The sequence below is a fragment of the Arthrobacter sp. 05T47 genome (genome assembly GCF_056395825.1).
The window spans coordinates 1-115,343 of sequence record NZ_JBFTKG010000009.1 but is presented as its reverse complement, the minus strand read 5'-3'; the positions used below and the strand labels follow the sequence as shown (position 1 = coordinate 115,343).

At 68.0% G+C, this 115,343-nt stretch carries 83 protein-coding genes, 1 tRNA gene and 1 pseudogene (1 of these 85 running past the window's edge); 51 read left to right on the top strand and 34 right to left on the bottom strand.

Features of this window, described 5'->3' with window-relative positions; all coding sequences use genetic code 11:
- Positions 1 to 202, top strand: the end of a protein-coding gene (locus AC1DEY_RS09155) for a GtrA family protein (RefSeq protein WP_476867667.1). 362 nt of this gene lie to the left of the window's left edge; 202 of the gene's 564 nt are visible here — the last part of the coding sequence; the start codon falls outside the window, past its left edge; it ends in the stop codon at positions 200 to 202.
- Positions 203 to 258: 56 nt separating this feature from the next.
- Here the strand turns inward: AC1DEY_RS09155 and AC1DEY_RS09150 are convergent, their stop codons facing one another.
- The gene (locus AC1DEY_RS09150; protein WP_476867666.1) at positions 259 to 963 is read right to left on the bottom strand and encodes a TIGR03089 family protein; all 705 of its coding nucleotides are present in this window, start codon (positions 961 to 963) and stop codon (positions 259 to 261) included.
- A gap of 359 nt (positions 964 to 1,322) precedes the next feature.
- On the opposite strand from AC1DEY_RS09150, the gene AC1DEY_RS09145 reads away from it, so the two are divergent.
- From AC1DEY_RS09145 to AC1DEY_RS09135, 3 genes are read left to right on the top strand one after another with little or no spacing between them, the layout of a single operon-like run.
- Positions 1,323 to 1,865, top strand: coding sequence for a WhiB family transcriptional regulator (locus tag AC1DEY_RS09145; RefSeq protein WP_476867709.1), 543 nt, complete (start codon positions 1,323 to 1,325; stop codon positions 1,863 to 1,865).
- Between the two features lie 29 nt (positions 1,866 to 1,894).
- Positions 1,895 to 5,287 carry a glycosyltransferase gene (locus AC1DEY_RS09140; RefSeq protein ID WP_476867665.1) on the top strand — a complete coding sequence of 1,131 codons (3,393 nt, stop codon included), beginning with the start codon at positions 1,895 to 1,897 and terminating at the stop codon, positions 5,285 to 5,287.
- Positions 5,280 to 7,001, top strand: coding sequence for a DUF5719 family protein (locus AC1DEY_RS09135; RefSeq protein ID WP_476867664.1), 1,722 nt, complete (start codon positions 5,280 to 5,282; stop codon positions 6,999 to 7,001). Before AC1DEY_RS09140 ends, AC1DEY_RS09135 begins: the two co-directional genes overlap by 8 nt.
- Before the next feature lie 30 nt (positions 7,002 to 7,031).
- Here the strand turns inward: AC1DEY_RS09135 and AC1DEY_RS09130 are convergent, their stop codons facing one another.
- Positions 7,032 to 7,583: a metallopeptidase family protein gene (locus AC1DEY_RS09130; protein ID WP_476867663.1), complete on the bottom strand. Its 552-nt coding sequence runs from the start codon at positions 7,581 to 7,583 to the stop codon at positions 7,032 to 7,034.
- Positions 7,584 to 7,715: 132 nt separating this feature from the next.
- On the opposite strand from AC1DEY_RS09130, the gene AC1DEY_RS09125 reads away from it, so the two are divergent.
- The 5 genes from AC1DEY_RS09125 (at position 7,716) to AC1DEY_RS09105 (ending at position 12,895) form a co-directional block, all read left to right on the top strand.
- Positions 7,716 to 8,105 (top strand): DUF3499 domain-containing protein, encoded by a 390-nt coding sequence (locus tag AC1DEY_RS09125; RefSeq protein WP_441410315.1) that lies wholly within the window; start codon positions 7,716 to 7,718, stop codon positions 8,103 to 8,105.
- Positions 8,106 to 8,190: 85 nt separating this feature from the next.
- Positions 8,191 to 8,454, top strand: coding sequence for a Trm112 family protein (locus AC1DEY_RS09120; RefSeq protein ID WP_476867662.1), 264 nt, complete (start codon positions 8,191 to 8,193; stop codon positions 8,452 to 8,454).
- A gap of 132 nt (positions 8,455 to 8,586) precedes the next feature.
- A complete protein-coding gene (ahcY, locus tag AC1DEY_RS09115; RefSeq protein WP_476867661.1) occupies positions 8,587 to 10,074 on the top strand; it encodes an adenosylhomocysteinase in 1,488 nt (495 codons plus the stop codon).
- A 156-nt stretch (positions 10,075 to 10,230) separates the two neighbouring features.
- A complete protein-coding gene (locus tag AC1DEY_RS09110) occupies positions 10,231 to 11,457 on the top strand; it encodes a L,D-transpeptidase (protein WP_476867660.1) in 1,227 nt (408 codons plus the stop codon).
- Positions 11,458 to 11,569: 112 nt separating this feature from the next.
- On the top strand, positions 11,570 to 12,895 hold the full coding sequence (locus AC1DEY_RS09105) for a TIGR01906 family membrane protein (RefSeq protein WP_476867659.1): 1,326 nt from the start codon (positions 11,570 to 11,572) through the stop codon (positions 12,893 to 12,895).
- 22 nt (positions 12,896 to 12,917) lie between these two features.
- Here AC1DEY_RS09105 and AC1DEY_RS09100 read toward each other — a convergent pair whose 3' ends face one another.
- Together AC1DEY_RS09100 and AC1DEY_RS09095 are read right to left on the bottom strand one after the other, a co-directional pair.
- Positions 12,918 to 14,747 carry an AMP-dependent synthetase/ligase gene (locus AC1DEY_RS09100; protein WP_476867658.1) on the bottom strand — a complete coding sequence of 610 codons (1,830 nt, stop codon included), beginning with the start codon at positions 14,745 to 14,747 and terminating at the stop codon, positions 12,918 to 12,920.
- Positions 14,748 to 14,808: 61 nt separating this feature from the next.
- A complete protein-coding gene (locus tag AC1DEY_RS09095) occupies positions 14,809 to 16,563 on the bottom strand; it encodes a dolichyl-phosphate-mannose--protein mannosyltransferase (protein ID WP_476867657.1) in 1,755 nt (584 codons plus the stop codon).
- Positions 16,564 to 16,621: 58 nt separating this feature from the next.
- Between AC1DEY_RS09095 and rsmI the strand changes: the two genes are divergently transcribed.
- Both rsmI and AC1DEY_RS09085 read left to right on the top strand, forming a co-directional pair.
- A complete protein-coding gene (gene rsmI / locus AC1DEY_RS09090) occupies positions 16,622 to 17,560 on the top strand; it encodes a 16S rRNA (cytidine(1402)-2'-O)-methyltransferase (RefSeq protein WP_476867656.1) in 939 nt (312 codons plus the stop codon).
- A gap of 280 nt (positions 17,561 to 17,840) precedes the next feature.
- On the top strand, positions 17,841 to 19,340 hold the full coding sequence (locus AC1DEY_RS09085; protein WP_476867655.1) for an NAD-dependent succinate-semialdehyde dehydrogenase: 1,500 nt from the start codon (positions 17,841 to 17,843) through the stop codon (positions 19,338 to 19,340).
- Positions 19,341 to 19,362: 22 nt separating this feature from the next.
- Here the strand turns inward: AC1DEY_RS09085 and AC1DEY_RS09080 are convergent, their stop codons facing one another.
- The 3 genes from AC1DEY_RS09080 to AC1DEY_RS09070 are packed head-to-tail and all read right to left on the bottom strand — an operon-like array spanning position 19,363 to position 24,568.
- Positions 19,363 to 21,885 carry a transglutaminase TgpA family protein gene (locus AC1DEY_RS09080; protein WP_476867654.1) on the bottom strand — a complete coding sequence of 841 codons (2,523 nt, stop codon included), beginning with the start codon at positions 21,883 to 21,885 and terminating at the stop codon, positions 19,363 to 19,365.
- The gene (locus AC1DEY_RS09075) at positions 21,882 to 23,411 is read right to left on the bottom strand and encodes a DUF58 domain-containing protein (RefSeq protein WP_476867653.1); all 1,530 of its coding nucleotides are present in this window, start codon (positions 23,409 to 23,411) and stop codon (positions 21,882 to 21,884) included. The genes AC1DEY_RS09080 and AC1DEY_RS09075 overlap by 4 nt, the downstream gene beginning before the upstream one ends.
- 14 nt (positions 23,412 to 23,425) lie before the next feature.
- Positions 23,426 to 24,568, bottom strand: a complete 1,143-nt coding sequence (locus tag AC1DEY_RS09070) for an AAA family ATPase (RefSeq protein WP_476867652.1) — start codon at positions 24,566 to 24,568, stop codon at positions 23,426 to 23,428.
- 177 nt (positions 24,569 to 24,745) lie between these two features.
- Here AC1DEY_RS09070 and AC1DEY_RS09065 point away from each other — a divergent pair, with 177 nt between their 5' ends.
- The 5 genes from AC1DEY_RS09065 (at position 24,746) to AC1DEY_RS09045 (ending at position 31,110) form a co-directional block, all read left to right on the top strand.
- Positions 24,746 to 25,633 carry a TatD family hydrolase gene (locus tag AC1DEY_RS09065; RefSeq protein ID WP_476867651.1) on the top strand — a complete coding sequence of 296 codons (888 nt, stop codon included), beginning with the start codon at positions 24,746 to 24,748 and terminating at the stop codon, positions 25,631 to 25,633.
- A 304-nt stretch (positions 25,634 to 25,937) separates the two neighbouring features.
- Positions 25,938 to 27,083: a transglycosylase family protein gene (locus tag AC1DEY_RS09060; RefSeq protein WP_441410328.1), complete on the top strand. Its 1,146-nt coding sequence runs from the start codon at positions 25,938 to 25,940 to the stop codon at positions 27,081 to 27,083.
- A 170-nt stretch (positions 27,084 to 27,253) separates the two neighbouring features.
- Complete coding sequence (gene rsmA, locus AC1DEY_RS09055; protein ID WP_476867650.1) at positions 27,254 to 28,153, top strand: 16S rRNA (adenine(1518)-N(6)/adenine(1519)-N(6))-dimethyltransferase RsmA; 900 nt, start codon at positions 27,254 to 27,256, stop codon at positions 28,151 to 28,153.
- A 91-nt stretch (positions 28,154 to 28,244) separates the two neighbouring features.
- Entirely contained in the window at positions 28,245 to 29,207 is a 963-nt protein-coding gene (locus AC1DEY_RS09050; RefSeq protein WP_476867649.1) for a 4-(cytidine 5'-diphospho)-2-C-methyl-D-erythritol kinase, read from the top strand.
- Between the two features lie 73 nt (positions 29,208 to 29,280).
- Positions 29,281 to 31,110: an ABC-F family ATP-binding cassette domain-containing protein gene (locus tag AC1DEY_RS09045; protein WP_476867648.1), complete on the top strand. Its 1,830-nt coding sequence runs from the start codon at positions 29,281 to 29,283 to the stop codon at positions 31,108 to 31,110.
- Positions 31,111 to 31,356: 246 nt separating this feature from the next.
- On the opposite strand, the gene AC1DEY_RS09040 is transcribed toward AC1DEY_RS09045, so the two are convergent.
- Positions 31,357 to 31,956, bottom strand: a complete 600-nt coding sequence (locus tag AC1DEY_RS09040; protein ID WP_476867708.1) for a TetR/AcrR family transcriptional regulator — start codon at positions 31,954 to 31,956, stop codon at positions 31,357 to 31,359.
- A 230-nt stretch (positions 31,957 to 32,186) separates the two neighbouring features.
- Between AC1DEY_RS09040 and AC1DEY_RS09035 the strand changes: the two genes are divergently transcribed.
- From AC1DEY_RS09035 to AC1DEY_RS08950, 18 genes are all read left to right on the top strand, one after another.
- A tRNA-Gln gene (locus tag AC1DEY_RS09035) sits at positions 32,187 to 32,258 on the top strand.
- A gap of 42 nt (positions 32,259 to 32,300) precedes the next feature.
- Complete coding sequence (gene glmU, locus AC1DEY_RS09030) at positions 32,301 to 33,824, top strand: bifunctional UDP-N-acetylglucosamine diphosphorylase/glucosamine-1-phosphate N-acetyltransferase GlmU (RefSeq protein WP_476867647.1); 1,524 nt, start codon at positions 32,301 to 32,303, stop codon at positions 33,822 to 33,824.
- 5 nt (positions 33,825 to 33,829) lie between these two features.
- On the top strand, positions 33,830 to 34,810 hold the full coding sequence (locus AC1DEY_RS09025) for a ribose-phosphate diphosphokinase (protein ID WP_026537748.1): 981 nt from the start codon (positions 33,830 to 33,832) through the stop codon (positions 34,808 to 34,810).
- Positions 34,811 to 35,071: 261 nt separating this feature from the next.
- Positions 35,072 to 35,671, top strand: coding sequence for a 50S ribosomal protein L25/general stress protein Ctc (locus AC1DEY_RS09020; RefSeq protein ID WP_441410333.1), 600 nt, complete (start codon positions 35,072 to 35,074; stop codon positions 35,669 to 35,671).
- A 107-nt stretch (positions 35,672 to 35,778) separates the two neighbouring features.
- Positions 35,779 to 36,366: an aminoacyl-tRNA hydrolase gene (gene pth / locus AC1DEY_RS09015; protein WP_476867646.1), complete on the top strand. Its 588-nt coding sequence runs from the start codon at positions 35,779 to 35,781 to the stop codon at positions 36,364 to 36,366.
- Between the two features lie 207 nt (positions 36,367 to 36,573).
- A complete protein-coding gene (locus tag AC1DEY_RS09010; protein WP_476867645.1) occupies positions 36,574 to 39,318 on the top strand; it encodes a LuxR C-terminal-related transcriptional regulator in 2,745 nt (914 codons plus the stop codon).
- A gap of 22 nt (positions 39,319 to 39,340) precedes the next feature.
- Positions 39,341 to 42,037, top strand: coding sequence for a helix-turn-helix transcriptional regulator (locus AC1DEY_RS09005; protein ID WP_476867644.1), 2,697 nt, complete (start codon positions 39,341 to 39,343; stop codon positions 42,035 to 42,037).
- 287 nt (positions 42,038 to 42,324) lie between these two features.
- Positions 42,325 to 45,063: a LuxR C-terminal-related transcriptional regulator gene (locus AC1DEY_RS09000; protein ID WP_476867643.1), complete on the top strand. Its 2,739-nt coding sequence runs from the start codon at positions 42,325 to 42,327 to the stop codon at positions 45,061 to 45,063.
- A 71-nt stretch (positions 45,064 to 45,134) separates the two neighbouring features.
- Positions 45,135 to 47,903, top strand: coding sequence for a helix-turn-helix transcriptional regulator (locus AC1DEY_RS08995; RefSeq protein ID WP_476867642.1), 2,769 nt, complete (start codon positions 45,135 to 45,137; stop codon positions 47,901 to 47,903).
- Between the two features lie 688 nt (positions 47,904 to 48,591).
- Complete coding sequence (locus tag AC1DEY_RS08990) at positions 48,592 to 50,178, top strand: sugar transferase (protein WP_476867641.1); 1,587 nt, start codon at positions 48,592 to 48,594, stop codon at positions 50,176 to 50,178.
- A gap of 54 nt (positions 50,179 to 50,232) precedes the next feature.
- Complete coding sequence (locus tag AC1DEY_RS08985) at positions 50,233 to 50,694, top strand: FAD synthase family protein (protein WP_476867640.1); 462 nt, start codon at positions 50,233 to 50,235, stop codon at positions 50,692 to 50,694.
- A gap of 17 nt (positions 50,695 to 50,711) precedes the next feature.
- Positions 50,712 to 51,866, top strand: a complete 1,155-nt coding sequence (locus AC1DEY_RS08980; RefSeq protein WP_476867707.1) for a DUF1972 domain-containing protein — start codon at positions 50,712 to 50,714, stop codon at positions 51,864 to 51,866.
- The gene (locus tag AC1DEY_RS08975; protein WP_476867639.1) at positions 51,863 to 52,660 is read left to right on the top strand and encodes a CDP-alcohol phosphatidyltransferase family protein; all 798 of its coding nucleotides are present in this window, start codon (positions 51,863 to 51,865) and stop codon (positions 52,658 to 52,660) included. The genes AC1DEY_RS08980 and AC1DEY_RS08975 overlap by 4 nt, the downstream gene beginning before the upstream one ends.
- Positions 52,657 to 53,439 (top strand): hypothetical protein, encoded by a 783-nt coding sequence (locus tag AC1DEY_RS08970; protein ID WP_476867638.1) that lies wholly within the window; start codon positions 52,657 to 52,659, stop codon positions 53,437 to 53,439. The genes AC1DEY_RS08975 and AC1DEY_RS08970 overlap by 4 nt, the downstream gene beginning before the upstream one ends.
- A complete protein-coding gene (locus AC1DEY_RS08965; protein WP_476867637.1) occupies positions 53,436 to 54,359 on the top strand; it encodes a hypothetical protein in 924 nt (307 codons plus the stop codon). The genes AC1DEY_RS08970 and AC1DEY_RS08965 overlap by 4 nt, the downstream gene beginning before the upstream one ends.
- A 14-nt stretch (positions 54,360 to 54,373) precedes the next feature.
- Positions 54,374 to 58,036, top strand: coding sequence for a PKD domain-containing protein (locus AC1DEY_RS08960; RefSeq protein ID WP_476867636.1), 3,663 nt, complete (start codon positions 54,374 to 54,376; stop codon positions 58,034 to 58,036).
- A gap of 24 nt (positions 58,037 to 58,060) precedes the next feature.
- Positions 58,061 to 60,541, top strand: coding sequence for a LamG domain-containing protein (locus AC1DEY_RS08955; protein WP_476867635.1), 2,481 nt, complete (start codon positions 58,061 to 58,063; stop codon positions 60,539 to 60,541).
- A 340-nt stretch (positions 60,542 to 60,881) separates the two neighbouring features.
- The gene (locus AC1DEY_RS08950; protein ID WP_476867706.1) at positions 60,882 to 62,402 is read left to right on the top strand and encodes a glycosyltransferase family 39 protein; all 1,521 of its coding nucleotides are present in this window, start codon (positions 60,882 to 60,884) and stop codon (positions 62,400 to 62,402) included.
- Between the two features lie 84 nt (positions 62,403 to 62,486).
- Here the strand turns inward: AC1DEY_RS08950 and AC1DEY_RS08945 are convergent, their stop codons facing one another.
- From AC1DEY_RS08945 to AC1DEY_RS08930, 4 genes are all read right to left on the bottom strand, one after another.
- Positions 62,487 to 63,521 (bottom strand): hypothetical protein, encoded by a 1,035-nt coding sequence (locus AC1DEY_RS08945; protein ID WP_476867634.1) that lies wholly within the window; start codon positions 63,519 to 63,521, stop codon positions 62,487 to 62,489.
- A gap of 428 nt (positions 63,522 to 63,949) precedes the next feature.
- The gene (locus AC1DEY_RS08940) at positions 63,950 to 64,996 is read right to left on the bottom strand and encodes a glycosyltransferase (protein WP_476867633.1); all 1,047 of its coding nucleotides are present in this window, start codon (positions 64,994 to 64,996) and stop codon (positions 63,950 to 63,952) included.
- The gene (locus AC1DEY_RS08935) at positions 64,989 to 66,503 is read right to left on the bottom strand and encodes a lipopolysaccharide biosynthesis protein (RefSeq protein ID WP_476867632.1); all 1,515 of its coding nucleotides are present in this window, start codon (positions 66,501 to 66,503) and stop codon (positions 64,989 to 64,991) included. Before AC1DEY_RS08935 ends, AC1DEY_RS08940 begins: the two co-directional genes overlap by 8 nt.
- Positions 66,500 to 67,660: a glycosyltransferase gene (locus AC1DEY_RS08930; protein ID WP_476867631.1), complete on the bottom strand. Its 1,161-nt coding sequence runs from the start codon at positions 67,658 to 67,660 to the stop codon at positions 66,500 to 66,502. Before AC1DEY_RS08930 ends, AC1DEY_RS08935 begins: the two co-directional genes overlap by 4 nt.
- Positions 67,661 to 68,137: 477 nt before the next feature.
- On the opposite strand from AC1DEY_RS08930, the gene AC1DEY_RS08925 reads away from it, so the two are divergent.
- The 5 genes from AC1DEY_RS08925 to sufU all read left to right on the top strand — a co-directional run bounded on the left by AC1DEY_RS08925 (position 68,138) and on the right by sufU (position 74,378).
- Positions 68,138 to 69,568: a tyrosine-protein kinase domain-containing protein gene (locus tag AC1DEY_RS08925; protein ID WP_476867630.1), complete on the top strand. Its 1,431-nt coding sequence runs from the start codon at positions 68,138 to 68,140 to the stop codon at positions 69,566 to 69,568.
- A 68-nt stretch (positions 69,569 to 69,636) separates the two neighbouring features.
- Positions 69,637 to 70,965, top strand: coding sequence for a hypothetical protein (locus AC1DEY_RS08920; protein ID WP_476867629.1), 1,329 nt, complete (start codon positions 69,637 to 69,639; stop codon positions 70,963 to 70,965).
- The gene (locus tag AC1DEY_RS08915) at positions 70,962 to 72,515 is read left to right on the top strand and encodes a glycerophosphodiester phosphodiesterase (protein WP_476867628.1); all 1,554 of its coding nucleotides are present in this window, start codon (positions 70,962 to 70,964) and stop codon (positions 72,513 to 72,515) included. Before AC1DEY_RS08920 ends, AC1DEY_RS08915 begins: the two co-directional genes overlap by 4 nt.
- 88 nt (positions 72,516 to 72,603) lie before the next feature.
- On the top strand, positions 72,604 to 73,911 hold the full coding sequence (locus AC1DEY_RS08910) for a SufS family cysteine desulfurase (protein WP_476867627.1): 1,308 nt from the start codon (positions 72,604 to 72,606) through the stop codon (positions 73,909 to 73,911).
- A gap of 11 nt (positions 73,912 to 73,922) precedes the next feature.
- Positions 73,923 to 74,378, top strand: coding sequence for a Fe-S cluster assembly sulfur transfer protein SufU (gene sufU / locus AC1DEY_RS08905; RefSeq protein WP_476867626.1), 456 nt, complete (start codon positions 73,923 to 73,925; stop codon positions 74,376 to 74,378).
- 54 nt (positions 74,379 to 74,432) lie between these two features.
- On the opposite strand, the gene AC1DEY_RS08900 is transcribed toward sufU, so the two are convergent.
- From AC1DEY_RS08900 to AC1DEY_RS08880, 5 genes are all read right to left on the bottom strand, one after another.
- Positions 74,433 to 75,746 (bottom strand): UDP-glucose dehydrogenase family protein, encoded by a 1,314-nt coding sequence (locus AC1DEY_RS08900; protein WP_476867625.1) that lies wholly within the window; start codon positions 75,744 to 75,746, stop codon positions 74,433 to 74,435.
- Positions 75,747 to 75,775: 29 nt separating this feature from the next.
- Positions 75,776 to 76,219, bottom strand: coding sequence for a VanZ family protein (locus tag AC1DEY_RS08895; RefSeq protein ID WP_476867624.1), 444 nt, complete (start codon positions 76,217 to 76,219; stop codon positions 75,776 to 75,778).
- Between the two features lie 112 nt (positions 76,220 to 76,331).
- The gene (locus tag AC1DEY_RS08890) at positions 76,332 to 76,553 is read right to left on the bottom strand and encodes an SCO4848 family membrane protein (RefSeq protein WP_441409269.1); all 222 of its coding nucleotides are present in this window, start codon (positions 76,551 to 76,553) and stop codon (positions 76,332 to 76,334) included.
- A 4-nt stretch (positions 76,554 to 76,557) separates the two neighbouring features.
- The gene (locus AC1DEY_RS08885) at positions 76,558 to 77,055 is read right to left on the bottom strand and encodes a DUF2505 domain-containing protein (protein WP_476867623.1); all 498 of its coding nucleotides are present in this window, start codon (positions 77,053 to 77,055) and stop codon (positions 76,558 to 76,560) included.
- Between the two features lie 46 nt (positions 77,056 to 77,101).
- Positions 77,102 to 78,625, bottom strand: coding sequence for an SDR family oxidoreductase (locus AC1DEY_RS08880; protein WP_476867622.1), 1,524 nt, complete (start codon positions 78,623 to 78,625; stop codon positions 77,102 to 77,104).
- Between the two features lie 264 nt (positions 78,626 to 78,889).
- Here AC1DEY_RS08880 and mfd point away from each other — a divergent pair, with 264 nt between their 5' ends.
- The gene (gene mfd, locus AC1DEY_RS08875) at positions 78,890 to 82,558 is read left to right on the top strand and encodes a transcription-repair coupling factor (RefSeq protein WP_476867621.1); all 3,669 of its coding nucleotides are present in this window, start codon (positions 78,890 to 78,892) and stop codon (positions 82,556 to 82,558) included.
- A 4-nt stretch (positions 82,559 to 82,562) separates the two neighbouring features.
- A complete protein-coding gene (locus tag AC1DEY_RS08870) occupies positions 82,563 to 83,387 on the top strand; it encodes a metal-dependent hydrolase (protein ID WP_476867620.1) in 825 nt (274 codons plus the stop codon).
- A gap of 51 nt (positions 83,388 to 83,438) precedes the next feature.
- Here the strand turns inward: AC1DEY_RS08870 and AC1DEY_RS08865 are convergent, their stop codons facing one another.
- The 6 genes from AC1DEY_RS08865 to nirB all read right to left on the bottom strand — a co-directional run bounded on the left by AC1DEY_RS08865 (position 83,439) and on the right by nirB (position 90,648).
- Positions 83,439 to 83,663, bottom strand: a complete 225-nt coding sequence (locus AC1DEY_RS08865) for a hypothetical protein (RefSeq protein WP_441409274.1) — start codon at positions 83,661 to 83,663, stop codon at positions 83,439 to 83,441.
- Between the two features lie 53 nt (positions 83,664 to 83,716).
- Entirely contained in the window at positions 83,717 to 84,415 is a 699-nt protein-coding gene (gene deoC / locus AC1DEY_RS08860) for a deoxyribose-phosphate aldolase (protein ID WP_476867619.1), read from the bottom strand.
- 162 nt (positions 84,416 to 84,577) lie between these two features.
- Positions 84,578 to 85,495 (bottom strand): FAD-dependent oxidoreductase, encoded by a 918-nt coding sequence (locus tag AC1DEY_RS08855; RefSeq protein WP_476867618.1) that lies wholly within the window; start codon positions 85,493 to 85,495, stop codon positions 84,578 to 84,580.
- Positions 85,496 to 85,679: 184 nt separating this feature from the next.
- Positions 85,680 to 86,921: a uroporphyrinogen-III synthase gene (locus tag AC1DEY_RS08850; RefSeq protein WP_476867617.1), complete on the bottom strand. Its 1,242-nt coding sequence runs from the start codon at positions 86,919 to 86,921 to the stop codon at positions 85,680 to 85,682.
- 8 nt (positions 86,922 to 86,929) lie between these two features.
- Entirely contained in the window at positions 86,930 to 87,964 is a 1,035-nt protein-coding gene (gene cobA, locus AC1DEY_RS08845) for a uroporphyrinogen-III C-methyltransferase (RefSeq protein ID WP_476867616.1), read from the bottom strand.
- A gap of 2 nt (positions 87,965 to 87,966) precedes the next feature.
- Positions 87,967 to 90,648: a nitrite reductase large subunit NirB gene (gene nirB, locus AC1DEY_RS08840; RefSeq protein ID WP_476867615.1), complete on the bottom strand. Its 2,682-nt coding sequence runs from the start codon at positions 90,646 to 90,648 to the stop codon at positions 87,967 to 87,969.
- A 256-nt stretch (positions 90,649 to 90,904) separates the two neighbouring features.
- On the opposite strand from nirB, the gene nirD reads away from it, so the two are divergent.
- Complete coding sequence (nirD, locus tag AC1DEY_RS08835) at positions 90,905 to 91,297, top strand: nitrite reductase small subunit NirD (protein WP_476867614.1); 393 nt, start codon at positions 90,905 to 90,907, stop codon at positions 91,295 to 91,297.
- Between the two features lie 24 nt (positions 91,298 to 91,321).
- Here the strand turns inward: nirD and AC1DEY_RS08830 are convergent, their stop codons facing one another.
- Positions 91,322 to 93,061, bottom strand: coding sequence for a phospho-sugar mutase (locus AC1DEY_RS08830; RefSeq protein ID WP_476867613.1), 1,740 nt, complete (start codon positions 93,059 to 93,061; stop codon positions 91,322 to 91,324).
- 129 nt (positions 93,062 to 93,190) lie between these two features.
- Between AC1DEY_RS08830 and AC1DEY_RS08825 the strand changes: the two genes are divergently transcribed.
- Entirely contained in the window at positions 93,191 to 93,670 is a 480-nt protein-coding gene (locus tag AC1DEY_RS08825) for an RrF2 family transcriptional regulator (RefSeq protein WP_476867612.1), read from the top strand.
- Between the two features lie 37 nt (positions 93,671 to 93,707).
- Here AC1DEY_RS08825 and AC1DEY_RS08820 read toward each other — a convergent pair whose 3' ends face one another.
- Positions 93,708 to 94,526 carry a purine-nucleoside phosphorylase gene (locus AC1DEY_RS08820; RefSeq protein WP_441409283.1) on the bottom strand — a complete coding sequence of 273 codons (819 nt, stop codon included), beginning with the start codon at positions 94,524 to 94,526 and terminating at the stop codon, positions 93,708 to 93,710.
- 121 nt (positions 94,527 to 94,647) lie between these two features.
- On the opposite strand from AC1DEY_RS08820, the gene AC1DEY_RS08815 reads away from it, so the two are divergent.
- The 4 genes from AC1DEY_RS08815 to AC1DEY_RS08800 all read left to right on the top strand — a co-directional run bounded on the left by AC1DEY_RS08815 (position 94,648) and on the right by AC1DEY_RS08800 (position 98,141).
- Positions 94,648 to 96,063, top strand: coding sequence for an NAD(P)H-quinone dehydrogenase (locus AC1DEY_RS08815; RefSeq protein WP_476867611.1), 1,416 nt, complete (start codon positions 94,648 to 94,650; stop codon positions 96,061 to 96,063).
- Between the two features lie 211 nt (positions 96,064 to 96,274).
- Complete coding sequence (locus tag AC1DEY_RS08810; RefSeq protein ID WP_476867610.1) at positions 96,275 to 96,847, top strand: hypothetical protein; 573 nt, start codon at positions 96,275 to 96,277, stop codon at positions 96,845 to 96,847.
- Between the two features lie 143 nt (positions 96,848 to 96,990).
- On the top strand, positions 96,991 to 97,464 hold the full coding sequence (locus AC1DEY_RS08805) for a DUF805 domain-containing protein (RefSeq protein WP_476867609.1): 474 nt from the start codon (positions 96,991 to 96,993) through the stop codon (positions 97,462 to 97,464).
- Positions 97,465 to 97,595: 131 nt separating this feature from the next.
- Positions 97,596 to 98,141: a flavodoxin domain-containing protein gene (locus AC1DEY_RS08800; protein ID WP_476867608.1), complete on the top strand. Its 546-nt coding sequence runs from the start codon at positions 97,596 to 97,598 to the stop codon at positions 98,139 to 98,141.
- A gap of 29 nt (positions 98,142 to 98,170) precedes the next feature.
- Here AC1DEY_RS08800 and AC1DEY_RS08795 read toward each other — a convergent pair whose 3' ends face one another.
- Positions 98,171 to 98,863, bottom strand: a complete 693-nt coding sequence (locus tag AC1DEY_RS08795) for a hypothetical protein (RefSeq protein WP_476867607.1) — start codon at positions 98,861 to 98,863, stop codon at positions 98,171 to 98,173.
- A gap of 67 nt (positions 98,864 to 98,930) precedes the next feature.
- Positions 98,931 to 99,563, bottom strand: coding sequence for a hypothetical protein (locus AC1DEY_RS08790; protein WP_476867606.1), 633 nt, complete (start codon positions 99,561 to 99,563; stop codon positions 98,931 to 98,933).
- Between the two features lie 815 nt (positions 99,564 to 100,378).
- On the opposite strand from AC1DEY_RS08790, the gene AC1DEY_RS08785 reads away from it, so the two are divergent.
- Positions 100,379 to 102,250: a heparinase II/III domain-containing protein gene (locus AC1DEY_RS08785; protein ID WP_476867605.1), complete on the top strand. Its 1,872-nt coding sequence runs from the start codon at positions 100,379 to 100,381 to the stop codon at positions 102,248 to 102,250.
- A 520-nt stretch (positions 102,251 to 102,770) separates the two neighbouring features.
- Here the strand turns inward: AC1DEY_RS08785 and AC1DEY_RS08780 are convergent.
- Positions 102,771 to 102,996: pseudogene (locus AC1DEY_RS08780) on the bottom strand ((2Fe-2S)-binding protein); the annotation flags it as partial.
- A gap of 56 nt (positions 102,997 to 103,052) precedes the next feature.
- Here AC1DEY_RS08780 and AC1DEY_RS08775 point away from each other — a divergent pair.
- The gene (locus tag AC1DEY_RS08775) at positions 103,053 to 103,439 is read left to right on the top strand and encodes a hypothetical protein (protein ID WP_476867604.1); all 387 of its coding nucleotides are present in this window, start codon (positions 103,053 to 103,055) and stop codon (positions 103,437 to 103,439) included.
- Between the two features lie 49 nt (positions 103,440 to 103,488).
- On the opposite strand, the gene AC1DEY_RS08770 is transcribed toward AC1DEY_RS08775, so the two are convergent.
- The 3 genes from AC1DEY_RS08770 to AC1DEY_RS08760 are packed head-to-tail and all read right to left on the bottom strand — an operon-like array spanning position 103,489 to position 108,753.
- Positions 103,489 to 105,048, bottom strand: a complete 1,560-nt coding sequence (locus AC1DEY_RS08770; protein WP_476867603.1) for an FAD-dependent oxidoreductase — start codon at positions 105,046 to 105,048, stop codon at positions 103,489 to 103,491.
- Positions 105,045 to 107,336, bottom strand: coding sequence for a molybdopterin oxidoreductase family protein (locus tag AC1DEY_RS08765; RefSeq protein ID WP_476867602.1), 2,292 nt, complete (start codon positions 107,334 to 107,336; stop codon positions 105,045 to 105,047). Before AC1DEY_RS08765 ends, AC1DEY_RS08770 begins: the two co-directional genes overlap by 4 nt.
- Before the next feature lies 1 nt (position 107,337).
- The gene (locus AC1DEY_RS08760; RefSeq protein ID WP_476867601.1) at positions 107,338 to 108,753 is read right to left on the bottom strand and encodes an MFS transporter; all 1,416 of its coding nucleotides are present in this window, start codon (positions 108,751 to 108,753) and stop codon (positions 107,338 to 107,340) included.
- Positions 108,754 to 109,047: 294 nt separating this feature from the next.
- Here AC1DEY_RS08760 and AC1DEY_RS08755 point away from each other — a divergent pair, with 294 nt between their 5' ends.
- Entirely contained in the window at positions 109,048 to 110,460 is a 1,413-nt protein-coding gene (locus AC1DEY_RS08755) for an MFS transporter (RefSeq protein WP_476867600.1), read from the top strand.
- 85 nt (positions 110,461 to 110,545) lie between these two features.
- Here the strand turns inward: AC1DEY_RS08755 and AC1DEY_RS08750 are convergent, their stop codons facing one another.
- From AC1DEY_RS08750 to AC1DEY_RS08740, 3 genes are all read right to left on the bottom strand, one after another.
- On the bottom strand, positions 110,546 to 111,277 hold the full coding sequence (locus tag AC1DEY_RS08750; protein ID WP_476867599.1) for a glutamine amidotransferase: 732 nt from the start codon (positions 111,275 to 111,277) through the stop codon (positions 110,546 to 110,548).
- Positions 111,278 to 111,383: 106 nt separating this feature from the next.
- Positions 111,384 to 113,204: an acetyl/propionyl/methylcrotonyl-CoA carboxylase subunit alpha gene (locus AC1DEY_RS08745; RefSeq protein WP_476867705.1), complete on the bottom strand. Its 1,821-nt coding sequence runs from the start codon at positions 113,202 to 113,204 to the stop codon at positions 111,384 to 111,386.
- Between the two features lie 190 nt (positions 113,205 to 113,394).
- Positions 113,395 to 114,084 carry a Maf family protein gene (locus tag AC1DEY_RS08740; protein WP_476867598.1) on the bottom strand — a complete coding sequence of 230 codons (690 nt, stop codon included), beginning with the start codon at positions 114,082 to 114,084 and terminating at the stop codon, positions 113,395 to 113,397.
- Positions 114,085 to 114,453: 369 nt separating this feature from the next.
- Here AC1DEY_RS08740 and AC1DEY_RS08735 point away from each other — a divergent pair.
- Positions 114,454 to 115,343, top strand: an 890-nt coding sequence (locus tag AC1DEY_RS08735) for a 13E12 repeat family protein (protein WP_476867704.1), incomplete at its 3' end; no start/stop codon positions are given.

The following is a 115,343-nucleotide window of genomic DNA, read 5'->3' as shown; positions in this document are numbered from 1 at the left end:
GGCCGGGGTCGTCGGCATCCTGGTCGCCACGGTGGTCCGCTTCTTTGCCTACCGCTTCCTGGTGTTCAACCAGGAACTCGACGCAGAGCCGGAGTTCTCGCACGACCACGAGATCATCGAACGGCACCCGCACGCCCGGGCTGACGCCAGCGTCGCCCGGGAAGCCGTCAAGGATCCGGAGCTGCCCGGCCCCTCGGTCTGACGCTTAGCCCTGACGCTCAGCCCTGACGCTCAGCCCAGCTGCTCAAGTCCAGCTGCTCAGGTCCCGCTGATCCGTTCGGCGTCCCGCAGCTTGCCGGTCACCTCGACCTCGGGGTGTACCAGGACGACGGAACCGTCGGCCTTCCAGGTTCCCAGCGACTGCGCCAGGACCGCTTCGAGGCCGCCTGCCGCGGGAACGAGTAGCCGTATCGCGGTATCGCGGGCCGCGGCAAAATCGTCCAGGAGCGCGCCGTGCGCGTGGACCGTGCCGTCCGAGGTGCGGACGGCGAGGCGATCTGCTTCCGGATCGAGATGGGGCATGAAGATGTCTCCGTGGGAGCGGACCTCCGCGGCGTAATCGAGGACGCCGGTGGGCAGCTCGCCTGTCCATCGCATGGCCAGCGCCGGCAGCGACACGGCCAGGACGGCGTCGAATCCGCCCGCTGCGGCGCCGGGACCCGGGTCCGCGGTGGCCAACAGGTCCGCCTCCCCGTCGTCGAAGACCACTTCCATGCCCAGCTGCCAGGCCGCCAGGGCCAGGATCACCGACTTCCAATGTGCGGGCAGGTCCAGGCGCAGCCGCGTGCCGGGTTCGGCGTCGAGTTCGTCCTGCAGGAGGTTGGAAGTCTTGGCCACCCAGTTGTCCAGCACCCGTCCGGAGAGCTCAACGCGCTCCGAATCCGGGCCATACCAGGTCAGCCGGGGCGAGGTGGACTGGCCGGACCGCAGCGCTGTCATCAGTTCGATTGCCGGAATGCTCATGCCTTCATCTTGCCACGGGCCATTCGGCCGGCCGCGATGTGACGTCCGTCATAGCGGCGGCTTCTGACCTCCCGCGCCCCCGGTCCGGGAGTGCTGGGAATTTCCCGTAAATTCAATGAAAACCCCCAAAAGTGCTCAGTAGCCTGATTATTCCGCGTGATCCCGCGGGCGGCGCGAAAAAAATTCGGGCGTGGCGTGCCTGCACTTTGTGTATCAAGTTGATTATTATCTCCGCCGTGGCTTGACTCCCGGATACTTACACGCGTGTAATTAGTTATCTAAAGCCACTGCGCATAAACCGGCACTCAACCGAGCGCCAAGGGGGTCTTGCAGTGGCTGCAAATCAGGAGGGGGACGCCATGGGGCTAGCAGAGCGTATCCATGAAGATGCCGTAGTTGCCGGCCAGGCCACGGCGAAATACCGGTCACGCGGCGTGCCGAGTGACTGGTATGTAGATCCGGCCGATCCGGACGCAGCTGATCGCTATAACGAACACAGCCAGGATTCCCTGCAGGACGCGGCCACGGCCTTCCTTGCGGCGCACGATGAACTGCTCGCCGGCCCGGATCATGAAGCCGATCCCCTCGACCCGCCGATGGAGCTCCATTCTCCCGATTCCGGTACCACCGCGCAGCCGGTCTGGATCGGGCTGCCGTCCCGGCAGGACTTTGACGACGAGGGCGAGCTCGGCTGGCAGACCGACGCCCTGTGCGCCCAGACGGATCCCGAAGCCTTCTTCCCTGAAAAGGGCGGCTCAACCCGCGACGCCAAGAAAGTTTGCGGCGCCTGCAACGTGCGTTCCCAGTGCCTCGAATACGCCTTGTCTAACGATGAGCGTTTCGGGATCTGGGGAGGCCTCTCCGAGCGCGAGCGGCGCCGGCTTAGGAAGCGAGCAGTCTAATTCTTCAAGAAGTACGGGTCACCGCCGTCGTGGTCTCACACGACGGCGGTGATTTTCTCCCCAGGACCCTCGCGGCGCTGGCGGCCCAGACCAGGCCCGTCGATGCCGTCATTGGGGTCGACACCGGCTCCCGTGATCACTCCACAGCCCTCCTCGAACAGGGATTGGGCAAGGCCAACGTCACAGTCTTTGACCAGCCCAAGTCCGGTTTCGGCGGCGCAGTCATGGCCGGGCTCAAGGCACTGGCGCCGTGGCCCGCGCCCGGGGCCGAAGCTGCCGCGCCGGGCGCCGACTGGATCTGGCTGCTTCACGACGATGCCGCGCCGGCACCGGAGGCCCTCGCGGAACTCCTCCACGCGGTCGAGCGCGCACCGTCCGTCACGGTCGCGGGCTGCAAGCAGCTGGACTGGCACGCTGAGCGGCGGCTGATGGACGTCGGCCTCTCGACCAGCCGCTGGGCCGAGCGGCTGACCCTGATCGACGCCGATGAGCTCGACCAGGGCCAGTACGACGGCCGCAGCGATACGTTTGCCGTCAATTCCGCCGGCATGCTGGTCCGCCGCGACATCTGGGAGGAACTCCGGGGTTTTGATCCGGCCCTTCCCGGAAGCGGCGACGACGTCGACTTCTGCTGGCGCAACCGCCTCGCCGGGCACCGCGTGGTGGTGGTCCCGAGCGCGAAAATGTTCCACGTCTCGCACCGTCCCCACGGACTGGGCAACGCCTCCGCCGCGCGCAAGGCGCAGGTCCACCTGCGGCTCAAGCACGCGTCAGCCTGGAAGGTCCCGCTGCACGCTGTCGGCGCCCTCCTGGGCAGCCTTTTCAAACTCGTCCTGAGCATCGCAGTCAAGGACCCGGGCCACGGGTTCTCCCAACTGCTGGCCACCTTTGGCGCGCTGGGCCGCCCGGCCGCGGTGATCCGCGGACGGCGCAACGCCGCGCGCACCCGCAGGATCCGGCGCTCCGTCATGAAGGGCCTGCAGACGCCGCGCCGCGAGGTCTGGGCGCACCGGCGCTCCCTGATCGAGGCGCTCGGCGCAGACGACTTCGGCCCCGGGCCCGCGGGCGCCGACCAGCTGGCAGAGCAACCCACCGGCGACACCGACGACTTCGCCGCCATCGCCACCCCGGACCGCGGCTGGGTGGGCAACGGCGCCGTGCTGGCCATCGTCTTCACCCTGGCGGTCTCCCTGACGGGACTGCTCAGCCTGTTCCGGGCCCCGGCAGTTTCCGGCGGCGCACTGATCCCGGTCTCACTGCGCCTCTCCGAAATCTGGAACCATGCCTCCACCTGGTGGATCAGCCTCGGCGCGGGCCTTCCTGGCCACGGCGACCCCTTCGGCTACGTCCTGTGGGTGCTCGGCGTGCTCGGTGCCGGTGATGCCAACGGCGCAGTTGGCTGGCTGCTGATCCTTGCGATGCCGCTGTCCGCACTGGGCGCCTGGTTCGCTGCGGGCGCCCTGACCACGCGCAGGAGCCTGCGCCTGGCGGCCGCCCTCGTGTGGGCCGGGGCGCCGGCCCTCCAGGTGTCCCTCAACCAGGGCCGGCTGGGCGCCTTACTTGCCCATGTCATGATCCCGGTTGTGGTCCTTGCACTGCTCCGGGCGACCGGCACGGCGACAGGCCACGGCGTCCATGCCGCCCCGGCCCCGGGGCAGGGACGGCTCACGCCCCCGCCCGCCGCCCGCCCCGGCGTCAACGGAACGCCGTCGTGGACGGCTGCGGCCGCCGCAGGCCTCGCGCTGGCCGTGGTCACTGCGGCGGCGCCGTCGCTGCTGGCGCCAGCGGTCGTCGTCGTTGCCCTGTGCGGCCTGCTTTTGGGCCGCCGCGGCCGCACGGTCTGGTGGGCGCTGCTGCCGAGCCTGGCATTGTTCCTGCCGTTCGCCTTCTCTGTCCTGGACCGGCCGCGGGCACTCCTGGCCGACCCCGGCCTTCCGATCGGATTCGACGCCGCCCCGCTGTGGCAGCAGGCCCTGGGCCAGCCGCTCAGTTTCGACGCCGGCGGGGGACTGACCGGACTCAGCGCCTTCGCCGGGTCCGCCGCGGGCGCGACCGGGCTGGCGGGACTGCCGTGGGCATTGCTGCTGGCCCTGTTGTTCGGGCTGCCGGTGCTGCTCCTGGCCCTCACCGCACTTTTCATGCCGCGCAGGCTTGTCCTGGCGGGACGCACCTGGACGGCACGCTGCCTGTGGGCCGTGGCCGTCCTGATGCTGGCCGGCGGCTGGCTCGCCGGGCACGTCGCCTCCGGCGCCAGCGCCGACGTCCTGGTGACGCCGTTCCCCGGCCCCGCCGTTTCGGCGGCCACCTTCGCGCTCCTCGGCGCGGCCCTCATCGCGGCCGAAGGACTCCTGGACGCCGCCAGCCGGTCGGCCGGCACCGGGCTGGCACGCAAGGTCCTGATCCGCGGCACGGCCGCGGCAGCCCTGACCCTGCTGCTGGCCGCCCCGCTGGCCGGATTCACCATGTGGACCGCGCAAAACCTGCTGCAGCCCACCGCGATGTCACCCGCCCCGTCACAGCCATCGGCACCCGCCGGCCGGCCGGCCGGTCTCGGGACCCCGAGGCTCGTTCAATCGGCCCAGGCCCGTACCCTCCCCGCCACGGCAGTTGACCGCGGCGAGGGGCCGGAACAATCCAGGACGCTGCTGATCTCCAGCAACGAAGACGGAAGCTTCGACGCCTCACTCATGCGCGGCGCCGGCACCACCCTGGACGCCCTGTCCACCATCGCCGCGGCGCGCGGCATCATGGGGGAACCGGGCCACGAGACCGTCCGCGACGACGACGCCGTCGCCTCATCGCTCCGGAACGTAGTGGCCGCCATTGTGGCGGGCCAAGGCGTGGACCCGCGGGGAGACCTCGAACGGCTCGGCGTCGGATTTGTCGTGCTCCGGGTGGCAGATTCGGCCTCCGAGCTGACGGCCAGCCGCATGGACGCCGTCCCCGGGCTTGTCGCCGTCGGGCAGACAGGCACCGGCTGGCTTTGGCGGGTCAGCCCGCAAGAGGGGCCAGGCGTCAAGGCCTCCGACGTCGCGCACCGGGTCCGCGTGGTGGACGGCGCCGGCGCCACTATCGGCCTGCTCCCGTCAGAGGACTTCTCCGCGGCCGGCACCGTCCCGGCCGGCCCCGAGGGCCGCCTGGTGGTTCTCGCCGACCGGGCTGATCCGGGCTGGAGTGCCTGGCTCGACGGCCGCCGCCTGACCTCCACGACCTCGGGATGGGCCCAGGCCTTTACGCTGCCCGCCCAAGGCGGCCAGCTGAGCATCCGCTACGAAGCGCCTTGGGCCGTTCTTACCGGAATCGCGCAGGCCGTAGTGATTGGCCTGACCGTCCTGCTGGCCGTGCCCATGCCTGCCCGCCGGTCCAACGCCGGCCTGTCCAGGGACGAAGCCTCCCTGCGTAAGGAACATCAGCATGTCTAAGGGCAAGAACGGCAACCCAAACACCATGGATCCTGACGATGCGGCCCCGGGAACCACCGCGACCGCAGAAGCGTCCGACGCCGGTAACCCCTCAGCCGGTGGGACCTCAGCCGTTGCGAAGCAGCGGAAGAAGGGCGTGCCGCGGGGCGGGGTGATCGGGGGAGTCCTCTCCGCCGTCGCACTCGTTGCAGCGGGCGCAGGCCTCGTCTCGGCGGCCTCGCTGGCACCCCAAAGCACCGCCAGCCGACAACTTGAGGCTCCCGTTGCCGCGGTGCCGGCCGGCAGCAGCGTCGGAGTCTGTCCGGGCCCGGCCCGGCTGCTCGAAGGCACCCCCGTGGGCACCGACCCCCAGTTCAGCCCGGACTCCGGCACCGCGAAGACCGCCGTCAGCGCCGCCGTGCTCGGCTCAAGCGCGGGGGTCGTTCCCGGCAGCCGGCTGGCCCCACTCAAGGGCGCCCCGCTTGCCGAGATCGCCCAGGGCGCCGTTGCTGGATCCACCCCCGCGCCCGCGGTCCGCACCCCGGTACTGCTTGCCGGCGTCGTGTCCCAGCGCCAGGTGGACAACATCAGCGTCCTGAGCGCAGGTGCCCAGGACAACCACCAGGCAGCGGCCGGCGCTGTCCTGAGCTACACGGCCGAGGACGGGGACCTCCAGGGCTCCGCGGCCGCCGCCTGCCAGCAGCCCGGCAACGATCTCTGGCTGGTCGGCGCCACCACGGCCCTGGGCCGGTCCGCAGTCCTGAACCTCACCAATGCCTCCAGCACGCCCGCGACCGTGAGCCTGGATCTCTTTGGCTCCGAGGGCCCCATCCAGGCACCCGGAAGCCGCGGCCTGCTCGTGGCGCCCGGCAGTACCCGCGCCATCGTCCTGGCCGGGCTCGCGCCGGGACAGGAACGGCTCGGTGTGCGGGTCCGCAGCACCGGCGGCCCGGTGGCTGCCGTCATCCAGCAAAGCGTGCTCCGTGGCCTCACGCCCGGGGGCGTCGACTTCATCACCCCCGGCACCGCCCCGTCTGTCGGCCAGGTGGCGTCCGGTCTGCAGATCCAGGATCCGGCCGCCCTGGCCACGCTCACGGCGAAGCCAGGCTTCGCGGATGCTGGACCGGCCCTGGAAATCGCCGTGCCCGGAGCCGCCGACGCCGTCGTCGAAGTTAAGTTGTACGGGCGCGACGGCCAGAAGGCCCTGCCCGGCGGGGGCGTGGTCACGGCGAAAGCCGGCGCGGTCACGGAAGTTTCGCTGGCCGGGGTCCCGGCCGGGACCTACACAGTGGCGGCGAGCTCGGATGTGTCCTTTGCGGCCACCGCCCGGCTCACGCAGGGGCTGAAGCCCGAGGACGCAGCGGACATCGCGTTTTCCGCTGCCTCGGCCCGGCTGGGAAGCCAGCACATCGTCGCCGTTCCCGGCACGGGCGACCGGCAGCTCGTCTTCGGCGCACCCGAGGGCAAAGCAAGCGTCTCGTACACACCCATCACGGCGGACGGCAAGATCCGTGCCGCCGCCACCGCTGATATTGCCGGCGGAACCACCGTGGCCATCAAGATCCCCGCGGACGTGGGCGGCTCCCCGCTGGTGGGCTACGTGGTGTCCGCCGCCGGGGACCCTGCCTACGGTGCGCTGCTCCTGGGCCGCGACGGCGGGCAGGATATTTCCACGGTGGCCGTGGCCCCGGAAGCGGCAGGAGAACAGAAGGTCCCCGTCACTCTGGGGTACTGAACCAACTCCATAGGCCGGAGCGCGGGCCGGCTAGTACCGCCGGCGGTAGACCGGGTCCAGGGACTCGGGAGGCACGCCGAGCATCTCGGCCGTGTATTCCACCACGACGTCATGGACCAGGTCCTGGAGTTCGTCCCGGGTCCCGCACGCCTGCTCCACCACCCGGCGGTATAGCGTGATGACCGGTCCGTCCTCGGCCGTCGCTGGGGTGAAGGCGCCCATCGGCGCGGGCGCGCGGTCCGCCACGAGCTGTTCCAGGCCCGGAGGGATCTCGTCAACAGCGAAGCGGACCCCGTCTAGGGGTTTGCCCCAGATATCGTGAAGCCGCTGGGCCGAGTCCAGGACAAAGTCATCGAAACGGTCGGAACGGGTCCGGTAGCCCGGCAGCGTGGGGAGCATGAGCTCGCCGCGAAGCCCCCGGCCATGCCGGTTCCTGCGGCGCTGCCGGAAGTTCTTTCCCTGGACAGCGGTGGACGGCCCCGTCAGGGGCGCCCCGGCGGGGCCGTAGCCGGCGCCTGCACGGCCGGCGTCGGGGTCAGCCAACCGGACCGTAAATCCCGAATCGTGGTGCGATGACTGCATATCTTGACTCTAAACCCGCGCAATGATTTACGCGACAAGTGCCAGCCGGCGATCCGCCGCCACACCGCCGCGGAACAAACACCAGCGTTTCAATGCGGGGCCCCGCCCCGAGGGAGAGTAGTCTGTGATGTCGTGGGTGCAATTCGTCTTTGTTCGAGGTCTGCCTGCCGCAACTCTGCGGTGGCCACTTTGACGTACGTATACGCCGACTCCACGGCCGTCCTGGGCCCGCTCGCCACGTACGCAGAACCGCACTGCTACGACTTGTGCGAACAGCACGCCGACTCGCTCACCGTCCCTCGCGGCTGGGAAGTCATGCGGCTGGCCATGCCGGCCACACCGGCCGGTCCAGGCCCCGACGACCTCCTGGCCCTCGCCAACGCAGTCCGCGAGGCGGCCTCCCGTCCTGCCGCGGCGGAACCGGCGAAGGGGCAGCGCAGCCTGCACCCGGCCCTGGAAGCACCGGCCCCGGCCGAGGGCACCCGGCGCGGGCATCTGCGGGTCCTGCGCGAACCTTCGTAGCCGGCCAACTGGCGGTAGGGTGGAAACTGCAAAAAGCCGTCAGCCACCGGCGCCCTTTCCCGGCGCCCACCAGGGAGCGTTCACCATGCCCAAGCTCAGTCCCGAACTGTTGTCTGTCCTGCGATGCCCCGTCACCGGCTCCGCCCTGGTCCAGGAGGGCGAGGAACTTGTCGCCGTCACGGCGGATGAATCCGGGAACAAGCTGCGGTACCGGATCGAGGACGGCATCCCGCTGCTGCTGCCACCGGAACTCCTGCCCGCCGCCGCGGCGGCCCCCGCCGACCAGCACGACGCCGGTCAGCACGACGCCGGTCAGCACGGCACGGCGCCGCGCCACGCGGCGGAATAACGCGCGCCCACCAAAACCCGCCGGACACCCATCGCGGACGCCCCCGGCAGCGAATGACTGCTTAGCCCCAGAACCAGCAGGAATTACCCAGCTCCAGAGATGCCAAGCCACCGGCCACGACAAAGGATTCAGATGACTTTCGATTACAAGATTGCGGACATTTCCCTGGCCGAGGCGGGCCGCCACCAGATCCGCCTCGCCGAGCACGAGATGCCCGGACTCATGTCCCTGCGCGAGGAGTTCGGCGCCAGCCAGCCGCTCAAGGGTGCCCGCATCGCCGGCTCGCTGCACATGACGGTCCAGACCGCCGTGCTGATCGAGACCCTGACGGCGCTCGGCGCCGAGGTCCGCTGGGCCTCCTGCAACATCTTCTCCACCCAGGATGAGGCCGCGGCCGCCGTGGTGGTCGGCAACGGCACCGTCGAGAACCCGCAGGGTGTCCCCGTCTTCGCCTGGAAGGGCGAGACGCTGGAGGAATACTGGTGGACGGCCAAGCAGATCCTCACCTGGCCCGGCGCCGACGCCAACCCCGAGCTCGGTCCGAACATGATCCTGGACGACGGCGGCGACGCCACCATGCTGGTGCATAAGGGTGTCGAATTCGAGGCCGCCGGTGCCGTTCCCGCCGCCGCAGAGGACGAGTCCGAGGAAGGCCGGGTCTTCCTCGATGTGCTGCGCGCCTCTCTCCAGGCCGACCCGCAGAAGTGGACCCGCATCGGCGCGCTCCTGCTCGGCGTCACCGAGGAAACTACCACCGGCGTGCACCGCCTGTACCAGCTCGCGGAGCAGGGCAAGCTGCTGTTCCCGGCGATCAACGTCAACGACTCCGTCACCAAGAGCAAGTTCGACAACAAGTACGGCATCCGCCACTCCCTGCCCGACGGCATCAACCGCGCCACGGACGTCCTGATGGGCGGCAAGGTCGCCGTCGTCTGCGGTTACGGCGACGTCGGCAAGGGCGCCGCGGAGGCCTTCCGCGGCCAGGGATCGCGGGTGATCGTCACCGAAATCGACCCGATCTGCGCGCTCCAGGCGGCCATGGACGGCTACCAGGTGGCGAAGCTCGAATCCGTCCTCAGCGAGGGCCACATCTTCATCACCACCACCGGCAACAAGGACGTCATCATGGCCGAGCACATGGCCGGCATGCGTGACAAGGCGATCGTGGGCAACATCGGCCACTTCGACAACGAGATCGACATGGCCGGGCTGGCCCGCGTCCCCGGCATCAAGAAGGTCGAGATCAAGCCGCAGGTCCACGAGTGGGTCTTCGACTCAGACCCCGACACGGGAAAGGGCAGTCGCTCCATCATCGTCCTCTCCGAGGGCCGCCTGCTGAACCTCGGCAACGCCACCGGACACCCCTCGTTCGTCATGAGCAACTCCTTCGCCAACCAGACGATCGCCCAGATTGAACTGTTCACGAAGGCCGGCCAGCCGGAGGGGCAGCGCGAATACGAAAAGCAGGTCTACGTGCTGCCGAAGATCCTCGACGAAAAGGTGGCCCGGCTGCACCTGGGCGCCCTCGACGTGGAGCTGACCGAGTTGTCCAAGGAGCAGGCCGAGTACCTGGACGTCGAGGTGGCCGGGCCGTACAAGGCCACCCACTACCGCTACTAGGAACCCTCCAAAGGGTCCCGGACGAAGGTCCGGGGCCCTTTTTTGTGACCGTTTTGTGGGCCCTTTTGTAACCGGATCGTGGTCGAATCCGCCAGGGGTTCCAAGGTAACTCGCATATGCTGGCAAGATGACGTGTGGAAACGCCCGGGTCCTGTGATGGCCCTGAAGACCTGGAGTACCGGCCGCAAAATCGCCTTGCTGGGGGTGGTCTGCGCCCTGGCTGCCAGCGGCGGAGCCTTCGCCGCCGCGGCACCGGGGCTGGCCCAGTCCGCGATTTCCTCCGAGGCGGGATCCCCGGCCCGGTCGACGCCGGGACTCGCAGTCCCCGTGGTTGCCCCCGCTGAACTCGCCGTCACACCCGCCGATGACGCCAAGCAGGTCAACCCGGCGGCACCGGTGTCCCTCAAGGTCACCAACGGCCGCATTGACCGTGTGGCGCTCACCAGCGCCGACGGCGGCACCGTCGACGGCACCCTCAGCGCGGACGGGGCGGCCTGGACTTCGTCCGCTGACCTCGCGTTCAACACCCGTTACAGCTACACCTACTCCGTGGTGGACGGCGCCGGGCGCCAGACCCACAGCACACGGACGTTCACCACCGTCTCGACCGCCAACGAGGCCGACGCCGCCATCTACCCCCTGGACGGGATGAAGGTGGGCGTGGCCCAGCCCCTGCAGATCACCTTCAGCGAGCCGGTCCTGAACCGGGACGCCGTCGAGAAGGCCATCAAGATCACCTCCACGTCCGGCCAGAAGGGCGATTTCCGCTGGTTCAGCAAGAACACGGTCCGGTACCGGCCTGAGGCTTTCTGGGCCGCGAACAGCACCATCACCATGGAAATGAAGATGTTTGGCGTCGAACTGGGGAACGGGCAGGTCGGCAACTTCAACAAGACCGTCACCGTCCACATCGGGGACAAGAAAGTGGCCGTGGCCGATGCCAAGGCGCATACGTTCTCGGTGAGCATCAATGACAAGCCGGTGGGGCAGTGGCCGGCGACGATGGGCGACACACGGTTCCCCTCGGCCCGAGGCTTCCTGGTGTTCATGGAGAAGCACCGCGTGGAGCACATGGATGCCTCCACGATCGGGCTCAAGCCGGGGGACCCGGCCTACTACGGCCAGCTTGACGTCAATTACGCTACGCGCCTGACGCCGAGCGGGGAGTTCATCCACCAGGCCACGGACACCGCAATGCCGTACCTGGGCAAGGCAAACCTCTCGCACGGCTGCATCGGCCTGGGCCCGGACGGGGCGCAGTGGGTCTTTGACAATATGACCACTGGCGACGTCGTCCAAGTGGTGAACACCGAGGGGGACTACGCCAACTTCGACGACGGATTCGGGGATTGGAACATCCCTTGGGCCCAATACGCCAACTGACGGGGTGGCACCTCGCCGAGCCTAATCCTCTGACGGTAGGCTCGGAGCCAGATAAGTTGCGCAGCCGGGCGCAGGCCGGGCAGCACGAAAGCCTACGGAAGCGAAGCTCCACGTGACTGACAAAAGTCCTACCACTCCCGACCGTCCGGATCCGCACCTGGATCCGACGGACGACACCGACGAGCCGGCGTTCGACTGGATGAAGCCGGCCCCGGCCGCCAAGCCCGCACCCGATTCCACGGCGAAGTCCACCGCCGGGTCCGCCGCGGCGTCCGCAGCCGTTCCGGCGGCCCATACGGAACATGGCGCGCCAGAGGCCGGCGCAGCAGCAACCGGCACAACGGCAAGGGGCACAACGGCAGCGGCGGGCACGACGGCGCCGGGCACACCAGCGGCGGGCACGGCGGCGCCGTCGGCCGTGTCCACGGCGGGCCAGCCGGAAAGCCGGGCCGACCGCAAGGCGGCCGAGGCGGCCGCCACCGGTCAGGACGCTGCCCGGCAGGATGCAGGCCAGGTGGATGCCTCTACCGCGCAGGACGATCTCGAACGCCGCAATGCCGAGCGCCGCACTGCCGAACGCGAGCAGGCCGCCAGGACCAAGCCGGTCCTTCCGCGGGTGATGCAGGTGCTCCTGGCCGTGTTCTACCCGCTTATCCTGCTGGTGCTGGCCGTCCGCGCCGTGACCAGCCCCTTGTTCCTCTGGGTCGAATACAACCGTCCGGGCTTCCCCGGCGACGGCTACGGCTTCAGCACCGATGACCGCATGACCTACGGCTCCTACGCCGTGGACTATCTCAGCAACTGGTCGGGCCCGCGCTACCTCGGCGGCCTTGTGGACCAAAGCGGGGAGCGGCTGTTCCGCGACGGCGAGGTCAGTCACATGGCCGACGTCAAGGCCGTCATCCTGTCGACGTTCGGTGCCGGCACGCTGCTGATCCTGCTGGGCCTGGTTGCGGTGATCTACCTGAAGCGGAAACACACAGGCGGAGTCCGGCGCGGCCTGTTCGCCGGCTCGATCGTCACCCTCGCGGTCATCATCGGTCTCGGAACCCTCGCCATGCTCGGCTGGGAGCAGTTCTTCACCGATTTCCACCGGATTTTCTTCGCCAACGGGACCTGGACGTTTTCGCTCCAGGACACCCTGATACGGCTGTTCCCGGGCCAGTTCTGGATGGACGCCGGGATCGTCATCGGCGCCCTCGTCCTGCTGGCTTCCCTGATCACCCTCATCCTGACGTGGCCCACGCGCCGGCGCCGCGGCCTTGGCAAGAAGAAGGCATCGGACGTGTCCAAGGGCGCGGACACGGACACGGACTCCGGCGTCACCGCCGGGGCTGCGCCGGCGGACGGCACGGAAGGAATCGCCGGCACCTCAGGCAACACCGGCAACTCAGGCACAGAGGAAACCGGAACAGAGCGGACCCGGCACACCGTCTGAGGCGCCGGACGCCCGTGCGGGCTCAGCCGTAGATGCGGTTGATGTGCTCCTCGTAGTCCCGCACGACGGCGGCCCGCTTGAGTTTGAGCGAGGGCGTCAGGTGCCCTGATTCCACCGTGAAATCGGCGTCCAGGACGACGAAACTGCGGATGGACTCGGCCTTGGAGACCGTGAGGTTTGCCTCGTCAATGGCGCCCTGGATCGAGGCCCGGACGCTTTCGTCGGCAGCGGCTTCGGCCGGGGCCATGACGGGAACTTTCCGGGCGGTGCACCAGTTCTGCAGGCCTTCCGGGTCCAGGTTGACCAGTGCCGAGACAAACGGCCGGCCGTCTCCAACGACTACGGCCTGTCCCACGAGCTGGTGCTCGCGGATTTTCTCCTCGAGCGGGCCAGGGGCGACGTTCTTTCCGCCGGCGGTGACCAGCAGGTCCTTCTTCCGGCCTGTGATGGTCAGGAAGCCGTCCTTGTCGAGGGAGCCGAGGTCGCCGGTCCGGAAGAACCCGTCCACGAACGCCTCAGCGTTGGCGGCCGCGTTGGCGTGGTAGCCCTTGAAGACGCCGATGCCCTTGACCAGGATCTCGCCGTCGTCGGCCACCCGCACTGTGGTTCCCGGTACCGGGATGCCCACAGTCCCCACCTTGGTCTGGGCCGGGGTGTTGGCCGTGCACGGCGCTGTGGTTTCGGTCAGGCCGTAGCCTTCCAGCACGGGGATGCCCGCGCCGCGGAAGAAGTGGGCGTCATGGGAGCTCAGCGGGCTGGCACCGGAGACCGTAAACCGCAGCTGGCCGCCGAAGGCCTGGCGGAGCTTGGGGTAGAACAGCCGGTCGAACAGCGCGTGCCGGGCGCGCAGGAGGAACCCGGGTCCGGCGCCGTCGCCCCGGGAAGCAGCGTCCAGGGCCTTGGAGTAGTCGATCGCGGCCCCCGCCGCAGCCGTGAAGATCCGCTCCTTGCCTGCGGCGGCAGCCTTTTGCGCGGCTCCGGCATAAACCTTTTCGAAAATCCGGGGGACCACCAGCAGGAAGGTGGGCTTGAAGCTGGCCAGGTCTTCCAGGAGCTCTTTGGCGCTGGCGGTGTGGCCAACCGTGGTGCCGGAGCTCAGGCAGATCACCTGCACCGCCCGGGCCAGAACGTGGGCCAGGGGCAGGAACATCAGCGTCCGGGAGCGCGGCTGCATGAGGAGCTCGGGCAGGAAGAGGATGATGTTCTTCGCGACCAGGGCAAAGTTGGCGTGTGTGATCTCGCAGCCCTTGGGCCTGCCGGTGGTGCCCGAGGTGTAGACCAGGGACGCCACGTCCGCCAGGGACGCGGTGGTCCGGTGGCGTTCGAGCTCGGCGTCGGTGACCCCGGTTCCGGCGGCGGCGAGGCTCGCCAGGTTCGGCGCGTCGCCGTCGTGCTCCATCCGCACGACGGCGATAATCCGGTCGCCAAGGACAGTGGAGGCGTCCAGGACGTCCTGGACAAGGGCCGCCTTGGCATGGTCCTGGACGAACACCCGGCGGGCGCCCGAGTCGTGCAGGATCCACTCGACCTGGCCCGCGGAGGAGGTCTCATAGATCGGTACGGTGACCCCGCCGGCGAACCAGATGGCAAAATCCACCACCGTCCACTCGTACCGCGTGGCGGACATGACAGCGACGGTTTCGCCCGGCGCGAGTCCGCCGGCAATCAGGCCCTTGGCCAGTGCGGTGACCTGCTCCAGGAAGTGGTGGACAGAGACATCGGCCCAGCCGGCGGGGCCCTTGCGGGAGTAGAGGGCGTGCACGGGGTCCTTCGCGTGCTGCTCCAGGAGCAGGTCCGTCACGTTGCTCCCCGGATCCAGCTCCACCAGCAGTCCGGTGCTTGCTTCTCTCACAACCGAGTCTCCATTTCCTGGTCCGCCCGGAGTGCGGCGGACTTTCCCCTGCAATCCTGCCCTAGATCCAGGACGGCATCCACATCCGCATGCGCCAGTCCTGGTACGGGATCACCTCGGCAGTCCAGACCGGATAGAAGAACGCGGACAGCAGCACAGCCGCCACCACGAACAGCGCCACGAGGTAGAATCCGGACCGGCGGCGCCAGAGGGGGTCGGTCCGCTGGCCGAGCACCAGCCCCAGGCAATAGACGAGCCCCAGGATCAGGAACGGTTCAAAGGACACGGCGTAGAAGAAGAACATGGTGCGTTCCGGGTACATGAACCAGGGGAGGTAGCCGGAGGCCACGCCCGCCAGAATCGCGCCGGCGCGCCAGTCGCGGCGGCCGGCCCACCAGAACAGCAGGATGCCCAGGCTGACGGCCGCGCTCCACCAGATCAGCGGGTTGCCCACGGAGAGGATGGCGGTGGTGCAGTTGCTGAGATCGCAGCCGGGGCTGCCCTGCCCGGGGGATTCGTAGAAGAACGACGTCGGCCGGCCCATGACCAGCCAGCTCCAGGCGCTGGCCTCGTACGGGTGGTCGGAGTTCAGGCCCTGATGGAACTTGTAGGCCTCCAGGTGGTAGTGCGCGAGGGACCGGACGGCGTTCGGGAGCCAGCCCCACTCGGCCGAGGGGTTGGTCTCGGCCCAGTGCCTGAAGTACGCGTCCTTGGACCGGAACCAGCCGATCCACGTGGCGCCGTAGACCACGGCGGCCACCGGGACGATGCTCAGGAAGGCCGGGACGCCGTCCTTGAGGATGCCGGCGCTGATCCAGGCATGCACGCCGGCGATGCGCCGGGCGCTGAGGTCCCAGAACACGGTCAGCAGGCCGAAGCCGGCCAGGAAGAACAGGGCGGACCATTTCGTGCCGACGGCCAGGCCCAGGCAGACGCCGGCCGTGAGCCGCCACCATCGGATGCCGAGCCACGGCCCGGAGGTGAGCTGGAGCGCCGAGGGATGCCCCGTGGCCGAGGCCGCGGCCTGCCGCCCGAGCCGGGCCGCCAGCCGCCGCCGACCGTCGTCGCGGTCCATCAGCAGCGCGCCGAACGCGGCGAGGATCCAGAACATGAGGAAGATGTCCAGCAGCGAGGTCCGGGACATGACGAGGTGGTGGCCGTCCACGGCGAGCAGGACGCCGGCCACGGCGCCCAGGGTCAGGGAACGGAAGAGCTTCTGCGCGATCAGGGCCAGCAGGAAGACCGACAGCGTCCCCGTCAGCGCAGCACCGAACCGCCAGCCGAAGGGATTGTCCGCCCCGAACAGCCACATGCCGAAGGCGATCATCCACTTGCCGACCGGCGGGTGCACCACATACTCCGGCGTATTCAGCAGCACGCCGGGGTTGCCGGCAATGAAGGCGTCGTTCGCCCGGTCAGGCCAGCTGCGCTCGTACCCGCTGACCAGGAACGAGTACGCGTCTTTGACGTAGTAGGTTTCGTCAAAGACCAGGTTCCGCGGGGTGTCCAGCCGGACGAACCGCAGGACGCCGCCCAGCGCCGCCGTGAGGGCAGGAATGAGCCAGTACCAGAGCCGAAGCGACGCCGGGTAGTCCCGCCAGCTCTGGATGCTGCCGATCAGGCGTTCCTTGAGGGCATCCGGAGTGAAGGCCTCGGCGGGGCGGCCGATCCAGCGGTGTCCCTCCAGGTTGCGGCCGGTGCGGAAGCGGCCCCGGGCTTTGCCGGTTCTGCCGTTGGCGCTGTCCGAACCAGAGGTCTGCGATGCGGCGGGGCCAGCGTCGGGCTGCCGCGTGGGGGTCTGGGTCACGTTGCCCATGCTACCTTTCGCGGCTGTGCCCGCAGGGCTGCCGCCCCGGCGGCAGTAGGCTGGACGTGTGGACCACGAACCCAGCACCTCCCCCCTTCCTCCTGTCGATGACGATGCCCCCGCCGCCGTTCCCTCAGCCGGCGTTCCCGCCACTGATGTTCCCGCCACAGGCGGGCCCGGCAGGATCGTCCTCGCGGCGACGCCGATCGGGAACGCCGGCGATGCCTCGGCGCGGCTCGTGGAGTTGCTGACGACGGCGGACATCGTCGCCGCCGAGGACACCAGGAGGCTGCACCGCCTCGTGCAGAACCTCGGCATCACCGTGGCCGGCCGGATCATCAGCTATCACGAGCACAATGAGGCAGCCAAGACGGCGGACCTGCTGGAGCAGGTCCGTGCCGGCAAGACCCTGGTCATGGTGACGGACGCCGGAATGCCGTCCGTCTCGGACCCGGGGTTCCGGCTGGTTGAAGGTGCCGTGGCGGCCGGGCTCACCGTCACCGCGGCGCCGGGACCCTCCGCCGTGCTGACCGCCCTGGCCCTGTCAGGCCTCCCGACTGACCGTTTTTGCTTCGAAGGGTTCCTGCCGCGCAAGGCAGGCGAACGCAACTCGCGGCTGGCGGACCTCGACGCCGAGCGGCGCACCATGGTCTTTTTCGAGGCCCCGCACCGGCTGGAGCCCATGCTGCGGGCCCTGCACGAAAGCTTCGGCGCCGACCGCCGGGCCGCCGTGTGCCGTGAACTCACCAAGACCTATGAAGAGGTCATCCGCGGTACCCTTCGCGACCTGCTCGAATGGGCGGAGTCCAACGAGGTCCGCGGAGAAATCGCCGTCGTGGTGGGCGGCGCTCCCGAACGCGAACCCGGCCGTCCGGAGGACCACGTGGCCGCCGTCAACGGGCTGATAGCCCAGGGCATCCGGCTGAAGGAGGCCGTCGCGGCGGTGGCCGACGACGCGAAAGTCAGCAAGCGCGAGCTCTATTCCGCGGTGCTCGCCGCACGCTGATCCGGAAGCAGATTTTCGGGCCCGTCGGCCCCTGCGGGACGGCTTCGCCAGGGCCCGCATTCCGTTGTGCAGGCCCGCGCCGATCAGTTGTGCAGCTGCACAGCATATGCTGGATCGGGTAGTGCGCCCATGCATAGACTTGCCAGTGAGCGCAGCAGTACCGTGGCAGTAATCCAGACGCCCGGGCCTGCCTGTGGGAACGTGCGCCTGCACCAAGAACTATTTCAACAAACTAGTGCCAACAAACTAGGCAAACCGAATTGCTGACGAGGGAGTCGTTGTGACTGTAACTGCCCAGCCCATTGTTTCCGCGGAGCGGGAGAGCGCCCTTCTGGCCTCGGTCCCGACGGGCCTGCTGATCAACGGCGAATGGCGTCCGGCCGCGTCCGGGAAGACCTTCGATGTGGAGGACCCCTCGACCGGGAAGGTGCTGCTGAGCATCGCCGACGCCGGTCCTGAGGACGGAGCGGCGGCGCTGGACGCGGCCGCCGCGGCACAGGAGTCCTGGGCGAAGGTCCCGGCCCGGGAACGCGGGGAAATCCTGCGCCGCGCCTTCGAACTCGTGACGGAGCGTGCGGAAGACTTCGCGCTGCTGATGACCCTGGAGATGGGCAAGCCGCTGGCCGAAGCCCGCGGCGAGGTCACCTACGGCGCGGAATTCCTGCGCTGGTTCTCCGAGGAGGCCGTCCGCGCGTTCGGCCGGTACTCGGTCTCCCCGGACGGCAAGTCCCGGCTGCTGGTGACCAAGAAGCCGGTGGGCCCGTGCCTGCTGATCACGCCGTGGAACTTCCCGCTCGCGATGGCCACCCGCAAGGTCGCCCCGGCGGTCGCGGCCGGCTGCACCATGGTGCTGAAGTCCGCGAACCTGACCCCGCTGACCTCCCAGCTGTTTGCCGCAGTGATGCTGGAGGCCGGGCTGCCCGCCGGCGTCCTGAACCTCATCCCGACCTCCACGGCCGGGGCCACAACGGGTCCGCTGATCAAGGACTCCCGGCTCCGGAAGCTCTCCTTCACCGGTTCCACCGAGGTCGGCCGCCGGCTGCTCGCCGACGCATCCGAGACGGTGCTGCGGACCTCGATGGAGCTCGGCGGGAACGCCCCGTTCGTCGTGTTCGAGGACGCCGACGTCGATGCCGCGGTCGCGGGGGCCATGCTGGCGAAGCTGCGGAACATGGGCGAGGCCTGCACCGCCGCGAACCGGTTCATCGTCCACGCGTCCGTCGCGGACGAGTTCGCGACGAAGTTCGCCGCGAAGATGGCGGACATGACCACGGCCCGGGGCACCGAGCCCGAGTCAAAGGTCGGCCCGCTGATCGATGCCAAGAGCCGGGACAAGGTCCACGAGCTGGTGACCGACGCCGTGAACTCCGGCGCAGTCGCGATCACCGGCGGCTCCGCCGTCGAGGGCCCGGGCTACTTCTACCAGCCCACCATCCTCAAGGGCGTGACCGAGGGCACCCGGATCCTGTCCGAGGAAATCTTCGGCCCCGTCGCCCCGATCATCACCTTCGACACCGAGGACGAGGCCGTCCGGCTCGCCAACAACACCGAGTACGGCCTGGTCGCCTATGTCTTCACCCGGGACCTGAACCGCGGCATCCGGATGGGCGAACGCCTCGAGACCGGCATGCTGGGCCTGAACGCCGGCGTCGTCTCCAACGCCGCCGCACCGTTCGGCGGGGTCAAGCAGTCCGGCCTGGGCCGTGAGGGCGGCCTGGAGGGCATCGAGGAATACCTCTACACCCAGTACATCGGCATCGCCGATCCCTACGCAGGCTAGGCACTCAACCTAGGCACACAGCCTAGCCACGACGCACCCGGCTGACGGAGTTGCGGATCTTCCCCCAGGATCCCGCGAGTCCCCGCCGGGTGCGTTGTGCTGTCCGGGACAGGACCCTGCCGGGCAGCGCGAGGGCCCGTCGCCAGCCGGACATCACCGACGGCGGCAGCCAGGCCGCGCGCAGCCGGACCAGGGGACCGGCGTTGGACCGCAGCGCGGCCTGCACCAGGGCAATCCTGGCCGCGGCGGAGTCGGCCGGGTCCGCGGTCCCTGCGTTGTCCGCCGGACCGGCGCCACCCGGGCGGCCGTACTGCTCACGTTCAAAGTCCTCGGTCAGCGCTGCCGCGGCGCGCTGCCCGGGTCCGTCCGTGACGCCGGGTTCACCCAGCGCCGCCGAGGCGCGCAACCGCTCGGAGAAATGCCGCGGCGTCTCGCTCGCTCCGGGCGCCACGCCGTAGTCCGTGGCGAGGTCCCGCAGTTCCGCCCAAGCCGGCAGGGCCGTGCCGGCGCGGGGATAGCCGCGGGCCGCCGTCATAAGCCTGCGCCGCCGCACGCCGCTGCGCACCAGCCGCGGGGAGGCCACGATCAGGGCCAGCAGCAGAGCCGCGCCAAGGCCGTAGAGCGCCTGTGCCGGGTGCGTGCCCGCAGCCGCCGGATTTCCGGTGCCGGGCAGGGGAACCGCGCCGGGGGCGGGGACCGGTGACTTGGTGGAACCGTCCCCGGGAGTCAGGGCGTCGTTGCGTTCGTTGGTGCTGGCTCCGCTGGGCGCGGCGGCCTCCGTTGCGTAGGCCGGAACGACGCCGCGGGACGGCGTGGGCTCAAACGCGACCCAGCCGACACCCTGGAAATAGAGTTCCGGCCAGGCGTGGGCATCGCGCGCATCGACTTCGAACTCCGGCAGGGGACCCTGGCCGGAGACCGCCACGGTGGCTCCAGTGGGGCGCCCCGGTGCGTAGCCCACGGCGATCCGGCTCGGAATGCCTTCCAACCGGGCCATCACGGCCATGGCAGAGGCGAAATGAATGCAGTAGCCGCTCTTCTGGGTCAGGAAGTCCGCCAGCACCGACAGGCCGTTGCCGTCGTAGCCTCCCTGCACGGGTGATTGCAGGGAGTAGCTGAACTCGGTGGAGCGCAGGTACCGCTGGATGGCCATGGCCCGCGCATACGGTGTGGCGGCTCCGGCAGTCACGGTCTGGGCCGTGCTCCGCACAACCTCCGGAACGTTCGATGGCTGCCGGAGGAACTGCTCGGGAACTCCGCGCACCGGCTCGGAGGCCCGCGCCAGCAGCGCGGCGGTGAGCTGGGGCGTGACGGACGTGACCACATACTGCTGGTCGCGGGAGTTGGTGTCGATTCCCTTGATGCTCAGCGTGGCCGGATCCCAGCTCCAGCGCCCCGCGAGGCCGTTGACTGATTCCGGCGCATACGGCGAGGGCAGGTAGGGGCTTGTGTACTGGCCGGTGTTGACGGCGGTGATGACGCGGAACTCCGTCGCGGCGGTATCAAGACCGGATTCGATCCTGCCCGTGCCCGGCTGCCGGGTTGATTCCCGGTCATCCGGTGCCCAGGAATCGCCCTCGAAGCTGTCCACCGTCACAGAGCGGAGGTACGGCGTCGTCGGCGCGTTCGTCGCGAAGGTGATCCGGCCGTCCCCGGACGGGCTGCGCAGGCTGTTGCCCAGGCTGATCATCGGATTCAGGCCGGTGGCGCCGCCGAACGGGTTCAGCCGCGAGCCCTGGGGGAACGTGCCCTGGTCGAAACCCGGGATGACCGGCTGCAGCAGCAGCGTCAAGGTCAGCGCCGCGGCGGCCGTGACCGCGCCGCGCCGGAGCTGTCCGGGGTTCCGGGCGGTGTCGGCCAGGGTGCGGGCATCCGGTGTGAACCAATGGCTGCACCCCAGGATCAACAGATACCCGACGGCGGCGCCGAGGAACCCCAGCGCCCCCACGCTTTGCGGCTTGACGATGGCAGGCACCACGAGGATCGCCAGGATCCCCAGCCCGCTCGTGGCCGGCAGCGCCAGTGGGAACGCGAGGGCATCGATGAGGATCACCAGCAGCCCGAGGACCGCGCAGATCAGCATCACGATGCCGGCGTTGGGGGCCACCGGGGTGCTCTCGGCCAGGACGGTTTCGCTGGCGCGCCTGAGGAATTTGCCCAGGTAGGTCATGGTCTCCGGGGACGGGATGAACCCGGCGATGCTGTGCTGCCGGAAGAAAATGAAGGTCAGGGACACCACGAGAGCCACCAGGCCGCCGGCAGCCACGAGCCAAGTCCGGGTACGCAAGGACCGGAGCATCGCCATGGAGAATGCCACGGCCAAGACGGTACTGAACACCGGGGAGTACCAGGCCCACCCGCGCAGGACGCCGTTGAATCCGAGGGCGGCGCCGGCGACGGCCACCGCGACGACGGTCCCCATCACCCAGGGCTGGGCGCCGGGTCCTTCCCGCCGGGACCCTGCGCCGGGGGACAGGACTGTGGTTTCGTCCGTGCCGGCCTCGCCGGTGCGGGATGCGGAGCTGCGCTGCGGTGTGAGCGTCATCGCCGGCCTCCCACGCCTCGGCGGACGTCCGCTGCGGCGGACATCGTCGGGTCGGCCTCGTCGAATGCTGTCCACGCGGCGGGCAGCGGGCTCCGGTCAGAAACCGCCACGGCCCGCCATCCGCCCAGCCTCAGTGCCTCCAGCACCTCTGGCGTCGCGCCGTAACCATGCGTCTGGTCCGTGACGAGCAGCGCGAAGGCGTTCGCGCCGAACCCGGCCGCCGGGGACAGCGCCTGGGCCTCGGCCAGGGACAGGGTGCCCAGGATCGCCAGGACCGGTCCCCGCAGCCGGTGGGCGGAGAGCTTGTCCATCAGGGCGTCGTCGAAATCCCTCGGCGCGTTCCCGGCGGCTGCGGTGTTCCTTGCGCCCCCGGCGGTTTCGTGGGCGCTGGACATGGCAGGCGGTCCCGATGTCTCCTGCGGGCTTGTCCGCCGGCGGGAATCCGGGGTGCGGTTGCGGTTCGGGTGGCCGTGGTGCGGGCCGGAGAGCTCGATGGCGGCCAGGCTTTCCGCGATGGACTGAAGCCCGGCCGTGCCGGTGTATTCCTCGGCCTCCGGGTCGGGAGCGGACGGCGAATTGCGGAAGGCGGGGGCGCCCGCGCTGTCCAGGAACCGCAGCGTGTAGTTGCGTTCCGCGAGGTGCGCCGCGATCGACATCGCCGCCGTGACGGCCCATTCGAAGGCGTCGCAGCTCAGCAGGTCGTGGCCGTCGCCTTCCCCGTTGCCCGAATGCCCGGAGGAATGGCCGGCATGGCCAAATACGCCGTGCGGATACGCCGAGAGCCGCTGATCCAGGATGATGGTCGCCTCGGGGGTCGTGACGGATTCCTCCTGCCGCACCATTAGGGACCCGTGGCGGGCCGTCGCGGCCCAGTGCACACGGCGCATCGGGTCGCCATGGCGGTACTCGCGGGTCATGACGTCGTCGTCGCTGGGATTCGCCCGGGCGCGCGTGGCTGTCACACCGTCGTGTCCGCGGGCGCCGGCCAGCCCTGTCTCGGGGAGCTGGACGGCGGCGGGGGTCACGGTCAGGAGGTCGCCGTCGTCGATCGCGTGGCGGTGGAAGGACAGCCCGAAGGGGTCGCTGAACTCCGCTGTGACGGGCCCGATCAGGAACTGGCCACGATTGGCCGATCGGAGATGGTACTCATAGCGGCTGGCGCCGCCGGTGGCCCTGCGGGCCGGGAAACGGAAGACGGGGGATTCGCCGAACCGGGCCGGCAGGTGTTCCTCCATGACGGCGTGGCCGGTTCCCGGCCCGGTCCGCGCAACGGCCAGCCGGACCGTGGTCCGGGCGGACGTTTCGACCGGCGCCGGGCTGAATTCGCGGTAGACCCGGAACCTGGGCTTCAGGACCCGGCTTCCGGCCAGGGCCAGCAGGGGCAGGACCAGCAGCAGTACGGCCAGCGCGAGCAGGTCCCGGCGGCCCATGATCTGGGCGGCCAGCAGGGACAGCGCCCCCGCGCCGAGCAGGCCCCAGCCGCGGGTGCTGAAGATGTGTCCGGGGAACCGATCCCTCAACGCCACGCCGGGACCGCCTCCTAGCGCGGATTCGGCAGTTTGGGCGACGCCGCGGCAGCCATGGCCTTGTTCCGGCCAGGGCGGCCGGTTCCGTTGTTCGAGGCCGACACTTCCGGGGTGACGGGAATCTTGGCGATGATGGCCCGGATCACGCTTTGCGGCGTCTCGCCCGCGCTGGCCGCCTTGCGGTCGAGGATGATCCGGTGGGCCAGCACAGCCTCGGCGACGCTGACGACGTCGTCCGGCAGCACGAAGTCCCGGCCCTCCAGCGCGGCGGTGGCCTTCGCCGCCCGCAGGAGCTGCAGCATGGACCGCGGGCTGGCGCCGAGCCGGAGAAGCCCGCTTTCACGCGTTGCCCGGCCCAGGGCCACCGTGTACTCCTTGATGGACCGGGACACGTAGACCTGCTGCACCGAGGCAATCATCGCAGCCACCTCCGCCGCCGTGACAACAGCCGTGACGCGGGCCAGCGGAGAGGACGCCTGGTGGGTTTCGAGCATCTCCATTTCGGACTCCCGGTCCGGGTAGCCCATGGAAATCCGGGCCATGAAGCGGTCCCGCTGGGCTTCCGGGAGCGGGTAGGTGCCTTCCATCTCAATGGGGTTCTGCGTCGCCACCACCATGAACGGCTCATCCAGCCGGTAGGACGTGCCGTCCACCGTGACCTGGTGCTCCTCCATGCACTCCAGCAGGGCCGATTGGGTCTTGGCCGAGGCGCGGTTGATTTCGTCGCCGATGACGATGTTGGCGAACACCGCGCCGTGCCGGAACTCGAAGGTCCGGGTGGCCTGGTTGTAGACGGACACGCCGGTGACATCGGACGGGAGCAGGTCCGGGGTGAACTGGATCCGGCTGACGGTGCAGTCGATGGTCCGGGCCAGTGTCTTGGCCAGCAGCGTCTTGCCCACCCCCGGGACGTCCTCCAGGAGCAAATGGCCCTGGGCCAGGAGCACCGTGAGCGCCAGTTTCGCCGCTTCTGCCTTGCCGTCGATGACCGTATTGATGGCCGTCAGGATCCGGGTGCTGGCCGAGTGGAAGGCGTCCGCGTCCAATGCCGGGGCTGGGGACCGGTGTCCGCCTGCGTCGGGGTCAAGGGCTGATCGGCTCGGGAAGCTCTGTCCTTCGGGGAGGACGTCATCTACGGAAGTGCGCTGGTAATCCATCGGCAGCCTTTCAGGCCTTGTGGGTCCCGGAACGGACCGCCAGCGGCCGCCGGGCCCCGCAGTGGCGTTCGCCTGTTTCCTTACGGGGAAATAACAGAGTATTAACAGACTACTAACACAACTGCCGGACCTGACAGAGAGTTCCAAGGAATTCTGGGCGCCGGATAGGGTGGAAGAATGCTCAATCCCCTCACTCCCGTCCCATTCCGGGTGCCTGGAACCGACGGTACCGGACGCGGCGGGTATCCGCCCGCACCCGCGCCGCTTCCCGTGCCGGTCATGGACAACCACACACATTTGGACTTTCCCGAGGCGGAGCTCCTGGTGGGAGTCAAGGATGCCCTCGACGCCGCCGAGGCAGTGGGTGTCCAGGGTGCGGTGCAGGTGGGCTGCGACCTCGAATCGTCCCGGTTCACGGTCCAGGCCGTTGAGCTCGATTCACGGCTCCTGGGCGCAGTGGCCCTCCACCCCAACGATGCCCCCGACTACGCCCGGGGCGGGACCCTGGAAGAAGCCCTGGCCGAGATCGAGGCCCTGGCCGCCCACCCGAGGATCCGGGCCATCGGCGAGACGGGCCTCGACTTCTTCCGCACCGAGGGAGAGGGCCTGGTCCACCAGCGCTACTCGTTCCGCCGCCACATCGACATCGCCAAACGCCTCGGCCTGACGCTGCAAATCCACGACCGCGACGCACACGACGACGTCGTCCAGGTGCTGCGCGAAGAAGGGGCCCCGGAGCGCGTGGTCTTTCATTGCTTTTCCGGCGACGAAGCCCTCGCCAGGACCTGCAACGCGGAGGGCTGGTACATGTCCTTTGCCGGCACCGTGACGTTCAAGAACGCGGCGAACCTGCGCGCGGCGCTCGCCATTGCGGAGCCGGACCGGATCCTGGTCGAGACCGACGCGCCCTTCCTCACCCCGCACCCGCATCGCGGCCGCCCGAACGCCAGCTACATGGTTCCGTACACCGTCCGGGCCATGTCCGATGTGACTGGATCGGAGCTGTCCGGGCTGTGTGCGCAGATCGCCGAAAATACCGTGCGGGCATACGGATCCTGGGACTGAACCGGCCTCCTCCGGCCCTCCGGAGTGGATACCGGGTATGCACAATTACTTGGCCCCTTTATAACGCTTCGGTTACAGTGGTCAACTATTAGCCGGGGTCGGGGAAGGCCTACGGAGAATTTCACTCAAGCAGGGCGTGCATCGTGGCAAACGAACCACATGTGCGCTCTCGTTTTGGGTGAGGCAGTGCATGCATGTTTCGTGACGATCCGGACTCTGTTCGGAGCCGCCTTTGGCGCGCTCACGGAGGGTGGTCACGTGTACTTATCCCCGTGCCCGGAAGGTCCAAGAGATTCGGGCAATCGTGGTCAAGTTCTTCACATCGGACGGCAAGATCAGCTTCGTCAAGGTTGGCACGCAGCTCGTAGTGCTGGTGGCACTGGTGCTGGGCCTCGTGGCCTTCGTCGGCAACAACAAGACGATCACACTCAACGTGGACGGCAAAGTCAGCTCCGTCCAGACCTTCGGCGGAACCGTCGGACAGGTCGTCAAGGGTGCCAAGGTTGAACTCCAGCCATCTGACAGGGTGTCGCCTTCGGTGGACTCCCATGTGCAGGACGGATCAGTCATCAACGTCAACCTCGCCAAGGCCGTCAAGGTCAGCCTGGACGGCGCCGAACGGACCATCTCCACCACCTCGCCCACCGTCGAAGGGCTCGTGACCGAACTCGGCGTCGCCAGCGCCTCGCAGGTCTCCGTGCCGAAGGACGCCCAGCTCGCCGTCTCCGGCTCGTTCGTGTCCATCTCGACGCCGAAGACCGTGAGCATCGTCGCGGACGGCAAGGCAGCCGCGACCACCACCACGGAGGCCACCGTGGCCAAGGTGCTCGAGGACGCCGGCATTGCGCTCGGAGCCAGCGACCGCCTCTCCCAGCCCGGGAACGCGCCGGTCGTCAACGACATGGTGATCAAGGTTTCCCGCGTCGACGTCAGCAAGACGGCCAACACCACCGAGCCGGTCGCGTTTGAAACACTCACCACCGAGAATGCGGACATGTTCAAGGGTGAGAAGAAGGTCACCCAGGCCGGCGTCGCCGGCACCACGGCCAAGAGCTTCAAGCTGGTCCTGGTGGACGGCCGCGAAGCCTCCCGGACCCTGGTGTCCGAGACCGTCAGCGCCCAGCCGGTCACCGAAAAGGTGACTGTGGGCACCAAGGAAAAGCCCCAGGCCGCCGCCAACACCGGCGCCTCCGCCCCCGCGATGATGAACCAGGGCATGTGGGACAAGATCGCCCAGTGCGAGTCCGGCGGCAACTGGTCCATCAACACCGGCAACGGTTACTACGGCGGCCTGCAGTTCGACGTCCGGACCTGGCTCGGCTCCGGCGGCGGCGCGTACGCCCCCAACGCCGCTGCGGCCACCAAGGCCCAGCAGATCGACATCGCCAACCGCGTCTACGCACAGCGCGGCCTGGGTCCCTGGGGTTGCGGCTGGGCCGCCTCCAGCTAGCACACCAGCCAGCAAAGCCAGGCCGGCGCCTGACCATCAGCTACTTACCGCCGGCCACTGACCGCCCGAGTTCCGCCGCTGCTGACCACAGCCAGGGGACCGCACAGGCCGGGTCCGGATTCCTTCCGGGCCCGGCCTGCGGCGTACCGGGGCCGGGATAGGATACCTAGGTGACTGAACCGAGCCCCTCCGCCCCCGAAAGCCTGCCCGGAGCGGCGCCCGCACCGCTGATGGGTGCCTCCGATATCCGCCGGCTGGCAGAGGAAATCGGCGTGCGGCCCACGAAGACCCTCGGCCAGAACTTCGTCATCGACGGCAATACCATCCGGCGCATCGTGAACGCCGCCGACATCCGGGCCGATGAGACCGTCCTGGAGGTAGGTCCCGGGCTCGGGTCGCTGACCCTTGGCCTGCTGGACGCCGCCCGGACCGTGGTCGCCGTCGAAATCGATCCCGTCCTTGCCGGGCGTCTGCCGGCCACGGTCGCGGCGTGGCGGCCGGACGCCGTCGGGAATTTCCATCTCGTCCTGGCCGACGCCATGAAGGTCACGGAGCTGCCCGCTGAGCCGACAGCGCTCGTGGCGAATCTTCCCTACAACGTTGCCGTCCCCGTGGTGCTGCACCTCCTGCGGCACTTTCCGAGCCTGCAGCACGGCCTGGTCATGGTCCAGGACGAAGTCGCCGACCGGCTGGCGGCCGGGCCCGGTTCCAAGACCTACGGCGTGCCTTCGGTCAAGGCAGCCTGGTACAGCAGCATGCGCAAGGCCGGCGTGATCGGCATGAACGTCTTCTGGCCCGCGCCCAAGATCCATTCCGGACTCGTCGCGTTCACGCGGCGGGAGCCCCCTGTTACCACCGCCACCAGGGAACAGGTCTTCGCCGTCATTGACGCCGCTTTCGCGCAGCGCCGCAAGACCCTCCGGGCGGCGCTGGCCGGCTGGGCAGGCAGCGCCGCCGAGGCCGAACGCTGCCTGCGGGCCGCCGGCATCGACCCCACTTTCCGTGGCGAAGTGATCGACATTGCGGCGTTCGCCAGAATCGCCGAGGCCCACGAACAGCCAGCCTCCTGAGCCCCCGGTGGGCTCTCTGTGGGCTGTTTGCGAGCCCGGCAGGGGGCGTTACGTGCTTGGAGCCCGGGCCGCGATGCCATAGCGTGGAGCCATGAACGCAGTGAGAGGGCGCTTTGCCGCGAGGACTGTCCGGGTCAAGGCTCCAGGCAAGGTCAATGTCTCACTGGACGTAGGGCCGCTGCGGCCCGATGGCTATCACTCGGTGGCCAGCGTCTACTTGGCTGTTTCACTTTACGAAGAAGTTGCCGCCACCAGCACCGACACGGGTGAGATCACGGTCAGCATCAGCGATGCGAGCACCGTGGACCTTGACGGCGTGGACATCCCACTCGACCACCGCAACCTCGCCTACAAGGCGGCAGCGATCATGGCCGACGTGTCGGAGCACTCCACCGGTGTCCACCTGGAGATCACCAAACGGGTGCCGGTGGCCGGGGGCATGGGCGGCGGGTCAGCTGACGCCGCCGCCACCCTGCTGGCCTGCGACGCGTTGTGGAACAGCGGGCTGTCCCGCGATGAGCTGGCCCACCTGGCCGCCGAACTCGGCGCGGACGTTCCCTTCGCACTGCTCGGCGGCACCGCCGTCGGCCTCGGCCTCGGTGACGAACTGTCCCCGGCCCTGGTCAAGGCCCAAACGGACTGGGTCCTGGTCACCGCCGACTTCGGCCTGCCCACCCCGGAGGTCTACCGGACCCTGGACCGCCTGCGTGCAGCCGAAGGGGTGGCGGTGGACGAACCGGACGCGGTGGATCCCGGCGTGCTCACCGCGCTGCGCACCGGCGATGCCGACGCCCTCAGCCGGGTCCTGGTCAACGACCTGCAACGGGCCTCGATCGAACTGGCCCCGGGCCTGCGCGAGACCCTCGGGCGCGGCGAGGCCTGCGGGGCGATCGCGGGAATTGTCTCAGGCTCCGGACCCACCGTCGCCTTCCTGGCGCACAGCCCCGCCGCTGCCGCCGGACTCGCCGAAGAGCTCCGCCACCACAGCTTCGACGCACTGGCGGTGCACGGCCCGGTGCACGGGGCCCGCATCATCTCCGATACGCTCCTTTAGGAGCTTTTGGCGCACCGCACCTCCTGACTTAACAGCAACACCTTCACCGATACACCTAAGAAAGCAGTTCCCTGTGGCACACCTGCTCGGCGGCGAGAACCTCACGGTCTCGTATGCAACCCGTACCGTCCTCGATGGCATTACCCTCGGCCTTGAAGAGGGCGACCGGATCGGCATGGTGGGCCGCAACGGTGACGGCAAGTCAACCCTCATGCGGCTGCTGTCCATGCGCTCCACCCCGGACTCCGGCCGGGTGACCAAGCGCAGCGAGGTCAACATCGGCTACCTGGACCAGGGCGACGTGCTCGACGGCGACCTCACCGTCGGCGCCGCGATCGTGGGGGACCAGGCCGACTATGAATGGGCCCGCAATCCGCAGATCCGCGAAGTCATGGGCGGCCTCGTGTCCGACGTCGACTGGCACGCCAACGTCCACATGCTCTCCGGCGGGCAGAAGCGGCGTGTGGCTCTGGCCAAGCTGCTGATCGAGGACCACGACGTCATCATGCTCGATGAGCCCACCAACCACCTCGACGTCGAAGGCGTCGCCTGGTTGTCCCGGCACCTGAAGTCCCGCTGGCGGCCCAACCAGGGCGCCTTCCTCGTGGTCACCCACGACCGCTGGTTCCTCGATGAAGTCTGCAACAAGACCTGGGAAATCCACGACGGCATCATGGACCCGTTCGACGGCGGGTACGCCGCCTACGTGCTGGCCCGGGCCGAACGCGACCGTTCGGCGTCGGTCATGGAAAGCAAGCGCCAGCAGCTCGTGAAGAAGGAGCTCGCCTGGCTGCGCCGCGGCGCCCCGGCCCGCACCGCCAAGCCCAAGTTCCGGATCGAGGCGGCCAACGCCCTGATCGCCGACGTCCCCGAGCCGCGCGACTCGACGGCGCTGAGCAAGATGGCCACCGCCCGGCTTGGCAAGGACGTCCTGGACCTTGAGAACGTCTCGCTGGACTTCCTCGGTGGCGATGCCGGGCAGAAGCTCTTCGACAACATCACCCTGCGGCTGGCACCGGGGGAACGGCTGGGCCTGGTGGGCGTCAACGGCGCCGGCAAGACCACCCTGCTGAAGCTGCTCAACGGCGAGATCCAGCCCAGCTCCGGGAAGGTCAAGCGCGGCAAGACGGTGGTCACAGCCGTGCTGACCCAGGAGGTCAAGGAGCTCGACGATGTCTCGGACCTGCGCGTGATCGAAGTGATCGAACGCGAAAAGCGCTCGTTCAATGTCGGCGGCAAGGAATTCACCGCCGGACAGCTCGTGGAGCAGCTCGGCTTCACCAACGAGAAGCAGTGGACCCCGGTCAAGGACCTCTCCGGTGGCGAGCGCCGGCGGCTGCAGCTGCTGCGCCTGCTCGTGGGCGAGCCGAACGTGCTCATGCTTGACGAACCGACCAACGACCTCGACACCGACACGCTCGCCGCCGTCGAGGATGTTCTCGATGGCTGGCCCGGCACGCTCGTGGTGGTCAGCCACGACCGGTACCTGCTGGAGCGTGTCACGGACCACCAGATGGCGCTGCTGGGCGACGGCAAGATCCGTGCCCTGCCCCGCGGCGTGGACCAGTACCTCGAACTGCGCGAAGGCGCCCTTGCCGGCTCCACGATCACCGGCGGCGGGAACCCCGTCACCTCCTCCAGCGCCGGTTCCGCGCCCGCCGCCACGGGTCCGTCGGAGGCCGAGAAGCGCGACGCCCGCAAGGCCAAGAACCGGATCGACCGCCAGCTGGGCAAGCTCAAGCAGCAGGAAGACAAGATCCATGCCCAGATGACGGCCGGGGCCGGGGACGCCAGCAAGTTCGACCAGCTCGCCGAGCTCAACAAGAAACTCCTGGACCTCGCCGGGGAACGCGAAGCCCTCGAACTCGAATGGCTCGAGGCCCTGGAAGTGCTGGGGGAGTAGCCTCCTCGCCGCGGGACATGCCCAGAGTGTGTGAGCACGGATGGACATGCCCCTCGGAGAAAATGCCTTCCTCGGGACATGCCCCTCTTTGCGGGCCAACAATGGGCACGTCCCGAGCGCGGCTCAGTCCCCGCCGGACATGTCCCACGGTGCGGGCAAACAATGGGCATGTTGGTGTTATGTCCATTCTTCGAGGCCGTCGGCGGACATGTCCCGCGGTAACACGCGACCCGCCAGCCCGAACCCCTAGTCCTCGCTGCGGAGCTCCGGGTCCTTTTGCAGCCCGGTCAGGCCGTTCCAGGCCAGGTTTACCAGGTGCGCGGCGACTTCGCGCTTGTCCGGGGTGCGGCTGCCCTGCCACCACTGGCCGGTCATCGCGACCATGCCAACGAGCATCTGGGCGTACATGGCCCCGTCAGCCGGGCTGAAGCCGCGGCGGGCGAGTTCGTCCTCGAGGATGTGCTCCACTCGCGCCGTCACCTGTGACAGCAGCGTGGAGAAGGCCCCCTCCGGCTGGGACGGCGGTGCGTCTCGCATGAGGATGCGGAAGCCGTCGGTCCGGTCCTCGATGTAGGACAGCAGGGCAAGGGCGGCCCGTTCCACCAGGACGCGGGGCTTGGCATCCTCTGCCAGGGCGTCGTTGATCGAAGCCAGCAGGATGTGGAACTCATATTCCACCACCTGCCTATACAGGCCATCCTTGGAGCCGAAGTGCTCGTAGATCACCGGTTTGGAGACGCCCGCAGTGGCGGCGATTTCCTCGATGGTCGTACCGTCCAGGCCGCGGAGTGCGAAAAGCCCACGGCCGATGCCGAGCAATTGTGTACGGCGCTGCGGACCTGTCATGCGGGGCCGGGCAACGTGGCTGGGGACACGCTCGGGCCTGCCGTGGCCGCCGTCCGCCCCAACGGATCCGCCCGTACTGTTGATCACAGGACCATCATGCCCTACCGCGTGGCCGCGTTCGCCCGCTGCCCGTCCTGCCGCGCTGAGCCGCCCTGTGCCGCGCTGAGTCGCACGAGCATCATCGTTCGTGGCAGAATTGGTTCTCGTGCCACAGGTCAAGCCCGGCACGGTCCGCTCTGGTGTAATGGCAGCACCCCGGCCTTTGGAGCCGTGGAGTATAGGTTCGAGTCCTATGGGCGGAACTGGCGAGACACACCGCGCAACCAAGCAAGGAGAGCCAATACGTGAGCCCCGAGAACACTGGCCCAGCCGCCGTGATCGTCCTAGCTGCAGGGGCCGGTACCCGGATGAAATCCCGTACGCCAAAAATTCTCCATGAGATCGGCGGCCGCTCCCTGGTCGGCCACGCGCTCCAGGCGGCCCGCAGTGTCAACCCCCGCGAGCTGGCCCTCGTCGTCCGGCATGAACGCGACCTCGTGGCCGCCCACGTCACCGCCCTCGATCCGAAAGCCCTGATCGTAGACCAGGACGAGGTGCCCGGCACCGGCCGCGCGGTTGAAGCTGCACTGGAAGCCCTCGACGCGCTTCACACCCAGGACTCGCTGAGCGGCACCGTCGTTGTCACCTACGGCGACGTCCCGCTGCTCACCGGCGGACTTCTCGGTGAGCTTGTCGCCGCCCACGAGGCCGAGGGCAACGCCGTCACGGTCCTCACCGCAGTGCTCGAGGACGCCACCGGCTACGGACGGATCCTCCGTGCCGAGGACGGAACGGTCACGGGTATCCGCGAGCACAAGGACGCGACCGACGTCGAACGCGAAATCCGCGAGATCAACTCCGGCATCTACGCCTTCGACGCCGCCGTGCTGCGCGACGCGCTGGTGCACGTCACCACGGACAACGCCCAGGGCGAAAAGTACCTCACCGATGTCCTGGCCCTGGCCCGCGCCGCGGGCGGCCGCGTCGCCGCCGTCGTCACCGAAGACCGCTGGCAGGTTGAGGGCGCCAACGACCGCGTCCAGCTTTCGGCGCTCGGAGCCGAACACAACCGCCGCACCGTCGAAGCCTGGATGCGCGCCGGCGTCACCGTGGTGGATCCCGCCACCACGTGGATCGACGCCACAGTGACGCTCGAGGAGGACGTCCGCCTGCTGCCCAACACCCAGCTGCACGGCGCCACCACGGTGGCCCGCGACGCCGTCGTCGGGCCGGACACCACACTGACCGACGTCACGGTGGGGGAGGGCGCCACGGTAATCCGCACGCACGGCTCTGGCTCCATGATCGGTGCCCGCGCCAGCGTCGGACCCTTCACCTACCTGCGCCCCGGCACCGTCCTGGGCGAGACCGGCAAGATCGGCGCGTTCTACGAAACCAAGAACGTCACGATCGGCCGCGGCTCGAAGCTGTCCCACCTCGGCTACGCCGGAGACGCGGAAATCGGCGAGGACACCAACATCGGCTGCGGCAACATCACCGCCAACTACGACGGCGAGAAGAAGCACCGCACGGTGATCGGCTCGGGCGTGCGCACCGGTTCCAACACCGTCTTCGTGGCTCCGGTCAGCGTGGGCGACGGCGCCTACAGCGGTGCCGGCGCCATCATCCGCCAGGACGTCCCGGCCGGCGCCCTCGCCCTCTCCGTGGCCAGGCAGCGGAATTCCGAAGGCTGGGTGGCGGCCAACCGCCCCGGCTCCATCTCCGCCGCCCTGGCCGGAACCGCCATGGCCGGGACCGCGGTCCATGCAGCCGCCGAGGGCGCCGCCCCAACTTCCTCCACTACTCCGGCACCGACAGAAGAGGGCTAGCAATCATGAGCGAAATTACGGCACACGGCGAGAAGAAGCTGGTGCTGGCCGCGGGGCGCGCGCACCCTGAGCTGGCGAAGGAGATCGCGAAGGAGCTGGGCACCGAACTGCTGCCCCTGGACGCCTACGACTTCGCCAACGGCGAGATCTACGTGCGGGCAGGCGAGAGCGTTCGAGGCACCGATGCCTTCGTGATCCAGGCCCACCCCGCCCCGCTGAACAACTGGCTGATGGAACAGCTGATCATGATCGATTCGCTCAAGCGGGCCTCCGCCAAGCGCATCACCGTCGTGTCCCCGTTCTACCCCTACGCCCGGCAGGACAAGAAGGGCCGCGGCCGCGAGCCGATCTCGGCACGCCTCGTCGCCGACCTGTACAAGACCGCCGGCGCCGACCGCATCATGAGCGTGGACCTGCACACCTCCCAGATCCAGGGCTTCTTCGACGGCCCCGTGGACCACCTCATGGCCATTCCGCTCCTGGCCGACTACATCCGCACCCGCGTCGGCTCGGACAAGGTCACTGTCGTCTCGCCGGACACCGGCCGCGTCCGCGTCGCAGAGCAGTGGGCCGAGCGCCTCGGCGGCGCGCCGCTGGCGTTCGTTCACAAGAGCCGCGACCTCACCGTGCCCAACCAGGCCGTCTCCAAGACGGTCGTGGGCCAGATCGAAGGCCGCACCTGCGTCCTGATCGATGACATGATCGACACCGGCGGAACCATCTCCGGCGCCGTGCAGGTACTCAAGAACGCCGGCGCCAAGGATGTCATCATCGCCGCGACCCACGCCGTGTTCTCCGACCCGGCGGCCCGCCGCCTCTCCGAGTCCGGCGCCCGCGAGGTCGTGGTCACCAACACACTGCCGATCACCCCGGACAAGCGCTTCCCGCAGCTGACGGTGCTGTCCATCGCACCGCTGATCGCCCGCGCCATCCGTGAAGTGTTCGACGACGGCTCCGTCACCAGCCTGTTCGACGGCCAGGCCTGAGCCGGCCGGCGGGGCCCGGATTTAGGATCCGGGCCCGCCGCTGGTAGCCTTGTACCGAAACCTTGGCGAGGGAGAGCGCCGGCAAACCGTGTGAATTTTAGATGCACGGTCAACCGGATTGCTGGTCTCCGTTATCGACTGGGTCTGAATCTCCTTCTAAAGGTCAGCTGCACGGCAGCCCGGCGTTGAAGGTCGTGAAGACCTCCGCCCTTGCTGAACACCGTTTAGTCCCACAGCTTGAAATCCCACGAGGAGATATCCATGTCTGAGCAGAAGCTCGCAGCAGAAGTCCGCACCGAATTCGGCAAGGGCTTCGCCCGCCGCGCCCGCATGGCCAACCTGATCCCGGCAGTCATCTACGGCCACGGCGCCGAGCCGATCCACATCACCCTGCCGGCCAAGGCCACCACCCTGGCCGTCCGCACCGCCAACGCCCTGCTGACCCTGGACATCAACGGCGAGCAGCACCTGGCCCTCGTCAAGGACATCCAGCGCAACCCGATCAAGCAGATCATCGAGCACCTCGACCTGCTGACCGTCCGCACCGGCGAAAAGGTCACCGTTGACGTCCCCGTCCACCTGAGCGGCGAGCTGGCTCCGGGCAACGTCCACAACCTGGAAATGACCACCGTCTCCCTTGAGGCCGAGGCAACCCACCTGCCCACCGCCATCGAGGTCAGCATCGAAGGCCGTAGCGCCGGCGAACACATCCACGCTTCCGACCTCGTCCTGCCGAAGGGCTCCACCCTGCTGGCCGACCCCGAAGCACTCGTGGTCAACATCTCCGAGGCCGTCGAAAACGTCGAAGAGGGCGAAGAAGGCGAAGCAGCTGCCCCGGCAGCCGAAGCAGCAGCCGAGTAATTCCTGCGCATGTGGCTGCGGCCGGGTCCCTCAGGGGCCCGGCCGCCGTCGTCTCCGCGACCCACCCCACATCTTCCCTCCGCCGCGTCCCACCGAAGGACTGATCCATGACTGACACCTGGCTGATCGTAGGCCTTGGCAACCCCGGCGCCGAGTACAGCCATAACCGGCACAACGTCGGCCAGATGGTGCTGGACGAACTCGCCTCGCGCGTGGGCGGCGGCTTCAAGTCGCACAAATCGCGCGCCCAGGTCCTTGAGGGACGCCTGGGCATCGGCGGGCCCCGGATCGTGCTGGCCAAGCCGCTGTCCTATATGAACGTCTCCGGCGGCCCCGTCTCGGCCCTGGCCCAGTTCTACGGGATCGACCCGGCCCACGTCATCGCCGTTCACGACGAGATCGACATCCCCTTCGACACCGTGCGGCTCAAGATCGGCGGCGGCGAGGGCGGCCACAACGGGCTGCGGGACATCTCCAAGGCCCTCGCCACCAAGGACTACCTGCGTGTGCGGGTGGGCGTCGGGCGTCCGCCGGGCCGGATGGATACCGCGGACTTCGTCCTGCGCGACTTTTCCGCACCGGAAAAGAAAGAACTGCCGTTCCTCATCGATTCGGCGGCTGACGCCGTCGAGGTCCTGGTCAGGGACGGCCTCCTCGCCGCGCAGCAAAAATTCCACCCGGCCAAGGCCACCTAGACGCAGCTTAAACGCTCCTTCCACCCGGCCGGCCCGGTTCGGCGGCAGACGCCGGGCGTATTAGTTGTATCCGCCGGGCGGGTTTCCTTCCAAGGTTTCGGCATTCCAGTTATGATCTGTCTACTCTCATGTCGGGGGATAGGGATACGCTACTTCTAAGTGGGCAGCCCGGGGTTGCTGTCTGCAAAGCGGTACGAAGGAAACTACATGTCGAGGGATTCGCTGGGCTGGGGGAATGTTTCCACTACATTGGCACCCGCCGAAGAAGAACATGCTGCCAGCCAGGTCGCAAGGCACGGCTGGTCCGGTTTGGCGCGGAACGCCGACGCCGAGCATGTCCGCCAGGAACTGCTGTCCCATGACCGGATGGGCGTTGTCATCACCGGCGACCGCGGTGTGGGCAAGACACTTGTCGGCAGGACTGCCCTCGCGGGATTCGGCCCCGAGGTCTACACCATCCAGCTCCGCAGCTCCGGGCCGGGCTCGGCAACACCGTACGGCTGCCTCGCCTTCACCCTCGCGCGCCTCCCGCAGAGCTCCCTGGGCTCGCCGACCGCCATCCTGCACGGTATTACCTCGCTGATCCGCGACGACGCTGCCGGGCGCCAGTGCGTGATCCTGCTCGACAACGCCGGGGCCCTCGACGAACTGAGCACCGGCGTCCTGCTGAACCTGCTGCAGACCCGGACCGCCCGGCTGATCGCGACGGCGCAGCGCACCACGGACCTTCCCCCCGATTTTTACTGGCTCATCACATCGGGCCACCTCGCCGAGGTCCGGCTCGCCAACCTGACCGAGCTCGAAACGCTGGAGGTCCTGCAGTCAGCCCTGGGTCACCGGGTCTCCACCGCCCTGGCGAGCCAGCTGCACCAGCTGGTCGGCGGTAGCCCCACGCTCCTGCAGGCCGTCGTCTCCGAACAGATCGAGCGCGGAAACCTTGTCCTGTCCGGATCGGTGTGGACACTTGTCGACGAGGTCGTGCTGGATGGCCGGACAGCGCTGGAGGATATTGTCCGCGCCAGGTACGCCCGGGAGACGCCCGAAGCGCGGGAGGTAATCGACGTCCTCTCATGCGCCCGGACGCTTCCCCTGTCCCGGCTCGCCAGGATGTATAGTCCCGGCGTCATCGCCGACATGGAAGAGGCCGGCCAGATCGTCGTTGACCGCGCGGACCGGCACCTCGTCACCCTCGGCGACAGGTACCTGGGCGACATCGTCCGCAACTGGCTGAGCGTGGAGCGCCGGCTGGAGCTTCGGGACCAGGTCCCCGGGCACCAGAAACATGAGCTGGATGAACTCTCGGTCGAGGACCTGCTCGCCTACGCGGCGTGGACCCACGACTGCAACGCCCAACTCGCGCCCGCCCACGCCGTGGCGGCGGCCAGCGCCGCCGTGAAGCTCTTCGACCCGAAGTTTGCCCTTAAATGTGCCGGCAGCCTCTCTCCCGCGGACCCCGAGTGGGCCGAAGGACAGCTCCAGAAATCGGCCGCCTATCTCCAGCTCGGCCTGCCGCTGCAGGCCATGTCCGCGCTGGACGACGTCTCCGAACAGCAGGTCAACGATCTCGCGGCCGAGAACTTTGCCGAATTCATCGCGGCGAAGGCAGACTGCATGGCGTGGCTTCAGGACCGCTCCGGCCAGGTCCCCGAGATGCTCCGGCAGGCCAGGATCAGGCTCCAGGACTTGAGCCTGGACGAGCCGTCCACCGACCCGTCGGCCCTTTCCCGGGCGGGGCTGTGCCTGGATCTGTGCGAGTTCAACTATTTCTCCTTCATCGGCGATTTCGAGCCCATGATGGGTCGGCTCACGACGGCGGCCACCACGGACGTCCCGGGCGCCGACCCCGTGCACCGGCTCAGATCGGCCATCATCCTGATGGAGGCCTTGTCCATGACCGGCCATGAGCTCGATGCCCGCAAACTCATGCGGGAGATCGGCGGTCAGCTGGGCGAGTGGTCCAACGTGCCGCGCATCCGCGAAAACTTCGCCTGGCGTTCCTTCAACGTTCTGCTCCTCTCCGGCCTGTGGCGCCAGGCCATCGACATGCTCAAGGACGCGAGCGGCCGGGCAGGGCACGGGCTGCACTCCGGCAGCGCCGCCACGGACCTCGCCGTCGGGCTGGCCTACGTCTATGCCGGCCGCGGCTACATGGCACTGGACCCGTTGCTGGCCGCGATCGCCCAGCTTGAGGTCCGCGCGAGCCTGCAGTCCCTGCGCCAGGCCTACGCAGCCACCGCTTTTGCATACGCGCAGACCGGCAATTCGGTCCAGGCCACCATCTACCTGGACCGGGCCCGCTCTGCCGAAGGGCCGGCCCGCTTCACCGTGGGCAGTGCCACGGAGTTCTGCATGGACATGGCCTCGCGCTGGCTCGGCGACCCGGAGGCCAAGGACCGGCTGGTACGGTCGGCGGAGGAACATTTCCGCAAGGGCCGCCACACCCTTGCCGGCATCTGCATGTTCGGTGCCACGGTCAACGGCACCGTCAAGGACTTCCTGTTCATGGAGGAACTCGCCGGGCTGCGGCAGGGCCCGCTTGCCGAGATGTCCCGCACGGTCGCCGTCGGCAGCCGGAAGAAGGACGCGGCAATCATGCTCGAAGCCGCCGGGCAGGCCGCGGCCCTCGAACTTGACGCCGTCCAGGCCAGGTGCGCGGCGCTCGCGTTCGACTACGCCAAGGGCGCCGGGCTGACTGCCAGCGCGAATGCCGCGTACAGCATGCTTGAGAGCCTCTCCGAGTCGGTGCCGGCGCTGCCGGTCATGCCCCGCAACAAGGGTCCGCTGCTGACAGACCGGGAGCGGCAGATCGCCACCCTTGCCGGCAACGGGGTCTCCAACAAGGACATCGCCCTGGAAGTCGGCATTTCCGTCAGAACCGTGGAGGGCCACCTGTACCAGGTGTTCACGAAGCTCGGAGTTTCTTCGCGAAGTGATCTGCTTGGACTCATCTAGGGGGCCGGCGGGGGACCGCGGCATGGGGGCAGCGACCCGCGCCCTGACCGGGCGGTCTGATGATTTGATGTCGGCAGTCGAGGCCCTTCAAGGCGGCAGCCATGTGGCCGTGTTCGTCCTAGGCGACAGCGGGATGGGTAAGTCCCGGCTCATCGAGGCCGTGGTGGCGGAGCTGGGCTCCGAAGTGACGCCGGTGCCGATCCACGGCAGCGCGTCTCTGAGCAAGGTGCCGTACGGCGTTCTTGGTCCGTTCATCGTGGAACTGCCGGTCCAGGAAGCAACATCGCAGCTGGCCGTGTTGAGGACGCTGTGGGCGCACCTGGAAGAGCAGAAGCGAGCCACCCAAAAACCCCTGCTGTTGATCGTCGACGACGCCCACGACCTCGATGAGGCGACGGCGGGGATCCTGGCGGAGCTCGCCGCTGCCGGCTGGGCGAAACTGCTTGTGGGCGCGGCCGCCCGGCCCGGACTGCCGGAACCGCTCCTGCAGTTGTGGTTTGAAGGCATCGCCGAACGGCACGATCTCCGCCCGCTCACGCTCCCGCAGACCACGGAGATGCTGGAGGGCAAGCTCGGCTCGCAGGTGCTGCCGAACGTAGCGGAGATTCTTTGGGAGGCCTCCGGCGGCAACCCGATGCTGCTCAACGGGCTCCTCGACGACGCCAAGAACGACGGGACACTGCTGCGGCGCAATGGTGTCTGGTTGTTCACCCGGCACCTGAACAGCCATGGCGACCGGCTGACCGACGTCGTGCGCCGGCAGCTGCTGCTGCGCTCGCCGGACGAGCGGCAGGCCCTGAACCTGGTGGCGCTGGCCGAACCCGTCTCCAGGGAGCTGATCGAATCCGTGGCCGGCGAAGTGGCCGTGGGGGCGCTGATCGACAGCGAACTGATCCGTGTGACGGACTCCGGAACCGGAGAGCTGCGGCTCTGGCACACCGTGTACGGCGACACCCTGCGGAACCTGATTTCGCCGGCGAGGAGCCTGCAGCTTCGGCAGAGCCTGCTGCGCAAGATGGACAGCGAGCCGACGTCGGCCGAAGGACTGCTGCGGCACGTGAGCTGGTCGATCGAATGCGGCGCCGAGGTAGAGGACCGGCAACTCCTCAGGGCCGCCGTGCTGGCCAGCCGGCTCTACGAGGACGAACTCGCCCGCAAGGCCGCCGGCCTCGTCAAGGATCCGGAACTGCAGATGGCGGCCCGGGCCGTAATAGCACGCACCCGCTACAACGCCTCCGACTACGCGGCGGCGCGGGACATCCTCGACGCCGATTTCGGCCAGGGCACCAGCATCCCCGGGCTTCTCGCCGGATCGCTCCTGTGGGCAGCGGTGATGTCCGCACTGGGCCACGCACCGGCAGAGATCATGGACCGGGCACAGGTGCTTCAACGCGCCGCCGAGCGCCTCGCCGAGGCCACCCCGGACGACGCCGGGCACATTCTTGCTGCCGTCAGGGAACGCCTGGACACCATGGAAGCCATGGTTCTGGCGCTGGCAGGCGAGTACCAACGGGCCCCGGCGGAACGGGCTCCTGCGGAAGGGGCCCCCGCGGCGGGGGCGGCCGGTATCAAGCCGGCGGCGAACACCCTCCAAAGGGCGTTCCGGCTCTGCCTCGACGCGGCGAGGCTCCTGGCCGCCGGCAAGGGGCTCAGCGCCCTGGCCGTGATGTCCCAGGCGGTCGAGGCTGCCGGAGCCGACCACGACGAGCTGTACTTCCTCACCGACTTCCTCGTGGTCCGTTCGGCCTCTGCCGCGATCCACTCCGGGGACTGGCAGTCCGCAGAGAACCTCCTGACCGGCTTTGTCGCCGGATCCGGGCCGAGCCTGATTTCCTTCGGCGGGGGAGTCCACGCGGCCCACGGCATCGTCCTGCTCTACCAGGGCAAGGCCGCACAGGCACTGAACACGCTCAGCGCCGCCCTCGAAGCGCTGCGGCTGACCGACCCCCAGCAGTTGTTCCCCCTGACGGCGGCCATGGCCTTTGCTGCGGCCGCAGAAGTCGGGGCCCAGACGAAAGCGGAGCTCTTCCTCGGCGACTTCGAGTCGGCACCCGCGGCTTTGCCCCGGTACATGCGCTCATTGGCCGCGATGGCCGTGGTCTACGGAAAAGCCCGGCTCGGGAACTATCCCGGCGCCATCGCCGAACTGAAACGGCTCGGACGCCCGGACCCGGAGGTGGACACCGCCGGCCTCGAACTCGACGCGCTGGCCTTCTGCCTGGCCTTGGGGGACACGGAATCGGCGACGAGGCTGCTGGAACTCCGGGCCGGGCTTGAAGGCCCGCGGCCCGAGGCGATCTGCGCCTACGCGGCCGCCATCAGCACGGACAACGCCGCAGACCACCTCGAGGCCGCGAAGACCTGCGAAGCTGCGGAACTGTGGAGCTTTGCTGCCCTTGCCTATGACGCCGCGGCGCACGCCTACCGGGCCGCGGGCGACACGCTGAGGGAGCGCATGGCGAACGCCCAGCGGAAGCGGTGCCTGGACCGGGCAGACGACCTTCCCGGTGAGGACACGGCCAAGAACGATGATTCGCTCGGCATCCTGACCCGCCGCGAACGTGACATCGTGGCGCTGGCTGTACGCGGCCTCACCGACCGGCAGATCGCCGCCGAGCTCCAGGTGTCCGTGCGCACGGTTGAAGGCCACCTCTACCGCAGCTACGCCAAGCTCAACGTCAAAGGCCGTGAACAGCTGCCCGGCATTGACGAACGCTAGCGGCACCTCAGCGCGCCGGGCGGCAAAGGGCCTTTTTCGGCCATCAGCCGGGCCGGCGGCGGGCTGATTTTCCGGCGCCCGGGACGCTACGGTCAGGGACACGTGAAGCTTGATTCCGACTACTTGGTTTGGACCCTGCAAGGGTGCGGGTCCAACTGAGTACAGCTACGTAGAGCGGGCCGAATACTCGTTGCGTATTCGAGTACTACTTACGCATACCCAAAATACGCTTAGTCCCTACGGTTGTTGTATCACCGCTCACACTTTTGATTGCGAAGGTCTCTCATATGTTCCAGCAAGACGCCGGCTTGCCTGCGGGCAGCGGCCAGACAGAAACGATATATCCGGCGCCAAGAAACGGATACGGCCGGAACAAAGACAAGCCCTTCACCCGCCAACAGGTAGTTGCCGAGGTGGTTGAGACCCTGACATCCGGGTCCGGCTGCGGCATAGTACTCGTGGGCGACCACGGGGCCGGAAAATCCTTCATCGCCCAGCGTGCCTTGGAACAGCTCGGCGACGAGTACCTGGTAGTCCAGGTCAGAGGCAGCTCCATTTCCTCCAAGCTTCCCTATGGGGCCCTGAGCGTCCTGCTCAATGACCTCGACGCCTCCCATCTCGAACACCCCCTGATGGTGCTGCGCGGGCTGACGCAGCTCCTCCACAACAAATCCGACGGGCGGCGGATCGTCCTGTTCGTGGACAACGCCCACGACCTCGACGAACTCTCGAGCATGATGGTCGCCCAGCTGAGCGCAGGGGCCCATGTCACCCTGCTGGCGGCGTGCGTGGACATGCCACATGTCGGCGGTGACATCATGGGCCTCTGGAAGGATGACCTGCTCCGGCGGATGGACCTCGGGCCGTTCGACTTCGCCGAGACGGCAGCAACGCTGCACCACGAATACGGCGGCCGCTTCTCCCTGACTGCTGCCCGGGCGCTCTGGAGCGCGAGCGGCGGCAACGCCCTGTTCCTGCATTCCCTCGCCCGGGAACAGATCAAGCTGGGCACAGTGGTCCGCCAGGACAGCGTGTGGTTCCTCGGCAACGGCCCCATTGCCCTGACCGGTGAGATCCGGGACGTCGTGAAGGCCCGCCTCAACCGGCTTGGCGCCGGCCAGCGGGACGTCTTCGAGCTGCTGGCACTGGCCGGCGCAGTTCCGCTGCAGACCCTCATGCACATCGCCAACCCCCAGGACATGGACGCGCTCCAGGAACGGGCCCTGATCCGGGTTACCCACGAGCATCCGCCGATGGTCAGCGTCGCCAACCCGGTGACCGCCGGCATCGTGGCCAGCGTTGTCCCGCCGGGCCGCAGCGCCGAACTCCGCCGCCGGCTCACAGCGGTGCTGCAGGACTCGGATGCTCTGGAGGCCGGCGGCGCGACCGGCGTCGCGTGGGCCCTGGACTGTGGAGAACAGGTGCGCCCGGAAGTGGCGCTGGCCGCGGCCCACACCGCGAACAGCGCATCCGACCCCGTGGCCGCACTGCGGTTCATCCAGGAGGCGGTAGGAAGCGAACGCGACGTCCAGGCGGCCATCGAATCGATGAACGCCCACATCCTGGTCAACAACGAGGAATCGGCGCGCCGGGTCCTGGAAGCACTGGATGAGGCCGCCTGCAGGGAGCTGCCGCTCGCCGAATGGACCGCCCTGCAGCTTCTGCGCACAGAGCTGGAAAAGCGCAGTACGGCCCCCGGAGCCGATCCCAAAGCCCGGCTGCGGGAGCTCGCGGAGCGGCTGGCCGCAGAACCGGAGCGCAGCGCCGCGGTGGGAGCGGCCCGCGAACAGCTGTCCCTGGCCGAGGCCGAGCTCGCCGCATTCCAGGGACGCTACGCCGATGTCCTGGCCGCGACCGACCACATGGACACGACGGACCTTGGCAGCGAACTGCGCATCGTGACGGCCAGCGTGCGCTGCGAGGCCCTGGCCGTCACCGGCAACGTCGTCTGGGCGCTGGCCCTGGGCAAGCAGGTCCTGGCGGCCACAGCGAACGTGCAGCTCACGGACAAGGCGGTACGTGAAATCAGGGGCAGGTTCCTGCTGCTCCTGCTGCTTTCGGCGAAGTTCCGGGAGGCATCGGCCTACCTTGACGAGACGTACGGCGGCGGAGAGCCCCAGACGCGGCTCGGCGGCATGTTCGAAATTGGCGCAGGCGTCATCGACCTGAACGCCGGGCACCTCGACGACGCACTGTCCCGGCTTCAGGCGGGCAGGTGGCAGCTCCGCGCCCAGGACCCCGATGCCCTGACCGCCCTGGCCACCGCTGCCTGCGCCTACGCGGCCGCACTCCAGGGAGAAGAGGAGACGGCCGGGCTCCTGCTGGGCGATTTGGACCAGCCGCGGCCACCCACGGCCTGGCTGGCGGAACGGCTCACGCGCTATTTCGAACTCTCGGCCCAGGCCGAGCTCGGCCAGCGGGCAGCATCAATCCGCGCACTGGCCGCCGAGGCGGACAACGACTCCCAATCCTCGGCCGTGGCCCCGGCGCTCCTGTTCATGTCCGCGGCCACCAGGCTGGGGGACCGCCAGATGGGCCACAGGCTGGGCGACCTCGGCGCACAAGTGACCGGGCAATTCGCCGCCCTGTGCTCGCGGCTGGCCGAAGGCATGCGGGACGCCGACAGCGAACTGTTGCTGGCGGCATCCAAGGACGCTGACGCCAACGGCAACGCCGTCTTCGCCCGGGACGCGGCCCGGAAGGCCGTCAGTTGTGCGAACGACGCCGGCAACCGGATCGCGCTGCGGATCGCCCAGCGGGCGCAGCAGTCACTCGATGACAAGTTCGGCAGTCCCAAGAACGGCCTCCATTCGCTCACGACGTCGACCCTGACGGCGAGGGAATGCGAAGTAGCCGTTCGGGCCGCTGCCGGCACATCGAACCGCAAGATCGCCGAACAGATGCACGTATCGGTTCGCACGGTGGAAGGACACCTCTACCAGGTGTATTCGAAGTTGCATGTAGCCAGCCGAACGGAACTCAAAGATGTCATCTCAACGCCGGCTGACAGCGCCCGACTCGGCTGACCCCGGCATAAATCTGGCGGCTGCCCGGGCGGCGCCCCGGGCAACGCAGCGGGCGGCAGGAAGAACCTGCGATGGAAAGCCTGGCTGAGGCCGCCCGGCTCATCGAGCGGTCAACGCTGGTCAAGGACCTGATGCGTTGCCTGCGCGATGACACACGGTCAGGTGCGATCGTCGTCGGTGGCGCAGGCACGGGCAAGACCGCCGTCGTCAAAGCCGCCATCCGCGAACTCGGGCCCGGCAGACACCTGATCCGGCTGACGGCCACACCGGCCCTGGCCGCCGTACCCTTTGGCGCCCTGGCGCCCTACCTGTCCCGGCTCCCCGACCGGGAGCTCGACTCGTATGCCGCCGTCGTCGAAGCAATGGCCGACAGTCTGAAAGCGGAGGCGGAGCGCCCCCTGTTCGTCGTCGACGACGCGCACTGCCTGGACCACGGGACCGTCCGGCAGCTCGCCCAGGCCGCGGCCACCGGCGCAGCAGCCATCCTAGCGACGTGCCGGCCCGGGCCCCTGATCCCGGAAGAATTCCTCTCGCTCTGGGACGACGGAATCATCGCCAAGTTCGATCTCGTCCCCCTCAGCCGGACCGGAACACACCAGCTGTGCGAACAGGTGCTGCGGGCCGACGTCTCGCCGTGGGTCAGTGCGCTGTTTCACGACGCTGCCGACGGGAATCCGCTGATGCTAATGTCCCTGATCCAGCATGCCCGCTCCACCGGCGCACTGGGCTGCCGACACGGCGTGTGGTTCCTCCTCGCCAACCCCGACATGGCCCAGGTTCCTGCCGCCGACGTCGTTGACCGGCAGTTGCGCTCCATGACGCCGGAGGAAAAGACCGCGGCCACGATCGTGGCCCTGGCAGGACCGCTCTCCCTGGCCCAGATCCTGCGGATCAGCGGTCCCAAAGCCGTCGATGCGCTCGACACGGCAGGAATAATCGCTGTTTCCCCGGGGCACGACCGGCTCGTTCGGCCCGCGAGCCCGATCGTTGGCGAGATCATCCGCCACCGGGTCCCGGCCGGGCGCAGTTCGGCCCTGCGCTCCAGCGTGCTGTCGCTTCCCTCGGAGCGCGCCGCGGTGCCCGGAGCTGCCCTGAACAGGCTGCGCTGGTCGCTGGACTGCGGCGTGGAGATTCCTCCCGCGCAGCTGCTCCATGCCGCTGTTGCCGCCAACACGGCCCTGGATCCTGCCACCGCGGCCCGGGCCGCCGGTGCCATCCGGGACGCCCGGTTCCTGTCAGAGGCCAGGATCCAGCTCGCATACTCCCACTTCATTGCCGGGCGCCCGCAGGCCGCTGTGGCGTGCCTGGAGACCGCGCAACCGGTGCGCGCCGGACGGCCGTCCTATCTGGCCGCCCTGCTAGCGGCCCGGCTTGGATCCACGACGCCGGCCCGGGAGTCCCTGCCGTCCGCGCGCGCACCGGGACGTGCTCCGGAGGATAGACCGTGGGCCGAAACTGCCGCGGCGGGAGTGGCCGCAGAACTCCTGAACCGGACCTGGGACGGCAGATTCATGGCAGTGGGGACCGGGTTGCGCGAACTGGTCGAGACCACCGGCATCCCGCCCGAAATCCGCGTCCCGGCAGTTTCCCTCCTCGCCGAGCTGCTGACCGCCCAGGGCCGGCTGCGAACAGGGCTGCGCCTGGACGGGGAGGCGTGGAACGGTGCCCGCAGCGGAAGCCAGGGGCTTCCCCTGGTGTTCGAGGACCTTGTGGTGCGCCACTGCCTGAACCTGATCCGGGCCGGGGACTGGGACGCGCTGGGGAGGGTCCTTGACGATTACGCGGCCCGCGAGCCCGGACGGCTGCTGTACAGCGGCGGCATGCTGCACCTCATGCGCGGATACTCGAGGCTGCGCCAGGGCAGGATGCGTGAATGCCTGGCCGAAGTGCGGCTGGGCGTGGAGGAACTCACCATCGCCGACCCCTTGAACCTGCTGCCGTTTGCGCACGCCGTCGCAGCGTACGCGGCCGCCGCCGTGGGACGCCAGTTTGAGGCCAGCCAGCACTGCCTGGACTTCCGGCTTTCGGACTACCGCGAGCCAAAGACCCTGCGCCTGCTGGCAGAGGCGTATTGCCGGGCGGCGGAACCGGGGGCCGGACCGCTCGCCAGCGGCCTGGATAGTGCCAGCACGGACCGCGCCGGCACGGGCAGCGCCGGCTTAGAGGGGCCGGGCGTATCGGCCCTGTCCCGGCTGGCGGACGAAGCGATGCGCGAGGGCCTGCGCGGCGTTGAAACCGATATCAGGAGGCTCGCGTTCCGAAGCGGTGACGTCTCGGGGGCCGAGGCCCTCGCCATGAGCAGCCGGGCCGTGGACGGCCCGGAGGCGCGGCTGCTGGAATCCTACGCGCTGGCGGTATCGGCGTCCGACGCGGCCGACCTCATTGGCATCAGCGACGACGCGCTCGGCGGCGGCCACGGACTGCTGGCCCTCGAGGCCGCCCAGCAGGCGGAACGGATCCTGGCAGATGACCCGGACCGGTGGAGGCTCACCGCGGTCCAGCGCCGTGTCCACCACCGGCTAGTGGAGGCCGGAATGTCGGCGCACTTGGAGATCGTCCACAGCGATCACGGCGCGGCGCTGACCGGCCGCGAATCAGAAGTCCTGGACCTGGTGTCCCGCGGCGCCACGAATGCCGAGATCGCCACGTCACTCTGCCTGTCCCACCGGACGGTGGAGGGGCATCTGTCCCGGATCTTCGCCAAACTCGGCGTCGGTCGCCGCGCGGACCTGCTGGACCACAGCACTCTGGACCACGGCTCTCTGGATCACGGCACCCTCGAGCAGGAGAGGCAGGCGCAGCAGACGCCGGCCCAAGGAACCCTGGCACCTGAGTCTTGAGTCTTGAGTCCTGAGCCCTGTTTCCTGAGTCCTACCTGAGAAGTGTGGGCTGGGAATGCGGTCTGAGACCTGGGGCCCGCCCACCATCAATCCGCCGTCCGTTCCGCCGGACTGCCGCCCCTGTCCCCGCCGGTTCCTGCCCGCACGGCCGCAGCTGCGGTGGCCACGTGCCGCCCGCAGGGCACCAGGTGCGGCGGCCGCGTACCGCCCGCAGGGCCGCAGGTGCGGTGGCCGCGTACGGCCCCGGGTGGCCCGGGGGACCGGCGGCAGTATCCCCAAGTAGTGCCATCCCGGCCAGGACAACAGAAGTCGGGTAAACGCTACTCGTGTGCAGATCCGGCCCCGGGGATTGACTTAAGTCAGTCCCACGAACTACTCACAAAGGTCTCAAAATGAGGAACTTCAGGGCGGTAATCGACCGCGGGTTTGACCTGCAGGGAAGTTTGGTCTCGCAAACCATCTTGCTTGCTGAAGCAGCCACTGCCACCATTAGAGGTGGTCGTGCCGTAACCTCCCTATACCGAACTCCTTCATTGGAATCGTACGGTGCCGAAACTGGCAGCCGTACGCCAAGGTCGGAGCCGGCGGCGTCAGAGCCTTCTGAGACCGAGGCTCTCCCCCCAGCCGCCGCCGGCTCCCTTAACCGGTCTACACACGGGTCCGCGCCCCGAAGAGACGCGGACCCGGCATGAGCGCCGTTGACGAGCGCCGCAGGGGGTACACGGCCCGGGGAAGCCGTTTGACCGGCCGGCCCGCACCGGTGCTGGCCTCAAGCGCCGGCCCGCTCGGCCAGCCCTGGACCGCCGCCCCGGGTGTCGGCAACGACGTTCCCGCCGCAGTTGTGGATTCGGGCACGTCCTGGGCCAAGCGCTATCGCCGCTGGCTCCGACTTTCGGACACCGCCATCGTGATGATTGCCGTTGCGGCAGCCTACGCCTTCCACCTCGAAGCGGGCGAACCCTTCCTGACACGCGCCGCCGCGGGCGGATCGTACCTGGCCGTCAGCATTGCCATTGTCCTGGTCTGGGTCCTAGCGCTGGAGGTGCACCGCACCCGCGAAGAGACGGTCCTGGGAGTCGGCTCCGAGGAATACAAACGGGTCCTCGACGCGACCCTGGGCGTCTTCGGCGGCATCGCCATCGTGGTAATCCTCTTGGGCATCGATGTGGTCCGCAGCCACTTCGCCCTCGCGCTTCCGGCCGGTGCCCTGCTCCTGCTGGTCAACCGCTGGCAATGGCGGGCCTGGCTGAACCGCCAGCGGCTCTTCGGCCACTACCTTTCCAAGGTGATCGTCGTCGGGGAACCCGCGGACGTCGAGTACGTGATCCGGCAGTTCGGCAAAGTCTCCGGCGCCGCCTACGAAGTCGTGGGGGCCGCCCTGCCGGCCGGCTACACCGAAAACCACCTACAAATTTCCGCCGACCGGATCCCGGTCCTGTGCGACGTCGACTCGGTCGCCGACAAGGTCGAAGAGACAGGGGCGAATGCCGTCGTCGTGGCAGGACGCCTCGAGGGCGGCACCCGTTCCATCCGGCAGCTGGGGTGGGCCCTGGAAGGCACACCGGCCGGCCTCGTCCTGGCCTCGAGCCTGACCGACGTCGCGGGACCCAGGATTCACTGGCGGCCCGTCGAGGGCTTGCCTCTCATGCACGTTGAACTGCCGCGGTTCACCGGCGGCAAGCACACACTCAAACGCCTCGTGGACATCGTGGCAGCCGCCGCGGCCCTGCTGGTCCTCTCACCGCTGCTGTGCGCCCTGGCCTGGATCATCGTCCGCGACAGCAAGGGACCGGTGTTCTTCCGCCAGGAACGGGTCGGACTCAACGGCAAGCGGTTCAAGATGGTCAAATTCCGCTCCATGGTCACCACGGCCGAACAGGACCTGGCGGCGCTGCAGGACCTCAACGAGGCTGCGGGGCTGCTGTTCAAGCTCAAGAACGATCCCCGGATCACCACCGCCGGACGCTGGCTCAGGAAGTACTCGCTGGACGAGCTGCCGCAGTTCTGGAACGTACTGAAGGGCGACATGAGCCTGGTGGGACCGCGGCCGCAGCTGCCCGTCGAGGTGGAGGGCTATGAGGGCGATGTGAGCCGGCGGCTGCTGATCAAGCCGGGAATCACGGGTCTGTGGCAAATCAACGGCCGGTCCAATCTGGGCTGGGACGAGAGCGTCCGCTGGGACCTCTACTACGTGGAGAACTGGTCATTGACCGGCGACATCATGATCCTGTGGCGAACATTCAGGGTCATTCTTCATCCGGTGGGGGCCTACTAAACACACTAAACGCCGGTACTGGGCCGGCGTCACACGGGAAGGCAGCAGAACACAATGGGTCTCAAAATTGGATATGCCCCGGGGGCTTTTGACCTGTTCCACATTGGGCATCTGAACATCCTCAAGCACGCCAAGAGCCAATGCGATTACCTGATTGCGGGGGTCGTGTCCGACGAAATCCTCGAGGGGGCCAAGGGCAGGCTGCCCCTGGTCCCGCTCGCCGAGAGGATGGAGATTGTCGGCAGCATCGGCTACGTGGACAAGGTCTTCGCCGAAGTCGTCCCGGACAAGCTCCAGGTCTGGGAGGAACTGCGCTTCAACATCTTCTTCAAGGGAGACGATTGGAAGGGCACTCCGCAAGGAGACCGGCTGCAAGCGGCCTTTGGCGCCGTCGGCGTCGAGGTTGTCCACTTCCCGTACACCGTCCACACCTCAAGTTCAGCCCTGCGCACGGCCCTGGAACTGATCAACCAGTCCGTGTCGCCGTCGCACCTCAGGCAAGGAACACGGCGGTGAGCGGCCTGCATGTCGCCATGGTGGGGACGCGCGGCGTCCCGGCACACTACGGCGGCTTCGAAACTGCGATCGAGGAAATCGGGCAGCGCCTGGTGCAGCGCGGCCACCGCGTCACGGTCTATTGCCGGGACATGGGGGAAGGCACAGACAAGCCCTCTGAACACCTGGGCATGGAACTTGTCCACCTTCCGGCGATGCACAAACGGTCCCTGGAGACGTTGAGCCACACCGGCCTCTCCGTCGCCCACCTGCTCCGGCACCGGCCGGATGCGGCCATCCTCTTCAACGCCGCCAACGCTCCCTACCTGCCGGCCTTCCGGGCGGCGCGCATCCCGGTGGCCACACACGTCGACGGGCTGGAATGGAAACGCGCCAAGTGGGGCAAGGGCGGCCAGAACTACTACAGGGCCGTGGAACGACTCGCAGTCAGGCTCTCGGATGCTCTGATCGCCGACGCCGTCGGGATCCAGGACTACTACCGGCAGAAATTCGACGCCGACACCGTCTACCTCGCGTACGGCGCACCGCTGCTGGCCGGGGGCAACTCGGACAAGCTCGGGCAACTGGACCTCAAACCGCAGGAATACCACCTGGTGGTGGCCCGGTTCGAGCCGGAGAACCACGTCCACCTGATTGTTGACGGCTTCGTCCGGAGCGGGTCGGAGCTGCCACTGATCGTCGTGGGTTCAGCCCCCTATTCGAACCGGTACACGAGCGAGGTCCACGCCCTGGCCGATGCCCGGGTCCGCTTCGTCGGCGGGATCTGGGACCAGGGGCTGCTGGACCAGCTGTATGCCAACGCACTCGTGTACTGGCACGGCCACTCGGTCGGCGGAACCAATCCCTCGCTCCTGCGGGCCATCGGCTCGGGAACGGCGACCAACGCGTTCGACGTCGGATTCAACCGTGAGGTCCTGGAACACTCCGGCCGGTACTTTTCGGAGCCGCAAGAGGTGGCCAGGCTGGTCTCTGACGCCGAGCGGCCCGGGTCCGATGTGGCGTGGCGGGGTGAGCAGGCGCGGATCATCGCGCACCGCTACAGCTGGGACCTCGTCACGGACGGCTATGAGGAGCTGTGCCGTGACCTTGCCCGGCTGCGGGTGCGTTCAGCGCGCGGCGCCTACCGCCGGCTCCCCGCGTCGGCCCAGCAAAGCATGGGGGCCGGCCAGTGACCGCCATCGACCCGCACGTCGAACGTGCCGCCGACGGGTATTGGGCCATCGTGAGGTCCCTTTCGGTCGGCCAGAAGGCCGCCGCACGCAGTGCCCCCGCGTACTCGCGCTACATCAACCGCCGGCTGGGACGGCTCCTGGCTGCGGCAGCGATACGGGCAGGCCTGAGCCCGAACGTGGTGACAGCCATCAGCGCGGCCTTCACCTTCGCCGGGATCGCCCTGCTGATGCTCTACCCGCCCTCCGTCGTGCTCGGCATCGGCGTGGCACTGTGCCTCGCGGCCGGCTACGCCTTTGATTCGGCCGACGGCCAGGTGGCCAGGATGCGGGGCGGCGGTTCGCCGGCCGGGGAGTGGCTGGACCACATGGTCGACGCCGTCAAGACCTCGGCGATGCCGCTGGCGCTCGCCGTCGGGCTCTATCGCTTCGACGCCGTGGACCCTTGGTGGCTCGTGGTTCCGCTGGGCGCGGCGATGGTGTCCGCCGTCCTGTTCTTCGGCATGATCCTCACCGAACAGCTCCGGCGCCAGGCCGGACGGGTGTCCGTGGCAGAAACCGGCAGCCGCTCCTGGATCCGTTCGCTGCTGGTGATCCCGATGGATTACGGCGTCCTCTGCCTGTCCTTCGTCACCTACGGCGTGCTGCCTGTCTTCCTGACCGTCTACACGCTGATCTTCGCCGCCACGGCCGGTTTCCTGGTGCTGGCGTCGGTGAAGTGGTTCCGGGAGCTCTCCGCGTCCCAGCCGGCATCCCGGCCGGCCGGACAGCACGTCATGCAGGGAGACCGGCTATGAACAAGCAACCGAGCACCCCCGCGGACAAGCGCCGGACGGCCGGCCGACGCACCCGCCTGGTGGCGACGGCACTCGGAGTCTCCGCACTCCTGGCCATTGGCGGTGTCGCGTGGGCTTCCGGGCTCAAGTATTCCGGCAGCGACGCGCCGGCAGCCCAGGACAGCACCGCGGGCGCTTCCGCCCAGCCCGGCACCGCCAGCCCTGACCCGGCCGGCGCCGCTGCCGCGCAGACGGGCTCCGGAACGCCGGCCCCGGCAGCCGCTGGACCGGCGACAGCGGTGAAACCGTCCGGTCCGCCGGAGGTCGACCCCGCACCCGTGGACCGGAAGGGCAAGTCGGACCAGGAACTCGCGGCGATCGCGCAGCCCACTGCCGCCCCCGTGGAGCTGACGGCCAAGAAAGCCGTCAAAGGCGGTGTAACGGCGACCATCACGGAGATGACGGCCGTCCAGGGCGTGGCAACTGGGATCGGCGAAGTGGCCGGACCTGCCGTGCGGTTCAAGATCACTGTGGTCAACGCCACCGCGACACCGCTCTCGCTGGACCGGGCGCTCGTGGACGTCAGCTACGGCAAGGACGACGCCCCGGCGAGCCAACTCAGCGGACCGGACCCCGTCGCATTCCCGGCGAGCGTCGCGGCCGGGGCCTCCGGCGCCGGCGTGTTCGTCTTCGCCGTGCCGCTCGAGGCGCGGGACACCGTGAAGATCCACTTCAACCTGGAAGCCGATACGCCGATTGCGACGTTCGCCGGCCGTGCCCCGGCCGGGACCAAACCATGACGCCGGCACCCGGCGGGCCGCCGGTCTCCTTTCCCGTCTCTATTCCGCGGCGCGCAGTCCGGCGGGCACGCAAGCTGGGCAAACGGGTGCTGGCCGCCTGCGCCGTGGCCTGCCTGCGGGTGCGCAACCTGCTGGCACGCGGGCCGGTCACGGGAGCCGCCGGCGTCGTGGTGTCCCTGACCACCCACGGCGACCGGATCCGCACGGTGTCGATCGCAATCGAGTCGATTGCCCGCGGCACGGTACGGCCGCAACGCCTCGTGCTGTGGCTGGATTCGCCCGAAGACCTTGCGGCGTGCCCCGCTTCGCTGCGCCGCCTCGAACGCCGGGGCCTGGAGATCCTCGCCGCCCCCAACTACGGGCCGCACACCAAGTACTACCCCTACGTCACCTCCATGCCACGGCACACCGTGCCGCTCGTGACGGCCGACGACGACATCGTCTACCCGCCCAAGTGGCTGGCCCAGCTGGTGGATGCCGGCGAGCGCCACCCGGGCAGTGTGGGCGCGCATTGGGTCAGCATCATGGGGGTCGAGGGGGACCGGGTAGCCAGCTACGGAACCTGGTCCCGGGCCCGTGACACAGCCGAGCGGGCGGCCAATTTCGCCACCGGCGTGTCCGGTGTCATCTACCCCCCGGCGATGCTCGAGGAGCTGCGGCTGCGCGGGGACGGCTTCAAGGACTCGTGCCGGCGCGCGGATGACATCTGGCTGAAGTGGGTGGCACTGCGTGCCGGCATTCCGGTGCGCCAGGTCGGCCCGGTGCCCCGGCACTTTCCGATCATTCCCGGCAGCCAGGGCCAGACCCTTATGAGTACAAACGTGGGAGAGAACCAAAACGATCACTGCATTCGAGGCCTCTTTTCGGCCGAGGATGTGGCGGCGCTGGGTGCCAGTGCGGCCAGTCATCAACTGACCTAGGGGGACGAGAAAAGATGCTCAGGAACGCAACGCTGGGGAGCGCTCGGGGGAGAGGGACACGGCCGCCGGCCGGCCCGGCACCGACGACGGCACCTGCAACGGCAACTGCAACAGCAACAACTGCGAGGACGGCCTACACCACCGCGCGGGCGGGTGCGAAAAAGACGCTGGCGCTGCTGCTGGCCGCCGCAGTCGCGCTGTCACTGGGGCTGGTCGGCAGCCAGCCGGCCGCGGCGGACACCGCCCCCGCGGACCCCGTCAACCCGGCCACCCCCGTCACCGTGTCCGCCGACGGCCTGCCCACCGCCCAGATCAACGGCGTCGCCTGGGCCCAGGTCATCATCGGCAACACGGTGTTCGTAGGCGGCAATTTCACCGAGGCGCGGCCCGCGGGCGCTGCTGCCGGCACCGGCACCGTCCCGCGGAACAACATCCTGGCCTATAACCTCACCACCGGGGAGTTGCTGAGCACGTTCACGCCCAGCTTCAACGGCGAGGTGACCGCACTGGCAGCCTCCCCGGACGGATCACGGCTGTACGTCGGCGGCGCGTTTACCGCCTACAACGGCTCCACCGTGTGGCGGGCAGTCGCCCTGAACCCGGGCACCGGCGCCCTTATCACCAGCTTCCTGCCCCGCATGTCCGCGTCGGTCCGCTCGATTGTGGCGACCTCCACCACGGTGTACCTCGGCGGCCTGTTCAACGCCGTCGGCTCCGTCACCCGCGACAAGCTCGCCGCGGTGAGCGCCTCCAACGCCGCGCTCCTGCCCTGGAACCCGGTTGCCGCCGGCGGCCGGGTCAACGCCATGACCCTCTCCCCGGACGGCGCGAGTATGGTGGTGGGCGGTGCCTTCACCTCCATCAACGGATCCACTAACCCGGGCTACGGCGTGGCCAAGGTGGACGCGTCCCTGGGCGCCCTCCTGCCCTTCCAGATCAACACCATCGCCCGTAACGGAGGCAGCACCGGCTCCATCACCACGCTGGCCACTGACGGCGTCAACGTATACGGCGCCGGCTACACCTTTGGCCGCAATAGCACGCTGGAGGGAATGTTCTCCGTCAAATGGGCGGACGACACCACCACCTGGCTCGAGGACTGCCACGGGGACACCTATTCCATCCAGCCAATGGGGGATGCCGTCTACCTGGCCGGCCACGCGCACTTCTGCGGAAACATCGGTGCGTTCCCCCAGGCCGAGCCCTGGCAGTTCAACCGCGGCATAGCCTTCAGCAAGAAGGCCACCGGCACCGTGACCGCCGAGAGCCATGGCTATGCAAACTTCGCCGGGAACCCGTCGCCGTCGCTGCTGAACTGGTTCCCGATCCTGAATTCCGGCACCTTCACCGGCCAGGACCAGGGCGCCTGGTCAGTGGGCGGCAACGCCGACTACATCGTGATGGCAGGCGAATTCACTACCATCAACAATCAGCCGCAGCAGGGACTGACCCGCTTCCCACGGACCGGCCTCTCGCCAAACCTGCGGGGCCCCCGCCTGAGCGGCGTGAACTTCAATCCGACCCTGTCCACCCCTGCCGCCGGTACCGTGCGGGTCCGCTGGCAGGCGAACTGGGACCAGGACAACGAAAACCTCACCTATGAGGTCCGCCGCAACGGCGCCGTCGTGTCCACCGCCAACCAAGCCTCCACTTTTTGGAGGCGACCGGGCATGACGTTCCTGGACTCCGGCCTGACACCGGGCCAGAGCTACGGCTACCGCATTTCCGCCCGTGACGCCTTCGGCAACGAGGTTCGCAGCGACATCGTGAGCATTACCGCAGTGGGATCCGTAGCGGCACCGGGGAGCTACGCGCAGCAGGTCCTCGCGGACAAGCCAGGCAACTATTGGCGCCTCGGCGAAACCGGCGGGGCCACCGGCGTGGACCTCGCGGGCAAGGACGATTTGATCGTCCGGCCGGGTGTCAGCTTTGGGGCCGCGGGCGCAATGACCGGAGACTCAGACACGGCAGCCACTTTCAACGCCACCACCGACGGGGTCGCCAGTAGTCCGACGCTCTCCACCAGGCCCCAGGTGTTCAGCACAGAAGCCTGGTTCCGGACCGGCACCAACAGGGGCGGCGAGATCATCGGCTACGGAAATTCGCAGACGGGGGTTTCCACGGACTTCGACCGCAACGTCTACATGGACAACATCGGGCGGCTCTTCTTCGGTGTCCGCCCGACCGGCACCAGCGGAGCGGCATCCCGGATCACCGTCAACACGACCACGAGGTTCAATGACAACCAATGGCACCACGTCGTGGCGACCCTTGGTCCGAACGGGATGCAACTCTTCCTTGACGGCGTCCTGGCTGCTGGGCGGACGGACACCACATCCGCCTGGCCGATCGACGGTTTCTGGCGCCTCGGCGGCGACAACCTGACCAGCTGGCCCAGCGCTCCGACCAGCCGCTACCTGACTGGCCAGATTGACGACGTTGCCATCTACCCGACCGTGCTGCCCCTGTCCCGGGTGCAGGCGCACTTCGTGGCATCCGGCCGCACAGTCAGCGCACCTCCCGCGAATCCGGTGGCCGCCTTCACATCAGCGGTCAACGGACTCACGGCCTCGGTGGACGGCACGACGTCCTCGGACGCCAACGGGCCCATCGCCGCCTACGCCTGGGACTTCGGCGACGGCGGCACCGGCACGGGGGTCACGGCGCAGCACGCCTATGCGGCAGGCGGCACCTACTCGGTCCGGCTGACGGTGACGGACAACACCGGAAACACCGCCACGATCGTCCGTTCCGTGACCGTGGTGGCTCCGCCTGCGAACGTGGCCCCGACGGCCGCGTTCACATCGACCGCTGCCAACTTGGCCGCTTCCTTGGATGGTTCCGGGTCTTCGGATTCGGACGGGACCATCGCTGGCTACGCCTGGGACTTCGGTGACGCAAGCACTGGGACCGGGGCCACGACGTCGCACACCTATGCCAGTGCCGGTACCTACACCGTCACCCTGACGGTGACCGACGATGACGGCGCGACGGGCACGCTCAGCAAGGCGGTCACCGTCACGGCCCCGGCATCCAACACCGTGGTCGCCGCGGACGCCTTCGGGCGGACCGTCGCCGGCGGCTTCGGCACCGCGGACGTCGGCGGTGCGTGGACGCTATCGGGCGGAGCTACCAACTTCGCGGTCAACAACGGCGCCGGAGAAGTCACCTTCGGGGCCGCCGGGGCCGGCCGGAGCGCATCCCTCAGCGCCGTGTCGACGGCAGCGTTCGACGGGCGGATCACGGTTTCCGCCGATAAGCTCGCCGGCGGAGGCGGCCTGGACGCCTCCCTGTTCGGCCGGCGGGTGAACAACAACGACTACCGGGCCAAGGTCAAGATCTCCAGCACGGGGGCGGTTTCGCTATACCTCACCAAGACCGTCAACAACGTCGAAACCAATGTCGCAGGGCCACTGGCGATCGCCGGGCTGAAGATGGCGGCCAACGACCCCCTCGTCATCCGGCTAAAGCTGGACGGCGCCGGCCCCACGGTTCTCAGCGGAAAGGTCTGGCGGGCTTCCGCCGCAGAGCCGGTCGCCTGGCAACTGAGCGCGAGTGACTCGACGCCTGCCCTGCAGGCGGCCGGAAGTGCGGGACTCTTGGCGTACCTCTCCGGAACCGCGGCCAACTTTCCGGTTGTGGTGCGCTTCGATGACTTCTCCGTAAAGATTCCGTAGGCCCGGGTGGAGGAGAGGAAGATCATGTTCAGCAACGAAGCGCCGGGGAGCGCCCGGAGGACGGGGGCAGCAGCGCCCCGTTACCCGGCGCCGGCTGGTGCCGGGCGCAGCGTCGCGAAGAAACTGATGGCTCTCCTCCTCGCTGGGGCGGTCTCAATTCCGCTGGGACTCTACAGCGGCCTGACGGCTTCGGCAGACACCGCGCCGGCTGATCCACGGAATCCCGCCACCCCCGTGACCGTCTCCGCGGACGCCCTTCCGACGGCGCAAATCAACGGAGTGGCCTGGACCCAGGTCATCATCGGCACCACGGTCTACGTCGGCGGCAGATTCACCCAGGCCCGCCCCGCCGGTGCGGCACCAGGCTCCAGAACAGTGGTTCGCAACAACATCCTCGCCTACAACCTGACCACCGGCGAGCTGCTGAACGCCTTCACGCCGAGCTTCAACGCCGAGGTCAACGCGCTGGCAGCCTCGCCGGACGGATCGAGGCTGTATGTCGGGGGCGCCTTCACGACGTACAACGGCGCGGCGGTGTGGCGGGCCGTCGCCCTGAACCCTGCCACGGGTGCCCTGATTCCTGGCTTCCTGCCTCGAATGTCGTCCTCGGTCCGTGCCATTGTCGCGACGCCGACCACCGTCTACCTGGGCGGTCTCTTCAACGCAGTCGGCTCCGCGGCCCGGGGGCGGTTGGCTGCGGTCAGTGCCTCCAACGGCGCGCTCCTGCCTTGGCACCCGGTCGCGTCCGGCGGCCGCGTCAACGCCCTGGCCCTCTCGCCCGACGGCGGCAGCATGGTCGTGGGAGGCGCCTTCACCTCGATCAACGGTTCCAGCAACCCCGGCTTTGGCCTGGGCAAAGTGAACACCACAACAGGGGCCCTCCTTCCCTTCCAGATTAACAACATCGTCCGTAACGGCGGCACCGCCCCAGATTCAGGTGGCAGACCCTCCAGCGGAGCGATCACCTCGCTGGCCAGCGACGGAGTCAACGTCTACGGTTCCGGCTACACGTTCCTGCGGGTGAGCACGCTCGAGGGGATGTTCTCGGTCAAGTGGTCCGATGATTCCACCACCTGGATCGAGGACTGCCACGGAGATACCCATTCGCTCCAGCCCATCGGGGACGTCGTCTATGCGGTGGGCCATGCGCACTACTGCGGCAATGTGGGGGGTTTTTCGCAGACGGAACCCTGGGGCTTCAACCGTGGAATCGCCTTCAGCAAGCGGGCCACGGGAACTCTGACGACGGAAAGCCACGGCTACACCAACTTCGCCGGCACCCCGTCGCCCTCGCTGCTGAACTGGTTCCCCATCCTGAATAACGGGACTTTCACCGGCCAGAGCCAGGGTCCGTGGACCGTGACCGGGAATGCGGATTACGTGGCGATGGCCGGCGAATTCACGACGGTTAACAACCAGCTCCAGCAGGGGCTTACCCGATTCGCCAAGAGCAACATCGCGCCTGACCGGCGTGGCCCCCGGGTGACCGGGCTGAACTTCAACCCGACCCTTTCCGCCCCTGTCGCCGGGGTGGTGCGTGTCCGGTGGCAGGCGAACTGGGACCAGGACAACGAAAACCTCATCTACGAGGTGCGGCGCAACGGCGCCGTGATCTCCACAGTCAGCCAGGCTTCCACGTTCTGGCGGCGGCCGGGCATGACCTTCGTGGACACCGGCCTGATGCCGGGGCAAAGCTACGGCTACCGGATCTTCGCACGGGACGCCTTCGGCAACGAGGCCCGCAGCGACACCGTCACGATTACGGCGGCAGGATCCGTCGCGACGCCGGGCAACTATGCCCGGCAGGTGCTCGCGGACAAGCCCGGCAACTACTGGCGCCTCGGCGAATCCGGCGGGGCCACCGGCGTGGATCTCGCGGGCAAGGACGACCTCACGGTGCGGCCAGGTGTCACCTTCGGCGCCCCGGGAGCGCTGAATGTTGAGTCCAATACCGCCGCGGCCTTCAACGGGACCGCCGAGGGTGTGGCCAGCAGCCCGACGCTGGCTGCCCGGCCCAACACGTTCAGTGCCGAGGCGTGGTTCCGAACCGCCACCAAGCAGGGCGGCCAGATCATTGGCTACGGCAATTCGCAGACGGGCGTCTCGGCGGACTTCGACCGGAACGTCTACATGGACAACACCGGGCGTCTCTTCTTCGGTGTCCGCCCGACCGGCACCAGCGCAGCGGCAACCCGGGTCACCGTCAACACCACCACGAGCTTCAATGACAACCAGTGGCACCACGTCGTGGCAACACTCGGTCCCAACGGGATGCAGCTGTTCGTTGACGGGACCTTGGCGGCCGGTCGAACCGGCACCACATCGGCGTGGCCCTTCGACGGCTACTGGCGGCTCGGCGGCGACAACCTGGCGGGCTGGCCCAGCCGTCCGACGAGCCGGTACCTGAACGGCCAAATAGACGAAGTTGCCATCTACCCACAGGTGCTTTCCCTGCTGCGGATCCAGGCACACTACGTCGCCTCGGGGCGGACCCTAATCCGGTGAACAACCAGCAGGTCAAGGCCTCGTGGGAAATCCATGACTGCGTTGAAATTATCCCGGGGAACCGCCGGGGGCACCGCTCGGGGACCGGTACCTTCCCAAACCATAAGGCGCTGGCTAGACTTCGACGCACAATACGGGGATGCCAGCTGCATTGTCCGACGGGGGCGGCCGGGCTGGCGTTCCGGCGCCCAACCTGGCGGATCCCTTTCACCGAGCATTACGCATTGTCAGCACGTCCGAGGAGGGTCCCATCCGCTCATTAGACTCCACGACAGCCGAAGCCGCCGCACCAACCCCAACCGTGGGCGCTGTCTGGCCGCCGCAGGCGAAACCCTTGACCATGGGCCGACTCAGTGACGTCCATCTGGCGCTCCTCAGTGCTGCGCTGGCCTGGGCGCTGTCAACCGCAGGCTCGTGGAACGCATCGCTGTGGACCGACGAGGCAGCGACGATTTCAGCGGCACGTCGGAGCCTGCCCGAGCTGTGGGCCATGGTCCAGAACATCGACGCTGTGCACGGGCTTTATTACCTGTTCATGCATTTCTGGGTGGGACTCACCGGCGAATCGGCTTTTTTCCTTCGCATGCCCAGTGCCGTGGCTATAGCGGCAGCCGCGGCAGGCGTCTTCCTGATGGCCCGTAGGCTGGGGGGCCGGGTACTTGGACTGACGAGCGCCGCTGTTTTTGCTGTCCTTCCACGGATCACCTGGGCCGGCATGGAGGCCCGGCCGTTCGCTTTTACCGCCGCCGCTGCCGTGTGGCTCACCATAGTGCTCATGGTGGCCCTTCGCCGTCGGACTGCTCGTTGGTGGTTGGCCTACGCCGGACTGGCAGCCATCGCCATTGGCATCAACCTCTATCTCGTGTTCATTCTGGCCTCACATGCGCTGACTCTGCTGGCGCTGAGCCGTACCGCCTGGCGAACGCGCATCGAATGGGCGTTCGCGTCGGTGCTCGGTGTCCTCATTTCCGCGCCGGTCGTTTACCTGTCTGCGATGCAGCGCGGACAGCTCAACGACGACGAACTGGGGTGGTCGCGCTGGCTGCGGAACGTGGTCGTGAATCAGTGGTTTCTGGGTGATACTCCGACCGGCGGCTATCCACAGACGGGGCCGGCCGGGCTCTGGAAGATCAGCGCGGTCCTGCTGGCGGCGGTGTGCGGGCTGATTATGATCTATGCCCTGGTGGTTATTCTTCGTACCCACGGCGAGGGCAGCAAACGCAACTACCTGGCGTGGATCGTTCCCCAGATCGCGTTGCCTACCTTGGTCATCGGTTTGTATTCCCTGTATGTCCACCCCATGTACAGCCCCCGCTACCTCACCCTGAGCGCCCCGGCCGTCGCCGTCCTGATCGGAGCCGGGATGATCTGGCTGCGGCCGACGTGGCTGAGGGGAGGTGCGGGGATTGCGATCATCCTGCTCGCCATCCCGGTTTATATCTCCCAGCGGGAGGTCAACGCCAAGAGCGGCGCCGACTGGAGCGCTGTGGCCGGCTATATCCAGGAACACAAGGCCAGCAATGATGCCGTGTATTTCAGTCCGCGCTACCCACCCGGGGACGGCCGGGTCCTTCTGACCCTCAGACGGATTGCAGTGGCGTATCCTGACGCCTTTGCGGGCCTGCGCGATCTGACTATTGATACTCCCGGAGCCCAGGACGGAACCCTTGACGGAACGTCACGGCTTCTCGCAGCTTCAACGGCGGGCCTCGAAGGAGTGGACAGAGTATGGGTTATCCGCCGCCTCGATTATCCAGTCGAAGCGGCCCGCCTGGACGACAGCCTTCTTAAGGCGGCGGGATATCAATCACGGGCTGCGTGGGCGGGACCCGTCAACTCAATAGTTGAATTCTCTCGGTAGCTCGGGCCCGTCGAATTGGTGCTTTGGCCGCCCAAAGGGCAAAAGGTACGCCCCGATCCGAAGACCGGGGCGTACCTTTTAGGGCTAGCTGTCGTACTCGATGCCGAGGCCCTTGCCGACCTTCAGCGGTTGGCCGGTGTCCGCCCAAACATTTGTCTCCAGGCCGTGAACGATCGTTCTCGCCTTGACGTCGATGCGGATCACGTACTTGCTGACCCGGGGCGGTGCAAAGTAGTTGTACTGGTTTTGTCCGAAGCGGTTCTTCTGGAAGGTGATCTCGCCTGGTTTGATGCAGGCCGAAGCCAGCCCGTCGTCGAACCAGTTCTGCTCAACGACGGTGTTTTTCAACGGTGCACCGGTGTTGTTCTGCAAAATGATGGTGCAGCCGTGCCCGTGGGGAAACAGGCGTGGTTTCGCGGCATCAGCCCTGGATCCCGAACCGAGGACGCCGTCGTTGACAATGGTGTTGCCTGCAATACGGATGTTCGTTCCGCCCTGGACCTGGATGCCGTCATTGTGCGTACCGTCGGCCGAAGGCCCGGGATCGTTCGCTGCGTCATGGTAGACAGTCGTGTGGATGTAGTTGCCTTCAATCCGAACGTTGGCGTTAACGCTGCCGCCGGGCTTGTTGAAGACACCCATCCCGTCGTTGGCGCCATAAACATGGTTCCGAATGGCGTTGTACTCGTGGCCCACTATGCCGTCCCGCAGCGGGCTGGGCATGATGGGGTGGATCGTGCTGTCCTGAACGGTCAAATTGAAAACCTTCGCACTGTTCGCGTCGACGCAGCCAGTGTTAGTGCTGGGCTTGTAATTACCGCAGTGCAGAAGGCTGTTCTTGATAACAACGTTCTTCGCTTGGACTTTGACGTCACCGAAGATCTCTTTGCCGTCCAAGACAGTGCCGTCAACAGTGATCACGTACGGCTTATCGTAGCTGCCGACCTTGGTAAGCGCCCTTCCGGACGGGACACCAGTGGTGGACGCGTCGGGTTTGTAGCTGCCGACGACGAGCGCGGCGCGCGGTGTCGCAGCCTCTGCCGGTGCGCTGATCATGGCGCCGGCGCAAACCAGCCCGAGCAGGCCGAGTATGGGGGCGATTCTCTTTCGAATAAGCAAAACATTCCTTCGTTTGCTGCGACATCGTGTTGGAAGCCGATGACGTCGCATGGAAACAACCGCCACACCGTCGGATGAAACCGTTGTTGCCGCACCGGCAAATCAAGTTAATAAACGGATGACCGCGGGCCGTTATCGGGTCAGGGCCTGAAAACAGCGCCGACGCGATGTCGTCGACCGCGACAAGCCATGCCTGCCATCGCGCGTCCGCCCCCGGGTCCTGCCACTGGCGTCCACTGCGCGCAGGTAACTCACTTCCGGCAGGCGTACCCGCCCGGCTACTGATCCAACACCGTAGTCGACGTGCCGAATGGTTGCAAATCAGTAACGGTTAGTTCTGAGTGGGCGTGCCCCTGCGCCGGCTTAGCCGATGGGGTATAGGCATTGCTTCAAAATAGCGCGGCAGGCAGGGCCCCGTTCCTCGCGACCTACCTTCTGCTGTACTCGCTGTACACATATCCGAAAGCCCCGGTCGTCATCCCCAGGCCCCTCGCAGCGGTTCTCATTCCCAGCGCTTTTTGCGCCGGCGATCCGCTCACCAGGCCAGCCGCCACCCGCACTGAGCCTCCCAGTAGTCGAACGGACCCCGAGCCCAGCGAAATGGCTCTGGCCGTAAGGCGTTTTCGAGAGCTGCCTGCGAGTTCCAGGTTCACGCGGGTCGCGGAGTTCCCGCTGCGGAGGGCGCGGCGGAGGACCCAGTCGCGGGTGAGCCGCGAGGACGGGACCCGGTCCACCACGATGGCCTCGTCGCACCACAGCATGGAACCTCCGCGCTGGACGAGTTGCCGCGTGAAGAGTGTGTCAGAGCCACCGCTGAGGCCGAACCGTTCATCAAACGAGAGCCGTAGGTCACGGACCTGCCGCAGGTCCAGGAGCAGGTTGTTCGTCGCCGCCACGTCAAGGCGGGTCCCGGTGGCGAGCCTGCGGCGGTGGAAGAACTTTCCGGCTTCGATCCAGGGCTCGGGAGCGTGTTCGTATTCGCTGATGACCGGGCCCACGACGGCGGCGGCGCCGCTGGAGCGCTGCAGGCCCACCAGCTGCGCCAGCCACAGCTCCGAGGGCACTTCGTCGTCGTCGATGAAGACCAGCAGCGCACTTGACGCCGCCTCCCGCAGGGCGCGGTTCCGCGCCGCCGCGATCCCGGGCCTTGGCTCGTGGACGTACCGGACCAGCCCGGGCCGGAGGGTGCCGGCCAGTTGTTCCACGATGGGACGGGCGCTGGCCTCGGGGTCGTTGTCGATGACCAGTACCGTGGCCGGCGGCCCGGCCGGCCCGTCCAGGGACTCCTGTCCCGGACCGGCCTGGCCTGCTGCGGCATGGCCGGTTCCCGCCTGGTCCGCCAGCCGCGGCAGCGCCAGGGCGATGTCCTCCGGCCTGCGGTAGGTCAGCACCGCAATGACCAGGCCGTCCGCCGGGATCCCGACGGCGGGTTCCTCGCCCGTGGGGCGGACTCCGGGGTGGGTGATGTCAGACATTGTGACCTCTTGTCGTCGTGTGGGCTTGCCGGCGGGCGGGCCGCCCAATGAGCGCCCGCGCCTGCCCGAGGTAGCCGGAGAGCGTGCTTCGGTGGAATACCCGCAGCGCGGCGAGGGCGAGCCCGGCATAGAGCGCCAGCCCGCCGAACAGCTGCCAGGGGCCGTGCACGGTGGCCAGGGACAGCGCCCAGTATCCTGCCGCGCCCCAGGCCGCGGCGTGGACTGCGGGGAAGATGGCGGCCAGCTGGGTCATCGCCGTCACACCGGTCAGCCGGTACTGGATGCGCAGGAGCACGGGTGTGAGGATGAAGCCGGCGGTTGAGTAGCCGACGGCGACGCCGAACACGCCGGACTGGAGTCCGATCACGATTCCGCCCACCTGCACGACGGCGGCCAGGATCTCGTACCGGACGATCAACCCGCTTTGCCCGAGGCCCTTCATCAGGGAGGGGGTGACGTAGAAAACGGTCTCGCGGGCGCCCCCGATGGCGAGCACGCTCACCAGCCCGGCTGCGGGCAGCCACTCTGGGCCCAGGACCAGGCCCACGAGCTCGGGGGCGGCGCAGGCCACGAAGATCATCAGTGGGACCGCGGAGATCGCCAGCAGCCGCGTCGCGGCCACGAGGCTTGCGGCCACTTTCTCCGGGCTGCCGGCCGCGCGGGCGAACGCGGGAAACATGACCCGGTTGACGGTCTGGCCAATCAGCTGGACCGGGATGACCAGGATGCGGTAGGCCATTCCGTACAGCGATAGGGCGGCCACGCCGAGTACCCGGCCCACCAGGATGTTGTCCAGATTCCGGGAGAAGTAGGCCAGGCAGTCCGTGGCAAAGACGCTGACGCTGAATTTCAACAGGGGCGCCACGGTCCGGAAGGCAACATTGGGGACGGGACCCCGGTTGGCCGCGAGCAACAACGCGCTGCAGACGAGGTCGGTAGTGACCACCTGGTACACCATGGACCATGGGCCGGCGCCGGCAAGCGCGGCGCCGATTCCGGCCGCGCAGCCCGCGGCGGCGGCCGCAATGTCCGCCGCGCCGACCCGGTGGAGGGCAAGGTTGCGGGACAGCATGGCCCGCGGCGTGATGGCCAGGGCCTTGATGGGGACGGCCAACGCCAGCAGCCGCAGGATCGGCTCAAGCTCCGCTACGCCGAAGAACTGCGCGATCCACGGCGCGGCCCACCATGTCACCGCCCCGAGCAGCACCGCCACCAGAATGTTCAGCATGGCGGTGGCACCTGCCATGCGGCGGCTGACATCGGGCCGCTGGACGAGGGCCGCGGAGAGGCCCTGGTCCAGCAGCAGCGCCACCAGGCTGATGTAAACGGTGGCCGCCGCAATGACTCCGTAGCTCTGCGGGCCCAGGATCCGGGCCAGGACCACGGCGCAAAGCATCTGGAATCCCTGCCGGGCCAGCACTGCCCCGAAGCTCCACCGGACGCCCCGTGCGGTCTTGGGCGGCGCGGCCGGGACCGCGGCCGCGCGGGGGGCCGGGCTTCCCGTCACAACAGCCTGCCGGCGGCCTGGGCCAGATGTCCGGCCATGAGGGTCCCGTAGTGTTCCGGGCTGTGCCTGCGGCCCGCTTCGGCGGCGTCGAGCACTGCGCTGGACTGGTACTCCTGCCACCGGCCGGCAACGCGGGCGAGGGCGGCGGCCAGTTCACCGGGATCGCCGGGTTCGACGAACTGCGCCGAACGGTAGCCGGCCGCGGCCTCCCTCAGGCCCGAGGTGTTGCTGACGATTACGGGCCGGGAAGCCAGGACCGCTTCGACGGCCGTGTTGCCGAACGGCTCGTCGAGCCGGGAAGGCACCACGACGACGTCGGACTCGGCAAGGAACGGCCAGACGACATCCTGGAAACCATGGAACGTGACGTGCTCTTCGGCGCCATGGGCCTGAACCTGGCTCCGGAGGCCGGCCTCGTAGTCCTCGTAACCGGGGAAGACCGCCCCGACCAGCGAGAGCCGGGCGGACACGCCATCGCCGCGCAGCCGCAGCAACGCGTCGATGGCCACATCCACGCCCTTGCGGTGGGACAGCCGTCCGACGTACAGGATCCGGAGCCCGCCGTGGAGCTCGGGCCGGGGCGGGACCGGCTCGGCTGGCCCGGGGACTCCGTTATAGAGCACGTGCGGGCGGCCCTGGAGCGCCGGGAGCGATGCGGCCAGCGTGTCAGAGCTGAACTGGCTGTTGGTCAGGATGCCGCGAGAGAACAGGAGCGGCAGGGCCAGGGCTGCGCGGAGGACCCGCGGGGCGTTGGCCTCCGCCTCATGGACGTGGGTGACCACCGGGACCCCCGTTAGCCGTCCCGCAACCGTCCACAGGGGGACAGTAATGGTGTTCGCCAGGATGACGTCCGGACGGGAGCCTCGGATCACACCGACGCTGCAGAGCAGCCCGTACACCGAGGTGGCCGCGAGCTTCACCAGGCCAGGGGGCGTGAGCAGGCTCTTGCGCAGCACCGGCGTCGGCGAGAAGACCACCGCGGCGCCCCGGCGCTTGAGTTCTGCCACGAGCGGCCCGGGCGACGGCAGGGCCACCAGGACGCGGGCCCCGCTGCGGTGCAGCCCGTCGATGGTTTCCAGCAGCACCCGGTCTGAGCCGTAGAGATCGGCGCTGGGGTGCGCCACCAGTACCGAGAATTGCCCGTCGTCAGTCGTCATAGTGCCCCCCTCGATCCGGAACCCCGGCGGAAGGCATCCCTGAACGGGACCGCGCTGCTGCTGGCGCAGGAACACAGGTCCGGCCGCCGGGGACGTGCCCCGGGACCCGTTGCTGGAACCCTGCCGCTGAGATTTGCTGCTGAGACCTGCTGCTGAGACCCGCCAGGATCTGGGTCCAAGTCCTGCTTCCAGGACTTGATGCCCAAAACTGTTGCTGGACCTGCCGGTCCGCCCTGGCTAGGGCAAGACTACGGCCGGTGCCGGAATTTGGCTAGGATTCATGCCCCGCAGGCGGGACAGTCCGCCGACCAAAGCAGCCTTCGTTACGGCGCCGGGGGGCGTCAGGGCCCGGACCGACCCGAAAGACACAAGCCAAAAAGCTTCCGCACGGCACGGACGCAGTCAATAATGGTGCGTCAGGGACCATGAAGGACCGTGCTGCTGCAGGCACGGCATGGTGGCCACAGGGGGGTTCGCTTGGAACTGTCTGAATACGGGCGCGCAATTGCGCGGGGCTGGCTCATAGTGCTCCTGTGCCTGCTGGCGGGCGTAGCCGTCGCCTGGGGCGTGACGGAGAGGACACCGCCGGTGTACCAAAGCACCGTCAAGTTCTATGTTGTCTCGCCGCCGTCATTGGGACAGTCGTCCCTGCAGTCCCTCGAGTTGTCGCGGGGGCGTATTGCGTCTTATGCGAGCCTGATCAAGGGCGACAAGTTCGTGGAAAAACTGGTCAGCAGCAGTTCCACGGGCCTGTCGGCAGCGGAAATTGCGCAGAGCGTCAGTGCTTCGGCGGACCAGGACACCCTGTTGCTGACAGTTGTGGTCAGTCTTCCCGACCAGGCCAAGGCCCTCGAGATCGCCCGCGAGATCGTAGCCGGCCTCAACTCGGCGCTGGATGACGTCGGAGCCGGCCGGACGCAGAGCGGCGGCGGGCAGACTGTCCTGAACGTCGTGGCGGGACCCACCGACGAGGCCGATCCGGTGTCACCCCGGCTTTCCTTGAACCTTGCCCTTGGTGCGCTGCTCGGCCTCGGCGCTGGCATCGCCATCGTGGTCGCCCGCCGGATGACGGACCATACCCTCCGGACCCCGGAAGAGGTCGAAGACGCGTCCGGACTGCCGCTACTGGCCCGCGTCCCGGCCAGCACACAGGCACGGCCGCTCTCAGCCATTCTGGAACGCCGCCCGGCCTCGCTGCTCGACGAAGCGGCACGCCGCCTCCGCACCAACATGGAGCATCTGCCCGCACTGCCAGCCTCCGGCGTCGTGCTCATCACCTCGGCGCGGGGAGGCGAAGGCAAGACCACCGTGGCACTCATGTTGGCCCGCGCGTGGGCTGAAGCGGGGGAGAAAGTCCTGCTGGTGGAAACAGACCTCCGCTTCCCGCGGCTGGAATCGGAACTCAAACTCGGCAACGCGCTCGGCCTGGCCGACGTCCTCGCCGGTCGGGCCGCTCTGCCCCGTGTTATCCAGAAAACAGCGAGCGACCGGCTCCACATTTTGGCTGCCGGTTCGGTTCCCGATAACCCCACCGAGCTCCTGGCGAGCCAGGCCATTACGGCCGCACTGGGCGAGATGCGGGGCAGCTACAGCCGCGTCATCCTCGACGCGCCAGCCATGCATCCGTTCAGCGACGCCGCCCTCCTGGCCGTGCAGGCGGACTTAACGGTGCTGGTGGTGCGGTACCAGAAGGTGACGCGCGAACTGCTGGGCGCGTCCCAGCAGAACCTGGAACTGGTCAAAGGCGCCGTGGCCGGTGCCGTACTGAACGCCCTTCCGCTCCGCCTGTCCGAAGGCCGCAAACAGCCCCGGACGAAGCTGCGCAAGCCGAACAAACGCACCAAGGCGGCGCCCGCGGAGGCCCCTGCGGAGCCGGCTCCGGTCAAGCATTCTGCCGCCCGGCGGTGAGCGTGGACGGCGTCGTTGTTGTGGTCCTCGTTCCGGGTCTGTTCGTGAAGTCCGGCCGGGTGGCCTAGATGCAGCTGACGGCCTGGATCGGAGTGTGCCTCGCGGCGGCGTTCCTCTTCCGCAAGCGCGCCAGGGTGCCGTTGGCCGCGGTGCTGGGCCTGTGGCTGCTGGTGCCGGCGATCGGATCCCCGACGCTCACCGGGGTGTCCTCCGGCCCCATGTCCGTCCATGCCGCAACATGGCTGGTGCTCTCGATCGTTCTGGTGCGGCTGTTTCACGATCCGGCCAGCATCCGGATGGTCTTGGGCGCTCATTTCCTTCTGTTCCTAATTCTGGGACTGGTCATCGTGGCGGCGTACCTGGCCACGTCGACCTCCGGCAATGGCGGCGGCATGGTGCTGTTGGTGGACCAGATAGTAGTGCCAGTGCTGTTTTTCCTGCTGCTGCTCGCCGAAGCCGTTCGCGGCGAGGGCCTGGTGACGATGCTGCGCACGGTGCTCCTGGCTCTCGTTGCGCTCGTGTGTGCCGTGGCCGTCGCGCAGTGGCTGAGCGGCAATGTCCTGTTCTACGAAGCAGGGTTCAAGACCCAGTACTGGTTCGCCAGGCAATCCGGGCGCTGGATGGGAACACTGGACCAGCCGCTGGCTTTGTCGCTGTTCATCTGCTTGGCGGCGCCGCTCCTTGGCGGGGTGAAGCGCCGCTGGCTGCAGCTCCTCCTGCTGGCGCTGATGGCGGTGGGTATCCTCATCTCCCAGTCGCGCGTGGGGCTCGCTGCCCTGGCCATGACGGTGGTGGCTACTGTGATCTTCGCCCCCTGGCGCACCTGGATCAAGACGGCCACGCTGCTCGTGATGTCCGGAGCCGGCGGCGCCCTCATAGCCTCACCACTGGTGGCGGGCGTGTCGGCGAGGGTCGCCGACGACGCCGGCTCCGCAGAGGCCCGGGGCCTGGCCCTCGAGTATTTCCTGGGCAGATGGAGCGACTACGCCGTGGCCGGCGAAGGCAGCGGTGCCAGCTTTCTGCTGGGTGCCCGGGCGGGGCTGGCAACCAGCTTCGAGAACCCCACAGTGATGTACAGCGTTGACTTCGGCGTCCTGTTCGCGCTGCTCTACTTCGGTTCGATGGTCGTTCTCGTGCTGGGCACCGCCCTGAGGACGGGATTCCGTAGTGGATATCCGGGGCTCCTGCTTGCCGGCCTCATGGCAGTAGTCATCCCGCAGACCTACAGCTCCCTGGCCACCAGGTCCGCAGCCGGCATTCTGGTCTGGACGGTGCTGGCCATGGTGGTCATCGCGACCGACGAGGCCAGGGCACACCGGGCGTCCGCGCGCGCACGGGTCCCCGCGGCCGTCCCCGCCCGCACCGCCGTGGCCCTGCATGGCGCAGGATCGCCGTGATCGCGCGGCGGCAGTTCCTGGGCTTCGCGGCAGCCGGGGCCGTACTGGGCGTGGCCGGCTGCTCGGCCTGTCCGGGGAGCCCCGCCGCGGGCGCCACCGCCCGGCCGCGGCCCCGGATCGTCCCCGCGGCGTCCGCGGCCAAGGAATTCGTCACCACGGGCGCCGTCGCCGCGCCGGGGGACAAGGGGCCCTTCACGATCGCCGCCTTGCTGGCAGCGCCGTCGTTCTTCGTCGCGCACCGGGGCTCGGGGGACAACTGGCCGGAGCACACGATGCGCGCCTACAAGGGGGCGGTGGCCTCAGGGCTGAAGGCGATCGAAGTGTCGGTTTCCGCCACCTCGGACGGCGTGCTGGTCTGCCACCACGACCTGAACACCCAAAGGCTGACCGGCATTGACCTGACTATTGCCCGGGCGCCCTACGCCGCGCTGGAGCCCCTGCGCAACGATGCCCGGGCCTGGCTCGGCCCGGCCACACCGCTGGAACCCATCGCGCTGCTCTCCGACGTCCTGGACACCTTCGTGGCCAGCCACGTGATCTTCCTTGAGGACAAGCCCGGGACCAACGCCGACGAAATCCTGGCCCTGCTGGAGAAGTATCCCGCGGCCCGGGAACACGTGGTGTGGAAGCAGCCGTCCGCTTCGCCGGGGCACAAGCTCGCCGCCGCGAAGGGCTACACGACCTTCGGCTACATGGTCGCGCGCGACCAGGCCAAGGTGCCGGAGCTCATCCCGCGCACGGACCTGCTGGGGATCCACTACACCGTGCCGGAGGCCATGATCCGGCAGGTGGTGGCCTCCGGAAAACCGGTGCTCGCCTGGGAACTGCACCGGCGCAGCGAGTACGCCCGCCTGCAGAACCTCGGTGTGCGGGGCTTCATTTGCGCCAACATCCGTTATGTCCTGCACCAGGACGAACCGCTCAGCGAAGATGGCTTCGCCGCCGGGCGCCGGGGAACCGGCGACCTGCCGTGGGCCGCCGACGCCGTCTGGGACGGGCAACCGGCATTTGCCGACGGCGCCGTCAGCATCTCCAGCCCGGGCCAGTCCGGCTACGTGCTGGGCTCGCTGGCGGAGGCGGTCAACTCCCCGGACTGGGAGTACGAGTTCGAACTCCGCTGGCCCTCCGGACTCCCGGCGGCCGGCCCCGGCGCGGGGGTGGCCTTTGGCCAGGACGGCGACGCGCCGTACCGTCCCGGGTCCGCCCCGAAAGTCTCCGGCTATTCCCTGGACCTCGCCGCGGACGGCACCCTGGCGCTCTACCGGCACGACGCCGGGACCACGGATCCGGTCCGGCTCGCCCAAACCGGCAGCCCCGCGCCGCGGGCCGGCGAATGGATGAAGTTCGTGGTGTCGCTGCGGCCTTGGAGCATCGCCGTGCGCCGGGACGGGGGTGGTTCTTCCGGCTGGAGCGTCTCCGCCGAGGACACCCGCTACGGCGGGGCATGGCTGACCCTGCTGAAGAACTACGACGCCGGACCCCCCGTCGAGTTCCGCGGCGTGCGGGTCCGCGCGGTGGCCGCGCAGGAGGGCTGCGGGAACGTGGGATAATTAGGTTTAATCTGTGTGACGTATTTCGCACCGGCTGCCAGGCCGGCAGGGGTACGCCGCAGCGAACGCCGATCCAGGAGTCTCCGCCATGGTTGCCACCCCAGCCCACCTCCGCCGCTCTGCCGCCACGCTCGGAAACGAAGAGGTCCTGAGGATCCGCAACGACTTCCCGATCCTGCAGCAGCACGTCAACGGCCAGCCGCTGGTCTACCTGGACTCCGGGGCCACCTCGCAGAACCCGCTCAGCGTGCTCGAGGCCGAACAGGAGTTCTACGAGCAGCGGAACTCCGCGGTCCACCGCGGGGCGCACCACCTCGCCGTCGAGGCCACCGAAGCCTTCGAAAACGCCCGGGAAACCGTGGCGGACTTTGTCGGGGCGCAGTGGGATGAACTGATCTGGACCTCCAACGCCACGGAGGGCCTGAACCTGCTCACCTACTCCTTCCTCAACGCGTCCCTGCCGGGCGCCGCACCCGAGGCGGCCCGGTTCGCCCTGGCCCCGGGCGACGAAATCGTGGTCACGGAGATGGAACACCACGCCAACCTCATTCCCTGGCAGGAACTGGCCGCTCGGACCGGCGCGAGCGTGAAGTTCATCCCGATCGACGACGCCGGCGCCCTGGACCTGGCCGCCGCCGCCGGCATCGTGGGCCCCCGCACCCGCGTCCTGGCATTCACGCACGCGTCCAACGTCCTGGGCACCATCAACCCGGTGGCGTCCCTGGTGGCCCTGGCCCGGTCCGCGGGCGCCCTCGTGGTGCTCGACGCGTGCCAGTCCGCGCCGCACCTGCCCTTGAACGTCAAGGCGCTCGATGTCGACTTCGCCGTGTTCTCCGGCCACAAGATGCTCGCACCGACCGGAATCGGCGCGCTCTATGGCCGCTCGGAGCTGCTCAACGCGATGCCGCCGTTCCTGACCGGCGGTTCCATGATCACCACCGTCACCATGGAACGTGCGGGTTTCCTGCCGAGCCCGCAGCGCTTTGAGGCCGGCACCCAGCGCATTTCGCAGGCCGTGGCGCTCGCCGCTGCGGTGAACTACCTCAGCGAAACCGGGATGGACCGCATCCACGTCTGGGAAGCCGAGCTCGGCCAGCGCCTCGTGCAGGGCCTGGACTCCATCCCCGGCATCCGCGTGCTGGGTCCCGCTGCGGGGCAGGAACGGATCGGCCTGGCGGCGTTCGACGTCGCCGGCGTCCACGCGCACGACGTGGGCCAGTTCCTGGACAGCCGCGGGATCGCCGTGCGGGTGGGCCATCACTGCGCCCAGCCGCTGCACCGCCGGCTCGGCCTGACGGCCACCACGCGCGCCAGCACCTACCTGTACAACACCACGGACGATGTGGACGCGTTCCTCAACGCGGTCGCCGATGTCCGTGCCTACTTCAAAGCCTAGGACGGCCATCCATGAGTCTTGACCAGCTCTACCAGCAGATCATCCTGGAGCACTCCAAGGCCCGGCACGGCAGCGGCCTGGCCGCCGCGGCCGCACCCAATGGCGCGAGCAGTGGCCAGTCCCACCAGCTGAATCCGACCTGCGGGGACGAAATCACGGTCCGGGTGTCCGTGGCCGGTGGGAAAGTCAGTGAGCTGCGCTGGGACGGCGACGGCTGCTCCATCTCAATGGCGTCGGCCTCCGTGCTGACGGACCTCGCCGAGGGCATGACCGTCGGGGAACTCCGCACCGTCATTGACAGCTTCCGCGAAGTGCTGCGGTCCCGCGGCAAGGTGCCGGCCGATCCGGAGATCCTGGGCGACGCCGCCGCGTTTGAGGGTGTGTCCCGCTACGCTGCCCGGGTCAAGTGCGCCATGCTCTCATGGGTTGCCGCGGAAGACGCCCTCGGCCAGGCGCTGGCGTCCTGACCGCGTCCTGACCGCACCTTGAACATATCTTGAAGGCGTCCTGACCGCACCGCGTCAGGGCCGGCCCAAGCCCTTGTAGGTCCAGCCGGCGGCCCGCCACTTGGCGGGGTCCAGGACATTGCGGCCGTCCAGGATGCGCGGCGCGGACACGAGCGCCTTGGCCGCGTGCGGATCGAGCTCCTGGTAGGCCTGCCACTCCGTCAGCAGCAGCACGGCATCGGCCTTGTGCAGAGTCGCCTCAAGGTCCGGCTCCAACTGCAGCTCCGGGAAGCGCTTGGCGGCGTTGGACAGCGCCTGCGGGTCGGTAACGGTCACGACGGCGCCCTGCAGCTGCAGCTGCGCGGCGGCGCTCAGCGCGGGCGAGTCCCGGACGTCGTCGCTTTCGGGTTTGAAGGCCGCACCCAGCACGGCAATCCTTTGTCCCATCAGGGTGCCGCCACAGAGCTCCCGCGTAAGCTCCACAACGCGGGTGCGGCGCCGCATGTTGATGGCGTCCACCTCCCGCAGGAACGTCAGCGCCTGGTCGGCGCCCAGTTCACCGGCGCGGGCCATGAAGGCCCGGATGTCCTTGGGCAGGCAGCCGCCGCCGAAGCCGATGCCGGCGTTCAGGAATTTCCTGCCGATCCGATCATCGAGGCCGATCGCGTCAGCCAGGCGCGTCACATCGGCGCCCGTGGCTTCGCAGACCTCGGCCATGGCATTGATAAAGGAAATCTTGGTGGCCAGGAAGGAGTTGGCGGCCGTCTTCACGAGCTCTGCGGTGGCGTAGTCCGTCACCAGCCGGGGCGTCCCGCCCGCGAGGGGAGTCTCATAGACCCGGTCGAGGACGGCCACCGCTGGATGGTCTTCGCTGCCGTCCGGCACCCCGTAGACAAACCTGTCCGGGTTCAGGGTGTCCGTTACGGCATGGCCTTCCCGCAGGAATTCAGGGTTCCAGACCAGCGTGGCGCCGGGCTCCGATTCTGCCAGCACCTCGGCCAGCCGGGCAGCGGATCCCACCGGCACGGTGGATTTCCCGGCGACAATGTCGCCGGGGGACACATACTGCGCGAGCGACGCGATGGCCGCGTCAACGAAGTGCAGGTCGGCACCGTTCTCGCCGCGTTTCTGTGGCGTTCCGACGCAGATAAAGTGGACCTCGGCACCGCGGGCGGCTGCCATGTCGGTGGTGAAGCGCAGAAGGCCCGATTCTTCCAGCTCGGAGAGGAGATCGTCCAAGACAGGTTCATAAAACGGGGCGTGGCCCGCCGAGAGCTGCGCTACTTTGTGCTCGTCGACGTCGATGCCGACAACCTCATGACCCAGCTTTGCCATACACACGGCATGAACCGCGCCCAGATATCCGCAACCGATAACCGAGATCCGCATACTTTCGTTGTCCTCCCGTGGTGGCCTGTTCACAGCGTACGCGGTGGGCGCCGGAACCGCACAGCAGCAGAGAACGCCATGAGCAGCAGGGCAGCGAGGGCGCCGATCATGGCGCCAAAGGTGTTCGCGGCGACGTCGGCCACTGAGGCGAAGCGTGCCGGGAGGAAGATGAGCTGGGCGAGCTCAATCAGGGCCGAGGCGACGAAACCGACGGCAACCCCGCCCCACCACAGCCGTGGGCCAAGGATCCGGGCGACGAGGGCGCCCAGGGGGAGGAACAGGATGACATTGGAAGTCAGTTCCACCACCCGATAGTCGAGCCAGGTGGGGACGCCCCAGCGGTGCAGCTTCCGCAGCGACCGCATCAGCAGATCGGATGCGCCCTGGTCCACAGGAACGGGCCAGAGGGCGATGACGCCCAGGACCAGCACATAGGCGCCCAGTGCCCAGATGGCCGCGCGGCGAGATAGCAATTGGCGTCCCCTTTCAGCGGTCCACCTTTTTTGCCGATTCTAGCCGTCGGTACGCCTCCAGGGCAGGAAATCCGGCACACCGGCGGCGGTATGGCCGCCGGTGCGCCGGATGCTAGCTGAACAGCCCGGCAATGCCGATCGCCGCCGTCGCAGCCCCCAGCAGCATCGAGATGCTGACGAGGACCACATGGACGGTCAGGAAGCGCGTGGCCTTGCCGTTGGCGTCGCGGGCACGCGGGTCCTTCATGACCCGGCGCAGGAACTGCGGCCAGACGGCCAGGGACCAGACGCCGGCGACGATCAGGACGACGGCGAGGACTGCGGGCAGTTCCACGGCGTCAGTGGCTTTCGAGCCAGGCCTGGGCCTGCTGGGACTGCAGGTTCAGGGCCTTGCCAACCATCGGTTCGGCCGCGTCGGCGATCTTGCCGCCAAGGAACGGAACCGAGGAGGTCACGTTGCCCTCGAGCTCGATCCGGGTGCTGCCGCCCTCGGACACAAGGCGCTGGACAGCCTTCACGTCCAGCGGGGCGCCGGCGACCTTGAGGGAGATCTGGCTCTGCCGGGAGCCGTCGGCGGCGGGAGCTTCCCATGCCTCGAGCTGGGTGACCTTCAGGGTTTCGCCGACAAATTTCCGGGCGAGGTCAGGCATCCGGGTGGTCGGGATGGTGCGCACGGTGGTGGTGCTGAAAGCGCCGGCGGGGTCTCCGTCAAGGGCAAAGGATTCCAGGGTGCCGCCGACGAGTTCGCTCGTGTGGCGCAGGAAGTCTTCATTGACGAAAACCGCGGTAACGCGGTCGACGCTGTGCGGAACGTTGGTGGATGCACTCAGGGCCATAGGGGTCCTCCGGGATGTGGAAGTGGACGATTCGGGCTCCAACATCCTACGTGGTGGGCCCGGCAGGCTCCGATTCGAGATGGTCCAGCTCCCGGGCGGCGGCGGTGATATTCCGCGACATGGCGGGAAATATGACGCTGTGAAATGGCAGCACCGCGAGCCAGTAGAGGCGGCCGCTGAGGCCCTTGGGGAAGAAAATGGCGCGCTGGCGGTACCGGCTGCCCGTCCCGTCCGGCTCCACGGAGAGCTCGAGCCAGGCCCGGCCCGGGGCCCTCATTTCGGCCCTCAGCCGCAGCAGAGAGCCGCGGTCGATCCGCTCGACCCGCCACCAGTCCACCACCTCGCCCTCCGCCAGCAGGTGCGGGTGCCGGCGGCCGCGCAGCAGCCCCGCCCCGCCGGTGAGCTTGTCCAGCCAGCCGCGTACCTGCCAGGCAAGGGGCAGGGAGTACCAGCCGTTCCGGCCGCCGATTCCTTCGATGACGGTCCACACGTGCCGGGGGTCCACGTCGCTGCGGAAGCTGCGCTCGTCCACGTACACCGTGTGGCCGGACCAGTCCGGGTCGCTGGGCAGGGGATCGGCGTCCACGCCGGCACTGGCCCATGTGGTCTCCACCTGGCCGTCGCGTTCCTTGCCCAGGGCCAGGGCCACGGCCCGCCGGTAGGGGGTCAGTCCGCCGTCGGGCACCGGGATGTAGTGATCGATGTCGTGCTCCCGGGAGACAGCATCGTGCTGGAGCGATTCGACCAGTGGCAGCGACATGGAGAGCGGGATGGGCGTGGTCAGCGCCACCCACATGCCGGCCAGCTTGGGCGCGGGCACCGGCAGGGCCAGCACCACCCGGTGTGGCAGGCCCGCCTCGGCCGCGTATTCCTGCATCATTCCGGCGTAGCTGAGCACCTGGCGGCAGCCGATATCGAACGACCGGTTGATGCTCTCTTCCAGTGAGGCGGCCGCCACGAGGTAGTACAGGACGTCGCGGACCGCGATTGCCTCGATCTTGTTGCGCACCCAGCTTGGGGCCGGCATGAGCGGGAGGGTCTCGGACAGGTGCCGGATCATTTCGAAGGACGCCGAGCCGGAGCCGATGACGACGCCGGCCTGGAACACCACGGCGTCCACGGGGCTGTCCAGGAAGACTTTTCCCACCGCCTCCCGGGACCGCATGTGGGTGGACAGTTCGGCCCCGGCCGGGTGCAGGCCGCCAAGGTAGACAATCCGGCCCACCCCGGCCGAGGCCGCGGCCCGGGCGGCCGTCCCTGCCATCGCCTTTTCCTTCGCCTCGAAACCGGCCCCGGCCGCCATGGAATGGACCAGGTAGTACAGGACGTCGACGCCGTCGAGGGCTTCCCGCAGGGCGTCGCCGTCGTCGAGGCTGCTGTGGACCACCTCGACGTCCTCCAGCCACGGCACTCCGGCGATCTTGGCCGGCGTCCGGACCACGACTTTGACCCGGTGCCCGGCTTCCAGCAGCCGGGGGACAAGCCGGCCGCCGATGTAGCCGGTGGCGCCCGTGACCAGCACGGTTTTCGGGGTCGAATCGTGGTTCGGGCCTGGGGGCTTGCCGTTCATGGGAGGCTCCTGATCGTTGCGCATGCAAGGCATTCGGATACAAGGCATTCGGAGTGTGGCCGGCTGCGGACTGCCGCCAGGCCCGCCGCGGTCCTTCCAGCCTAGCCCCGGCGGCCGCGAACCTGCTGGCCCGGATGCAGCCCGGGTCCGGGGTCGGTGCGGGCCGCCCCCGGCCGCGCGGTACGCTTGGAAGACCCGGGATTCTCACGAATTTCGGCTATTCGTGTTGCCTGCATCCCCGTGATCCCATCAGGAGCTCCAGCCATGAGCCTCAACGGCCCCTCTCTCACCGGCTTGCGCCGTGTCCTCGCCGAAGACCGGAATTACGCCCGGATCCAGGCCGAGGCGGCCCGCGGGTTCGCCGGCCGCAGCGAGGACTACCAGATCAGCGCCCCGGCCGGCATGCGGTCCACGTTGCTCGCGGAAATGGCAGACGGGCTGGCCACGCTCGCGGGGAAGGAAGCAGGCAGCCCGGTGCCCGTGGTCCTGGCCGTCACCGCTACCGGCCGGGAGGCCGAGGACCTGACCGAGGCCCTGCGCGCCTTCCTGCCGGCAGACGCCGTCGCCGAGTTCCCCAGCTGGGAGACCCTGCCGCACGAGCGGCTCTCCCCGCGCTCGGACACCGTCGGCCGCCGGCTGTCCGTGCTCCGCCGCCTGGCACACCCCGAATCGGCCACCGCCGGTGCGCTGCGCGTGGTGGTGGCCCCCGTGCGCGCCGTCGTGCAGCCCATCGTCGCCGGCCTGGGCGAACTGGTGCCCGTGACCCTGAAGGTCGGCCAGGAGGCCCCCTTCAGCAGCGTCGTGAAGAGCCTCGCCGACGCCGCCTACGCCCGGGTGGATATGGTGACCCGCCGCGGCGAATTCGCCGTCCGCGGCGGCATGCTGGACGTCTTCCCGCCCACGGAGGACCACCCCATCAGGGTCGAGTTCTTCGGCGACGAGGTGGACCAGATGCGCTGGTTCGCCGTCGCCGACCAGCGCTCGCTGACCGCGCCCGGCCTGCACCACCCCACCGAGCTCCACGCCCCGCCGTGCCGCGAAATCCTGATCACCCCCTCCGTCATGTCCCGCGCGGCGACGCTGAAGTCCCAGCTTCCGGCCGCGGCGGACATGCTGGAAAAGATCGCCGGCGGCATCACCGTCGAGGGCATGGAATCCCTGGCCCCGGTCCTGGTGGACGCCATGGTGCCGTTCCTGGACCAGCTCCCGGCGGGCTCCATCTCCGTGGTGATCGAGCCGGAAAAGGTCCGCACCCGTGCCCACGACCTCGCCGCCACCAACGAGGAATTCCTCGAGGCCGCCTGGTCCACGGCGTCCGACGGCGGCAGGGCACCTTTGGTGCTGAACACGGATCTGACCTCCGCGGCGTCCGAAGCCCTGCACTCGGCCAGCTTCCGTTCCCTGACCGAAACCCGCACCGCCGCCCTGGAACACGGCGTCTCCTGGTGGTCCATCACCTCGCTGGCCAGCGACGAAGAGTTGCTGCCCGACGTCGACGTCCTGAACCTGCACGCCCGCGAACCCCGCGGCTACCAGGGCGACGTCGCGGAAATGATGGACTTCATCGGCTCCCGCGTCCGCGACCAGTGGCGGATCGTCGTGGTCACCGAGGGCCCCGGCCCGGCGCAGCGCCTCGCGGAACTCTTCCACGACAACGACATCCCCTGCGCGCGGGTGGACACCCTCGAGGCGGATCCGCAGGCCGGGCTGATCGAGGTGACCACCGCCGCCGTCGGCCGCGGCTTTGTCCTGGACCCGCTCAAGCTGGCGCTGCTGACCGAGGCTGACCTGCTGGGCAGGACCTCAGCCAGTTCCACCAAGGACATGCGCAGGATGCCGTCCAAGCGGCGGAACGCCGTGGACCCGCTCCAGCTCGTGGCCGGGGACTCCGTGGTCCACGAACAGCACGGCATTGGCCGGTTCGTCGAGCTGATCCAGCGCCGGGTGGCGGGCGGCGGCGACGGCGTGCGCGAGTACCTGGTGCTCGAATACGCTCCGTCCAAGCGCGGCGCCCCGGGCGACCGGCTATTCGTCCCCACCGACCAGCTGGACCAGGTCACCAGGTACGTCGGCGGCGACACCCCGGCGCTGAGCAAGATGGGCGGCGCGGACTGGGCCAGCACCAAGTCCAAGGCCCGCAAGGCGGTCAAGGAGATCGCCGGCGAACTGATCCGGCTGTACTCGGCCCGGATGGCCTCCCGCGGCTACGCCTTCGCCCCGGACACCCCGTGGCAGCGGGAGCTCGAGGAAGCCTTCCCCTACGTGGAGACGCCGGACCAGCTGACCACCATCAACGAGGTCAAGGCCGACATGGAGCGCGAGATCCCGATGGACCGGCTGATCTCCGGCGACGTCGGCTACGGCAAGACCGAGATCGCCGTCCGCGCCGCGTTCAAGGCCGTCCAGGACGGCAAGCAGGTGGCCGTGCTGGTGCCGACGACACTGCTGGCCCAGCAGCACTACGAGACGTTCACCGAACGTTTTTCCGGCTTTCCGCTGGTGGTCAAACCGCTGTCCCGCTTCCAGACTGGCAAGGAGGCCAAGGAAACGGCCGACGGCGTCAAGGCCGGCTCCGTGGACGTCGTGATCGGCACGCACCGGCTGCTGTCCAAGGACTTCGGCTTCAAGGACCTCGGCCTGGTGATCGTGGACGAAGAGCAGCGCTTCGGCGTCGAACACAAGGAGGCGCTCAAGAAGATGCGCACCAACGTGGACGTCCTGGCCATGAGCGCCACCCCCATTCCGCGCACGCTGGAAATGTCCCTGACCGGCATCCGCGAGACTTCCACTCTGGCCACCCCGCCGGAGGAACGGCACCCCGTGCTGACCTACGTGGGCCCGTACACGGACAAGCAGACCTCCGCAGCGATCCGCCGCGAGCTCATGCGCGAAGGCCAGGTGTTCTTCGTCCACAACCGGGTGTCCACGATCGACCGCACCGCGGCGAAGATCCGCGAACTGGTCCCGGAGGCCCGGGTGGAGGTGGCGCACGGGCAGATGTCCGAGAGCCGGCTGGAACAGATCATTGTGGACTTCTGGGAAAAGCGCTTCGACGTCCTGGTCTGCACCACCATCATCGAGACCGGCCTGGACATCTCCAACGCCAACACCCTGATCGTGGACGGCGCGGACAAGTACGGCCTGTCCCAGCTGCACCAGCTGCGCGGACGGGTGGGCCGCGGCCGTGAACGCGCCTACGCCTACTTCCTCTACCCCTCGGAAAAGCCGCTCGGCGAGGTGGCGCTGGAACGGCTCAAGGCCGTCGCGACGCACAACGAGCTCGGCGCCGGCATGCAGCTGGCCATGAAGGACCTGGAGATCCGCGGCGCCGGCAACCTGCTCGGCGGCGAGCAGTCCGGCCACATCCAGGGCGTCGGCTTCGACCTCTACATCCGGCTGGTCGGCGAGGCCGTGGCCGAATACCGCGGCGAGGCCGAGGAAAAGGCCGCCGAAATGAAGATCGAGCTGCCGGTCAACGCGCATCTGCCGCACGACTACGTACCGGGCGAACGGCTGCGCCTGGAGGCCTACCGCAAACTCGCCAGCGCCATCACGTACGAGGCGATCGACGAGGTCCTCGCCGAGCTGGTGGACCGCTACGGCGAACTGCCGCTGCCCGCAACAAACCTGATCGACGTCGCCCGGTTCCGGGTGGGCGCCCGCGAGGCCGGTCTGTCCGACGTCGCGCTGCAGGGCAACTTCATCAAGTTCTCCCCGGCGCAGTTGCCCGAGTCCAAGCTCATGCGCCTGACCCGGATGTACCCGGGCGCCCAGGCCAAGCCTGCCCTGGACGCGGTGCTCATCCCCAAGCCCAAGACCGCGAAGATCGGCGGACGGGACCTGCAGGACGCCGAGATCCTCGAGTGGGCCAACGGCGTCATCCGCAACATCTTCTCTGACACTCCTGTAGCAGCAACACCGGCGGTGAAGTAAAAGAATGATGGGAGGACATCACGCCGCGTCGGGAGCCGCGGCGTGGGTAGCCATTGCCTCGACCGGCCCGTACGCGCTCGGCTGGTACCCGCTGGATCCCACGGGAATCGTGATCGGCGCCATGGCGACGGCGGGGACCGCGCTGGTCTGCGACTGGGACCACCGCGCCAGCACCGTGGCGCACGCGCTGCCCCCGCTGTCCAACCTGGTGGCGCGCGGCATAGAGAACGTCAGCGGCGGCCACCGCCAGGGAACGCATTCGGTGCTGGGCGCGGCGTTTTTCGTGCTGCTGGCCACGGTCGCCGGGCAGTTCCAGGTGCAGACCCAGTGGGGGCTGTTGTCCGTCGGGGCCGGCCTGCTGTGCATGTTCATGATCAACATCGCCGCGAAGGCGCTGAAGCTCTTTCCGAAATCCGGGGTGGTCAGCAACTGGATCTTCGCGCTGCTCATGGCAGGCCTGGTGACGTGGTTCGCGCCGCAGCAGTGGACCTGGCTGCCGGTCTCCATGCTCACCGGCGTGCTGGTGCACATTGTGGGGGACATGATCACCACCGGGGGAGTGCCGCTGCTCTGGCCGATCGTGATCAAGCCGCCGAAGGTCCTGCGGAAACTGCCGCTGCTCAAGAACATCTGGAGAGCCAACGGGGCGTTCTCCATCCCGCTGCTGGGCCGGGCGGGCTCACGGCGGGAATGGTTCGTCCTCATCCCGGTCAGCGGCTACGCGATGGTGGGGATGTTCGGCGCCGGCCTGGCCGTGGCCAAGGCGCACTTCCCGGCAGTCCTGGCGCTGGGCGCGGGGCTGGTGAAGGGCTTACTTAGGCTCGCTTAAATGGCTGAAGCTCCGGAAATGTCCGGAGCTTCAGTCTTTTAAGCGTGGCGCCTAGTTTTCGCCGGCCGAATCCGAGCGGCCCAGCAGCGTCTGCGGGATCCAGAACGACAGGGCAAAGAGGACCAGGCAGATGGCCATCGGCCAGACGTTGTCCAGCGTCAGGAAGGACAGCGAGTAGATCGCGCCAAGGAACAGGACCATCATCGGCACGAACACGGCGATGCTGGATCCGAGGCTGTTCTCGACCTGCCGGGACTGGGTGTTGTTGCTGGACATGTGTTCCTCCTCGGCCCCTGGGGGCTCAAAACTGTGGGCGCTGCCGGCGTGAATCAGTACGCGGACGAACCCTGTTCACCCTTGACGATCGCGATGCCGGAGCTGGCGCCAATACGTGTTGCACCTGCAGCAATCATAGCCTGAGCATCGGCCAGGGACCGCACGCCGCCGGAGGCCTTGACACCCAGGTCCGGGCCCACGGTGCGGCGCATGAGCGCGACGTCCTCGGCCGTGGCACCGCCGCCGTTGAAACCGGTGGAGGTTTTGACGAAGTCCGCGCCGGCTTCCACCGCAGCCTGGCAGGCCAGCACCTTCTGGGCGTCATCCAGCAGCGCCGTTTCGATGATGACCTTCAGGATGGCCCCGCCTTCGTGGACGGCCTCGGCGACGGCGGCGATGTCATCCACCAGGGCGCCCTTGTCATTGGCGCGGGCCGCGGCGATGTTGATCACCATGTCCACCTCTTCGGCCCCGTCCAGGACCGCGCCGCGGGCCTCAAAGGCCTTGACGTCGCTCGGCGTGGCGCCCAGCGGGAATCCCACCACGGAGCACGTCAGGACACCGGAGCCCTTCAGCGCTTTCTTGACCGTCTTGACCCAGACCGGGTTCACGCAGACGGACTTGAACCGGTACTCGGCCGCCTCGGCACAGACCTTGAGGATCTCCGCCTCGCTGGCTTCCGGCTTGAGCAGGGTGTGGTCGATGTAGGAGGCAATGTCGGGCGTGCCCCCGGTGGCGGCTTCGTGGCTCATGGTGGTCCCTTTCCTGGCGGGCCTGGGGACACGGCGGTCCCTTCCCGGGCCTTGTGGGCCTGCGGGCCCTTGGCGGCGCCGCATGGTGCGCGGCTTATCAGGTGACCATCTTGCCATAGGAACATGCCCGGCCGATGCCCCGGCCGGGCATGCTCCATCCGCTCAGGCGGCAGCAGCCAGGGGCCGGGCCATGGTGGCCTGCAGCAACTGGGAAGCGCACACGGATGCGGCCGAACCGGAGGCCACCAGCAGGCCCAGCCGGACGCCGTCGTACGCTGCCGCGTCGCCGATCGCCCAGATGCCCGGCACGGAGGTGCGGAAGTCCTGGCCAATGACAATCCCGCCGCCGGGAGCGGTGGCCAGCCCGGCCGTGGCGGCCAGTTCGTCGCGGGCGATGCGCTCCTCGGCAAGGATCACGAGGTCGCCGTTCATGCTGGAGCCGTCCTCGAAGACGATGCCGGACGCCGGCAGGACGGACCCGGCGATGGTGGGAACGATGGCGGACGGGCGGACCGTCGTGCGAATCGGGCGAACGCCGCGGGCCCGGAGGACGGCCTCGGCCTGGCCGGCGGCCGAGCCTGTGCCGACGAGGATGCCGAGGGGACGCCGGCCCAGGACCCGGGTGACGTCCTTGACGGCTTCGCCCAGCCGGGCGGCGTCGTCGATCGTGGCATAGCTCAGGCACCGTGCGGCACCTTCCACCGGCGTCTCGGCGGGAGCGGACCCGGTGGCGATCACGAGCTCGTCGTAGGTGAAGTCCATGCCGTCGGCCGTCGTGACGACGCGGTTGTCGGCGTCGATGTGGCTGGCCGGCTGGCCGAAGCGGACGGAGACCTGGGGCAGGGCTGCCAGCTCCAGCAGTTCCTCGGGGGCGTCATCGCGGTTGCTGAGGACCGTGACGGCGCCGGCGAACGGGGTCCGGGTGAGCTGCCGGACGAGGGCCTGGGCGGCCGGACCCGCGCCGGCGATGACGATCCGGGGCCGGACGGCCGTTGTGAGGTTCGTCGGAGAGGCGGTGCCGGAGGCGGCTGCGGTCAAGGAAGACGTGCCGGAGGTGGGAGACAATGCCGGAGCGGACATGTGCTGGCCCTTTCGCTGGGGTGGCCATCGTGTGGCCGGTGTGCTTGATGAAACCCAGCGTAGGCTTCCGATTTTTCCGGGGTGTTTCCCGGGTGTTGCCGCTTCTGACCTGCCTGTTCGCCAGTATTTACCGGCCGGTAATGTCGTGGGTCACACCCAGCGGAGAGCCGCCGGCCCGCCGCCATTAGACCCGGATCCGGTAGCCGCGCTTCACCACGGTTTCCACCAGCCGGGTGTCCGGCAGCGCGGACCGCAGCCGGCTGACGGTCATGTCCAGGGCGTGCACGGAGCCGCGCAGTTCCAGCAGGTCCGAGAGCGCCTCGCGGGAGAGCACGGCCCCGCCGGCGCCGATCAGAGCACGCAGCAGCAGCAGGGGCGCGGGGGCCATCTCGACCGGCTCGCCGTTGATGCGCAGCGAGCGTCCGCGCAGCTCCACGCTGCCGGACGCGGTGTCCAGCCGGCGGACGTGGTTCAGCGCCAGGTGCTCGCAGACCAGCCGGATCAGCGCGCCCATCCGGAACCGTTCCGGGATCAGCGGGTGCAGCCCGGCGTCGATCAGCGGCTGCGCGGTGATGGGGCCGACGACGGCGGTCGCCACGTTGGTCTTCAGGCTCTCCACGAGCTGCTTATAGACGCCCATCTCGTGGGCCGTGCTCCACATCGCGTCCACGGCGGGGGCGCTGGTGAAGGTCAGGACGTCCAGGTTGCCGCTGCAGGCGGCTTCGATGAGCTTGGGCAGCCGGTCGGCGCCGTCGGGTTTGACCCAGCGGTACGGGGTGACGGTCAGGACGGTGGCGCCGGACATGCGCAGGCGTTCGAGCTGGCGGACGTCGGTGTAACCATGCAGCTGCACCGCGACGGTCTTGCCGCGGACACCCTCGGCAAGGAGCATGTCCACGAGGGTGGCGGTGGTTTCGTCGCTGCTGATGCCGACGTCGGCGAGCCCGGCAGCACGCACGGCGCCGCGGGCCTTGGGCCCGCGGACGAACATCCGGGTGGCGGAGAGGGTCTCCAGCAGCTGGTCGCCAATGCCGAACGTGTCCGCGGCCTCGCACCAGCGGCGCATGCCGTAGGCGGTGGTGGCGACGCAGAGATCGGGCCGGGCGGCGATGATGGCCCGGGTGTCCTCGATCAGGCTCTCGTCCTCCCGGACCGGGGCGATCTTCAGCGCCGGGGCGTGAAGCACCTCGGCACCGCGGCGCTCGAGGGCCTCGATGAGGTCCTGCGAGCGGCGGTGCGAGGTGACGCCGATCCGGAAACCGTCCAGGGGAAGGTCCCGGTCGGCGGCATCGTCGGCAGGTTCAGGCGGGGGCGTCCCGGCGGACGCCGGGATCAGGGACGCCGGGATCAGGGTGGCCGGAGTCAGCGGGGTCAGGGGTGCGCCGGGCTCCGGAAAGGTTGCGGCGGCGGCGTTCAGTGCGCTCATGAAAATCCTTATGCTTCCAGCAGGGATGCGGCCAGGCGGTCAAGCTCCGCCGAGGCCTCGGCACAGCCCCGGTTGGCCTCGGCAACCCGGACAACCTCCCCGATCACCAGGACGGCGGGGTTGCTGCAGCCCGCGGCGGCGGAGGTGATGGTGCCCAGTTCGGCGATGGTAGTGCGCTGGCCGGGGCGGTAACCGCGTTCAACCACGGCCATCGGCATGTCGGCCCGCATTCCGGCCCGGCGGAGTCCGGCGGCGAGGTGGTGCAGTGTGCCGATGCCCATCAGGACCACGATAGTCCCGCCGAGCCCGGCCAGATGCGTCAGTTCGTTCTCCGTCAACGGGGCATGGCCTGAAACCACCGTGAACATGTGGCTGACTTCGCGGTGGGTGACCGGGATGCCGGCGGCGGCCGGAACCGAAATGGCGCTGGTGACTCCGGAGATGACGCGGACCGGAACCCCGGCCGCGACGCAGGACGCGACTTCCTCACCGCCGCGGCCGAAGACGTAGGGGTCCCCGCCCTTGAGGCGGACCACGTTGTTGCCCGCCAGCGCGCTTTCGACCATGAGCTTTTCGATGTCGGTCTGGCTGACCTTGTGGTGGCCGGGCCTCTTGCCCACATCCACGAGTTCGGCCGAGGTCAGGGACGGCAGCTCCTGGTAGGGGGCGAGCCGGTCGTAGAAGACGACGTCGGCATCGCGCAGCGCCGTCACGGCGGCAACGGTGAGCAGCTCGGTGGTCCCGGGGCCGCCGCCGACCAGCGTGACATGTCCCACCGGGCCGGCAGCCGGCTCGGTTGCGACCGGAATGCCGGTGGCCCGGCACCGGTCCAGGAGGGCCTCCCAGCCGGGCTGGCCGTCCTCGACGGCCGCCACCAGGAACGGGCGCTCGGGCAGCGGCCCGTCCATGCCGGCGCCGTGCGGGGTGCTCAGGCGGTGCACGACGGCGCCGGCCGCCTCGTAGCGCCGTACGGCCTGCCGCGCGGCGTGGTCCGCGCCGGTGACCAGGACTTCGCGTCCGGTGAGGTCAATGGTGAGCTGCATGGCTATACCTCGTTCTGGTCAAGCAGTTCAGGGGTGGTGGCCCGGACCGGAATGGACGAACCGATCAGGACTGGCTGCTGTCCGGCCAAGGCCTTCTCTTCTGCCGTGGCCGGGCGCATCTGGCCGCGGTCGTCGGGGACGAAGGTGATGGAGTCGTCCTTCTGGTCCGGGGCGTTGACGAAGGAGCGGAAGCGGCGCAGGCGCTCGGGGTCCTTCAGGGTGTCGGCCCACTCGTCGATGTAGGTGTCCACGTGCTTGGCCATGGCGGCCTCGAGGTCCGCGGCGATGCCGAGGGTGTCGTGCACCACCACGTCCTCGACGTGCTTGATGCCGCCGTCGAGTTCCTCCTGCCAGCGCGCGGTGCGCTGCAGGCGGTCGGCCGTGCGGATGTAGTACATGAAGTAGCGGTCGATGTACTTGATCAGGGTTTCGTCGTCGAGGTCCTTGGCCAGCAGCTGGGCGTGCGCCGGGGTGGCTCCGCCGTTGCCGCCGACATACAGGTTCCAGCCGTCAGCGGTGGCGATGACGCCGACGTCCTTGCCCCGCGCCTCGGCGCATTCGCGGGCGCAGCCGGAGACGCCCATCTTCAGCTTGTGCGGGCTGCGGAGGCCGCGGTAGCGCAGCTCAAGCTGAATGGCCATGGCCACCGAGTCCTGGACGCCGAAGCGGCACCACGTGGAGCCGACGCAGGACTTCACCGTGCGCAGGCTCTTGCCGTAGGCCTGGCCGGATTCGAAGCCGGCATCCACCAGCAGCTTCCAGATTTCCGGCAGCTGCTCCAGCCGGGCGCCGAACATGTCGATCCGCTGGCCGCCGGTGATCTTGGTGTAGAGGCCGTATTGCTCGGCCACCGCGGCGATCACGCCGAGTTTTTTCGGGGTGATCTCGCCGCCGGCGATGCGCGGAACCACCGAGTAGGTGCCGTCCTTCTGCATGTTGGCCAGGGCACGGTCGTTGGTGTCCTGCAGGGTGCCGCGGCCGGCGTCCAGGACGTAGGCGCTGTTCTGGCTGGCCAGGATGTTGGCGATGGTCGGCTTGCAGATATCGCAGCCGTCCCCGGTGCCGTACTTGGCCATGATCTCCTCGAAGGAGGTCAGTTCCAGGACGCGGATGGCGTCGAAGAGTTCCTGGCGGGAGAGCTCAATGTGTTCGCAGAGGGCCTTGGAAACTTCAACGCCGGACTTGGTCAGCTCGGTCTCGAGCAGCTTCTTGAGCATCGGGACACAGGAACCGCAGCTGGTTCCGGCGCGGGTGCAGCCCTTCAGCTCGCCGAGTTCCTGGACGGGTGCGTTGCCGTCGCAGGCCCCGCAGCCGTTGACGGTGTCGCGGATGGTTCCCGCGGAGACGTTGTTGCAGGAACACAGGATGGCGTCGTCCGGCAGTTCGGTTTCCGGGGCGTCGCCGCCGCCGGCCGCGGTGAGGTACGCGCCGGGCTCGGCGGCCAGTTCGCGGCCCAGCATGGGGCGCAGGGAAGTGTAGGGGGTGGCGTCGCCGACGAAGATGCCGCCGAGCAGCGTCTTGGCGTCATCGGTGGTGACGATCTTCTGGTAGACGCCGCGGGCGGGGTCGGCGTAGACGATCTCGAGGGAGTGTTCGGTGCGGGCGAACGCGTCGCCGAAGCTGGCGACGTCGACGCCGGAGAGCTTGAGCTTGGTGGCCGTGTCGAAGCCGGGGAAGGTTGCGTCGCCGCCGTGCAGCCGGTCCGCGACGATTTCGGCCATGGTGTTGGCCGGGGCCACGAGGCCCAGGCACATGCCGCCGAAGTTGGCGACCTCGCCGATCGCCCAGATGCCGGGAACCTCGGTGGAGCAGTCGTCGGAGATGACGACGCCGCCGCGCTGGCCGAGCTGGAACTGCTGCACTGCACCCTCTGCGGCCCGGAACAGCTCGTCGCGGGGCCGCACACCGATCGCCACGATCACGATGTCGGCGTCGATGGTCCGGCCGTCGGCCATGAGGACGCCGGTGACCTGGCCGTCGTCGTCGGAGAGGACCTCGGAGGGGAACACCCCGCCGTGGACGGTGAAGCCCTTGGCCTCGATGAGCCGGCCCAGCGCCTGCCCGGCGCCCTCGTCCAGCTGGGTGTTCACGAGCCAGGGCGAGCCGTTGATGACGATCGGGGTGGCGCCGAGCTGTTCGGTGCCGGCCGCTGATTCCAGGCCCAGCAGACCGCCGCCGATGGTGACCGCCTTGACCTGGCGGCCCAGCTTCACGGTGAGGTCCGCGATGGCCTTGTTGATGGACCAGACGTCCTCAAGGGTGCGGTACACATGGGTAAGTTCGGCGCCCGGGATGGGCAGGCGGGCCGCGTCCGAGCCCGTTGCGACCACGAGCTCGTCGTACGGATAGGTGGTACCCGCGGCGGTCGTGACGGTTTTGCCGACGGCGTCGATGCTGGTGACGCGCTCGCCGGTCTTCAGGTCCAGGGCCGTGTGTTCCCACATGGAAGCGCTGCCCAGGGTGAGGTCGACGTCGCTGTCGGTGAGTGCCTTGCTCAGCGCGACGCGGTCGTAGGGGAGGTGGGCTTCCTCGGTGAGGACAGTAACGTGCCAGCCATCGAGTCCGCGGGCGTGCATGGCATCGGCGAATCGGTGCGCCGCGGGGCCGCCGCCGGCCACCACAATACGGCGCGGGGCGGCGCTGGCTGCACCCTGATTCGGGTGGCTTGAAGGGAGTCCGGTCACGGTGGGCCTTTCGCATGGGCCGCAGACGGTGCTCTGCAGCTTGTCGTCCCAGACTAGGCAAACGGAATTTCGCTTCAGTTTCCCTTATGTTTCGTGATCTTAACTTCTGCATCACGAATGCATTTCCGGCCGTGTGAGCTCTCTTTTACGCGCCGGACACATCCGGCGCGCCCGGATGAAACACCGCAGGCCTAGCTTGAATATGTGGCCGCAGCAGCGGTTGAACCCGCAAGGGATGTATCAGAGAGGGGCCGGGATGACCGCCGTACTTGAAACCGCAGCACACGACGCACAACCCGACATCGCAGGTCAGATTTCCGGATCCGTCGCCGGCTGGCACCGGGTTTGCGCCGTCGCGGACCTGGAACCCGCGTGGGGCGAGGCCGCACTGATTTCCGGGCGCCAGGTCGCCGTGTTCCAGACGGCGACCGGTGAGGTTTTCGCCGTCGCCAACGAGGACCCGGCAACCGGGGCCAATGTCATGGCCCGCGGCATCACAGGGTCCCGAGGCGACCGCCCCACCATCGCCTCGCCGCTGCACAAAGAGGTCTACGACCTCGAAACCGGTGAGTGCCTCGGCAACCCGGACCTCCGGCTCGCAACCTTCGGTACCCGGATTGTGGGCGGGTACATTGAGGTTGAGCTCTAGCAGCTGATCCTTGGGGGTTGAGCCCTACAGGCCCAGGGCCTCTCGGACGTCAGCCAGCACGCTGTCCAGCGCGGCGCGGGCCTCGTCCCGGGCCGCCGGAAGTTCGGCCGCCGAGTCCACGCTGCGGATGACCTCCAGGTAGCACTTGAGCTTCGGTTCCGTGCCGCTGGGACGGATGATGACGCGGCTGAGGTCCCTGGTAAGGTACAGCAGACCTTCAGTGGGCGGCAGCTGCTCGGTGCCCACGGCCAGGTCCGTGACGGCCTCGACGCCCGAACCGCCGAACGATTCCGGCGGGCTGACGCGCAGCCGGTTCATCATCGCGTCCAGCAGGCCAAGGTCCGCTACCCGGATGCTGAGCTGGTCGCTCGCGTGCAGGCCGTGCACCAGGTAGAGCTCGTCCAGGGTGTCGAAGATTGTCTTGCCCTCGGCCTTTGCCGCCGCCGCGAGTTCGGCGATGAGGACGGCGGCCGAAATGCCGTCCTTGTCCCGCACCAGGGACGGGGCCACGCAGTAGCCCAGCGCCTCCTCGTAGCCGTAGACCAGCCCCGGCACCCGGGCAATCCATTTGAAGCCGGTCAGGGTTTCCTCGTGTGCGTAGCCTGCCGCTGCCGCGATCCGCGCCAGCAGCCGGGAAGACACGATCGAGTTGGCGAACACGCCGGCCGGGGCCTCGCCGCCCGCGGCCTGCCGCGCCACGACGTGGGCACCCAGCAGGGCACCGACCTCGTCGCCGCGCAGCATGCGCCACGCGCCGGTGGCCGGATCCTTCGCCGCCACGGCCGCCCGGTCGGCGTCGGGGTCGTTGGCGATCACAATGTCGGCGTCCCCGCGCGTTGCCGCCTCGAGGGCCAGATCCAGCGCCCCGGGCTCTTCGGGGTTGGGGAAGCTCACTGTGGGGAAGTCCGGATCCGGGAGCGCCTGTTCCGTGACGAGCGTGACGTCCTCGAATCCGGCGGCGTTCAGCACCGCCACCGCCGTTTCCCCGCCCACGCCGTGCATGGGGGTCAGGATGATCTTCAGCCCGCGGGCCGGGAAGTGTTCGGGGATGGCCAAGGCCGCGACGGCGTTCTGGTACTCGGCGGCGATGGAGGGCTCCAGCACAGTCCACCCGTCCGCGGCCAGGATGATCGAGTCCAGGGCGCCGACGGCGTCGATCTTCGCCGCTATCAGCGCATCGTAGGGCGCCACGATCTGGGCGCCGCGGCCGCTTTCCTCAACCGCGTGGCGGCCGAGGTAGACCTTGTACCCATTGTCCTGGGGCGGGTTGTGGCTGGCGGTGACCATGACGCCGCCGTCGCAATCCAGCGCCCGCACCGCGTACGCGAGCAACGGGGTGGGCAGCGCGGAGGGCATCAAGAACGTTTCCACGCCGGCCGCGGTGAGGATCGCGGCGGTTTCTTCGGCGAAGATATCGGAGTTGTAGCGGGCGTCGTAGCCGACGACGGCGCGCGGCCGGGTGCCGGGGGAGGCCTGCTCGACTGCGCTCGTGAGGAAAGCGGTGAAGCCGGCGGCGGCGCGGCGGACCACCACGCGGTTCATCCGGTTCGGACCCGGGCCGAGGGCCGCCCGCAGTCCGGCGGTGCCGAACTGGAGGGTGCCGCTGAAGCTGTCTGCCAGCTCCTGGCGGGCCGCCCCGACGCCCCCGTCGGTGAGGCGGATCAGCTCAGAGAGGGCGGCGGCGGTTGCGGGGTCCGGGTCCTGGTCGGCCCAGTCGCGGGCATCGCTCAGGAGTCGGGCGAGTTCGGCATCAGAAGACGTCATAGGAACCAAACTATCGCCAATCCTGGGAGAAGCTTGCCCAGACGGCCGGGAATTGGCATTTCACGTGCCAATTTGGGGCGTTCAGAAGGACCTTGACACCCAAATTTCCGGACACGTAACGTCTGGAATATGAAGATGGGGCGTGGCGTGGAATGGGCCGTGCACAGTTGCGTCAACATGGCCTGGACACCGCCGGGTGAGCCGGTGAACAGTGCACGGCTGGCGGAGTTCTACAAGCTTCCGGCCGCCTATCTGAACAAGCAGTTTCAGTCGCTGGTCCGGGCCAAAGTGCTGGACTCGGTCTCGGGGCCCCGCGGCGGATTTCTCCTGGCGCGCCGGCCGGAACACATCACCGTGCTGGACATCGTGCTGGCGCTGGAGGGCCAGGACCCGGCATTCCGGTGTGAGGCGATCCTGGGAAATATCCCCGAGCCGGACCGGGAGGACAACTTTGCCCGGTCCTGCCTCATTTCCCAGACCATGCGGCAGGCCGAACTCGCCTGGCGGCAGGCGCTGGCGCGGCAGAGCATCGCCGGGATCGCGGACTCGATCGAGCGGCGGTTCCCGGCGGACAAAGCGAAGGTCCTGGACTACCTGGCTGCGGAATAGCCGCAGCCGGCGGTCCAGGACCTGACGCCGGGCCGGATCAGAGCTTGGCGATGATCTCCGCGAGCAGCTTGGAAATGCGCGGTCCCGCGGCCTGGCCGGCCTCAAGGACTTCCTCATGGCTGAGCGGCACAGGGCTGATCCCGGCGGCGAGGTTGGTGACCAGCGAGATGCCGAAGACCTCCATGCCGGCATGGCGGCCGGCGATGGCCTCCAGTGCCGTGGACATGCCGACCAGGGAGGCGCCGATGCGCTTGGCGTACTGCACCTCGGCGGGCGTCTCGTAGTGCGGGCCGGTGAACTGCGCGTAGACGCCCTCGTCCAGGGAGGGGTCCACCTCACGGGCCAGGCCGCGGATGCGCGAGGAGTACAGGTCCGTGAGGTCCACGAACGTTGCCCCTTCCAGCGGTGAGGTGGCGGTGAGGTTGATGTGGTCGCTGATCAGGACCGGGGTGCCGGGCGCCCAGTCCTCGTTCAGGCCGCCGCAGCCGTTGGTCAGGACCAGCGTCTTGCAGCCGGCGGCCGCGGCGGTACGCACGCCGTGGACCACGGCGCGGACGCCCTTGCCCTCGTAGTAGTGGGTGCGTGCGCCCAGGACCAGGGCGCGCTTTCCCTCTTTGGTCAGCACGGAGCGGATGGTGCCCACGTGGCCCACCACGGAGGGTGCGGAGAAGCCGGGGATTTCGGCTGCGGACAGGGTCGCGGTGGTCTCGCCGATGAGCTCCGCGGCGTCGCCCCAGCCCGAGCCGAGGACCAGCGCGACGTCGTGGGAATCGACGCCCGTCTCTGCGGCGATGTAGTCGGCGGCGGCGCGGGCGGCCTCGAAGGGATCCGTGTTCAGGAATTCTGTTGTACTCACCGGTACAAGTTATCGTGCCGGCGGCCGGCTGCACAGCACCCGTGCCACCGGGAGCCGTGAGGACGCTCGGCGGCCCGGACTCTTTGGTGGCTCCGGTTCGGATGGTGGACAATGGTTGATTGTGACTACGCATCCTGACTTCAGCTCACCCCGCATCGCAATTCTCGGCGGAGGGCCTGGCGGCTACGAAGCCGCCATGGTCGCCGCCTCGCTGGGGGCGCAGGTCACCATCATCGAACGCGCAGGCCTCGGCGGATCCGCCGTGCTGACCGACGTCGTTCCCTCCAAAACCCTGATCGCGACCGCAGACCTGATGACCCGCGTGGCCGAGGCGGGGGAGCTGGGCGTCAAGTTCGACGTCGACGGCGGCGACTTCGCCCCGTCGATGCGCGCGGACCTCAAGCACATCAACGACCGTCTCCTGCGGCTGGCGCGGAAGCAGTCGGAGGATATCCAGGCCGGGCTGGAGCACCAGAACGTCCGCATCCTGATCGGCTCCGGCCGGCTGCTGGACAACCACACCATCGAGGTCCTGACCGCCGACGGCACCGAAACCGTGGAGGCAGACACCATCCTTCTGGCGGTCGGCGCCCACCCGCGCGAGCTGCCCACCGCGCGGCCGGACGGTGAGCGGATCCTGAACTGGGCCCAGATCTACAACATGGACGAACTCCCCGAGGAACTCATCGTGGTGGGATCCGGTGTGACGGGCGCAGAATTCGCCTCCGCCTACAACGGCCTGGGCTCCAAAGTCACCCTGATTTCCAGCCGCGACCGGGTGCTGCCGGGCTCGGACACCGACGCCGCCGAGGTCCTCGAGGGCGTCTTCGAACGCCGCGGGCTCAAGGTCCTCTCCCGCGCCCGCGCCGAAACCGTCGAACGCACGGACGACGGCGTCGTGGTCACCCTCGGCGACGGCTCCAAGGTCACCGGCAGCCACTGCCTCGTCTGCGTCGGTTCCATCCCGAACACGGCCGGAATCGGCCTGGAGGAAGCCGGCGTCGCGCTCACCGAGAGCGGCCACATCAAGGTCGACGGCGTCTCGCGCACCACGGCGCCGAACATCTACGCCGCGGGCGACTGCACCGGCGTCCTGGCCCTGGCCTCCGTTGCCGCGATGCAGGGCCGGATTGCCGTGGCCCACTTCCTGGGCGACGCCGTCATGCCGATCAAGCTGCACCAGGTGGCATCCAACATCTTCACCTCGCCCGAGATCGCCTCCGTGGGCGTGTCCGAGGCCGAAATCGACTCCGGCAAGTACCAGGCCGACATCGTCAAGCTGTCCCTGCGCAGCAACGCTCGCGCCAAGATGCGCAACCACCGCGACGGCTTCATCAAGATCTTCGCCCGCAAGGGCTCCGGCACCGTGATCGGCGGTGTGGTGGTGGGTCCGAATGCCTCCGAGCTCATCTTCGCGATCTCGATCGCCGTGACCCAGAAACTGCATGTCGACGACATCGCCAGCACCTTCACCGTTTACCCCTCGCTGAGCGGCTCCATCTCCGAAGCAGCCCGGCGGCTCCACGTCCACATGTAGTTCGTGCACCTGTAGTTACAGGCCGGGTCAGCAATCCGGAGGCTGATGCCATGCAGAGTCCCCAGGCTTTGATTGAAGCCCTCGAGCGGGCGGTCGAACGTCCGGCCGCCGTGCCGGTGCGGATGGCCGTGCCAGAGGGACCGGGGATGCGGAGCGCTTTACCGGGTTCGGTGTCACCGGGGTTCCATTCAGTTCAGGCTATGTCCTGGCCTTGCGGCGCTTTGCCGGGTCATCGATCGGGCCGGGGTACACCTCGGTCTGGATCCGCGACCCGGCCGGCGGCTGGTCAATGCACGGCACCGTGGACCCCGGCCTGTCCTGCCCCCGGTACTTTGGCGCCGCCCTCGAATCGGCGTCGACTTCCCGCATCTCCCTCGCCTGGAGCGGCAGCAACGCCTTCACGGTCGACGTCGACGGCGGGGCTGTCCTTCACTGGGAACTCATGCTCCGGGCAACGCCGGTCACCAGGGCCATGTCGGCAGTCTCAGGCGCTGCACCGGAGCGGCTCTGGCGCAGCCGGACGTTCCTGCGCGCCATGGGCGCCGTCGCAGGCCCTGCGTTGGGGGCGGGGCACCTAAGGCTGACGGGCCACGTTCCCAACGGCCAACGGTTCGCCGTTTATCCCCGGCGCCTGTGGTTTGTCGCAGGCAGCCGGGCCGTGCTGAAGGGGCGCGACCTGGGAAAGCCGGCGGCTTTGACGGTCCAGGACAGGTTGGGGGATTTCTGGATACCCCGGCGCGGCATCCTGATGATGGGAACTGCAGAGTTCGAGCCGGGCGTCTGAGCGCGAAGGCTAAACCGGTGCCTGATGGTCCCGCGCGCCTGCGCGGATGAACGCCTTGTAAATTCTCGACGCCCAACGCTGATTCCTGGGCGCTGGCGGCCCTAGGATGAGTCTCGTCACTGGCACTCATTGAAGGGGACTACATGAGTTATCCGCAGCAACCGAATGCATTACCGCCGCAGACCGGAGAGTCGCCGCTTTGGGCCCCGCTGTACGGGGCCAGCCTCACGCAGGCCGTCCAGCGATTCTTCAAAAAGTACGCCACCTTCACCGGCCGGGCCAGCCGCAGTGAGTACTGGTGGTGGGCGCTGGTGTCACTCCTGGTGGGCATCGTCATCAACATCATCACGAGTACTGGCATGACGACCAATGCGTCCGGAGCCGCCGCGATTGGACCTGGCGCCGTCATTGGGCTGATCCTAGCCGTTGTTTGGGGACTGGGGACGATCGTTCCGTCCCTGGCCCTCCTGGCCCGGCGCCTGCATGACGTGAACATGAGCGCCTGGCTTATCCTGCTGGTCCTGGTGCCGTTCCTCGGTGGCCTGGCGCTGTTGGTGATGGCAATTCTGCCGTCCAATCCGGCCGGCCAGAGGTTCGACCAGCCCTCCGGCTACTAGGAGTTCCGAAAGCGACGAATCCCTGCCCGGGAATCCGGGCAGGGATTCTTCACTTTTCAGTGGCCTTGCGCATGACGGTCCCGGGGCGTTGGACCCTAGGGCCGCAACCCGCCCCGCTCCCACACTGGATCATGGCCAACATTTACATCCCGTACGGAACGGTTGAAGGACAGACAGCCCAGATCGCGGAGTACATGGCCGATCTGATCCGTGTGCACGGGCACCAGGCGGAGACCGCGGACCTCAAACATTCCGGCCACACCCTGCCGGAGGGTTACGACGGCGTGATCGTTGCGGCTTCTGTTCATGTGGGCAAACACGAAGGGCACGTCACGGACTTTGTGAAGAAGAACCGCGGCGAGCTCGAACGATTGCCTTCCGCGCTGGTGTCCGTCAGCATGGCCGCCCACGGAGACGAGGAACACGCCGAGGGCTACGTGCAGAAGTTCGAAGAGGACACGGGGTGGCGGCCACAGCACGTCGGGCTGTTCGCCGGTGCGCTGCTCTACACCCACTACGGCTTCATCAAGAAGCACCTGATGAAGAAGATCGCCAAGGACAAGGGCTCACCGGACACGGACACGTCCCGTGACTATGTCTACACGGAGTGGGACGGCGTCCGGCGCTTCACCGAGGACTACCTGGCGTGGTTGGCCAAGCCGGCCGGTCCGGAGTAGGGCTCAGCAGCAGGGCTGAGAAGCAGGGTTCAGGAGCAGGCGTAGGGCGGGACCGTGTCGCCGGGGGCGAAAGGCTTGAACCAGTGCTCGAAGTCCAGTTCCCTGGCGTCATCTTCGAGCTCATCGAGCCTGTCCGAGTACAGGGCCTCACTGTCGGCGTCCTCCAACAGGACTTCCTCGACGTCGGCCCTCCAGTCCTCCGGGAGGTCCAGTTCGTAGATGTCCTCGGTGATTTCCGCCTGATCGAGCAGGCAGCGGACGGCGAGTTCCGCCGCGAGGCATCCGGGGGCGGTCCAGCCCCGGACCAGGGCGGCGGTGACGTCTGCAGCGACGACGATGAACATTTGAGTGAACTTCGCGTCGTAGCTGGCGGCGAACTGTGGCGGCAGGGAGGACAGGACTGAGGTCCCTGCTATGTCGGTGGGCGTGATAACTTCCAGCCTGCTGAGGGTTCCGAGATCGCGGAACAGCTGGTCGATGAGGATGCTCGACGAATTCCAGAGGAGTCCGGCCAGCAAGCGGGTCTGGCGCACTGCTTTCTGACGGTCTTCCGGCGAGACGGCGGCCATCTCGGCCAGGTCTTCGGGATCAAACTGGAGCCGCTGATCGGCCGTCATGTCGTCAGGATGCGGGTCGAGTCCCAGCAGTTCCAGGCTCAGTCCGGTGAGTTTCCCGGCGTCGGCCAGCAGTTCTTCGGTGATGTCGTCGTCGTCGGCGCTCATGGCCCCGATGCTACCCGCCGTTTGTTCCTTGTCCCGATTCGCGTTACGCGGCCGGGTAACCGGCGGGTCAGGCGGCAGCCGCCCGGTGCCCGCCCGTCGCGGTGCTCCCGCGGGCCATGCGGGCGGAGGCGAGGTAGCTGATTCCAGCGATCAGGGGGACCACGCTAGCGGCGGTGATCGATCCGACCGGTCCGGACCGTGCAATGACGGTGATGACAAGCGGCAGGACGCCGAGGGCCACGAGCAGCCAGCCGGCCAGCGCGGTGCGCCTCAGGCCCAGGACGGCGGCGGGGAAGGCCAGGGCGACGACGCTGACGGCGATGATGGGTCCGTTTTCGCTGACGAAGGTGCGCAGGCCCGCGGGGTCGAACGCCAGCCAGACGCAGGCCGCGATGAAGGCAGACGACAGGGCGAGCAGCAGGGGAGCGGTGGCCGCCGGCCAGAACCAGGCAGCGACAGCCAGGATGAGCATCGGCACCACCCAGGCCAGGGTCATCAGCATCGCTGCCGTTCCGCCCGGGCTCTGCATTGAGTCGCCGACAATGACGATTCCCGCGAGGACGGTGAACACCCCCATGATGGCCGCCCCGGTCCGCAGCAACACGGTGGACCGCTGCTGCGGATCCTTGTCGCGCGTTCTGAGCACGACGATGGCAAATACAATAATCGCGCCGAGCGCCAAAATGACCGGGACGTTCATGGGATGCCTCCTGATGGCGAACGGAGCCTACGTCCATTGCATCCACGGTCCAGTTGCGCTGCCAAGGGGAGAAAGGCCCGCTTCGGGTGTGCCGGAGTCGCTGATCGTCCTGAACTCCGGGCTGCCGGATTTGTTGATGCACAGTGCATGCGAGCCCATGCAGACGAGGAACCAAGCGTTCATACGTGTCCGACGGGCGCCGGCTACGGTCTTGCCGTTGAGGTTCCACTGATACGTGTAGCCGTCAGCCACCATGTACCACGGGCGGCCCCCGGTGCCGCAGCCGACAGTGGCCTAGATCGGCAGGCCCGCCATGGAGGATGCCTCCTGCACGATCATCTTAGGGCCGCCATGAAGTCAGTTTGAACTCAAAGGCTACGTCCTCAGTGACCACGCGGGTGGTGGATGCTTGACCATTATTTGACCCCGTCAGGCGCCAACGGATCGCAGAGGGCGTTTGGCAGCCTCACCTGGTCTCGCATCTTGGAGCGTGTCGCCGCGTGACCATCTCGCCAGCTCTCACCGAGCTTCGGCCGCCAGCGAGCATACCGGCTCCAGAAATGAGCAGGCCCGTTGTGCCGGACGGTTCAGATCGGATATATCCCATATCTTGCAGGACACGGACTGTGAGGAGGACATAGACGTTGGTGAGGAAGATATAGAGTCTGGCCAGGAGGGTGTTCAATTCATTTTTCACACAAGGGTCTAACACACTCCGCCAGCCGTTGACGGACCCAAGGCCCGAAGTCGCCGGGGGGGCTGCTCTGCAATAAACCGGATCAGGGATTTACCGTCTAGCTTGTGTTCAGGCGCCAATGCATCGGACCCTTGCGAGGTCAGAAGCTGCACGGATATGTCGTTGTTTTATCCCCAGGCGTGCTGCAGCGACAGCAGTCCCGGGTTTTACCACTTGGAGAATCTTGCCGTACATCCCACGCCGCGCCGCCGCGGAAGCACAAGAGAGAGCCGTCCGACACAACATCGGAAGCAACGTGCGGCCCAAGCCTGACGATGAATCAGTAGCGGATTCACTCCTCTTGGGCACATTGTCGTTTCCCCACCATCGTCCGTTTTCGCTGCCCAAGGCTCCGTCATGGTCAGAAGATCCGTATGCGGATCGAAACTGGCAGTTCAATTACCAGAGTCTTCGATGGATAGACGTGTTACGTCGCAGATATGTTGTAACCGGGGCAAAGATCTATGAGGAAGCGCACCGAGGCTACCTGGACTCCTGGTTGAGTAGGAACGGCGACCCGCGCCGCAAGCCTTCATCGCGTATGGCTTGGTATGGCATGGCCACTGCCTACCGTAGCGGTATCATCTCAGCAGCGATAAGCACTTATGGTCCAGATCCGGACCTCATGAACGCGCTCAATGAGCACGGCGCATATCTGGCCGACGAAAATGCTGCCTTCGAACACGGCAACCATGCACTTCACGTCCGGACCGCGCTCCTGGTCATTGCCGACATACTGCAGAATGAAGCTTGGAAACGATACGCCGTTCACACCTTGGACGAAATAGTTCGGAACAGCGTTGATCTGCAGGGCGTCGACGCCGAGGGGGCGATGGCCTACCAACACACGAATTACGGTTGGTTCCAAATCACGAAAAAACATCTCCTGGCTGCGAAGCTAAAGCCCTCGAAGGTTTTTCAACGGGTAGAAGAGATGCCCGACTTTGTGGGATACGGAACCGGACCGGATCTTCACCCTGTACCCTTCGGGGATTCCGACAGGCTTGCGCTTCGGATGCTTCCGGGGTCGGTCGTCGAGTGGGTGGCCTCTCAGGGAACGAAGGGATCGGCGCCTGCTGCTGTCTACCGAACTTATGCCGCCGGATACCTATTTGCCCGAACGACATGGCACCTCCCAGCCGACCAAACTCAAGTGTTCTACACGCTTCGCTACGGCCCGAAGGTAACCTCGCACGCGCACTGCGACGGAGGATCCATAACGCTGATGGCAGGGGTAACGCCGTTGCTCCTGGAGGGTGGACGCTACAAATACCAGAAGCACGAGAACACAGACTTTCTCAAGTCGAACTATGCCCACAACGCTGTCGTCTTCCCCAACGACCCTTACAACGAGGAAGCCCCGACTTCGTTGGTCCAAAGTGCCACAAGCGCGGACCACGACTGGACTGTTGTTATGCGCTCGGAAACGCACGGTTCAACGTGGCAGAGGGGCATCTATCACTCCCGAACCCATCGATACCTCATCGTCATCGATAGCATTGTTGCCACACGTAATGAAGGCGCTGTGGTCCTCTGGCAATTGCCGACTCAGGCTGCAACCACACTAGAGGCGGGGTGTTCCTCCTCGGAAACATCCGAACTTGGGATGGAGATATCCAGCTTCTGTGAACAGGGAGACCTGAACCTAGCCGTCAAGATAGGGCAAAAAGAACCCATGCTTGGTTGGCGGAGCGACACCTACGGGGAAATCTTCGAAGCCCCGACTCTTCAAGCGAGCACCAAAGAGTCCAGTAACGTCATCGTCACAGTGATTGCGCCCCGAGGAATATCGGATCCACGGCGGACGGCAAGCGTGATCTTCCGTCAGGACAGTGTGGAGGTAGACGTGGTCGGCCCTAATGGGACGGAGAGCGTGAGCCTAAAACATCCGAGCTGTTGGGCCACGGAACGCTCCAAGCTCGAGCCCGGACCAACCCTCAACCTCAATTGAAACGGCAGTGGATTGTGACATGACGCAGCCGCGATTTGCAGCCCGAAAATTCTGTACAAAGTACGACGTGGACTGCACGCTTGGACGGGCTAACCTGCGAAATCATCCCGGAACTTTGGCGCCGGACCTCAGATAATTAGTTCCTTTCGGTTTTAGTGGTCTAAGGACGGCTCGTGAGCAAGCGTTACAACGGCGTGGTCCTAGCCCCGGCCGTCGTCCCGGTTCATAAGGCGACGGGGGCGCCGCCGACACTCGTCGGAATCATTCGTCGTCGGCCACACCGTGGAGGAGCGTGACTGAGCTGACGTATTAGTGGAAGCGCAACGGCGTCGCCAGCCCGTGGGCGGCCTGGCAGTCGTGCAAACTTCACGACGCTGACGAAGACATGGGGTCAAGGTCACGGTGACCGGGTACTAGCCGGGTACGGACCGCCTTAGACACTTCCGATCCGGTACTCGTAACCCGCAAGTTAATGGATGTACGGCTGAAAGCTGAGTCAAGCCGTCGGGACGCCCATTCCTTACGCAGCCGCCCCTTGAAAGTGCGCCTCGATGATCCCCTTGATGTCGTCGTGGCAGCCGCCGCAGCCGGTGCCGGCGGGGGTGGCCGCGGAGGCCTCGGGCACGGTCCCGCAGAACCGGGAGAGGCAAGTTGGTCCGGCCCGTACAGGCGCAGCAGCAGCGACCTGTCCGCGGCAGTCTGGCGCCACGCTCGAACAGTTGCACAGGCTCGGCCGAGGTGCGGGGCGATCAGGGAAAAAAGACCTCTACCTCTTGGCGCATCGCAAATGCATAATGTCGCCATGTTCCTTTTCGTACTATTGGCCATCGTGTTGCTGGTCCTGTTTTGGCAATACATCGTGGCTGGGCTCGGCCTGTGGGTGCTCGTGCTGATCATGCGCACCTTGATCAATTGGACGATCGCCGACCCCAAGCCGAATTACCGCCGGGAGCACGTTCAGACCCGGTATGTGACCACACTCGTCCAGACCCGGCCGGCGCCCAGGCCCGTCCAGACCCGGCCTGTGGCGAGGCCCAAGCCTGCCCGCGAGCTGCCCGCGCCCGACTACCTGCCCAGGTGGACTCCAAGCCGCCGGCTGGAGGCCGTCCGCGAGCATGCCCAGTGGCAGAAGAGATTCGACAACGCAGCGCAGTACAACCCTGCCGGACCGGGCGCCGCAAACGGGTAGCGCGGCCGCGGCGATGTCCGGCGAGCACGGCTGCCCATCGAGCTAAGCCTCAGGCGACCGCTCCCTGAAAGTGGGCCTCGATGATGCCCTTGATGTCGTCGTGGCAGCCGCCGCAGCCCGTACCGGCGCGGGTGGCCGCGGAGACTTCGGGCACGGTCCCGCAGCCCTCCGTGACGGCAGAAGCAATGGCTGTCCCGCTGACGCCCGCGCACCGGCAGACGGTCCGGGCGGGGTCGGCAGCGCCGGGGGATGCAAGCTGGTCCGGTCCGTCCAGGCGCAGCAGCAAGGACCTGTCCGCGGGGAGTTCGGCGCCGCGCTCGAACAGCTGCACCAGCTCGGCCGAGGTGCGGGGCATGCCCACGGACACAAGGCCCTCCAGCACGCCGGCGCGGGTAGTCATCTTGACGTAGCGGCCGTGCTCGGGATCGGCCCACTGGGCGATCTGCAGCCGCGCCCGGCCGTTGACTGCGCCGGCGGTCAGGGCTTCCTCGTCCCACGGGTCGGTGGATACATCCCCGGCCACGGCCATGTTCATGCCACGGGCCTTCAGCACGATCACGCCCGGCAGTTCCGCGGGAAGCGAGGGCAGGGCCTCAGCCTCTGCCTCGGCGCCGGATGCCAGCAGGGTCAAGTAATCGGCGAGCCATTCGGCCTGGCGCCAGCCCGGCCCGACCAGCCCGGACGGGCCGCGTGCGGTCCGGCACTCCACGCACTCGTGGTCCGGGCAGCGGACCTCTGCGCAGTCACCGATCGCAAAAATGTGCGGCTCGTGGTGGGCCCGGAGCTTGTGGTCCACCAGGATCCCGGCGGCGGTTGAGAGACCGCAGCCTTCGGCCAGTTCGGTCCGCGGCCGGACACCGCAGGAGAGCACCAGGAGGTCGCCGTCGATCGCGGAGCCGTCATCGAGCAGCAGCGCCGAGAAGCCGCCGTCGGGGGCGTTATGTTCGACGCCGACGGAGCGGGCGTTGCCCGCAACCCGCACGCCGCAGTTCCGCAAGGAAGCCGCGAGAACGGCGCCGCCGCCGCGGTCGATGTTCCGGCCCAGGGGATGCGGTCCGTTGTGCACCACCGTGACGGTGGCGCCTTCCTCGGCCGCGGCCAGGGCAGTCTCCAGACCCAGCACGCCGCCGCCCAGGACCACCACGCGCTTGCCGCCGGCCACGGCGGAGTGGAGTACGGACGCGTCGCGGAGATCCCGAAGGGCGGTCACGCCCGGCGGCAGCACAGGAGCGGCCGGGTCCGGGTTGAGACCGGTGAGGTTGGGGATGACAGGCCGCGAACCGGTGGCGAAGACCAACCGCTCGTAGCCGGGGGAGGTGCCATCGCTGAGCAGGACCTGCTGCCGGGCGCGGTCCACGCGGCGGACCCGGACGCCCAGCCGGACATCGACGCCGTCCGCCACGAGTGCGGCAGCGTCCGCGAGAGCCAGGGCTGCCGGCGTGGTCCGGCCGACGCCGAGATCCGCCACCAGCACGCGGTTGTACGCCGCCTCGGACTCTTCGCCGATCACCGTTAGGTGCGCGATTCCGCTGCGCACGGCAGGCAGCAGCTCGTCGATCAGCCTCGCGGCGACGGGTCCGAAGCCCACCACCACAATCCGCTCAGTCATGAGGTCTCCTCTGCTTGAAGAATGCGGCCGCCAACACCGGCGGAAGCAGCGGCCGGGACAGAGCCGGACACTGCGCCGCCGGACACCGTGTCGCAGGAACTGGTGTCGCCGGAACTTGTCGGGCGGATCCATACCTTGCTCGTCTTGAACTCGGGCATCCCGGAAATGGGGTCCGTGGCCGCCTCGGTGAGCCGGTTGGCGCTCTCGAGCTCCGGGAAGTGGAACGGCAGGAACACCGTCTCCGGGCGGATGTCCGTGCTCAGCTCGGCACGGCAGCTGACCACGCCGCGTTCGTTGGAAATGGAGACGTAGTCGCCGTCGGCGATACCTTGGGCGGCGGCCGCGGCGGGGTGGAGCTGCAGCCGCGCCTCGGGCTGGGCCTCGGCCAGGGCGGCCACCCGGCGGGTCTGCGCGCCGGACTGGTAGTGCTCCATCAGCCGGCCCGTGATGAGGGTCATCGGCCTTCCGGCCCGGGAGATTCCGGCCGCGGCGGCAGAAGGAGTACGACGCCGGGGCGCAACGGGGGTGAACACTGCCCGGCCGTTCGCGTGGGCAAAGGCGTCCAGGAAGAGCCGCGGCGTGCCGGTGCTGCCGGCGGGGTAGGGCCAGTAGGCCTCCTCGCCACGGTCCAGCATGGCGTAGTCGATTCCGGAGTAGTCGGCCAGTCCGCCGGAGGATGCAATCCGGAGCTCCTCGAATACGGTTTCGGGGTCCTCGCTGAAGATGGAGGGGGCGTCCAGCAGCTCTGCCAGACGGGTCATGATCCAGAGCTCGCTGCGCACCCCGGGCGGGGGAGTGAGGGCCCGGCGGCGGCGCAGCACACGTCCCTCGAGGTTGGTCAGGGTGCCTTCTTCCTCGGCCCACTGGGTGACCGGCAGGACCAGGTCGGCCTCGGCGGCGGTCTCGGAGAGGAAGAAGTCGCACACCACCAGGAAGTCCAGGCTGCGCAAGCCCGCGATCACGGCGTTCGCATCCGGGGCGGACACCGCCACGTTGGCGCCGTGAACGAAGAGGCACCGGACGCCGTCGGGCTGTCCCAGGGACTTGAGCAGTTCGACGGCGGGGACGCCGGGTCCCGGGATGAGCGCTTCGGGGACGCCCCAGACCTTGGCCATGTGGGCGCGGGCGGCGGGATCGGTGATCTTCCGGTAGCCGGGCAGCTGGTCCGCCTTCTGGCCGTGTTCGCGGCCGCCCTGGCCGTTGCCCTGCCCGGTGAGGGTGCCGTAGCCGCTCCGCGCCGAGCCCGGCAGGCCCAGCAGCAGGGCGAGATTGATGGCGGCCGTGGCGGTATCGGTGCCGTCCACGTGCTGTTCGACGCCGCGGCCGGTGAGGATGTAGCTGCCGCCCTTGCCGGCGCCGTCAGCCAGCCGCCGGGCGGTTTCACGGATCAGCCCGGCCGGGACGCCGGTGATCGACTGGACCCGTTCCGGCCAGAAGCTTCCGACGCTGCGGACCACGGCGTCGTAGCCGGTGGTGCGCTCGGCGATGTACGCGGCATCGGCCAGGCCCTCGTGGATCACCGCGTGGGAGATGCCCAGGAGCAGGGCGAGGTCGGTGCCCGGCAGCGGCTGCAGGTGCAGGCCGCCGCCGTCGGAAGTGAACGCGGCGGTGGCGGAGCGCCGGGGGTCGACGACGATCAGCCCGCCGGCGTCGCGCGCGCCTTGGAGGTGCTGGACGAAGGGCGGCATGGTCTCGGCAACGTTGGACCCGAGCATCAGGATGGTGCTGGCGGCGTCGAGGTCCGCCAGCGGGAACGGAAGCCCGCGGTCCAGGCCGAAGGCGCGCATGCCGGCCGCGGCGGCCGAGGACATGCAGAACCGTCCGTTGTAGTCGATCCGCGAGGTGCCCAGTCCCAGCCTGGCGAACTTGCCCAGCTGGTAGGCCTTTTCATTGGTGAGGCCGCCGCCGCCAAACACGCCGACGGCGTCCGGACCGTGCCCGGCGCGGGCACTCTTCACGGCGGAGACAATCAGCCCAAGGGCCACGTCCCAGCTGACCGGGCGGTGGACGCCGTCGGCGCCCTTGAGCAGAGGCTCGGTGACCCGGCCGGTGTGGTTCAGCAGCGAGGCGGAGGTCCAGCCCTTGCGGCACAGGCCGCCGCGGTTGGTGGGGAAATCCCGCCCAGCGACTGTCAGGAGCGGCGGGGCGACGGCGGGCGCCGGCGCCGGCGTGGCGTGAACGGGGTCTGACCCCGGCTGGACAGCCGGGGTCAGAGCCGCTGGAGATGTGAGCGTCATGGCGCACTGCAGGGCGCAGTAAGGGCAGTGCGTGTCGGCGCCGGTGGTCATGTTAGACGTGTCCCATCGCGTTTCGGTTGGCGTTGCGGATGTAGAAGAACCAGCAGACCGCCAGCATCAGGACATAGGCACCCACGAATCCGTAGAACGCCGGGGTATAAGAGCCGCTGGCGGAGTTCGAGGCGTTGAGCACCTGCGGGATGACGAATCCGCCGAAGGCGCCGATGGCCGAGATCAGTCCCAAGGCCGAGGACGCGAGCCGCTGGGTGGTGACCGTGCTGGCACCGGAGCGGGCGGCCCGGCTGGAGGTGGCGAAGATGACCGGGATCATGCGGTAGGTGGCGCCGTTTCCGAAGCCGCTGGCGGTGAAGAGGAGCAGGAACAGGACCAGGAACAGCCAGAAGTTCTTCAGCGGCAGGGTCCAGATCATGGTCAGGGTGATCACGGCCATCGCGGCGAAGGCGGTGACGGTCATGCGGGCCCCGCCATTCCGGTCCGCCAGGCGACCGCCGTAGGGGCGGGCCAGTGAGCCGACCAGCGGGCCGAGGAAGGCCAGGGACAATGCCACGGTGCCGACGCCGATTGAGGAGAAGGCCGGGAAGTAGTCCTTGATGAGCTTGGGGAACACGCCGGCGAAGCCGATGAAGGAGCCAAAGGTGCCGATGTACAGCAGCGCCATGATCCACAGGTGCGGTTCCTTCAGCGCGGCCAGTGAGCCCGCGACGTCGCCCTTGGCGCTGGTGAGGTTGTCCATATACTTCCAGGCGCCGAAGGCGGCCAGCAGGATCAGCGGAACCCACATGAAGCCGGCGACGGGCAGGTTCACGGTGCCGGCTGCCAGCAGGGTGATGGCGATCGGCACGGCCAGCTGTGCGACGGCGGCACCGAGGTTGCCGCCGGCGGCGTTCAGGCCCAGGGCCCAGCCCTTTTCCCGGGCGGGGTAGAAGAAGGTGATGTTTGCCATCGAGCTTGCGAAGTTGCCGCCGCCGAATCCTGCCAGCGCCGCCACGAACAGCATGACGCCGAACGGGGTGCCCGGGTTGGCCACGCACAGCCCCAGGCCCACCGAGGGGAGCAGGAGCAGCAGGGCCGAGACGATGGTCCAGTTGCGGCCGCCGAAGCGCGGCACCATGAAGGTGTAGGGGATCCGGAGCGTGGCGCCCACGAGGCTTGGCATGGAGATCAGCCAGAAGATCTCATTGGTGGAGAACTTGAAGCCGGCGGAGGGAAGCTGGACCACCACGATCGACCAAAGCTGCCAGACCACGAAACCCAGGAACTCGGCGAAGATGGACCAATTCAGGTTGCGACGGGCGATCGAGCGGCCGGCGGACTCCCACTGTTCTTTGTTTTCTGCATCCCAGTTGGCGATCCAGCGGCCGGGCCGGTGGTCGAGGGTAAGGGTGCCGCCGGTACGGGCGGCATCGGCATCTACGGTGCCGATTTCGGCGGTGCGTTCAGCAGTCACTTGGGAGACCTCCTTGGGGGGTGTTGTCCTTCAAAGGTAGGGATCCCGCGTTTCCGGGACTGTCGCCGTTTATTAACGCGCTGTGACTTTTGCCTATCGGGGCCTTTATTACGGTGTGAGAATGGGTGTGACGACCACCACGTGAGACGACGACACGGCGTCCAAATAGCGGAACATTTGTCCATTGACTGGACGGTGGGAACTATTATCAGACATATACGACTCCCTATCCGGCGGCCCCGGGCATCGGGCTCTTGGGGAATTTCCGTCCGGTCTTCATGAAAGCGCTACTACATGTCATCCACTGCAACCTCCTCGGAGCATGGGTCCACGAAGCAGGTGAATTCGCGCGGCCGCGTGATTGTCGCCAGCCTGATCGGCACCACCGTCGAGTTCTATGACTTCTACGTGTACGCCACTGCTGCCGTGCTGGTCTTCCCCTCGCTGTTCTTCCCGGCGCAGAACGAAACCGCCCAGCTGCTGGCATCCTTCGCTGTATTCGGTGTCGCGTTCATCGCCCGCCCGCTCGGCTCGATCATTTTCGGCCACTTCGGCGACAAGTTCGGCCGCAAGGGAACCCTCGTGGCCTCGCTGCTGACAATGGGTATTGCCACCTTCCTGATCGGCTGCCTGCCGACGGCGACCGTACCCGGCTGGGAATTCTGGGCTCCGGCCCTCCTGGTCGTCATGCGCTTCTTCCAGGGCCTTGCCCTTGGCGGCGAATGGAGCGGTGCGGCACTGCTGGCCACCGAGAACGCCCCCGCAAACAAGCGCGCCATTTATGGCACCTTCCCGCAGCTCGGTGCCCCGATCGGTTTCATCATCGCCAACGTGATCTTCCTGGTCTTCAGCTACACCCTGACGCCGCAGGCCTTCATGGACTGGGGCTGGCGCGTGCCGTTCCTGCTCAGCGCCGTCATGGTGATCATCGGCCTCTACGTCCGCCTCAAGCTGATCGAAACCCCCGCGTTCACCAAGGTCATCGAATCCAAAGAGGTCGCCAAGCTGCCGCTTGCCCGGGTCTTCAAGACCAGCTGGCGCCACCTGATCCTGGGCACGTTCATCATGCTCGCCACCTACGTGCTCTTCTACCTGATGACCACGTTCACTCTCACCTACGGAACCCGCGCCTCCAGCCTGGATGCCGCCAAGGCCGCGGCCGAGAAGGCAGGCAAACCGATGAGCGAGTCCGCGGCCGCCGCGTTCGTCCCCGGCCTCGGCTACACCCGCAACGACTTCCTCTGGATGCTGATTGTCGGCGTCGTGTTCTTCGGCATCTTCACTCTGGTCTCCGGCCCCCTGGCCGAGAAGTACGGCCGCCGCAAGATGCTCATGGTGGTTACGGCCGGCATCCTGGTCTTCGGCCTGCTGTTCGTCCCGCTGTTCAGCGCAGGGTTCGTGGGCACCATGGCACTGCTGATCATCGGCTTCTCCCTGATGGGCCTGACCTTCGGCCCCATGGGTGCGCTGCTGCCGGAACTGTTCCCGACCAACGTCCGGTACACAGGCTCGGCCATCAGCTACAACTTCTCCAGCATCCTGGGTGCGGCGGTGGCTCCGTTCATCGCCGTCTGGCTCTGGGAAGTCGGCAAGGGCAGCCCGGCGCTGGTCGGTGTCTACCTCGCCGTCATGGCCGTGCTGACGCTGATTGCCCTGTTCGTGAGCAAGGAAACCCGCGATCTGGACTACGAGAACAACGTAGCCTGACGCTCCAGCGAAGCTGCTGACCGAAATGCCCGGTGTGTTCGTCGAACACACCGGGCATTTCTGCGTCTGCTGGATTATGTGTCGGCTAGCTCGCGTAGCGCTCCACGAAGTTCCGCAGGATCTTCATCGGCTCCGTCGCGGTGAACCGGCGGGCGTCCTCCATGAGCATTTCGGCCGATTCCGGCGGGAAGTAGCCGGCGTGGCGGTAGATGTCGATCCTGGTGACGAGCCCCTCGGCGTCGAGTTCGGGGTGGAACTGGGTGGCGTACAGGTTGGTCTTGATCCGGAACATGTGCACCGGGCAGGCGGCCGAGCTCGCCAAGAGCACCGCGTGGGAGGGCAGGACGGTGCAGGCTTCCTTGTGTCCGGTGAACGCTACGAAGCTCTCCGGCAGCCCGCGCAGGAGGGGATCCTGCAGCCCTTCGGCCGTCAGTTTGATGGTGACACCGCCCAGGCCTTCACCATAAGTCCGGTCGATCACGGCGCCCTGGTGCAGGCCGAGCGTTCCGACGCCGTAGCAGGCACCGAGGAACGGGAAGTCCTCGGCCACGATCCTGTCCAGCAGTCCGGCGAGTTCGCTCTCCACCCGGTGCTGGGTGGCACTCTTGTGATCGGCCGGGTCGCTGGAGGTGAAGGGACTGCCGCCCACAATGACGCCCGAATAGTCGGACAGCTCCAGTGGGGGGAGCGGGGCGGCTTCCATCCGGATGCGGTGCAGCTGCTCGGGCTCGAGCCCGCAGTAGCGCAGATAGGCGCGGTATTCGTCCTCGGCGGCGGTTTCTTCCGCGCGCGAGGCGAGGAGCAGGAATGGCTTCACACTCCAAGTTTCCACTGGCCGGTCACGGAGGCGCCAGAGGCGCGCCCGTGACCGGAGTGGTCTTACTGTCCTGCTGGTTCTTTCTACTGTCCGCCGTTGCTGACGGTCACTCGCCGTCTTCGATCATGGCGATCACAGCGCCGGCGGACACCGTCTCGCCCGCGGACGCGGTGAGGCCCATTACGATCCCGGCGCGGTGGGCGGTGAGCGGCTGTTCCATCTTCATCGCTTCGAGCACGACGACGAGATCGCCCTCGGCCACCGTGGCGCCTTCGGCGACGGCCACCTTCACGATGGTTCCCTGCATGGGGGAGGTCAGCGCGTTGCCGCTCGCAGCCACGGTGGCGCCGCCGCCACGGACGCGCTTCTTGACCTTGGCCGGCTTGCCGCCGCCCGTGCCGCCGGACGTGCCGGTGCCCAGCGACGCCGGCAACACCACTTCGAGGCGCTTGCCGCCGACCTCGACGACCACCCGCTGGCGATCGCCGCCGTCGGGCGCTTCGGCGTCGGCGCCGGTGGGGGTCCAGGCCGGAATGTCGTTGACGAAGGCCGTCTCGATCCAGCGGGTGTGCACCTTGAAGGCGCCCTCGGCCGGGGCGAAATCGGGATTGGACACAACCGCGAGGTCGAACGGGATGACGGTGGGGATGCCTTCGACCACCATTTCCTCCAGCGCACGCCGGGACCGCTGCAGGGCCTGGGCGCGGGTGGCGCCGGTGACCACCAGCTTGGAGAGCATGGAGTCGAAGTTGCCGCTGATGACATCGCCCTGCTCCACGCCGGAATCGATGCGGATACCGGGGCCCGTGGGGTTCTTCAGCGTGGTGATGGTGCCCGGGGCGGGCATGAAGTTCCGGCCCGGGTCCTCGCCGGTGATGCGGAATTCGATGGAGTGGCCGCGGACTTCGGGGTCGTCGTAGCCGAGTTCCTCGCCGCGGGCCAGCCGGAACTGTTCCCGGACGAGGTCGATCCCGGTGACTTCCTCGGAGACGCAGTGCTCCACCTGGAGGCGGGTGTTGACCTCGAGGAAGGAGATGGTGCCGTCCTGGCCGACGAGGAATTCGCACGTGCCGGCGCCGAGGTAGCCGGCTTCCTTGAGGATGGCCTTGGAGGATTCGTAGAGGCGCTTGTTCTGCTCTTCGGTGAGGAAGGGGGCAGGGGCTTCTTCGACGAGCTTCTGGTTGCGGCGCTGGAGCGAGCAGTCGCGGGTGGAGACCACCACAACGTTGCCGTAGGCGTCGGCGAGGCACTGGGTTTCGACGTGCCGCGGGGCGTCCAGGAAGCGCTCGATAAAGCACTCGCCACGGCCGAAGGCGGCAGTCGCCTCGCGCACGGCAGATTCGAAGAGTTCGGGGATTTCCTCCCGGGTGCGAGCCACCTTGATGCCGCGTCCGCCGCCGCCGAAGGCCGCCTTGATGGCGACGGGCAGGCCGAACTTGTCCACGAATTCGAGGATTTCCTCGGCGGATTCGACCGGGTCGGCGGTGCCGGGGACCTGCGGGGCGCCGACCTTCTCGGCGATGTGGCGGGCCTGGACCTTGTCGCCGAGGGCCGAGATCGCCTCGGGGGAGGGACCAATCCACGTGATGCCGGCAGCGATCACCTTGGCGGCGAACTCGGCGTTTTCGGCCAGGAAGCCGTACCCGGGGTGGATGGCATCCGCGCCGGACTGGCGGGCGACGTCGATGATCTTGTCCATCACCAGGTAGGACTCTGCGGCGGTGTTGCCACCGAGCGCGTAGGCCTCGTCGGCGAGCCGCGCGTGCAGGGCATCGCGGTCGGGATCCGCGTAGACGGCCACCGAGGTGATGCCTTCGTCGCGGGCGGCGCGGATGATGCGCACCGCAATTTCTCCGCGGTTGGCGATCAGCACCTTGCTAAGCGGGCGGCTGCCCGCGGCTGCAGATGACTGTGTTGATCCCGGCACGGTGGTGGCGGACTGCTCCGAATTTGCTGACAAGGCGTCTCCTTCTTTCCTTCAGGGAGCCTAGCGCGGTTTTGTGGGTTCCGCCGATATTACTTGCGGATTCCGCGCGTAAACGGCCCCTCCTTTGTAGGGTTGCCACAAAGGGCGGCGAAATGGCTCACTCGATCCCCACTGAGTCCCTACTCCGCTTTCACTCGGCGCGGACGTCCGCCGGGTCCACGGCCCCACCGGTCCAAAGTTCGGTGATGCCCACATTTGCCTGGCTGAGGAGCGCGCGCAGGGTGGAGATGGAGAGCCCGACGACGGTGTGGGGATCGCCGTCGACCTTGCGGATGAACGCGCCGCCGTAGCCGTCGATCGTGAAGGAGCCGGCGCACTGCAGCGGCTCGCCGGTGGCGATGTAGGTGTCGATTTCCTCGACGCTCATTTCCATGAAGTGCACTTCAGCGGAGGACACCGAGCCCAGGGTGGCGCCGGAGCCGCGTGCGGTGACGTCGCCGTCGTCTGTTTCTTCACCGTCGGTGTCGCGGCAGTCGACGAGCCAGTGGCCGGTGTGCAGCACGCCCATGCTGCCGCTCATGCGCAGCATGCGCTCGCGCGCGACGTCGGCCGTGTAGGGCTTGCCGTGGGCCTCGCCGTCGAATTCGAAGACGGAATCGCAGCCAATCACGATTGCGCCGTCCGCCTCGGGCAGCGAGGCGACGGCCTCGGCCTTGGCCCGGGCGAGCAGCAGGGCCGTGTCATGCGGATCGGTCACACCGTAGCGGGCCTGGACGGCGTCCTCGTCCACATCCGAGACGAGGACCTCGTGCCGGATCCCGGCGTGGCTGAGCAGCTTGGTGCGGGCGGGGGACTGGGAGGCAAGAATGAGGCGGGTCACGGGTCCAGCCTAGTTGACGGGGTCCGGAGTGGGACCGTCGCGGTGGGTTCATGGGTGGCGATTCAGGCCTCCGCGCCGGGACGTGGCCGTTGCCGGTGAGTCCCGTGCCGGTGAATGCGGTGCGGCGGTTGCCGGTGAGTCCGGTGCGGCCGCCGACTCGGCGGGCATCCATCTGGCCGGCTGCCTGGCCAGCCCTCCTGGCTCTCCGTTAAATGTCGTAGGTCCCTGAAAGACTGAATTCATGGACGGCAATCAAGGGCCCGAAGTGGTTCCGGCGGGACGTGGCGGTACCGGCTTCGGCCGCGCCTGGCACGCTCGTGTTCCGGGCCGGACACGATTTTCGGCAAACCCGTGACAGCGTCCGCAGTCCTGCCAGGTCGGCCGGGCACCGCTCAGTCGGCGCCGGGAGGCGTCGGCGCCGCGGCCGACTGTGCCCGGATCATCGACCGCATCCGCGAACTCGAGGACCGGAAATCCGCCGCGGCCGCCGAACAGGCCCACCTCGCCGTCGAATTCGACCAGCTCCAACGCCGCGCCCAGGCCGCCGCCGGGATGCCCGCCGATAAGCTCGGGGCGGGTGTCGGCGCGCAGATCGCTTTGGCCCGGCGCGAATCCCCCGCCAGGGGCGGCCGCCTGCTCGGCCTGGCCCAAGCCCTCGTCACCGAAATGCCGCACACCCTCACCGCAATGGAAACCGGGGTTCTGAACGAATGGCGCGCCACCCTCCTCGTGCGCGAGACCGCCTGCCTGAGCGCCGCCGACCGTACCGCCGTCGACGCCCAACTCGCCCCGGACACCGGCACCCTTGCCGGGCTGGGCGATCGGGCCATCACCGCCGCAGCCCGGGCTGCCTCCTACCGGTGCGACCCTCGCTCCGTGACGGACCGGGCCGCGCACGCCGCCACCGAACGGCACGTCAGCCTCCGCCCGGCCCCGGACACCATGGCCTATCTGACCGCCCTGCTGCCCGTCGCCCAGGCCGTCGCCGTGTACACCGCCCTGGCCCGGAACGCCGACACCCAACGCGCCGCCGGGGATCCGAGGAGCCGCGGCCAACTGATGGCCGATGCCCTCGTCGAACGCGCCGCCGGCACCCCCGGCGGGATCACCGGGGTTGAGATCCAGCTCGTCATGACCGACCGCACCCTCTTCCAGGCCGACAGCGAACCGGCCCGCCTTCCCGGCTACGGCACCGTTCCCGCCCAATGGGCCCGCACCCTCGTCACCACCGGGCCCACCGACTCGTTGGAACCTGACGG

Bases quoted from the DNA above. Each gene is read 5' to 3' on its own strand.
- AC1DEY_RS09150 (WP_476867666.1), bottom strand. From the start codon at position 963: ATGAGCATTCCGGCAATCGAACTGATGACAGCGCTGCGGTCCGGCCAG.
- AC1DEY_RS09145 (WP_476867709.1), top strand. From the start codon at position 1,323: ATGGGGCTAGCAGAGCGTATCCATGAAGATGCCGTAGTTGCCGGCCAG.
- AC1DEY_RS09135 (WP_476867664.1), top strand. From the start codon at position 5,280: ATGTCTAAGGGCAAGAACGGCAACCCAAACACCATGGATCCTGACGAT.
- AC1DEY_RS09130 (WP_476867663.1), bottom strand. From the start codon at position 7,583: ATGCAGTCATCGCACCACGATTCGGGATTTACGGTCCGGTTGGCTGAC.
- AC1DEY_RS09120 (WP_476867662.1), top strand. From the start codon at position 8,191: ATGCCCAAGCTCAGTCCCGAACTGTTGTCTGTCCTGCGATGCCCCGTC.
- ahcY (WP_476867661.1), top strand. From the start codon at position 8,587: ATGACTTTCGATTACAAGATTGCGGACATTTCCCTGGCCGAGGCGGGC.
- AC1DEY_RS09110 (WP_476867660.1), top strand. From the start codon at position 10,231: ATGGCCCTGAAGACCTGGAGTACCGGCCGCAAAATCGCCTTGCTGGGG.
- AC1DEY_RS09095 (WP_476867657.1), bottom strand. From the start codon at position 16,563: ATGGGCAACGTGACCCAGACCCCCACGCGGCAGCCCGACGCTGGCCCC.
- AC1DEY_RS09080 (WP_476867654.1), bottom strand. From the start codon at position 21,885: ATGACGCTCACACCGCAGCGCAGCTCCGCATCCCGCACCGGCGAGGCC.
- AC1DEY_RS09070 (WP_476867652.1), bottom strand. From the start codon at position 24,568: ATGGATTACCAGCGCACTTCCGTAGATGACGTCCTCCCCGAAGGACAG.
- AC1DEY_RS09065 (WP_476867651.1), top strand. From the start codon at position 24,746: ATGCTCAATCCCCTCACTCCCGTCCCATTCCGGGTGCCTGGAACCGAC.
- AC1DEY_RS09050 (WP_476867649.1), top strand. From the start codon at position 28,245: ATGAACGCAGTGAGAGGGCGCTTTGCCGCGAGGACTGTCCGGGTCAAG.
- AC1DEY_RS09040 (WP_476867708.1), bottom strand. From the start codon at position 31,956: ATGACAGGTCCGCAGCGCCGTACACAATTGCTCGGCATCGGCCGTGGG.
- AC1DEY_RS09025 (WP_026537748.1), top strand. From the start codon at position 33,830: ATGAGCGAAATTACGGCACACGGCGAGAAGAAGCTGGTGCTGGCCGCG.
- AC1DEY_RS09020 (WP_441410333.1), top strand. From the start codon at position 35,072: ATGTCTGAGCAGAAGCTCGCAGCAGAAGTCCGCACCGAATTCGGCAAG.
- pth (WP_476867646.1), top strand. From the start codon at position 35,779: ATGACTGACACCTGGCTGATCGTAGGCCTTGGCAACCCCGGCGCCGAG.
- AC1DEY_RS09010 (WP_476867645.1), top strand. From the start codon at position 36,574: ATGTCGAGGGATTCGCTGGGCTGGGGGAATGTTTCCACTACATTGGCA.
- AC1DEY_RS09005 (WP_476867644.1), top strand. From the start codon at position 39,341: ATGGGGGCAGCGACCCGCGCCCTGACCGGGCGGTCTGATGATTTGATG.
- AC1DEY_RS09000 (WP_476867643.1), top strand. From the start codon at position 42,325: ATGTTCCAGCAAGACGCCGGCTTGCCTGCGGGCAGCGGCCAGACAGAA.
- AC1DEY_RS08995 (WP_476867642.1), top strand. From the start codon at position 45,135: ATGGAAAGCCTGGCTGAGGCCGCCCGGCTCATCGAGCGGTCAACGCTG.
- AC1DEY_RS08990 (WP_476867641.1), top strand. From the start codon at position 48,592: ATGAGCGCCGTTGACGAGCGCCGCAGGGGGTACACGGCCCGGGGAAGC.
- AC1DEY_RS08985 (WP_476867640.1), top strand. From the start codon at position 50,233: ATGGGTCTCAAAATTGGATATGCCCCGGGGGCTTTTGACCTGTTCCAC.
- AC1DEY_RS08980 (WP_476867707.1), top strand. From the start codon at position 50,712: ATGGTGGGGACGCGCGGCGTCCCGGCACACTACGGCGGCTTCGAAACT.
- AC1DEY_RS08970 (WP_476867638.1), top strand. From the start codon at position 52,657: ATGAACAAGCAACCGAGCACCCCCGCGGACAAGCGCCGGACGGCCGGC.
- AC1DEY_RS08965 (WP_476867637.1), top strand. From the start codon at position 53,436: ATGACGCCGGCACCCGGCGGGCCGCCGGTCTCCTTTCCCGTCTCTATT.
- AC1DEY_RS08960 (WP_476867636.1), top strand. From the start codon at position 54,374: ATGCTCAGGAACGCAACGCTGGGGAGCGCTCGGGGGAGAGGGACACGG.
- AC1DEY_RS08955 (WP_476867635.1), top strand. From the start codon at position 58,061: ATGTTCAGCAACGAAGCGCCGGGGAGCGCCCGGAGGACGGGGGCAGCA.
- AC1DEY_RS08950 (WP_476867706.1), top strand. From the start codon at position 60,882: ATGGGCCGACTCAGTGACGTCCATCTGGCGCTCCTCAGTGCTGCGCTG.
- AC1DEY_RS08940 (WP_476867633.1), bottom strand. From the start codon at position 64,996: ATGTCTGACATCACCCACCCCGGAGTCCGCCCCACGGGCGAGGAACCC.
- AC1DEY_RS08930 (WP_476867631.1), bottom strand. From the start codon at position 67,660: ATGACGACTGACGACGGGCAATTCTCGGTACTGGTGGCGCACCCCAGC.
- AC1DEY_RS08920 (WP_476867629.1), top strand. From the start codon at position 69,637: ATGCAGCTGACGGCCTGGATCGGAGTGTGCCTCGCGGCGGCGTTCCTC.
- AC1DEY_RS08910 (WP_476867627.1), top strand. From the start codon at position 72,604: ATGGTTGCCACCCCAGCCCACCTCCGCCGCTCTGCCGCCACGCTCGGA.
- sufU (WP_476867626.1), top strand. From the start codon at position 73,923: ATGAGTCTTGACCAGCTCTACCAGCAGATCATCCTGGAGCACTCCAAG.
- AC1DEY_RS08900 (WP_476867625.1), bottom strand. From the start codon at position 75,746: ATGCGGATCTCGGTTATCGGTTGCGGATATCTGGGCGCGGTTCATGCC.
- AC1DEY_RS08885 (WP_476867623.1), bottom strand. From the start codon at position 77,055: ATGGCCCTGAGTGCATCCACCAACGTTCCGCACAGCGTCGACCGCGTT.
- AC1DEY_RS08880 (WP_476867622.1), bottom strand. From the start codon at position 78,625: ATGAACGGCAAGCCCCCAGGCCCGAACCACGATTCGACCCCGAAAACC.
- mfd (WP_476867621.1), top strand. From the start codon at position 78,890: ATGAGCCTCAACGGCCCCTCTCTCACCGGCTTGCGCCGTGTCCTCGCC.
- AC1DEY_RS08870 (WP_476867620.1), top strand. From the start codon at position 82,563: ATGATGGGAGGACATCACGCCGCGTCGGGAGCCGCGGCGTGGGTAGCC.
- AC1DEY_RS08865 (WP_441409274.1), bottom strand. From the start codon at position 83,663: ATGTCCAGCAACAACACCCAGTCCCGGCAGGTCGAGAACAGCCTCGGA.
- deoC (WP_476867619.1), bottom strand. From the start codon at position 84,415: ATGAGCCACGAAGCCGCCACCGGGGGCACGCCCGACATTGCCTCCTAC.
- AC1DEY_RS08855 (WP_476867618.1), bottom strand. From the start codon at position 85,495: ATGTCCGCTCCGGCATTGTCTCCCACCTCCGGCACGTCTTCCTTGACC.
- AC1DEY_RS08850 (WP_476867617.1), bottom strand. From the start codon at position 86,921: ATGAGCGCACTGAACGCCGCCGCCGCAACCTTTCCGGAGCCCGGCGCA.
- cobA (WP_476867616.1), bottom strand. From the start codon at position 87,964: ATGCAGCTCACCATTGACCTCACCGGACGCGAAGTCCTGGTCACCGGC.
- nirD (WP_476867614.1), top strand. From the start codon at position 90,905: ATGACCGCCGTACTTGAAACCGCAGCACACGACGCACAACCCGACATC.
- AC1DEY_RS08830 (WP_476867613.1), bottom strand. From the start codon at position 93,061: ATGACGTCTTCTGATGCCGAACTCGCCCGACTCCTGAGCGATGCCCGC.
- AC1DEY_RS08825 (WP_476867612.1), top strand. From the start codon at position 93,191: ATGAAGATGGGGCGTGGCGTGGAATGGGCCGTGCACAGTTGCGTCAAC.
- AC1DEY_RS08805 (WP_476867609.1), top strand. From the start codon at position 96,991: ATGAGTTATCCGCAGCAACCGAATGCATTACCGCCGCAGACCGGAGAG.
- AC1DEY_RS08800 (WP_476867608.1), top strand. From the start codon at position 97,596: ATGGCCAACATTTACATCCCGTACGGAACGGTTGAAGGACAGACAGCC.
- AC1DEY_RS08795 (WP_476867607.1), bottom strand. From the start codon at position 98,863: ATGAGCGCCGACGACGACGACATCACCGAAGAACTGCTGGCCGACGCC.
- AC1DEY_RS08790 (WP_476867606.1), bottom strand. From the start codon at position 99,563: ATGAACGTCCCGGTCATTTTGGCGCTCGGCGCGATTATTGTATTTGCC.
- AC1DEY_RS08785 (WP_476867605.1), top strand. From the start codon at position 100,379: ATGCATCGGACCCTTGCGAGGTCAGAAGCTGCACGGATATGTCGTTGT.
- AC1DEY_RS08775 (WP_476867604.1), top strand. From the start codon at position 103,053: ATGTTCCTTTTCGTACTATTGGCCATCGTGTTGCTGGTCCTGTTTTGG.
- AC1DEY_RS08770 (WP_476867603.1), bottom strand. From the start codon at position 105,048: ATGACTGAGCGGATTGTGGTGGTGGGCTTCGGACCCGTCGCCGCGAGG.
- AC1DEY_RS08765 (WP_476867602.1), bottom strand. From the start codon at position 107,336: ATGACCACCGGCGCCGACACGCACTGCCCTTACTGCGCCCTGCAGTGC.
- AC1DEY_RS08755 (WP_476867600.1), top strand. From the start codon at position 109,048: ATGTCATCCACTGCAACCTCCTCGGAGCATGGGTCCACGAAGCAGGTG.